Origin of the sequence: Sphingomonas flavalba, assembly GCF_004796535.1 — a bacterium.
Taxonomy (GTDB): Bacteria; Pseudomonadota; Alphaproteobacteria; order Sphingomonadales; family Sphingomonadaceae; genus Sphingomonas_L; species Sphingomonas_L flavalba.
Map to the genome: position 1 here is coordinate 1 of NZ_SPHY01000005.1, position 111569 is coordinate 111569.

97 protein-coding genes, 4 tRNA genes, 1 pseudogene and 1 riboswitch (1 of these 103 running past the window's edge) are annotated in these 111569 nt (G+C 69.5%); of the genes and pseudogenes, 43 read left to right on the forward strand and 59 right to left on the reverse strand.

The window, feature by feature from the left end; all coding sequences use genetic code 11:
• Positions 1–106, forward strand: a pseudogene (locus tag E4A53_RS06490) (IS5/IS1182 family transposase); the annotation flags it as partial.
• A 72-nt stretch (positions 107–178) separates the two neighbouring features.
• On the opposite strand, the gene E4A53_RS15110 reads toward E4A53_RS06490, so the two are convergent.
• The 9 genes from E4A53_RS15110 to E4A53_RS06530 all read right to left on the reverse strand — a co-directional run bounded on the left by E4A53_RS15110 (position 179) and on the right by E4A53_RS06530 (position 7417).
• The gene (locus tag E4A53_RS15110) at positions 179–481 is read right to left on the reverse strand and encodes an NTF2 fold immunity protein (protein ID WP_476712823.1); all 303 of its coding nucleotides are present in this window, start codon (positions 479–481) and stop codon (positions 179–181) included.
• Positions 482–641: 160 nt separating this feature from the next.
• Positions 642–995, reverse strand: a complete 354-nt coding sequence (locus tag E4A53_RS06495; RefSeq protein ID WP_136162292.1) for a HesB/IscA family protein — start codon at positions 993–995, stop codon at positions 642–644.
• A gap of 26 nt (positions 996–1021) precedes the next feature.
• Complete coding sequence (locus E4A53_RS06500; protein ID WP_136162293.1) at positions 1022–1489, reverse strand: SUF system Fe-S cluster assembly protein; 468 nt, start codon at positions 1487–1489, stop codon at positions 1022–1024.
• Positions 1486–2706: a cysteine desulfurase gene (locus E4A53_RS06505; protein ID WP_136162294.1), complete on the reverse strand. Its 1221-nt coding sequence runs from the start codon at positions 2704–2706 to the stop codon at positions 1486–1488. The genes E4A53_RS06500 and E4A53_RS06505 overlap by 4 nt, the downstream gene beginning before the upstream one ends.
• A complete protein-coding gene (locus E4A53_RS06510; protein WP_136162295.1) occupies positions 2706–3776 on the reverse strand; it encodes a SufD family Fe-S cluster assembly protein in 1071 nt (356 codons plus the stop codon). Before E4A53_RS06510 ends, E4A53_RS06505 begins: the two co-directional genes overlap by 1 nt.
• The gene (sufC, locus tag E4A53_RS06515) at positions 3773–4516 is read right to left on the reverse strand and encodes a Fe-S cluster assembly ATPase SufC (protein WP_136162296.1); all 744 of its coding nucleotides are present in this window, start codon (positions 4514–4516) and stop codon (positions 3773–3775) included. The genes E4A53_RS06510 and sufC overlap by 4 nt, the downstream gene beginning before the upstream one ends.
• Before the next feature lie 72 nt (positions 4517–4588).
• Positions 4589–6058, reverse strand: a complete 1470-nt coding sequence (gene sufB, locus E4A53_RS06520; RefSeq protein WP_136162297.1) for a Fe-S cluster assembly protein SufB — start codon at positions 6056–6058, stop codon at positions 4589–4591.
• A complete protein-coding gene (locus E4A53_RS06525; RefSeq protein ID WP_136162298.1) occupies positions 6058–6465 on the reverse strand; it encodes an RrF2 family transcriptional regulator in 408 nt (135 codons plus the stop codon). Before E4A53_RS06525 ends, sufB begins: the two co-directional genes overlap by 1 nt.
• A 103-nt stretch (positions 6466–6568) precedes the next feature.
• A complete protein-coding gene (locus E4A53_RS06530; RefSeq protein ID WP_136162299.1) occupies positions 6569–7417 on the reverse strand; it encodes an AraC family transcriptional regulator in 849 nt (282 codons plus the stop codon).
• Positions 7418–7657: 240 nt separating this feature from the next.
• Here E4A53_RS06530 and E4A53_RS06535 point away from each other — a divergent pair, with 240 nt between their 5' ends.
• The 3 genes from E4A53_RS06535 (at position 7658) to purH (ending at position 12056) form a co-directional block, all read left to right on the forward strand.
• Positions 7658–8677, forward strand: coding sequence for a quinone-dependent dihydroorotate dehydrogenase (locus E4A53_RS06535; RefSeq protein WP_136162300.1), 1020 nt, complete (start codon positions 7658–7660; stop codon positions 8675–8677).
• A gap of 50 nt (positions 8678–8727) precedes the next feature.
• Complete coding sequence (gene ggt, locus E4A53_RS06540; protein WP_136162301.1) at positions 8728–10401, forward strand: gamma-glutamyltransferase; 1674 nt, start codon at positions 8728–8730, stop codon at positions 10399–10401.
• 65 nt (positions 10402–10466) lie between these two features.
• Complete coding sequence (purH, locus tag E4A53_RS06545; RefSeq protein WP_136162302.1) at positions 10467–12056, forward strand: bifunctional phosphoribosylaminoimidazolecarboxamide formyltransferase/IMP cyclohydrolase; 1590 nt, start codon at positions 10467–10469, stop codon at positions 12054–12056.
• Here purH and E4A53_RS06550 read toward each other — a convergent pair.
• A complete protein-coding gene (locus E4A53_RS06550; protein WP_136162303.1) occupies positions 12028–13563 on the reverse strand; it encodes a lipopolysaccharide biosynthesis protein in 1536 nt (511 codons plus the stop codon). The genes purH and E4A53_RS06550 overlap by 29 nt on opposite strands.
• A 59-nt stretch (positions 13564–13622) precedes the next feature.
• Positions 13623–16400 carry a DNA polymerase I gene (gene polA, locus E4A53_RS06555; RefSeq protein ID WP_136162304.1) on the reverse strand — a complete coding sequence of 926 codons (2778 nt, stop codon included), beginning with the start codon at positions 16398–16400 and terminating at the stop codon, positions 13623–13625.
• Between the two features lie 80 nt (positions 16401–16480).
• Between polA and E4A53_RS06560 the strand changes: the two genes are divergently transcribed.
• Complete coding sequence (locus E4A53_RS06560; protein ID WP_136162305.1) at positions 16481–17302, forward strand: alpha/beta fold hydrolase; 822 nt, start codon at positions 16481–16483, stop codon at positions 17300–17302.
• Between the two features lie 6 nt (positions 17303–17308).
• Here E4A53_RS06560 and nadB read toward each other — a convergent pair whose 3' ends face one another.
• Positions 17309–18886, reverse strand: a complete 1578-nt coding sequence (gene nadB / locus E4A53_RS06565) for an L-aspartate oxidase (RefSeq protein ID WP_136162442.1) — start codon at positions 18884–18886, stop codon at positions 17309–17311.
• 32 nt (positions 18887–18918) lie between these two features.
• Positions 18919–19845, reverse strand: a complete 927-nt coding sequence (locus E4A53_RS06570) for an ABC transporter ATP-binding protein (RefSeq protein ID WP_136162306.1) — start codon at positions 19843–19845, stop codon at positions 18919–18921.
• 89 nt (positions 19846–19934) lie between these two features.
• On the opposite strand from E4A53_RS06570, the gene E4A53_RS06575 reads away from it, so the two are divergent.
• Positions 19935–20135 (forward strand): zinc-finger domain-containing protein, encoded by a 201-nt coding sequence (locus tag E4A53_RS06575; protein ID WP_136162307.1) that lies wholly within the window; start codon positions 19935–19937, stop codon positions 20133–20135.
• An 18-nt stretch (positions 20136–20153) separates the two neighbouring features.
• Positions 20154–21578: a metalloprotease TldD gene (tldD, locus tag E4A53_RS06580; RefSeq protein WP_136162308.1), complete on the forward strand. Its 1425-nt coding sequence runs from the start codon at positions 20154–20156 to the stop codon at positions 21576–21578.
• Positions 21579–21659: 81 nt separating this feature from the next.
• Here tldD and E4A53_RS06585 read toward each other — a convergent pair whose 3' ends face one another.
• From E4A53_RS06585 to htpX, 4 genes are read right to left on the reverse strand one after another with little or no spacing between them, the layout of a single operon-like run.
• Entirely contained in the window at positions 21660–23396 is a 1737-nt protein-coding gene (locus E4A53_RS06585; protein ID WP_136162309.1) for a heparinase II/III family protein, read from the reverse strand.
• On the reverse strand, positions 23393–24055 hold the full coding sequence (gene rpe / locus E4A53_RS06590) for a ribulose-phosphate 3-epimerase (protein ID WP_136162310.1): 663 nt from the start codon (positions 24053–24055) through the stop codon (positions 23393–23395). The genes E4A53_RS06585 and rpe overlap by 4 nt, the downstream gene beginning before the upstream one ends.
• 56 nt (positions 24056–24111) lie before the next feature.
• Positions 24112–25368 carry an RsmB/NOP family class I SAM-dependent RNA methyltransferase gene (locus E4A53_RS06595; protein WP_136162311.1) on the reverse strand — a complete coding sequence of 419 codons (1257 nt, stop codon included), beginning with the start codon at positions 25366–25368 and terminating at the stop codon, positions 24112–24114.
• On the reverse strand, positions 25365–26309 hold the full coding sequence (htpX, locus tag E4A53_RS06600; RefSeq protein WP_136162312.1) for a zinc metalloprotease HtpX: 945 nt from the start codon (positions 26307–26309) through the stop codon (positions 25365–25367). The genes E4A53_RS06595 and htpX overlap by 4 nt, the downstream gene beginning before the upstream one ends.
• A 91-nt stretch (positions 26310–26400) precedes the next feature.
• On the opposite strand from htpX, the gene E4A53_RS06605 reads away from it, so the two are divergent.
• Complete coding sequence (locus tag E4A53_RS06605; protein ID WP_136162313.1) at positions 26401–26559, forward strand: DUF1674 domain-containing protein; 159 nt, start codon at positions 26401–26403, stop codon at positions 26557–26559.
• An 18-nt stretch (positions 26560–26577) separates the two neighbouring features.
• The gene (locus E4A53_RS06610; protein WP_136162314.1) at positions 26578–28425 is read left to right on the forward strand and encodes an AsmA family protein; all 1848 of its coding nucleotides are present in this window, start codon (positions 26578–26580) and stop codon (positions 28423–28425) included.
• A 14-nt stretch (positions 28426–28439) separates the two neighbouring features.
• Here E4A53_RS06610 and E4A53_RS06615 read toward each other — a convergent pair whose 3' ends face one another.
• A complete protein-coding gene (locus tag E4A53_RS06615) occupies positions 28440–29417 on the reverse strand; it encodes an NAD(P)H-dependent glycerol-3-phosphate dehydrogenase (RefSeq protein WP_136162315.1) in 978 nt (325 codons plus the stop codon).
• Positions 29414–30448: a tRNA (adenosine(37)-N6)-threonylcarbamoyltransferase complex transferase subunit TsaD gene (tsaD, locus tag E4A53_RS06620; RefSeq protein WP_136162316.1), complete on the reverse strand. Its 1035-nt coding sequence runs from the start codon at positions 30446–30448 to the stop codon at positions 29414–29416. The genes E4A53_RS06615 and tsaD overlap by 4 nt, the downstream gene beginning before the upstream one ends.
• A gap of 67 nt (positions 30449–30515) precedes the next feature.
• On the opposite strand from tsaD, the gene hemC reads away from it, so the two are divergent.
• The 3 genes from hemC to E4A53_RS06635 all read left to right on the forward strand — a co-directional run bounded on the left by hemC (position 30516) and on the right by E4A53_RS06635 (position 33103).
• Positions 30516–31427 carry a hydroxymethylbilane synthase gene (gene hemC / locus E4A53_RS06625; RefSeq protein WP_136162317.1) on the forward strand — a complete coding sequence of 304 codons (912 nt, stop codon included), beginning with the start codon at positions 30516–30518 and terminating at the stop codon, positions 31425–31427.
• Positions 31424–32086: a uroporphyrinogen-III synthase gene (locus E4A53_RS06630; protein WP_136162318.1), complete on the forward strand. Its 663-nt coding sequence runs from the start codon at positions 31424–31426 to the stop codon at positions 32084–32086. Before hemC ends, E4A53_RS06630 begins: the two co-directional genes overlap by 4 nt.
• A 171-nt stretch (positions 32087–32257) precedes the next feature.
• Positions 32258–33103, forward strand: coding sequence for a hypothetical protein (locus tag E4A53_RS06635; RefSeq protein WP_136162319.1), 846 nt, complete (start codon positions 32258–32260; stop codon positions 33101–33103).
• Positions 33104–33214: 111 nt separating this feature from the next.
• On the opposite strand, the gene E4A53_RS14875 is transcribed toward E4A53_RS06635, so the two are convergent.
• Positions 33215–34171: a PEPxxWA-CTERM sorting domain-containing protein gene (locus tag E4A53_RS14875; RefSeq protein WP_136162320.1), complete on the reverse strand. Its 957-nt coding sequence runs from the start codon at positions 34169–34171 to the stop codon at positions 33215–33217.
• A gap of 240 nt (positions 34172–34411) precedes the next feature.
• Positions 34412–34486, reverse strand: a tRNA-Gly gene (locus tag E4A53_RS06645).
• Positions 34487–34671: 185 nt separating this feature from the next.
• Between E4A53_RS06645 and E4A53_RS06650 the strand changes: the two genes are divergently transcribed.
• From E4A53_RS06650 to E4A53_RS06660, 3 genes are read left to right on the forward strand one after another with little or no spacing between them, the layout of a single operon-like run.
• Positions 34672–35571, forward strand: a complete 900-nt coding sequence (locus tag E4A53_RS06650; RefSeq protein WP_136162443.1) for a tetratricopeptide repeat protein — start codon at positions 34672–34674, stop codon at positions 35569–35571.
• The gene (locus tag E4A53_RS06655; protein WP_136162321.1) at positions 35571–36194 is read left to right on the forward strand and encodes an LON peptidase substrate-binding domain-containing protein; all 624 of its coding nucleotides are present in this window, start codon (positions 35571–35573) and stop codon (positions 36192–36194) included. Before E4A53_RS06650 ends, E4A53_RS06655 begins: the two co-directional genes overlap by 1 nt.
• Positions 36191–36391, forward strand: a complete 201-nt coding sequence (locus tag E4A53_RS06660) for a Trm112 family protein (protein ID WP_136162322.1) — start codon at positions 36191–36193, stop codon at positions 36389–36391. The genes E4A53_RS06655 and E4A53_RS06660 overlap by 4 nt, the downstream gene beginning before the upstream one ends.
• Before the next feature lie 105 nt (positions 36392–36496).
• Here the strand turns inward: E4A53_RS06660 and E4A53_RS06665 are convergent, their stop codons facing one another.
• Complete coding sequence (locus E4A53_RS06665; RefSeq protein ID WP_136162323.1) at positions 36497–37702, reverse strand: FAD-dependent monooxygenase; 1206 nt, start codon at positions 37700–37702, stop codon at positions 36497–36499.
• Between the two features lie 110 nt (positions 37703–37812).
• Here E4A53_RS06665 and E4A53_RS06670 point away from each other — a divergent pair, with 110 nt between their 5' ends.
• The 5 genes from E4A53_RS06670 to E4A53_RS06690 all read left to right on the forward strand — a co-directional run bounded on the left by E4A53_RS06670 (position 37813) and on the right by E4A53_RS06690 (position 44227).
• Positions 37813–40140, forward strand: coding sequence for an FtsK/SpoIIIE family DNA translocase (locus E4A53_RS06670; RefSeq protein ID WP_136162324.1), 2328 nt, complete (start codon positions 37813–37815; stop codon positions 40138–40140).
• Positions 40141–40238: 98 nt separating this feature from the next.
• On the forward strand, positions 40239–40877 hold the full coding sequence (locus tag E4A53_RS06675; RefSeq protein ID WP_136162325.1) for a LolA family protein: 639 nt from the start codon (positions 40239–40241) through the stop codon (positions 40875–40877).
• Between the two features lie 238 nt (positions 40878–41115).
• Entirely contained in the window at positions 41116–41910 is a 795-nt protein-coding gene (locus E4A53_RS06680) for an exodeoxyribonuclease III (protein ID WP_136162326.1), read from the forward strand.
• Positions 41910–42968: a GTP cyclohydrolase II gene (ribA, locus tag E4A53_RS06685; protein WP_136162327.1), complete on the forward strand. Its 1059-nt coding sequence runs from the start codon at positions 41910–41912 to the stop codon at positions 42966–42968. The genes E4A53_RS06680 and ribA overlap by 1 nt, the downstream gene beginning before the upstream one ends.
• Positions 42969–43213: 245 nt before the next feature.
• On the forward strand, positions 43214–44227 hold the full coding sequence (locus E4A53_RS06690; RefSeq protein ID WP_136162328.1) for an Ldh family oxidoreductase: 1014 nt from the start codon (positions 43214–43216) through the stop codon (positions 44225–44227).
• 13 nt (positions 44228–44240) lie between these two features.
• Here E4A53_RS06690 and E4A53_RS06695 read toward each other — a convergent pair whose 3' ends face one another.
• Positions 44241–45134: an LOG family protein gene (locus E4A53_RS06695; RefSeq protein ID WP_136162329.1), complete on the reverse strand. Its 894-nt coding sequence runs from the start codon at positions 45132–45134 to the stop codon at positions 44241–44243.
• 54 nt (positions 45135–45188) lie between these two features.
• Positions 45189–45866, reverse strand: a complete 678-nt coding sequence (locus tag E4A53_RS06700; RefSeq protein WP_136162444.1) for an extensin family protein — start codon at positions 45864–45866, stop codon at positions 45189–45191.
• Positions 45867–46069: 203 nt separating this feature from the next.
• Here E4A53_RS06700 and E4A53_RS06705 point away from each other — a divergent pair, with 203 nt between their 5' ends.
• Positions 46070–46981 carry a DMT family transporter gene (locus E4A53_RS06705; RefSeq protein WP_136162330.1) on the forward strand — a complete coding sequence of 304 codons (912 nt, stop codon included), beginning with the start codon at positions 46070–46072 and terminating at the stop codon, positions 46979–46981.
• On the opposite strand, the gene E4A53_RS06710 is transcribed toward E4A53_RS06705, so the two are convergent.
• Entirely contained in the window at positions 46958–47227 is a 270-nt protein-coding gene (locus tag E4A53_RS06710) for a DUF1294 domain-containing protein (protein ID WP_136162331.1), read from the reverse strand. The genes E4A53_RS06705 and E4A53_RS06710 overlap by 24 nt on opposite strands.
• Positions 47228–47384: 157 nt before the next feature.
• Here E4A53_RS06710 and E4A53_RS06715 point away from each other — a divergent pair, with 157 nt between their 5' ends.
• The 3 genes from E4A53_RS06715 (at position 47385) to E4A53_RS06725 (ending at position 51329) form a co-directional block, all read left to right on the forward strand.
• Positions 47385–48569, forward strand: coding sequence for a phosphoserine transaminase (locus tag E4A53_RS06715; protein WP_136162332.1), 1185 nt, complete (start codon positions 47385–47387; stop codon positions 48567–48569).
• 70 nt (positions 48570–48639) lie between these two features.
• On the forward strand, positions 48640–50217 hold the full coding sequence (gene serA, locus E4A53_RS06720; protein ID WP_136162333.1) for a phosphoglycerate dehydrogenase: 1578 nt from the start codon (positions 48640–48642) through the stop codon (positions 50215–50217).
• The gene (locus E4A53_RS06725) at positions 50217–51329 is read left to right on the forward strand and encodes an ATP phosphoribosyltransferase regulatory subunit (protein WP_136162334.1); all 1113 of its coding nucleotides are present in this window, start codon (positions 50217–50219) and stop codon (positions 51327–51329) included. The genes serA and E4A53_RS06725 overlap by 1 nt, the downstream gene beginning before the upstream one ends.
• A gap of 79 nt (positions 51330–51408) precedes the next feature.
• On the opposite strand, the gene E4A53_RS06730 is transcribed toward E4A53_RS06725, so the two are convergent.
• The 7 genes from E4A53_RS06730 to E4A53_RS06760 all read right to left on the reverse strand — a co-directional run bounded on the left by E4A53_RS06730 (position 51409) and on the right by E4A53_RS06760 (position 59515).
• Positions 51409–52734 (reverse strand): amidohydrolase, encoded by a 1326-nt coding sequence (locus E4A53_RS06730; protein ID WP_239018165.1) that lies wholly within the window; start codon positions 52732–52734, stop codon positions 51409–51411.
• A complete protein-coding gene (locus E4A53_RS06735) occupies positions 52731–53492 on the reverse strand; it encodes an SDR family NAD(P)-dependent oxidoreductase (RefSeq protein WP_136162335.1) in 762 nt (253 codons plus the stop codon). Before E4A53_RS06735 ends, E4A53_RS06730 begins: the two co-directional genes overlap by 4 nt.
• A gap of 85 nt (positions 53493–53577) precedes the next feature.
• On the reverse strand, positions 53578–55254 hold the full coding sequence (locus E4A53_RS06740; protein WP_420822614.1) for an ATP-binding protein: 1677 nt from the start codon (positions 55252–55254) through the stop codon (positions 53578–53580).
• A 106-nt stretch (positions 55255–55360) separates the two neighbouring features.
• Positions 55361–56125, reverse strand: a complete 765-nt coding sequence (locus E4A53_RS06745) for a TIGR02186 family protein (protein ID WP_136162336.1) — start codon at positions 56123–56125, stop codon at positions 55361–55363.
• Positions 56125–57039 (reverse strand): sulfite exporter TauE/SafE family protein, encoded by a 915-nt coding sequence (locus tag E4A53_RS06750; protein ID WP_136162337.1) that lies wholly within the window; start codon positions 57037–57039, stop codon positions 56125–56127. Before E4A53_RS06750 ends, E4A53_RS06745 begins: the two co-directional genes overlap by 1 nt.
• Positions 57040–57116: 77 nt before the next feature.
• Positions 57117–58115, reverse strand: a complete 999-nt coding sequence (locus E4A53_RS06755) for a hypothetical protein (RefSeq protein WP_136162338.1) — start codon at positions 58113–58115, stop codon at positions 57117–57119.
• Positions 58112–59515, reverse strand: coding sequence for a glycosyl transferase family protein (locus E4A53_RS06760; RefSeq protein WP_136162339.1), 1404 nt, complete (start codon positions 59513–59515; stop codon positions 58112–58114). The genes E4A53_RS06755 and E4A53_RS06760 overlap by 4 nt, the downstream gene beginning before the upstream one ends.
• A 333-nt stretch (positions 59516–59848) precedes the next feature.
• On the opposite strand from E4A53_RS06760, the gene E4A53_RS06765 reads away from it, so the two are divergent.
• Genes E4A53_RS06765 through E4A53_RS06780 form a run of 4 tightly spaced genes read left to right on the forward strand, consistent with a single transcriptional unit; the run spans position 59849 to position 69998 of the window.
• On the forward strand, positions 59849–65608 hold the full coding sequence (locus E4A53_RS06765) for an alpha-2-macroglobulin family protein (RefSeq protein WP_136162340.1): 5760 nt from the start codon (positions 59849–59851) through the stop codon (positions 65606–65608).
• The gene (gene pbpC / locus E4A53_RS06770; protein ID WP_136162341.1) at positions 65605–67740 is read left to right on the forward strand and encodes a penicillin-binding protein 1C; all 2136 of its coding nucleotides are present in this window, start codon (positions 65605–65607) and stop codon (positions 67738–67740) included. The genes E4A53_RS06765 and pbpC overlap by 4 nt, the downstream gene beginning before the upstream one ends.
• A 54-nt stretch (positions 67741–67794) precedes the next feature.
• Positions 67795–68997, forward strand: a complete 1203-nt coding sequence (gene nhaA, locus E4A53_RS06775; protein ID WP_136162342.1) for a Na+/H+ antiporter NhaA — start codon at positions 67795–67797, stop codon at positions 68995–68997.
• On the forward strand, positions 68997–69998 hold the full coding sequence (locus E4A53_RS06780) for a histone deacetylase family protein (RefSeq protein ID WP_136162343.1): 1002 nt from the start codon (positions 68997–68999) through the stop codon (positions 69996–69998). The genes nhaA and E4A53_RS06780 overlap by 1 nt, the downstream gene beginning before the upstream one ends.
• A gap of 59 nt (positions 69999–70057) precedes the next feature.
• Here E4A53_RS06780 and E4A53_RS06785 read toward each other — a convergent pair whose 3' ends face one another.
• The 9 genes from E4A53_RS06785 to rlmB all read right to left on the reverse strand — a co-directional run bounded on the left by E4A53_RS06785 (position 70058) and on the right by rlmB (position 76764).
• Complete coding sequence (locus tag E4A53_RS06785; protein ID WP_136162344.1) at positions 70058–70987, reverse strand: electron transfer flavoprotein subunit alpha/FixB family protein; 930 nt, start codon at positions 70985–70987, stop codon at positions 70058–70060.
• Complete coding sequence (locus tag E4A53_RS06790) at positions 70984–71733, reverse strand: electron transfer flavoprotein subunit beta/FixA family protein (protein WP_136162345.1); 750 nt, start codon at positions 71731–71733, stop codon at positions 70984–70986. Before E4A53_RS06790 ends, E4A53_RS06785 begins: the two co-directional genes overlap by 4 nt.
• A gap of 1 nt (position 71734) precedes the next feature.
• Positions 71735–72049, reverse strand: coding sequence for a hypothetical protein (locus E4A53_RS06795; RefSeq protein WP_136162346.1), 315 nt, complete (start codon positions 72047–72049; stop codon positions 71735–71737).
• Positions 72049–73245, reverse strand: a complete 1197-nt coding sequence (gene sucC, locus E4A53_RS06800) for an ADP-forming succinate--CoA ligase subunit beta (protein WP_136162347.1) — start codon at positions 73243–73245, stop codon at positions 72049–72051. The genes E4A53_RS06795 and sucC overlap by 1 nt, the downstream gene beginning before the upstream one ends.
• Positions 73246–73354: 109 nt before the next feature.
• Positions 73355–73648: a hypothetical protein gene (locus E4A53_RS06805; protein WP_136162348.1), complete on the reverse strand. Its 294-nt coding sequence runs from the start codon at positions 73646–73648 to the stop codon at positions 73355–73357.
• Positions 73649–73650: 2 nt separating this feature from the next.
• Positions 73651–74229 carry an LOG family protein gene (locus E4A53_RS06810; RefSeq protein ID WP_136162349.1) on the reverse strand — a complete coding sequence of 193 codons (579 nt, stop codon included), beginning with the start codon at positions 74227–74229 and terminating at the stop codon, positions 73651–73653.
• Positions 74229–75416 carry a lycopene beta-cyclase CrtY gene (gene crtY / locus E4A53_RS06815; protein ID WP_136162350.1) on the reverse strand — a complete coding sequence of 396 codons (1188 nt, stop codon included), beginning with the start codon at positions 75414–75416 and terminating at the stop codon, positions 74229–74231. The genes E4A53_RS06810 and crtY overlap by 1 nt, the downstream gene beginning before the upstream one ends.
• Positions 75350–76009, reverse strand: coding sequence for a hypothetical protein (locus E4A53_RS06820; protein ID WP_136162351.1), 660 nt, complete (start codon positions 76007–76009; stop codon positions 75350–75352). Before E4A53_RS06820 ends, crtY begins: the two co-directional genes overlap by 67 nt.
• Positions 76010–76023: 14 nt before the next feature.
• Positions 76024–76764: a 23S rRNA (guanosine(2251)-2'-O)-methyltransferase RlmB gene (gene rlmB, locus E4A53_RS06825; RefSeq protein WP_168694327.1), complete on the reverse strand. Its 741-nt coding sequence runs from the start codon at positions 76762–76764 to the stop codon at positions 76024–76026.
• A 97-nt stretch (positions 76765–76861) separates the two neighbouring features.
• Between rlmB and E4A53_RS06830 the strand changes: the two genes are divergently transcribed.
• From E4A53_RS06830 to E4A53_RS06840, 3 genes are all read left to right on the forward strand, one after another.
• Positions 76862–76947 (forward strand) — tRNA-Tyr (locus E4A53_RS06830).
• 218 nt (positions 76948–77165) lie between these two features.
• Positions 77166–78050: a PEPxxWA-CTERM sorting domain-containing protein gene (locus E4A53_RS06835; RefSeq protein WP_239018168.1), complete on the forward strand. Its 885-nt coding sequence runs from the start codon at positions 77166–77168 to the stop codon at positions 78048–78050.
• A 183-nt stretch (positions 78051–78233) separates the two neighbouring features.
• Positions 78234–78644 (forward strand): glycine zipper 2TM domain-containing protein, encoded by a 411-nt coding sequence (locus E4A53_RS06840; RefSeq protein WP_136162353.1) that lies wholly within the window; start codon positions 78234–78236, stop codon positions 78642–78644.
• A gap of 60 nt (positions 78645–78704) precedes the next feature.
• Here E4A53_RS06840 and E4A53_RS06845 read toward each other — a convergent pair whose 3' ends face one another.
• From E4A53_RS06845 to E4A53_RS06870, 6 genes are all read right to left on the reverse strand, one after another.
• On the reverse strand, positions 78705–79613 hold the full coding sequence (locus E4A53_RS06845) for an RcnB family protein (protein WP_136162354.1): 909 nt from the start codon (positions 79611–79613) through the stop codon (positions 78705–78707).
• A 105-nt stretch (positions 79614–79718) separates the two neighbouring features.
• Positions 79719–80270, reverse strand: a complete 552-nt coding sequence (locus E4A53_RS06850) for a (2Fe-2S)-binding protein (RefSeq protein ID WP_136162355.1) — start codon at positions 80268–80270, stop codon at positions 79719–79721.
• On the reverse strand, positions 80267–81298 hold the full coding sequence (gene holA / locus E4A53_RS06855; RefSeq protein ID WP_136162356.1) for a DNA polymerase III subunit delta: 1032 nt from the start codon (positions 81296–81298) through the stop codon (positions 80267–80269). The genes E4A53_RS06850 and holA overlap by 4 nt, the downstream gene beginning before the upstream one ends.
• A complete protein-coding gene (gene lptE, locus E4A53_RS06860; protein WP_136162357.1) occupies positions 81295–81792 on the reverse strand; it encodes an LPS assembly lipoprotein LptE in 498 nt (165 codons plus the stop codon). Before lptE ends, holA begins: the two co-directional genes overlap by 4 nt.
• Complete coding sequence (gene leuS / locus E4A53_RS06865; protein WP_136162358.1) at positions 81789–84299, reverse strand: leucine--tRNA ligase; 2511 nt, start codon at positions 84297–84299, stop codon at positions 81789–81791. Before leuS ends, lptE begins: the two co-directional genes overlap by 4 nt.
• Before the next feature lie 15 nt (positions 84300–84314).
• Complete coding sequence (locus E4A53_RS06870) at positions 84315–84746, reverse strand: DUF3576 domain-containing protein (RefSeq protein ID WP_136162359.1); 432 nt, start codon at positions 84744–84746, stop codon at positions 84315–84317.
• A 228-nt stretch (positions 84747–84974) separates the two neighbouring features.
• Between E4A53_RS06870 and E4A53_RS06875 the strand changes: the two genes are divergently transcribed.
• Positions 84975–85673 carry a hypothetical protein gene (locus E4A53_RS06875; RefSeq protein WP_136162448.1) on the forward strand — a complete coding sequence of 233 codons (699 nt, stop codon included), beginning with the start codon at positions 84975–84977 and terminating at the stop codon, positions 85671–85673.
• A 96-nt stretch (positions 85674–85769) separates the two neighbouring features.
• Here the strand turns inward: E4A53_RS06875 and metE are convergent, their stop codons facing one another.
• A complete protein-coding gene (gene metE / locus E4A53_RS06880; protein WP_136162360.1) occupies positions 85770–88094 on the reverse strand; it encodes a 5-methyltetrahydropteroyltriglutamate--homocysteine S-methyltransferase in 2325 nt (774 codons plus the stop codon).
• A gap of 241 nt (positions 88095–88335) precedes the next feature.
• A riboswitch (cobalamin riboswitch) is annotated at positions 88336–88553 on the reverse strand.
• Between the two features lie 266 nt (positions 88554–88819).
• Between metE and E4A53_RS06885 the strand changes: the two genes are divergently transcribed.
• From E4A53_RS06885 to E4A53_RS06905, 5 genes are all read left to right on the forward strand, one after another.
• Positions 88820–89443 (forward strand): RNA polymerase sigma factor, encoded by a 624-nt coding sequence (locus tag E4A53_RS06885; RefSeq protein WP_136162361.1) that lies wholly within the window; start codon positions 88820–88822, stop codon positions 89441–89443.
• On the forward strand, positions 89385–90359 hold the full coding sequence (locus E4A53_RS06890) for a FecR family protein (RefSeq protein WP_136162362.1): 975 nt from the start codon (positions 89385–89387) through the stop codon (positions 90357–90359). The genes E4A53_RS06885 and E4A53_RS06890 overlap by 59 nt, the downstream gene beginning before the upstream one ends.
• Before the next feature lie 75 nt (positions 90360–90434).
• Complete coding sequence (locus tag E4A53_RS06895) at positions 90435–92888, forward strand: TonB-dependent receptor (protein ID WP_239018169.1); 2454 nt, start codon at positions 90435–90437, stop codon at positions 92886–92888.
• Positions 92889–92949: 61 nt separating this feature from the next.
• On the forward strand, positions 92950–94677 hold the full coding sequence (locus E4A53_RS06900; protein WP_136162363.1) for an amidohydrolase family protein: 1728 nt from the start codon (positions 92950–92952) through the stop codon (positions 94675–94677).
• A 4-nt stretch (positions 94678–94681) separates the two neighbouring features.
• Entirely contained in the window at positions 94682–96013 is a 1332-nt protein-coding gene (locus E4A53_RS06905) for an MFS transporter (RefSeq protein ID WP_136162364.1), read from the forward strand.
• A gap of 102 nt (positions 96014–96115) precedes the next feature.
• Here the strand turns inward: E4A53_RS06905 and E4A53_RS06910 are convergent.
• The 7 genes from E4A53_RS06910 to aroA form a co-directional block, all read right to left on the reverse strand.
• Positions 96116–96201 (reverse strand) — tRNA-Leu (locus E4A53_RS06910).
• Positions 96202–96235: 34 nt separating this feature from the next.
• Positions 96236–97315 carry an endonuclease/exonuclease/phosphatase family protein gene (locus E4A53_RS06915; protein WP_136162365.1) on the reverse strand — a complete coding sequence of 360 codons (1080 nt, stop codon included), beginning with the start codon at positions 97313–97315 and terminating at the stop codon, positions 96236–96238.
• Between the two features lie 160 nt (positions 97316–97475).
• Entirely contained in the window at positions 97476–97757 is a 282-nt protein-coding gene (locus E4A53_RS06920; RefSeq protein ID WP_136162366.1) for an integration host factor subunit beta, read from the reverse strand.
• Positions 97758–97941: 184 nt separating this feature from the next.
• Positions 97942–99654 (reverse strand): 30S ribosomal protein S1, encoded by a 1713-nt coding sequence (gene rpsA, locus E4A53_RS06925; RefSeq protein ID WP_136162367.1) that lies wholly within the window; start codon positions 99652–99654, stop codon positions 97942–97944.
• Between the two features lie 264 nt (positions 99655–99918).
• A complete protein-coding gene (cmk, locus tag E4A53_RS06930; protein ID WP_136162368.1) occupies positions 99919–100554 on the reverse strand; it encodes a (d)CMP kinase in 636 nt (211 codons plus the stop codon).
• Positions 100551–101537, reverse strand: a complete 987-nt coding sequence (locus E4A53_RS06935) for a proline iminopeptidase-family hydrolase (RefSeq protein WP_136162369.1) — start codon at positions 101535–101537, stop codon at positions 100551–100553. Before E4A53_RS06935 ends, cmk begins: the two co-directional genes overlap by 4 nt.
• Positions 101538–101579: 42 nt before the next feature.
• Positions 101580–102908, reverse strand: a complete 1329-nt coding sequence (gene aroA / locus E4A53_RS06940) for a 3-phosphoshikimate 1-carboxyvinyltransferase (RefSeq protein ID WP_239018170.1) — start codon at positions 102906–102908, stop codon at positions 101580–101582.
• A 146-nt stretch (positions 102909–103054) separates the two neighbouring features.
• Here aroA and E4A53_RS06945 point away from each other — a divergent pair, with 146 nt between their 5' ends.
• Positions 103055–103375 (forward strand): TIGR02300 family protein, encoded by a 321-nt coding sequence (locus tag E4A53_RS06945; RefSeq protein ID WP_136162371.1) that lies wholly within the window; start codon positions 103055–103057, stop codon positions 103373–103375.
• A 69-nt stretch (positions 103376–103444) separates the two neighbouring features.
• Positions 103445–103520 (forward strand) — tRNA-Ala (locus E4A53_RS06950).
• A gap of 312 nt (positions 103521–103832) precedes the next feature.
• Here the strand turns inward: E4A53_RS06950 and ppa are convergent.
• From ppa to E4A53_RS06965, 3 genes are all read right to left on the reverse strand, one after another.
• Positions 103833–104372 carry an inorganic diphosphatase gene (gene ppa, locus E4A53_RS06955; RefSeq protein WP_136162372.1) on the reverse strand — a complete coding sequence of 180 codons (540 nt, stop codon included), beginning with the start codon at positions 104370–104372 and terminating at the stop codon, positions 103833–103835.
• Between the two features lie 28 nt (positions 104373–104400).
• Positions 104401–106311, reverse strand: a complete 1911-nt coding sequence (locus tag E4A53_RS06960) for a M61 family metallopeptidase (protein WP_136162373.1) — start codon at positions 106309–106311, stop codon at positions 104401–104403.
• A gap of 72 nt (positions 106312–106383) precedes the next feature.
• Positions 106384–107040, reverse strand: coding sequence for a DUF1345 domain-containing protein (locus tag E4A53_RS06965; protein WP_136162374.1), 657 nt, complete (start codon positions 107038–107040; stop codon positions 106384–106386).
• 51 nt (positions 107041–107091) lie between these two features.
• Between E4A53_RS06965 and hisS the strand changes: the two genes are divergently transcribed.
• The 4 genes from hisS to E4A53_RS06985 all read left to right on the forward strand — a co-directional run bounded on the left by hisS (position 107092) and on the right by E4A53_RS06985 (position 111215).
• Positions 107092–108342 (forward strand): histidine--tRNA ligase, encoded by a 1251-nt coding sequence (hisS, locus tag E4A53_RS06970; protein ID WP_136162375.1) that lies wholly within the window; start codon positions 107092–107094, stop codon positions 108340–108342.
• On the forward strand, positions 108339–109412 hold the full coding sequence (gene prfA, locus E4A53_RS06975; protein WP_136162376.1) for a peptide chain release factor 1: 1074 nt from the start codon (positions 108339–108341) through the stop codon (positions 109410–109412). Before hisS ends, prfA begins: the two co-directional genes overlap by 4 nt.
• On the forward strand, positions 109405–110223 hold the full coding sequence (prmC, locus tag E4A53_RS06980) for a peptide chain release factor N(5)-glutamine methyltransferase (RefSeq protein ID WP_136162377.1): 819 nt from the start codon (positions 109405–109407) through the stop codon (positions 110221–110223). Before prfA ends, prmC begins: the two co-directional genes overlap by 8 nt.
• A 260-nt stretch (positions 110224–110483) precedes the next feature.
• The gene (locus E4A53_RS06985; RefSeq protein WP_136162378.1) at positions 110484–111215 is read left to right on the forward strand and encodes a DUF4167 domain-containing protein; all 732 of its coding nucleotides are present in this window, start codon (positions 110484–110486) and stop codon (positions 111213–111215) included.
• A 75-nt stretch (positions 111216–111290) separates the two neighbouring features.
• On the opposite strand, the gene E4A53_RS06990 is transcribed toward E4A53_RS06985, so the two are convergent.
• Positions 111291–111569, reverse strand: partial view of an acyl-CoA thioesterase gene (locus tag E4A53_RS06990; RefSeq protein ID WP_136162379.1) — the 3' portion only. The gene runs 93 nt beyond the window's last position; only the last 279 of its 372 coding nucleotides appear in the window; the start codon falls outside the window, past its right edge; it ends in the stop codon at positions 111291–111293.

Below are 111569 nucleotides of genomic sequence, written 5' to 3' on the forward strand. Positions count from 1 at the left end.
CGGCCGTCTCAAGGACTGGCGCCGCGTCGCCACGCGCTACGACCGGTGCCCGCAGGCCTTCTTCTCCGCCATCGCACTCGCAGCAACCGTCATCTTCTGGCTCTGATCAATGGGTCCTGACCCTAAGAAGGGAAAGCCCACTCGGGTGTGCCTGCCAATCAATGGGCACGGTTTGGAATTACTGCGTTCCGGTCACGTTAGTGATCTTGCCATCACGCTTTCTAACATGGACCACCGGAGCACCCCCTGTGTAGCCTATCTTTGGTGAGAAAGTGATAACATACTCTTCGTTGCTTTCACCTGCCAGAATGTTGACGGTGTCTATAGCGGATCGAGAAAATGGAGGCTCTTCTTTAACATACGCACGCGCGATAGATACGGCATCATTTCTCGATATATCGTGGCGGTTACTGCACGACGATGTACTAATCAAAATTAGTACAAAATAATATTTACCTACCGCCATAGAGACATAATCCATTATGGAGAGCCTAAAGGCGGTTTTCCTGCCAACTCATCCAAAATTGCCGGTCTTCAAACCACCATTCACGGACATCCATCTTCGCTACCGTGCCGGCGCGGTTACAAATGCAATTTCTAGCCGTATCACCTCCACCGTGCGCCGGGATGAGGGTTCGGGCCTAAACCGTGAAGCTCTCGCCGCAGCCGCAGCTGCCCTTGGCGTTGGGGTTCTGGAAGACGAAGCCGGCGGTGAAGTCGTCCTCGACCCAGTCCATCTGGCTGCCGATCAGGTAGAGGATCGAGCCGCCGTCGACGAAGAAGGTGCCGCCGGGCGTTTCGATCCGTTCGTCGAACGGCACAGCTTCAGTGACGTAATCGACCGAATAGGCCAGGCCCGAACAGCCGCGGCGCGGGGTCGACAGCTTGACGCCGATCGCGTCGGCCGGGGCGCCCGCCATCAGCGACGCGATGCGCGCCTCCGCTTTCGGGGTCAGGGTCAATGCGGCCGGCCGCGCGCGGGTGGTGGTCGCCATGATCGTTTCGTCCTTCCTTGGCCCCCTTATAGCATGCCCAGTTCGAGTTTGGCTTCATCCGACATTTTCTGCGGGTCCCACGGCGGATCCCAGACCAGATTGACCTCGGCGTTGCCGATCCCCGGCACCGCGCCGATGCGCATCTCGACCTCGCCCGGCATCGATTCCGCCACCGGGCAATGCGGGGTGGTCAGCGTCATCGTCACCGTGACATGGCCTTCGGCCGACACCTCGACGCCGTAGATCAGGCCGAGGTCGTAGATGTTGACCGGGATTTCGGGGTCGTAGATCTCGCGCAGCGCATCGACGACCGCTTCGTAAAGCGCGCCGCCCGGCTCGCCTTCCGCTACCGCTGCCGGTTTCTGGCTCAGAAAGCCTTCGAGATAGTCGCGCTTGCGCTCGAACGTCTCGCGCGGCGCATCGTCCACCCGCGCGCGCGGCGGCTTGTCGACCGCGCCCACTTCCTCGACCCTTATGCTTTGTTCGTCGCTCATCCGAAAATTCTCGTTACCCGTTCGACGCCGCGCGCCAGTGCCTCGACATCGGAGACGTCGTTGTAGATGCCGAAGCTTGCCCGCGCCGTCGCCGCGACGCCCAGGTCGGCCATCAGCGGCTGGGCGCAGTGATGGCCGGCGCGGATCGCCACGCCCTCCTCGTCGAGGATGGTGGCGACGTCGTGCGGGTGGACGCCGTCGACCGCGAAGCTGAGGATGCCGGCGCTATCCGCCGGCCCGAACAGGCGGACGCTGTTGATCCGCGCCAGCCGCTCGCGCGCCTCGGCGATCAGCGCCGCTTCGTGCGCGTGGATCGCGGCGAGGCCGATGCCTTCGACGTAATCGACCGCCGCCGCCAGCCCGACGCCGCCGACGATGTGGGGCGTCCCCGCCTCGAACCGGGCGGGGGCGGGGGCGTAGGTGGTGCGTTCGAAGCTGACCTTGTCGATCATCGACCCGCCGCCCTGCCACGGCGGCATCGCGTCGAGGATCTCGGCCCGTGCCCACAGCGCGCCGATGCCGGTCGGGCCGTAGAGCTTGTGCCCGGAGAACGCGTAAAAGTCGCAATCGAGCGCGGCGACGTCGACCGGCAGGCGCGGCACCGCCTGGCAGCCATCGAGCAGCAGCCTGGCACCGACCCCGTGCGCCAGTTCCGCCGCGCGCCGGACGTCGAGCACTGAACCGAGGACGTTGGAGACATGGGCGAGGGCGACCAGCTTGTGCCGGGGGGTCAGCAGCGCCTCCGCCGCGTCGAGGTCGATGCGGCCATCGGCGGTCAGCGGGCAGACGTCGATTTCAACGCCGGTGCGGTCACGCAGCAACTGCCACGGCACGATATTGCTGTGATGCTCCAGCATCGACAGCAGGATGCGGTCGCCGGCCTTCAACCGGGTCTGGCCCCATGTCTGGGCAACCAGATTGATCGCCTCGGTCGCGCCGCGCACGAAGACGACCTCGTCGGCCGATGCTGCACCGATGAAGCGGGCGACCCGCTGCCGCGCCGCCTCGTAAGCCAGGGTCATGTCGGCGGAGCGTTTGTAGACGCCGCGATGCACGGTCGCATAGTCGCGGTCATAGGCGCGGGCGATCGCGTCAGTGACGACCAGCGGCTTCTGCGCGGTGGCGGCGCTGTCCAGATAATGCCAGCCGGCCGGCATCGCCGGGAAATCGGCGCGGCGGTCGAGCGTCGTCGCGGCGGGGGAGAGCAACGTCGCCATCAGTGCGCCTCCAGCCAGGCATCGGCGTCGGCGATGAACGCGTCGCGGACCGCTTCCTCACCGATCCGGTCGAGCGCGTCGGCGACGAAGGCGTGGGTGAGGAGCGCGCGCGCGGCCGCCGGCGGCACACCCCGGCTGGCGAGGTAGAACAGCGCCTGCGCGTCCAGCTCGCCGACGGTGGCGCCGTGGGCGCATTTCACGTCGTCGGCGAAAATCTCCAGCTCCGGCTTCAGGTTGACGGTCGCCGCGCGCTTTAGCAGCAGGCCGCGCAGCGACTGTTCGCCGTCGGTTTTCTGCGCGCCCTCGGCCACCTCGACGCGGGCGGCGAGGCTGGCGCTGGCGGTGTCGTCGGCGACGGCACGCCAGATCTGGCGGCTGACGCCCTTTTCGGCCTCGTGGCGGACGACGACCGCTGCCTCATGGCGTTGCTCGCCGCGCGCGAGCAGGGCGCCGCCCATTTCGGCATAGGCGGCGGTGCCGGTCAGGGTCAGCGCCGCGTCGATCCGGCTGCCTGCGCCGCCGGCGCCGAGCGCGACGGTGACCAGGCTGGCGCCTTCGCCGATCTCCGCCTCGTCGCGCAGCGAGGTGAAACCGCTCGCCTGGGTCAGGCGCAGCGCCCGCATCAGCCGGGCGCCCTTGCCGAGCGCGATCGCGGTCAGCCGGTTGGCCCAGCCGTCGCCGACGAAGGTCTCGACGATGCGCGCCTGCGCCCCGGCGGCCAGGGCGATGCGGGCGGGGACATGATTGGCGCCGCCGGTCGAGACGTGGATGATCTCGACGAGGCCGGCGGCGTGATCGTCGCCCAGCGCCAGCGTCCAGCCCGGCGCGGTGGCGAGGCGGGCGAGCGGATGGGCACTCGCTGCGTCGACCGCGCCGACGGCGACCGGGCCGGGGTTGCTGCGTTCCGGCCGGTAGACGCCGTCGATGAAGGTCAGGTGCGGGCCGCCGAAGGCCGGGGCGACCGGTAGCGCGTCGGCGCGGGGCGTCGCTTCCGCCAGCGCCGGCAGGGCGGCCAGCGCCGACCAGCGCCACGCCTCTTCGCGGGGGGACGGCAGGGCGAGCGCGCTCATGCGGCCAGCGCTCCATAGCCTTCGCGCTCCAGTTCCAGCGCCAGTTCGGCGCCGCCGGAACGGACGATCCGCCCGTCCGCCAGGACGTGGACGAAATCCGGCTTCACGTAATCGAGCAGCCGCTGGTAGTGGGTGATCAGCAGCACCGCCTTGTCCGGCTTGCGCATGATCCGGTTGATGCCGTCGCCGACGACGCGCAGCGCGTCGATGTCGAGGCCGCTGTCGGTCTCGTCGAGGATCGCCAGCTTCGGGTCGATGATTCCCATCTGGACCATCTCGTTGCGCTTCTTCTCGCCGCCGGAGAAACCGACGTTCACCGGGCGTTTCAGCATGTCCATATCGACGCCCATCGCCCCGGCCTGCGTCCGCGCGACGCGCAGGAAATCGCCCGCCGACAGCGCCGCCTCGCCACGCGCCTTGCGCTGCGCGTTCAGCGCCTCGCGCAGGAACTGGACGTTGGAGACGCCGGGAATCTCGACCGGATACTGGAAACCGAGGAACAGGCCCAGCGCCGCGCGTTCGTGCGGGGCGAGGGCGAGCAGGTCCTGCCCGTCGAGCGTCGCGGTGCCGTCGGTCACTTCATAACCGGGGCGCCCGCCCAGCACATAGGACAGTGTCGACTTGCCGGCGCCGTTCGGCCCCATGACCGCGTGGATTTCGCCGGGGTTGAGAGTCAGCGTCAGGCCCTTGAGGATCGGCTTGTCGGCGACAGTGGCGTGTAGATTATTGATTTTCAGCATTAAACATAACTTTCCTGAAGCACGCTGCCGGCAAGCCCGCCCATTCCGGGGAGGCTTGTGAAAGAGTGGCGATCAACCCACGCTCCCCTCGAGGCTGACCCCCAGCAGCTTTTGCGCTTCGACGGCGAATTCCATCGGCAGTTGCTGGAGCACGTCCTTGGCGAAGCCGTTGACGATGAGCGCGACAGCCTGTTCCGAATCCAGCCCGCGCTGCATGGCGTAGAACATCTGGTCGTCGGAAATCTTGCTGGTCGTCGCCTCATGCTCGATCTGGGCGGACGGGTTCTTGACCTCGATATAAGGGACGGTGTGGGCGCCGCAGTCGCTGCTCAGCAGCAGGCTGTCGCACTGGGTGAAGTTGCGGACATTTTCCGCCGTCGGGCCGACGCGGACGAGACCGCGATAGGTGTTGTTCGATTTGCCGGCGGAAATCCCCTTCGACACGATGGTCGAACGGCTGTTCTTGCCGAGGTGGATCATCTTGGTGCCGGTGTCGGCCTGCTGGTAATTGTTGGTGACCGCGACCGAATAAAATTCGCCGACGCTGTTGTCGCCAGCCAGCACGCAGGACGGGTATTTCCAGGTGACAGCGCTGCCGGTTTCGACCTGGGTCCACGAAACCTTGCTGTTCCTGCCCTGACACAGCGCGCGCTTGGTGACGAAATTGTAGATGCCGCCCTTGCCCTCGGCGTCGCCGGGGTACCAGTTCTGGACGGTCGAATATTTGATCTCGGCATCGTCCAGGGCAACCAGTTCGACGACGGCGGCGTGCAACTGGTTCTCGTCGCGCATCGGCGCGGTGCAGCCTTCCAGATAGGAGACATAGGCACCGTCGTCGGCGATGATCAGTGTGCGTTCGAACTGGCCGGTATTTTCGGCGTTGATGCGGAAATAGGTCGACAGTTCCATCGGGCAGCGAACGCCCTTGGGCACATAGACGAAGGTGCCGTCGGAAAAGACCGCGCAATTGAGGGTGGCGAAATAATTGTCGCGCATCGGCACGACCTTGCCCAGCCACGGCCGGACGAGGTCGGGGAATTCGCGGATCGCCTCGCTGATCGAGCGGAAGATGACGCCAGCCGCCTCCAGTTCCTTGCGGAAGGTGGTGGCGACGCTGACCGAATCGAACACCGCATCGACGGCGACCTTCGGCGCGCCCTCGACCCCGGCCAGCACTTTTTGCTCGGCGATCGGGATGCCGAGCTTCTCGTAGACCTTGAGGATCTCGGGATCGACCTCGTCCAGGCTGCCGATCGTCGGCTTCACCTTCGGCTCGGCGTAATAATAAGCGTCCTGATAGTCGATCGGCGGGATGTTGAGCTTGGCCCAGTCCGGCCGTTCCAGCGTCAGCCAGTGGCGAAACGCCTTCAGCCGCCAGTCGAGCATCCATTCCGGCTCGTTCTTCTTGGCCGAAATGTAGCGGACGGTATCCTCGCTCAGCCCCTTGGGCGCGAAATCCTGCTCGACGTCGCTGGTGAAGCCCCATTCGTAGGTCGAGGCCTTCTCCGCAGCGGCCAGCGCTTCCTGGTTGCGCGTCGCCATCAGGCCGCTCCCGCCAGCGTCGCCAGCGTCACGCCGGACAGCGCACCCTTCACCGCGCCGTTGACCGAGCCGATCACCGGCCGCACCCGGCAGCCGGGTTCAAGCGCGCAATCATGGCCCTCGCTGTCGAGGCAGGTGGTCAGCGCGATCGGCCCCTCGACCGCCTCGATGATGTCAGCAAGGCTGATCGCCTGCGCCGGCCGCGCCAGCGCGAAGCCGCCGCCGGCGCCGCGCGCCGAGGTAAACAGCCCGGCGGCGGCCAGGCGGCCCATCAGCTTCTGCGTCGTCGGCAGCGGAATGCCGGTATCGGCGGCCAGCATGGTGGCAGACAGACGCGTGCCGAGCGGCGCGCGGGCCGCGGCAGCCATGATGACGACGGAATAGTCGGTAAAGCTCGACAGGCGCATGACATATCCGAATTAGGATTGATTCGATCCGATTGCCATGTGGGCATGCGATCGCCCCGCGTCAAGCGCCATTGCCTGCCCTGGCGGATTCTCCGCCCGGCGATCAGGTATCGGTGATCAGCGGGCGCAGCGCCCTCACCGCACCGCGCTTCAGGGTCAGCCGGGCGAGAGTCGGCAGATCGTCGGTGAAGCGGCTGGGGGTGATGCCAGTGAAGTACTTGATCTCACGAATGAAATGCGACTGGTCGTAGAAGCCGCGGGCGATGACGGAGGTCATGTCGGTGTCGCCGCGCGCCAGCGCCACTGCCGCGCGCAGCGCCCGGTACTTGCGTGCCAGCATCTTGGGCGGCGCGCCGTAGAAGCGCTTACACAGGCGCTCGACCTGGCGGCGCGACAGCCCGGCTTCGGCGACCAATGTCTCGACATCGGGCGAATCGGCACGTTCGAGCCAATGATCGACGATCCGGGTGAAGTTGACCGGCATGTCCTTCGCCTCGGCGACCAGTGCGCGAATCAGCGTGTTGCCGATCGCGACGCGCGCGTCGAGGGTCGACGCCGCCCGCAACTGCGCCGCCGTCTCGCTCATCCGCCGGCCGAACAGCGCCTGCGCGTCGACCACCCGGTTGACCATCGTCGATGCGTCGATGCCCATCAGCGCCGCCCAGCCGGCCGGCAGCAGGCCCACGCCGAACAGATCGACCGGGCCCACCGCGCGCACCGCCGTCATGCCGGTCGTCGGCCCGACGATCTGGGTTTCCGGCGCGGCCTGCACCGTCCCGTCGGCGAAACGGTAAGAGCCTTCGCCCGGACTGAGCTTGAAACGGAACTGCGCCAGGTCGGCGCGTTCCGAGTCCTCGAGCAGCGGAAGGTCGGCGCGGAAATCATAGAAGACGGATACGAAGTCGCGAAGATCGCAGTCAGGGGCTGCATACTCAAGCGACAACGCTGACATAAACGCTTATCCGACCCGTTTTCTCAAACGAGTCTACAATGCCGGCGATATGAAGAAAAGCGGCCTGGCCGGAAAACCGGCCAGGCCAAGTAAAAGAACCCCCAATACGTCAGGAGCCCTTCGGGTCGCGGAGCCGTCGTAGAATGATTCGCGTTAGATGTATTGGATAGATTCGACATTTTCGCTGGAGACCCCCCATCAAAAGGATGGTGTGGCGGTCGGTTTTTGGTAAGCAGCGCCATGCTTTTTCCTTTTGTTCGTCCTCTCATCCATTCGATTGATGCTGAGCGCTCGCACCGACTTACCATCGCCACGCTGAAGCGTCTGCCGGCGCTGCCGCCGCCCCAACCCGACCCGGTATTGGTGATTCGCGTCGCCGGGCTCACCTTTCCCAACCCGGTCGGGCTGGCCGCGGGGTTCGACAAGGATGCCGAGGTGCCGGCAGCAATGCTCGGCTTCGGCTTCGGCTTTGTCGAGGTCGGCACGCTGACCCCGCGCCCGCAGCCGGGCAACGCGCGGCCGCGCCTGTTCCGGCTGGTCGAGGACCAGGCGGTCATCAACCGGATGGGGTTCAACAACGGCGGCCAGCCGGCGGCGCTCGCCCGGTTGCGCGGGCGGCGCGGCGGCATCGTCGGCGTGAATATCGGTGCCAACAAAGATTCCGCCGACCGCGTTGCTGATTATGCGCTGGGCGTGACGACGATGCTGGCGGTCGCCGATTACCTGACCGTCAACATCAGTTCGCCCAACACGCCGGGGCTGCGCGCGTTGCAGGACCCGGCGGCGCTGGCCGCGTTGCTCGACGTGGTGATGGAGGCGCGCGGCGCCGGGCCGCCGCTGTTCCTGAAAGTGGCGCCGGACCTGGAGCCGGCCGATATCGACGCGATCGCCCGACTGGCGATCGATCGGCATGTCGATGCGCTGATCGTGTCGAACACCACGATCGGCCGGCCGGCCCTCGCCTCGCGCCATGCCGGCGAGGCGGGCGGCCTGTCCGGCGCGCCGCTGCGCCCGCTGGCACTGCAGCGCCTGGCGGATTTCCGCGCGGCGACCGGCGGCGCCTTGCCGCTGATCGCCGCCGGCGGCATCGCGTCGGCCGAGCACGCCTATGCCAGCATCCGCACCGGCGCCAGTCTTGTCCAGCTCTATACCGCGCTGGTCTACGAGGGGCCGGGGCTGGCAAAGCGGATTGTCGCCGGGCTGAAGGAACTGATCGCCCGCGACGGCTTCACCAGCATTGAGCAGGCGGTCGGCGCGTGAGCGGCGCCAGGCGGCTTCCCCCCGGCGGTTTCGGCTTCTATTGTCGGGGCATGCGCCGCTGCCTGTCCCTGCTCCTCGCCCTGTTCCTTGTCCTGCCCGCCCCCGCCCTTGCGGCGGATGCGGTCGTTTCCGCCGCCGATCCGCGCGCGGCGGCGGCCGGGCAGCAGATATTGCGCGAAGGCGGTAACGCCGCCGATGCCGCGATGGCGATGATGCTGGCGCTGACCGTGGTCGAGCCGCAGTCGAGCGGCATCGGCGGCGGCGGCTTCTTCGTCTATCATGATGCAGCGACCGACCAGGTCGCGACGGTCGACGGGCGGGAAAAGGCGCCCGCCGCGGCGACGCCGGAACGCTTCCTCAACCCCGACGGGACGCCGATGAGCTTCCGTGACGCGGTGGCGGGCGGCCTGTCGGTCGGCGTGCCCGGCAATATCCGCCTGATGGAGGCGGTGCATGCCAAATGGGGCAAGCTGCCCTGGGCGAAGCTGTTCGAACCGGCGATCCGGCTGGCGGAGGGCGGCTTCGCGGTCAACCGGACGCTCAACGGGCGTATCGCCGCCATGGCCGGGCTGTGGAAGAATTTCCCGGAGATCGCCGCGCTCTACATGCCCGGCGGCACCGCGCCGCCGGTCGGCACCACCCTGCGCAACCCGGCGCTCGGCACGTTGCTGCGCGCCGTCGCCGCCGGCGGTGCCGACGCCTTCTATACCGGTGCCAACGCCCGGGCGCTGACCGATGCGGTCGCCAACGCCCCGCGCCACCCGTCGGCGCTGACCGCCGACGATCTTGCGGCCTATCGCGCAGTCGAGCGGCCGCCGGTGTGCACCACCTATCGCCTCTATCGGATATGCGGCATGGGGCCGCCCTCGTCCGGGGCGACGACGGTGTTCCAGATCCTCGGCATGATCGAGCGTTTCGATATGAAGGCGCTGGGCAAGGACAGCCCGGCCGCCTGGCACCTGATCGGCGAGGCGATGCTGCTCGCCTATGCCGACCGCGATGCCTATCTGGGGGACAGCGACTTCGTCGCGGTGCCGGTCGCCGGGCTGCTCGACCCGGCTTATGTGAAGACGCGCTCGGCCCTGGTCGCTCCCGACCGCAGTCTTGGCCGCTATGAGGCGGGGACGCCGCCCGGCGCCCAGCCGCGCACCCCGGCGACGCCCGGCGAGGACGGCGGCACCACCCATTTCGTCGCCGTCGACGCCGCCGGCAATGTCGCGACGATGACGTCGACGGTCGAAGGCGCGTTCGGCAGCCAACTGGTCGCGAACGGCATGGTGCTGAACAACGAACTGACCGACTTCAGCTTCGCGCCGGAAAAAGACGGCGCGCCGGTCGCCAACCGGGTGGAGGCAGGCAAGCGGCCGCTGTCGTCGATGGCGCCGACGATCGTCTATGATCCCGCCGGCAAGCCGGTGTTCGCGATCGGCGCGGCCGGCGGCAAGACGATCATCATGCAGGTGCTGAAGGGGCTGGTCGCGCGGATTGACTGGGGCCTTGACGCGCAGCAGGCGGTGGCGTTGCCCAACCTCTATTTCAGCGGCACCGCGCTGGTGGTGGAGGCGGGTTCGCCGGTCGAGGCGATGACCCCGGCCCTGAAGGCGCTCGGCCATGCCGTCATCGTCCGCCCCGCCTGGGGCAAGGCGAACGCCGCCGGCTTGACGGCGGCGGGCTGGGCCGGCGGCGCCGATCCGCGCAGCGAGGGCGTCGCGCTGAATCCATAGGCGGAATCCCGCTGCAACGGCGGCCGACGGGTTGCGGTGCCCCGGCCGCGATCCTATGGCGCGGCATGGACACGATCAAGATAACCCGCGCGCTGCTCTCCGTCTCTGACAAGGGCGGCCTCATTCCCCTTGGCCAGGCGCTGGCGCGCCACGGCGTGGAGCTGGTTTCGACCGGCGGCACCGCGACCGCGCTGCGCGATGCCGGCCTTGCGGTGCGCGACATTTCCGATCTGACCGGCTTTCCCGAGATGATGGACGGCCGGGTCAAGACGCTGCACCCGAAGGTGCATGGCGGCCTGCTCGCGGTGCGCGACGATGCCGAGCACATCGCGGCGATGGCCGCGCACGGCATCGGCGCGATCGACCTGGTCGTCGTCAACCTCTATCCGTTCGCGCAGACGGTGGCGCGCGGCGCCGGGCGCGACGAGATCATCGAGAATATCGACATCGGCGGCCCGTCGATGGTGCGATCCGCCGCGAAGAACCACGCCTTCGTCGGCATCGTCACTGACCCGGCCGACTATGCCGAGCTGATCGGCGAGCTGGACGCCCATGGTGGTGCGACGACGCTTGCCTTCCGCAAGCGGCTGGCGGCCAAGGCGTTCGCCGCCACCGCCGCCTATGACGCGATGATCTCGCAGTGGTTCGCCTTCGCCGACCAGCAGCAGACCTTCCCCGACATGTTGGCGCTGACCGCGACGCGGGCGGACGAACTGCGCTATGGTGAGAACCCGCACCAGCAGGCGGCGCTGTATGTGCCGGTCGGCCCGCACGCCAACGGCATCGCCCAGGCCGAACAATTGCAGGGCAAGGCGCTCAGTTACAATAATTACAACGATGCCGATGCGGCGCTGGAACTGGTCAGCGAATTTCGCGACGGCCCGCCGACGGTGGTCATCGTCAAGCATGCCAATCCGTGCGGGGTGGCCAGCGCCGACAGTTTGCTCGACGCCTATCGCGCCGCGCTGGCCTGCGACAGCGTGTCGGCGTTCGGCGGCATCGTCGCGGTCAACCGGCCGCTCGACGGGGCGACGGCGCGGGCGATGGTCGAAATCTTCACCGAAGTCGTCGCCGCGCCCGACGCGGATGCGGAGGCGCGCGCCGTGTTCGCCGCCAAGAAGAATCTGCGCCTGCTGCTGACCGGGCCGCTGGCTGACCCGGCGCGGCCGGGGCTGAAAATCAAAACAATCGCCGGTGGCTATCTGGTCCAGTCGCGCGACAATGGCCGCGTCACCGAGGCGGAGCTGACCGTCGCGACGAAGCGCGCGCCGACCGCGACGGAGCTAGCCGACTGCCTGTTCGCCTGGACGGTGGCGAAGCACGTCAAGTCGAACGCCATCGTCTACGCGAAGGCCGGCTCCACCGCCGGCATCGGCGCCGGCCAGATGAACCGGCTCGAATCGGCGCGGATCGCGGCGTGGAAGGCGAAGGACGCAGCCGATAAGGCGGGCTGGGACCAGCCGCGCACGATCGGTTCCGCGGTGGCATCGGATGCGTTCTTCCCGTTCGCCGACGGCCTGCTCGTCGCGGTCGAGGCGGGCGCGACGGCGGTGATCCAGCCCGGCGGATCGATCCGCGATGCGGAGGTGATCGCCGCCGCCGACGAGGCCGGTCTGGCGATGGTGTTTACCGGGATGCGCCACTTCCGGCACTGACCGGCGCGCCGCCGCCGGCGGCCGGTGCGCGGCGGAACAGCACCCGGTCCTCGTGGCTGAAGCCCTTGTACCAGATGACGGCGCCATAGGTGATGAGGATCAGCGGCAGGCCGACGATCAGCTCAAGCCATTCGAGCGATTTCGGCAGCGCGGTCACGCCATAGCCGACGGCGACCGCCGCCGCCGTTGCCCAGACCAGCGCCCAGCGCCATGGCGATACCGGCGCGTCGAGCAGTCGCGACAGTAGCCGCGCCTTGGCGACGGAGGCGAAACCGAGGGCGACCGGCAGCGCCGCCGCCGGGCCTATAGCCTGCACCGCCATCGGCAGCCCCAGCGCGCGCGCGCCGAGGATGAAGGCGAAGCTGAGCAGGATCTGGATGGTGATCGTCGCCAGCGACAGCATCAGGTTGCGGTGGCGGGCGATGTAGATCAGCGCCGATTCGGACACGACCGCCGTCGCCGCCACCACTTCCGCGGCGAGCAGGAAGGCGAGCGCGCCGGTGCCGCTGACGAATTCCTTGCCGGCCAGGCCCATCACCGCTTCGCCGGGGATCGCCAGCGCCAGCGCGATGCCGGCCTGTGCGGCGATGATCCAGAATCCGACCTGCCGCACCTGCCGGGCGACCGCCGCCTTGTTCCCCGCCTCCAGATTCTGGGTGATGACCGGGCCGAGGATCGGGTCGAAGCTGGTCTTCAGCTTCTGCGGCAGGGTGACGATCTGCTGCGCGACCCAATAGATGCCGACCACCGCCGGGCTGAAGAACAGGCCGAGGATGAACCGGTCGACATTGCGCGTGCCCCATTCGATCGCGTCGGCGGCAGCGAGCGGGATGTTGCGGCGGGTCAGCCGGAACAGCTCCGCCGGGGCGGGCCGCCAGCCGCGCGGCAGGCCGTATTCGCGGATGAACGGGATCATCGACGCCAGCAGCGCCGCGATCATCGACAGCACATAGGCGATGATCAGCCCGTCGCGCTGCGAATAGAAATACAGCGCGGCGGCGGCGATGCTGATCGTCCATGGCTCCACCACCGCCCGCGCCCGGACCGTTGCCGCGACGTTCAGTCGGTAGGCAAGCGCCGCCAGCGACACGTCGGACCAGGCAAAGGCGAAGATGGTCAGCGGCAGCAATTGCTCCAGCCCGTTGATGCCGCTGTTCGGGAACATGATCTCCGGCACGGCGGCCAGGATCGCGGCGCCGACGGCGGAGGCGATGCCGGCGACAAGCAGGGCGTTCCAGACGATATGGACATGCGGCTGGCGGTTTTCGGACAGCTGCTGCGCCAGCCCGCGCTTCAGCCCGAGTGTCGCGATCTGGGCGGCGAACTCGATGACCAGGATGGCAAGGGCGAAGCGGCCGAGCGCGTCCGGCCCGTACAGGCGCCCGGCAATGAACAGGAATGGAATCCGCGCGATCAGGCGCAACACGAACCCGAAGAAGTTGGTCCGCCCACCCTTGGCCAAGGCGGCAATGTCGCCCCCGTCGGCGGATGTGGCCTCTGCCCCCATTCGCTCCTCTTAGCGGCGGCGGTCCCAAAGCTCCATATCCGGTTCGGCGAGTCGCTGGGTCAGTGTGCCGCGCCCCAGCTGGGGCCGGTGCCGATCTCTACGCCCAGCGGCACGCTGAGCTTCACCGCCGGTTCGGCGGCGCCGGCCATTACCGCGCGGATCACCTCGCTTGCCGCCGCGACGTCGCTCTCGGGCAGCTCGAACACCAGTTCGTCGTGAACCTGGAGCAGCATGCTGACCTGCCTTAGCCCGGCGTCGGCCAGCGCCGGCTCCATCCGCGCCATCGCCCGCTTGATGATGTCGGCGCTGGTCCCCTGGATCGGTGCGTTGATCGCGGCGCGCTCGGCGCCTTGCCGCTCGTGCTGGACGCGGGCGTTGATCCGCGGAAAATGGGTTTTGCGGCCGAACAGGGTGGTGGTGTAGCCGACCTCGCGCGCGTGGGTCAGGGTTTCGGCGATATAGCGGTTGATGCCGGGGAAACGCTCGAAATAGCGGTCGATCATCGCCTGCGCTTCGTCCGGCGTTACCTCCAGCCGTCCGGCGAGGCCCCAGCGGGAAATGCCGTAGAGGATGGCGAAGTTGATCGTCTTGGCGCGGGCGCGGGTGTCGCGGTTGACCTCTCCGAACAGTTCGAGCGCGGTCAGGTTGTGAATGTCCTCGCCGCGCGCGAACGCTTCCTTCAACGCCGGTACGTCGGCCATATGGGCGGCCAGGCGCAGTTCGATCTGGCTGTAGTCGGCGGAGAGGATGACATTGCCCGGCTCGGCGATGAACGCGTCGCGGATCTGGCGGCCGACTTCGGTGCGCACCGGTATGTTCTGCAGATTGGGGTCGTTGGACGACAGCCGGCCGGTCTGTGCCCCGGTCAGACCGTAGCTGGTGTGGACGCGCCCGGTGTCCGGGTTGATCTGCTGCTGCAGCGCGTCGGTATAGGTCGATTTCAGCTTGGCGAGCTGGCGCCAGTCGAGCACCTTGCGGGCAATCTCCACGCCGTCGGCCGCCAGCCGTTCCAGTTCGTTGACGTCTGTCGAATAGACGCCGCTCTTGCCCTTGCGGCCGCCTTTCAGCCCCATCTGCTCGAACAATATGTCGCCCAGCTGCTTGGGGCTGCCGATGGTGAAGGGGGTACCGGCGAGCGCGTGGATTTCCGCCTCCAGCCCGGCGATCTGCTGGGCGAAATCGGCGGACAGGCGAGCAAGCTGCGCGCGGTCGACCTTGATGCCGCGCCGCTCCATGCGCGCCAGCACCGGCACCAGCGGCCGGTCGACCCGTTCATAGACCCGCGTCGCCTGCTCGGCCGACAGGCGCGGGCGGAACCGGCGGTGGAACCGCCAAGTGACGTCGGCATCCTCGGCGGCATAATGGGTCGCGCGCTTCAGATCGACCTGATGGAAGCCGAGCTGGTTGCGGCCGCTGCCGACGACATCCTTGTAGGCGATGCAGCTGTGCGACAGATGCAGCGCCGCCAGCTCGTCCATGCCGTGCCCGTGCAGCCCGGCGTCGAGCGCGAAGCTCATCAATATGGTGTCGTCGAACGACGCCAGCTCCGCCCCGGCGCGCGCAAGGACGATGACGTCGTATTTGATGTTGTGGCCGATCTTCAGCACTGCCGGGTCGGCAAGCAGCGGCCTCAGCCGGGCGATCGCGACGGCGCGCTCGATCTGCACCGGCGCGTCGGACAGCAGGTCGCCGCCGACATGGCCGATCGGGATATAGCAGGCCCTGTTCGGGGCCAGCGCCAGGCTGACGCCGACCAGATTGGCGCGCATCGGGTCGAGCGAATCGGTTTCGGTGTCGACCGCGACGATGCCCTGCGCCGTCGCCTCCGCCACCCAGCGGTCGAGCGCGTCGAGGGTGGTGACGGTTTCATAGCCATCGTGGTTGCACGGTTCTTCCGGGCCAATGGCTGGCGTCGGGGCCGCGCTGGCGTCGGCGCCGCTCCCCGTCGCCGTGCCCGCCGGCATCTCGGCGACCGCGCCGAGCTTGGCGATCAGCGAGCGGAAGCCGTGATGTTCCAGAAACGCGCGCAGCGGCGGTTCCGGTATGTCGCCCAGCGCCAGCGCGTCGAGCGGGTCGGGCAGTGGAACGTCGTCCTTCAGCGTGACGAGCAGGCGCGACAGCCGCGCCATGTCGGCATGTTCGATCAGGTTGTCGCGCAGCTTGCCGGGCTTCATCGCCGGGGCGGCGGCCAGCACCGCCTCGACATCGCCATGCTCCAGGATCAGCTTCGCCGCCGTCTTCGGGCCGACGCCGGGGACGCCGGGGATATTGTCGACCGAATCGCCCATCAGGCCGAGCACGTCGCCCAGCCGTTCCGGCCCGACACCGAATTTCTCGACAACATAATCGGGGCCGATCCGGCGGTTGTTCATCGTGTCGAGCATGTCGAGGCCCGGCTCGATCAGTTGCATCAGGTCCTTGTCGGACGAAACGATGGTGACACTCCATCCCGCGCCCAGCGCCACCTTCGCATAGCTGGCGATGATGTCGTCGGCCTCAAATCCTTCTTCCTCGATGCAGGGCAACGAAAAGGCGCGGGTCGCGTCGCGGATCATCGGGAATTGCGGGACCAGGTCCTCCGGCGGCGGCGGCCGGTGCGCCTTGTACTGGTCGAACAGGTCGTTGCGGAAACTCTTCGCCGAATGGTCGAGGATAACGGCCATATGGGTCGGCCCATCCGCCTTGCGCAGCCCGTCGGCCAGCTTCCATAGCATCGTCGTATAGCCGTAGACCGCGCCGACAGGCTGGCCGTGGATGTTGGTCAGCGGCGGCAGCCGGTGATAGGCGCGGAAGATGTAGCTCGACCCGTCGACGAGATAGAGGTGGTTGGATGCCATGGCAGCGGGGATAGCGGATGCCGCCGCCCGGTGCCACCGGGCAAGCGCGGGTTAAGGCGGGTGCTGGCAGGGCTGGCGCGATGAGCGGATTCTGCATCCACCGCCGCCGGCTGCTCGCCGGCCTTGCCGTGGGACCGCTGCTGGCAACCGCGCCGGCGCGGGCCGGCTTTGCGTCCGCGCGGCTGACCGTCACCGTGCAGGGCGCCGGGCCGGACGTGGTGCTGGTCCATGGGCTCAATTCGTCGCGCGCGGTGTGGAACGCCCTGGTCGCGGCGGTGCCCGGCATCCGCTGGCATCTGGTTCAGATCGCCGGCTTTGGCGGGTTGGCGGCCGGGGCCAATGCCGGTGGCGCGGTGCTCGGCCCGGTAACGGCGGAAATCGCCCGTTATTGCACGGAAAATGGGCTGCGCCGCCCGGCGGTGATCGGCCATTCGATGGGCGGGATCATCGCGCTAATGCTAGGCCTGCGCTTTCCCACGGTGCCGGGGCGGCTGATGGTCGTCGACATTCTGCCGGCGCCGGCGCGCGGTTTCGGGCTGGACCCGTCGATGCGCGACCTGTTCGACGGGCTGCAGGCGGCATTGGGCGGCCAGCGGGCGATGGCCGCGTTGATGGGGCTGTTCGGTGGCGATGGCGCCAGCGACAGCCGCGTGTCGGCGACGGCGCTGCGCGAACTGGCGGAGACGGACCTTGGCCCGGCGCTGGCCCGGCTCGCCGCGCCGCTTACCGTCGTCTATGCGGAACCGCCCCCCGACATGGCCGACCCGCGCCGGATCGCCGCCCGCTACCGTGCCGCTTATCCCCGGGCGCGGCTGGAGGGGGTGGCCGACAGCGGCCATATGGTTATGCTCGACAAACCAGATAGGTTTTCGAGTCTCGTCAAAACGTTCCTATCTGGCTGATGGTCGTTACGGCACCAATATCGTGTCGACCGCGTCCCACAGCGTGTCGGGATAGTCGAGGATATAGTGCAGCCCCCGGCTTTCCTTGCGGCTCAGCGCCGAGCGGACGATCAGGTCGGCGGTCTGCAGCAGGTTGCGCAGCTCGATCAAATCCGGCGTCACCCGGAAATGCCCGTAATAATCGTCGATCTCTTCCGACAGCAGCTTGATCCGGTGCGCCGCGCGCTCCAGCCGCTTGGTGGTGCGGACGATGCCGACATAATTCCACATGAACCGGCGGATTTCCGTCCAGTTCTGCTTGATGACGACTTCTTCGTCGGAATCCGTGACGCGGCTTTCGTCCCACGGCCGGATCGGCGGCGGTTCGGGCAGCGCATCCCAGTTCCTGCCGATGTCGCGCGCCGCCGCCTCGCCGAACACCAGGCATTCGAGCAGTGAATTGGACGCCAGCCGGTTGGCGCCGTGCAGGCCGGACTGGCTGACCTCGCCGGCGGCATAAAGGCCGGGCAGGTCGGTGCGCCCGTCAAGATCGATGACGACGCCGCCGCAGGTGTAATGCTGGGCGGGCACGACCGGGATCGGCTGCCTGGTCATGTCGATGCCCAGGCCGAGCAGCTTGTCGTAGATGTTTGGGAAATGCTCGCGCACGAATTCGGGCGGGCGGTGGCTGATGTCCAGGTCAACATGGTCAAGGCCGAGGCGCTTGATCTCATGGTCGATCGCGCGGGCGACGATGTCGCGCGGCGCCAGTTCGGCGCGCGGGTCGAAATCCGGCATGAAGCGGTGGCGGGTACCGGGCAGCAGCAGATGGCCGCCTTCGCCGCGCACCGCCTCGGTGATCAGGAAGTTCTTGACCTCGACATTATACAGGCAGGTCGGGTGGAACTGCATGAATTCCATGTTCGACACCCGCGCCCCGGCGCGCCATGCCATGGCGATGCCGTCGCCGGTCGCGCCGCGCGGCGCGGTGGAAAACAGATAGGCGCGGCCGGCCCCGCCGGTGGCGAGCACGGTGGCGCGGCCGGTGAACAATTCGACATGGCCGGTGGCGCGGTTGACCGCATAGACGCCCCATACCCGCCCGGCGCCGGAATAGCGCATCTCGTGGCGCCCGGTCGCCAGGTCGATGGCGACGCGGTCGGGGATCAGCGTGATGTTCGGGTGCTTCGCCGCGGCGCTTTCCAGCGCGCGCTGGACGGCGGCGCCGGTCGCGTCGTCGACATGGACGATGCGGCGGTGGCTGTGCCCGCCCTCCCGCGTCAGGTGGAATTCGCCCGATTCGACGTTGAACGGCACGCCCAGTTCAGCAAGCCGCGCGATGGCGTGCGGCGCGTTCTCGACGACGAACTCGACGGCCTTGCGGTCGTTCAGCCCGGCGCCGGCGATCATCGTGTCCTCGATATGGCTGTCGAAGGTGTCGCCGGCCTCCAGTACTGCGGCGATGCCCCCTTGCGCCCAGGCGGTCGACCCTTCGGACAGCCCGCCCTTGGCGAGGACGGCGACGCGAAACCGCTCGGCCAGGCTGATCGCGGTGGTCAGCCCGGCCGCGCCGGAACCGATGACGACGACATCGAAATTGTGCATATCGGCCAACGCCCCACTCCTTGCATCGGGTCTCAGGCGGCGTCGGCCGTCCGGGTCAGGTTCAGGAACACATCCTCCAGGTCGCCGTCGCGGGTCGATATGTCGACGATGCCGTAGCCGGCCTCGGTCACGGCAGCGAGCACGTCTGCGGCGCTGACCCGGTTCTTGGTGTAGGTGACCCTGAGCAGCCGCTCGCCGACGACGCTGACCCGGTCGAACAGCGGCGACGCCGGGGGTGCGGCAATCGGGCGGTCGAGCGTCAGCTCGACCATCTTTTCACGCGCCATGCCGACCAGCGCGCGCGTCGCCTCATTGGCGATCACCCGTCCGTGATTGATGATCGCGATGCGATCGCACAGCTCCTCCGCCTCCTCCAGGTAATGGGTGGTGAGGACGATGGTCACGCCCTGGGCGTTCAGCTGGCGGACATAGGCCCAGAGTTGCTGGCGCAGCTCGATGTCGACGCCCGCCGTCGGCTCGTCGAGGACCAGGATCGGCGGCGCGTGGACCATCGCCTTGGCGACGAGCAACCGCCGCTTCATCCCGCCGGACAGGGTGCGCGCATAGGCGTTGGCCTTGTCGTCGAGGTGGACGGCGCGCAGCAGTTCCATCGACCGGCGCTCCGCCTTCGGCACGCCATAGAGGCCGGCGAACAGCTCCAGCGTCTCGAACGGGGTGAAGAACGGGTCGAACACGATCTCCTGCGGGACGATGCCGATCGACGCCTTGGCGTTGCGCGGATGCGCATCGATGTCGAATCCCCAGATCGAAACGTTGCCCGCCGTCTTGGTGACCAGCCCGGCGAGGATGTTGATCAGCGTCGACTTGCCGGCGCCGTTCGGGCCGAGCAGGCCGAAGATCTGCCCGCGCGGGACATCCAGGTCGACCGCCTTCAGCGCCTGCTTGCCGTCGGCGTAGGTCTTTGAAAGCGATTGGATGCGGATCGCGGCATCGGTCATCCAGCGCAGATAGCGCGCCGGGCGGGGAGCGCCAACAGCGAAGGCGGCGGATGATTGCGCGGCCGGTCCGGCCTTGCTAATCGCGCCCCATGATTCCGCCGCCCGAAACCTTTCGCGTCGAACACCCGCGCGTCGCCTGCGACGGCGCGGGCGACATCGCCCCCGCGCTCGGCCACCCGCGCGTCTGGCTGCAGATCGACGAGCGCGGCTATGCCGATTGCGGCTATTGCGACCGCCGCTACGTGCTGATCGGCGGCCCGGCCGACGAACAGGGTGTCCAGACCGCCTGAACATCCTATATCGGCAGGATGACGACCGCCGCCGATCCACGCGCCTGGCTTTACCGCGACGCGCTAGACCCCGATACCGCCCTGCGCCTGACCGCCGACGCCCTCGGCGGCTGCGACGATGGTGAGCTGTATCTGCAGTACCGCGCCAGCGAGAGTTTCGGCTTCGACGACGGCCGGTTGAAAACCGCCGACTATTCGACCGATGCCGGCTTCGGCCTGCGCGGGGTTTCCGGTGAAACGACCGCCTTCGCTCACGCCAACGAGCTGAGCGCCGCCGCCATCCGCCGCGCGGCGGAAACGATGCGGCTGCTCGACCCGGCAAAGGGCGCCCCGGCGCAGCCGCCGGCGCGGACCAACCGCCATCTCTACACCGCCGACGATCCGCTGGCGCTGGTGCCCTTCGCCAGAAAGGTGGCGCTGTGCGAGGCGATCGACGCCGCCGCCCGCGCCCGCGACCCGCGCGTCTCGCAGGTGTCGGTCGGTCTGTCGGCCAGCTGGAGCGTGATCGAGATCGTCCGCGCCGACGGTCATGTCGCGCAGGACATCCGCCCGCTCGTCCGCCTCAACGTCTCGATCGTCGCCGAACAGAACGGCCGGCGCGAAACCGGTTTCTTCGGCATCGGCGGGCGCTATCTCTACGACCGGCTGTTCGCCGATGCGACGTGGAATCGGGCGATCGACGAAGCGCTGGCCCAGGCGCTGGTCAACCTCGAGTCGGTCGCCGCCCCGGCCGGCGAGCAGACCGTGCTGCTCGGCCCCGGCTGGCCCGGCGTGCTGCTGCACGAGGCGATCGGCCACGGGCTGGAGGGCGATTTCAACCGCAAGGGAACCAGCGCCTTTTCCGGCCGGATCGGCGAGCGGATCGCCGCCCCCGGCGTCACCGTCGTCGACGACGGATCAATCCCGGACCGGCGCGGGTCGCTGACCATCGACGACGAAGGCACGCCGACGCGCGAGAATGTGCTGATCGAGGACGGCATCCTGAAAGGCTATATCCACGACCGGCTGAACGCGCGGCTGATGGGGGTCGAGCCGACCGGCAACGGTCGTCGCGAATCCTACGCCCACGCGCCGATGCCGCGGATGACCAACACCTTCATGCGCGGCGGCACCGCCGACCCGGCGGAACTGCTTGCCGGGATGAAAGACGGCATCTACGCCAAAAGCTTCGGCGGCGGCCAGGTCGACATCGTGTCCGGCAAGTTCGTCTTCTCTTGCACCGAGGCCTATAAGGTGGAGAACGGCCGGCTCGGTGCGCCGATCAAGGGCGCGACGCTGATCGGCGACGGACCGTCGGTGCTGACCCGCGTGATCGGCATCGGTAACGACATGGCGCTGGACGAAGGCGTCGGCGTCTGCGGCAAGGCGGGGCAGTCGGTCCCCGCCGGCGTCGGCCAGCCGACCCTGCTGATCAACGGACTGACCGTCGGCGGCACCGGCTGAACGGGGCCGACGTCCCCCTTTCGTCGTCATTGCGAGCGTAGCGAAGCAATCCATCGCCGCCGCCGCGCGGCCGGCCGGATCTCAGCCGGCCCGGCGCAGGATCCAGCTTACGCTGGTGCCGCCGGCCGGCGATTCGCCGGACATCACCAGCTGGACGGTCTCGACCGGCCGGCCGCGCGGGTCGACCCACAGGCTTTCCTCGCTCGCCAACTGCGCGCCCCTGGCGCGAAACTGCCACAGCGCGCCGTCGGCAATGCGCAGCAGCGCGCCGAGGCCGTCGGCGGTCGGCGTCACCTCGATCCCCGGCGCCAGGTGGAAACGGACGGCGAACCGCGCCGCGCGGGACGAACGCCGCCGTCCGCCGGGCAGCAATATGTCTTCGCCGCGCACCTCGCGGCCGTCGGCCGACAGCATGATCAGGCGGCGGTGGAGCAGGCCGAACTTGCGCAGATAGCCGTCATGGCTTGCCTCCAGTCGGCTGCCCGCCTCGGTCTCCTGCCGGTCGATCTCGACCTCGGCGACGCCGCGGCCGAGGCTGCCGTCGCTGTGGACGGCGGTGGAATTGGTGTCGCCCAGGACCAGCGTCGAATGCGCCGCGCTGGTCCGAAGGCCGTCGGCCAGCGCGGGCGGGATGGTCAGGCCGGGGTGGCGGGCGCCGCCGCAGGTGACGATCACCCGGTGCGGCCCGTCCGACAGCTCGAATGCCAGGGTGGAAGCGCAGCCGCCCTCGGCCAGCCGGCTGACCGGTGGCGGCGCCGCGTCGACGCTGATCACCGTCGCCCCGCCGGCCAGCCGCTGATAGCCCCAGTCGCGGGCCTGGCGCAGCGGCCTTGCGCGCACCCCGCTCGCCTCGATGATCGCCGCGACGCGCTGCGCGTCGACCGGCAGCCCGCCCTGCCAGCTGGCGAGGCCGCCGTCGCCATGGGTGACGCCGAGCAGCGCCGGCACCGCGCGCGATAGCACGGTGTGGATCGCCAGCGGCGCCTGCTCGCGCCGCGCCTCGTACACGGCGCGCAGCAGGGCGAGCAGCGCGATGCCGTCGAGCAGCGCCGATGGCGACCGGTCGATGGTGCCGCCGTCGTCGTAGAAGGCGGCGCCGAGCGCGCGGGTCAACCCTTCCTCGCCGAACTGGCGGCGCAGCGATCCGCCGGGGATCAGCAGGCCGGCGGCGACGACGCCGGACCAGGCGGCGACGCGGGCCAGGCCGGGCGGCGCCCGGTCGGCGCCGCGCTCGACATGGCGGGCGAAGCGGGCGAGCGCATTCAGCACCGTCGACCGGTAGACGATGTCGTTCGACGACAGGATCAGCGGCGCGTGGGCCGCCCAGAACAGGATGCGCCGGCCGACGATGTCGTATCGCCAGGCGATGCCGCCGACATTGTCGGCATGGGCGGCCAGCCATTTGCGCATGATCGCCTCGGCGATCGGCGCGCCCTGTTGGCGCGTCGCGACGGTCGACAGGTCGCGCAGCCAGGCGAAGCTGTGCAGATGGGTGACGAGGCCGGGTGCGGCGGCCAGCGTCGCGAAATTCAGCGCCGGCACCGGAATCGCCTCGCCGCCGAACAGGATGCGGCGGTCGAGCAGCGCCTGCCCGGCGCGCTGGTCGCCGATGATCGGGTCGCCCGGCACCGCCAGCAGCTTCAGCGGGAAGCGGCCGCGCAGGCGAAAGCTGTGCAGCGGCGTGCGCCAGGTCAGGCGGTTGAAACTGTTGGCGATGCGCTCGGCCAGCGACAGGCCCTTCTCGCCGTCGAGCCGGATGAGCCGCTTGCCCTCCTCGATCCCGTCGGCGGCCGGGTCGATCGGGACCGCCTTGCTCACACCGCTCTCAACGCCTGGATGTTGGCGGCATAGGCATCCGGCCCGCCCCGGAAGGTCGCGGTGCCGGCAACCAGCACGTCGGCGCCGGCGGCGATCACCCGGGGGGCGGTCACCCGGTCGATGCCGCCGTCCACCTCCAGCCTGATGTCCTTGCCCAGCCGGTCGATCTGCTTGCGCAGCGCCTCGATCTTGCGCAGCTGGCTTTCGATGAAGCTCTGCCCGCCGAAACCGGGGTTGACGCTCATCACCAGCACCAGGTCGATCTCCTCCAGCAGATAGTCGAGCATCTTAGCCGGTGTTGCCGGGTTGAGCGAGATGCCTGCCTGCTTGCCCAGCGCCTTGATTCGCTGGACGGTGCGGTGGGTGTGCGGCCCGGCTTCGGCGTGGACGGTGATGATGTCGGCGCCGGCCTCCGCGAAGGCGTCGATGAACGGGTCGACCGGGGCGATCATCAGGTGGACGTCGAACGGCTTGGCGCTGTGCGGGCGCAGCGCCTTCACCACCGCCGGGCCGATCGTCAGGTTGGGCACGAAATGCCCGTCCATCACGTCGACATGGATCCAGTCGGCGCCGGCGGCGTCGACGGCGCGCACCTCCTCGCCCAGTCGCGCGAAATCGGCGGAGAGGATGGATGGCGCGATGCGAACTGCTGACGTCATGAGTGCTATGCCTTACGCGGGCCGGCGCGGCCCTGCAAGCAAGGCGGACACGGAATTCAGCCCTGACGAATCATCCGCGCGACGAAGAAGCCGTCGAGCCCGCCGGCATCCGCCAGCATCCCCGGCCGGGTGCGGACGAAACCGTCCGCCGGGGCGATGCCGGCGGGCAGTTCCGCCGCCGTGACCGGCGCCGGCTGATAATCGCCGCGCGCGGCAAGAAAGGCGGCGACCTGCGCCTCCCCCTCCGCCGGTTCCAGCGAACAGGTCGCGTAGACCAGCAGGCCGCCGGGGCGCACCCAGTCGGCGGCGCGGGCCAGCATCGCCCGCTGGGTTTCCGCCAGCGCGGCGATGTCCTTCGCCCGCACGCGGTGAAGCACGTCGGGGTGGCGGCGAAAGATGCCGGTCGCGCTGCACGGCGCGTCGAGCAGCACGGCGTCGGCCGGTGCGGCGGGCGCCCACTGCATCACATCGGCGGCGACCAGATCGGCGTCGAGGCCGGTGCGCGCGAGATTGTCGCGCAGGCGGGTCAGGCGCGGCGCGGCCTGTTCCACCGCCGTCACCCGCCAGCCGGCGGCGGCGAGCTGCATCGTCTTGCCGCCGGGCGCGGCGCACAGGTCCAGCACATGGCGGCCGTCGCCGGGGCCAAGCAGCCGCGCCGGGATCGACGCCGCCAGATCCTGTACCCACCAGCCGCCTTCGCCAAAGCCTGGCAGGGCGGTGACCTCGCCCGATTCGATACGGACATGGCCCGGCGCCAGCGTCACGCCTTCCGGGCTCAGCGCGCCGGGTTTCACCGTCAGGTCCAGCGGCGGCGGCGCGGCGATCGCGGCGCCGGCCGCGTCGACCATCGCCCGGTCCCACGCTTCGGCCCAGCGCAAGGCGACATTGCGCGGCAGCGACGGCGGCGCCGGCAGCAGCGCGCCCCGGCGCATCAGTGTGCCGAACACGCCGTGGACCAGCTTGCGCGGGCCGCCGTCGACCAGCGGCAATACCGTGGCGATCGCGGCATGGCCCGGCGTGTGTAGCGCCAGTGCCTGGACCAGCGCGATGCGCAGTGCGAATCGCGCCTTGGCGTCGTCGGGCAGGCGCTTGCGGGTGGCGCTGTCGATCAGCGCGTCAAGGTCGGGCAGGCGGCGCAGCGCCTCCGCCGCGATCGCATGGGCCAGCGCCCGGTCGTCGGCGCGCGCGATCCCCTTGGTCGCGGCCGGCAGCGCATGGTCGAGGGCGCGGCCCTGGCGCAGGACTGCGTCGAGCAGGCGCAGCGCAGCGCGCCGGGCGGCAACGCCTGCACCGTCTGGAACAGCCTCGGTCAATCGCGGCGCAGCGGATCGAGGGCGCTGCCGCGCTTGCGAGCCGGGCGCGGTCCCAGCGCCGAAACACGGGCCGGCCGGGCAGCCGATAGCGGTGCCGGCTCGCCGAACTCCCCCGCCATTTCCTCAAGTGCGGCAATGCGGTTGCCGGTGTCGGGGTGGGTGGAGAACCAGCTGTCGCCACCCCCGCCGCGCAGCGCCGGGACGATGTAGAGCGAGGCCGCCGCCGGGTTGCGCTCCGCCACCGCGTTGGGGATGCGCGCGGCGCCGCCGGCGATCTTGGCGAGCGCGGAGGCGAGCGCGCGCGGGTTGCCGGAAATCTCCGCTCCGCCGCGATCGGCGCCGTATTCGCGCTGGCGGCTGATCGCCATCTGGACGATCATCGCCGCGAACGGCGCGACGAACACGGCGAGCAGCGTCGCCAGCATGTTGGCGCGGTTGCCGTCGCCGCCGCGCATGAACAGTCCGAAATTGGCGAGCATCGAGATCGCACCGGCAATCGTCGCGACCATGGTCATGATCAGCGTATCGCGGTTGCGGACATGGGCCAGTTCATGCGCCATCACCCCGGCAACCTCGTCGCGGGACAGCATGCCCAGCAGGCCGGTGGTCGCCGCCACCGCCGCGTTCTCCGGGTTGCGGCCGGTGGCGAAGGCGTTGGGGTGCGGGTCGTCGATCACATAGACCTTGGGCATCGGCAGGCCGCCGCGCGCCGCCAGGTCGCGGACGATCGCGTAATAATCCGGCGCGCTCGCCGCATCGACCTCGCGCGCATTGTGCATTCTGAGAACGATCTTGTCGGCGTTCCAGAAGGTGAACAGGTTCATGCCCGCGGCGACCAGCAGCGCGATCAGCGCGCCGCCCCCGCCGCCCAGCGTATAGCCGAGCGCCATGAACAGCGCGGTCAGCGCGGCCAGCAGCATCGTCGTCTTGAACCCGTTCATCGTGCGTCCCGGTCTCCTGCCTTGCGTCCCAGTCCCCTGCCGCCCAATGTAGGGGCGCCACACCCACCCGCAACCGGGAAAGACCAGTCCAATGAGCCGCCGCCCTGCGCATGTGAAGCCGCCCGCCTATCTGTCGAAAAGCCCGCCGGTCCCGCAACCGGCGCCGGCCAAGACGACCACCGACCCGCTGGAGCGGGACCCGACCCGCTATGGCGACTGGGAACTGAAGGGCATCGCCGTCGATTTCTAGCTTCCTGACAGGGGGCTTATGACGAAACAGCGGACGATCGTCCTGATAGCAGCCGGTGTCGCTTTGCTCGCCGCCGGCATGGTGGTGGCGGCAGCGCTGACGCCGATCGGCTGGTTGCGCCCGACCGTCGAGCAGCGTCTGGCCGCCACGATCGGCGCGCCGGTCCGGATCGGCAGCCTGGGCCGCCTTGACCATTTTTCGCTGTCGCCGCGGATCAGCGTGCGCGGGCTGGTGGTCGCCCAGCCGGCCTGGGCGGGCCGGGGCGATCTGGCCCGGATCGATTCGCTGGTCGTCCGCCTGCCGCTGTGGCCGCTGCTGTCCGGCCGCGTCGCCCCGCGTGAGATCGCGGTCGACGGCGCCGCGCTGGCGCTGGTCCGCGATGCGACGGGGCGGGAGAACTGGCGGCGGGAGAAAAAGCCGGATCGCGCCTCGCAGCCGATCGCGCTGAGCGCGATCACCATCCGCAACGCCCGGATTTCCTATACTGATGCCAAGCGCGATCGCCGGTTCGACGCGCGCGCGACCTTCGACCGCGCCGGCTTCCGTCTGACGGGCACAGGGGCGGTCCTTGGCCAGCCGGTCACCCTGTCGGCAACCGGCGTGGCGATCGCGGCGGGGGCGAAGCCCGGCCGCTGGCCGTTCGTCGCGGTAATCAACGGCAAGGCGCTGGCGATGCGGGCGGAAGGGGCAATGGATCGCCCGTTCGACCTGGACCATTTCACCGCCCGCGTTACCGCGCGCGGCGACGACCTGAAGCTGCTCGACGCGATCATCGAGGCGGGGCTGCCCGGCACCCAGCCGGTCACGCTCGTCGCTGATGTCCGGCACGACGCGCCGGACTGGAAGGTCAACAAGTTGCGCGGCACGATGGGGCGATCGGACTTCACCGGCGCCGTCACCGTCGCCAAGCGCGACGGGCGCAGCATCGTCACGGGCGCGCTCGATGCCGGACGCTTCGATTTCGACGATCTGGCCAATGCGCGCGGCCGCGCTATCGCCCGCGCCAAGCTGCGCCAGAGCGGCCCACGGCTGATCCCCGACACCGCGATCGACCTGAAGCGGATGCAGAAGACCGACGGCGAAATCCGCTTCACCGCCCGCCGACTGCTGTGGCGGACGCCGACGCCGTTCACCGCGATGCGCGGCACCCTCCGCCTCGACCACGGCCTGCTGACCGTCGATCCGCTCGAACTGGCGCTGCCGCGCGGCAGGTTGCGGGGCAAGGCGACGGTCGATCAGCGGGGCGGCGCCGCCGTGCCGCTGCTCACCCTCGACCTGACGCTCAATGGCGCGGCGCTCGCCAGCTTTTCGGGCGATAGCGACCTGTCCGGCCGGTTCGACGCGCGGGCGAAGCTGGCCGGGCGCGGGGTGACGGTGCGCGAGGCGCTCGGCCGCGCGACCGGGACGGTCGGCCTGGCCGCGCGCGACGGGGTGCTGCCGGCGCGGCTGGCGGCGTTCATCGGCTTCGACGTCGGTCACGGCCTGCTGGCGAAGAAGGACGACACCGCCGGGCTGCGCTGCCTGGCGATGCGGCTGGCGGTGCGCGACGGCGTCGGCCGCATCGATCCGCTGATCATCGACACCACCCGGTCGCAGGCGCGGGCGACCGGCACGATCAACCTGGCCAGCGAACGGCTGAACGCCCAGTTGACCGGCGCGCCCAAGGGCAAGGCGCTGCTGCGCTACGACGCGCCGCTGCCGGTCGGCGGCACGATCAAGGCGCCTGAGCTGACCCTGCCGTCCAAGTCGGAACGCCCGCGCCAGTTGCTCAAGATGCTGGGCCGGGCGCTGTCCGGCAAAAAACAGACGCCACGCGCAGAAGATGCGGATTGCAACGCCCTGATCGCACGAGCGCTGGCCGGGTAAGGGGCTGCGCCCGCCTATTCCTCGCTGCGCAGCGGCCGGGTCATAAGCGATTCGACCACCGCCTCGATCGTTGCCGATCCGTCGAGCAGCGCGCAGACCGCGTCGACCACCGGCATGTCGACGCCAACGGCGCGGGCCGCGGCGCGCAGCACCGGCGCGGTGAACGCGCCTTCCGCAACGGTGTGGCGGTCGGCCATCAGCGCGGCGGCGCTTTTCCCCTCGCCCAGCCCCTTGCCGAGCGAGAAGTTGCGCGAACTGGTCGACGAACAGGTCAGCACCAGGTCGCCGAGGCCGGACAGCCCGGCCAGCGTCTCCGCCCGCGCCCCGCGCGCCAGGCCGAACCGCGTCATTTCGGCAAAGCCCCGGCTGATCAGCGCGGCGCGCGCGTTCTGGCCGAGGCCGCGCCCTTCGACTACGCCGCAGGCGATCGCCAGCACATTCTTGACCGCGCCGCCGATCTCGGCGCCGACGACGTCGGTCGACAGATAGGGGCGAAAGGCCGGGCGGGCGAAGCGGGCGGTCAGTTCCGCGCCCAGCGCCTGGTCGGCGCAGGCCAGCGTCACCGCTGCCGGCAGCCCGGCCGCCACCTCATGCGCGAAGGTCGGGCCGGACAGCACCGCGATCGGCGCCGCCGGGTGCTCCTCCGCCGCGACTTCGGACAGCAGCTTCATCGTGCCCGCCTCGATCCCCTTGGAGCACAGCACCAGCGGTGTCGTGCCGACCGGGATGCGCGACAGCATCGCGCGCAGGTGCTGGGCGGGCGAGACGATCAGCAGCGCCTCGTGCCCTGCCATCGCGTCGAGTACGCCGGTCGCGGCGATCGTCGGCGCCAGCGGCAGGCCGGGCAGGAACAGCGTGTTGACATGGTCGCGGTTGACCGCCTCGACCACCTCCGGCTCGCGCGCCCACAGGGTGACGGCGCTGCCGTCGCTCGCGATCACCTGCGCCAGGGCAGTGCCCCACGCGCCGGCCCCCACCACGCCGATCGTCATGCCTTCACTCCCGCGCCTCTTACCGCTTCCGCATCCGGGTCGAGCGGCCAGCGCGCGCGCGCCGGCACGTCGAGCGGATCGGTCAGCCCCGCCATGAATCGTTCCGCCCCGGCCCAGCCGATCATCGCCGCATTGTCGGTGCACAGCCACAGCGGCGGCGCGACGAACGGCAGGTCATGGGCATGAGCGAGCGTTTGCAGCGCGCCGCGGATCGCGCCGTTCGCCGCGACACCGCCGGCGACGACCAGCGCGGTCGAGCCTGGCGCGCCGGCAATCGCCCGCTTCGTCCGGTCGATCAGGCAGTCGATCACCGCCGCCTGGAACGACGCGGCGATATCCTCCGCCGAATGGGTGCCGGCATCGCGGGCGCGCAGTACCGCGCTTTTCAGCCCGGCGAACGAGAAATGCGGCTCCGTCCGGCCGACCAGCGGGCGCGGCAGCGGCACCGCCTTCGGATTGCCCAACGCCGCCGCCTTCTCCACTGCCGGCCCGCCGGGAAAGCCGAGGCCGAGCAGCTTGGCGGTCTTGTCGAATGCCTCGCCGGCCGCGTCGTCGATCGTCGTCGCCAGCCGGCGATAGCGGCCGACGCCGGCGACCAGCAGCAACTGGCAATGCCCGCCGGAGACCAGCAGCAGCAAATAGGGATAGGCGAGCGTCGGATCGGCCAGTCGGGGCGACAGCGCATGGCCTTCCAGGTGATTGACCGCTACCAGCGGCTTGCCCGCCGCCAGCGCCAGCGCCTTGGCGGTAACCAGCCCGACCATCACCCCGCCGATCAGCCCCGGCCCGGCGGTGGCGGCGACCGCGTCGATATCGCCGAGGCCAAGGCCGGCGTCGGCCAGCGCCGCCTCGACCAGCGGCGTTACCGCCTCGACATGCGCGCGCGCGGCGATTTCCGGCACCACCCCGCCATAGGGGCGGTGTTCCGCCTCCTGCCCGGCCAGCCGGTGGGCGAGTACGCGCCGGTCGGTCGCGACCAGCGCCGCCGCCGTCTCGTCGCAGCTCGATTCGATTCCCAAGATCACCGCCATCGTTTCGCAGATAGGCGCGTTATCGCCATTTCACAAAGCGCGCGCGCGCCGGTATGGGCTGGCCGCGATGCAGACGCCCTTTCGCCTAGGAACTCGCGGCTCCCCTCTCGCTCTCGCCCAGGCGGGGATGGTGGCGCGCGCGCTCGAACAGACCCACGGCCTTGCGCCCGGCGCGATCACCATCGTCCCGATCAGGACCGGTGGCGACAAGGTGCAGGACCGGCCGCTCGCCGAACTGGGCGGCAAGGGGGTGTGGACCAAGGAGCTGGATCGCGCGCTTCTCGCCGGCGACATCGATTTCGCGGTCCATTCGATGAAGGACGTCGAAAGCGTCCGGCCGGCCAGCATCGTCATCGCCGCGATCCTGCCGCGCGCCGACGTGCGCGATCGGCTGATCGGCGCCGCGGCGATCGACGATCTGCCGCGCGGCGCCCGGGTGGGGACGAGCTCGCCGCGCCGCGCCGCACAGCTGCGCCGGTTGCGCTCGGACCTGGAGATCGTGCCGTTCCGCGGCAATGTCGATACGCGCCTGGCCCGGCTGGAGCGGGGGGAGGCGGAAGCGACGCTGCTCGCCGCCGCCGGGCTTGACCGGCTCGGCCGCGACAGCGTCGGCACCGCCATTCCGATCGGGACGATGCTGCCGGCGGCCGCGCAGGCGGCGATCGGCATAGAGGCGCGGGCGCGCGACGCTGATCTGCTCGCCTGGCTCGCCGCGATCGGCGACGCGGAGACGGAACGCTGCGTCCATGCCGAAAGGACGCTGCTCGCCACGCTCGGCGGCGATTGCCGCTCGCCGGTCGCGGCGCTGGCGACGCAAGGCAAGGCCGGCATCCACCTGCGCGCCGAAATTCTCAGCCCGGACGGCGTGCTGCACGCGTATGGCGAAGCACTGCTCATCCATCCGGAAGAGGCCGCGCGCCTTGCCCAGCGGCTGTTCGAAGCGGCGCCGGCGGCGCTGCGCGCCCAGTTTTCGGGATGACCCGGCCGCTGCTGATCCTGCGGCCGGAACCGGGTGCCTCGGCCTCCGCCCGCGCTGCTGCCGCGCTCGGGCTGGCCGCCACTGTCCGGCCGTTGTTCGAAGTGGTGCCGCTGGCCTGGCAGCCGCCGCCCGCCGCCGGTTTCGACGCGCTGATGCTGACCAGCGCCAATGCGGTGCGCGCCGCCGGGGCGGCGCTGGCGGGGTATGCGGCGCTGCCGGTCTACGCCGTCGGCCCTGCGACGGCGGCGGCGGCCCGCGCCGCCGGCTTCGCCGCCGTCACCGCCGGCGACGACGATCTCGTTGCGCTGTTCGCGCTGGTTCGGGCCGGCAGCGCCCGCCGCCTGCTCCATCTGTGCGGGGTCGACCGGCGACAGGCCGATCCCGGCGCGCTGTCGGTCACCGCCGTGCCGGTCTATGATGCGCGGGCGATCGATCCGCCGCCCCGCCTTGCCGATGCGGCGGCGCATGTCGTGCTGCTGCATTCGCCGCGCGCCGCCCGGCATTTCGCCGCGCTGGCGCCGGACCGTGCCGCGACGCGGATCGCGGCGATCAGCACGGCGGCGCTGGCAGCGGCCGGGCCGGGCTGGGCAGCGACGGCGGTCGCCGCGCGGCCGGACGATGCGTCACTGCTGGCGGTTGCCGCCGGGCTGACGGCGTGACACTAGAGCCTGTCCCGTTCAAGCGGCACCAGCCCGCACCCCCACCCGGCCTCCCATATGATACTGCCGTTGGGAGGCCGGGTGGGGGTGCGGGCCGGTGCCGATTCCGCTTGAAGCAGACAAGCTCTAGTTGCGCGGGCGCGCCGGGGCGTGCGATGACGGGGCGAAACGATGACCGGCCTTGACGAACCGATGGCGACGCCAGCAGCGTCGCACCGCACCCGCGTTCTGGTGATATCGGCGCTGCTGGCGTTCATCGTCGGCGTGACGTTGACCGCCTATGTGCTGACCCGGCCGGGCCGGCTCGTCACCGCGCCCGCCCCAGTCGGGACGCCGGCGGTGAAGCTGGCGGCGCCAGCCCCCGCGCCGACGCCGCCGCCGCCGGCGATGCCGCCGCGTCCGGTTGCCGATCCCGCCGCGCTGGCCGCGCTCGATGTGCGTATCACCGATCTGGAAGGGCGGATCGACCGGGTCAGCGAGCGCGCCCGCGCTGCGTCCGGCAACGCCGCCCGCGCCGAAGGGCTGCTTGTCGCCTTCGCTGCCCGCCGGGCGCTCGATCGCGGCATGGGCCTCGGCTATATCGAGGCGCAGCTGCGTGATCGGTTCGGCACCAGCCAGCCGGCCGCGGTAGCGACGGTGATCGCCGCGTCGCGCGACCCGGTGACGCTGGAGGAACTGCGCCTCGGCCTAGATGATCTGGCGCCGGCGCTGGTGTCGGGCAGCGACGGCGGCTGGTGGCAGGCGGTGCGGCGCGAATTGGGCAGCCTCGCCGTTGTGCGCAAGGCCGGCACCCCCTCGCCGGAGCCGACCGAACGCGCCCGCCGGGCGCGACGGATGCTGGAAGGCGGCCGCGTCGACGCCGCCCTCGCCGAAGTGGCGCGCATGCCTGGCCGCGACAAGGCCGGCAACTGGATCGCCCTCGCCCGCCGCTACATCGCTGCGCGCCAGGCGCTCGACATGATCGAAACCAGCGCGATCCTCCAGCCGGAACCCACCGCCGCCCAGCCGGCGCAATAAAGCATCCTCTCTCCCCTCTCCCCGTCCCCGCGCCACTCCAACCCCGTCCATCCCCAGCGTAGTCGAGGGACGCACGACAGGGGTGCGTCCTTCGTCATCGCCGCGTTGTCATCAAGCCGGAACAGACCGCGTGCGGCGCCGTATCGCCGCGCCAGCCATGCCGAAGCCGGCGACCAGCAGCGCCCAGCTGGCGGGTTCGGGCACGCCCGGCCCCGGACCGGGTATCGAGGACTGGGTGAGGAACACGCCCGAATCCGATGCGAAGCTGAGGCCATCGGGCAGGTCGAAGCTGATCGTGGCGGTGTGCTCGAACGCCGCCCAGGAGCCGGCTTGGCCGGCCGCGGCGAGAGACATGACCAGCTGGAAGTCCGGATGGGCAGGGTCGAAAATCAGCGTCCCGACAAAATCCTCGGGGCCGAACTGGATCCAGTCGCCCACCGGGTTGAAGGACAGAAAATAGGCCGCCGGACAGCCGGCCACGGCATCGGTGCACGATGGCGAATCGTCGGACTCGTCATCGGCCCAGCCGGCCGTGCCGCCCAGCGCCGAATAGCCGTCCCCCATGCTGAAACCGAAGCGGGGCTGCTGGAAGCCCTCGAACGCGCCGTCCACATGCAGCCTGACGGTGAAGCTCGTCGGGCCGGCGACGGTCGAGGAAAAGTGCAGTATATCCGAAAAACCGGCATACGCATGGGCGCTGCCGCCACTATCGGTCCAATCCGAAATCTTCAGCTGGCCGGTCGCCAGGTCGGCGAAAGCCCAGGCGTTGCCATGCGCGGCCGTTTCCCAGGAATAAACCGGCTCCGCCACGGCCGAAACGCTTTGCATCGCGCTGGTTTTGGTGGCCGACTGGACCAGCGTCGCCGGGATCACGCCGGGCCCGTAAGTGGGCGTGCAATAGCTGAAGTCGGTGCCGTTGCACTCGATCGCTTTTTGCTCGGTCACTTGGCTGCCCGAATAGGCGAATGCCGCGACATCGACCCAGACGTTCCAGTCCGCCGCCTGTGCCGCGTCCGCCACCAGCGCGCCGGCCAGTATAAGCGCCGGGCCTCCATACCGAATGACCATGATGAATCCCCTCAGTGAGCCTGCGCCGCGTCGGCGCGGGCCGGCGGACCAGCGATTCGGTATCGGGTTCGGGCGGGCTTCGCGTCATCGGTTTTGATGATAGATGACGGATCCATTCCGCCTGCCCCAAAATGGGGCAAGAGCGCGCCGCGCCGGAGATGGAGGATCGCGGAGGCGCTGCCGCAGAGGCGGACCCCAAAGGAGATCGGCGCCGAACCGCAGCGCGCGTCTGTATGGAACTGGAGCGGGCGAAGGGATTCGAACCCTCGACCCCGACCTTGGCAAGGTCGTGCTCTACCCCTGAGCTACGCCCGCTCGGCGTTCAGCCCCCGGCGCGTAGGCCATCGGGGCGGGTGAGGCGCGGCAGATAGCGCGGGGCCGGGAACCGCGCAAGCCCCTTGTCGCCGTTCGTGCTCAACACTCTGGGGGCTTGGCAGCGCGGCGCTTCGCCCCACATAAGGGCGGCAATCAACCGGGAGGATGGTGTGGCCACGCTGGGGATGACCGCCGCGGAGCGCGCGGAAATAGAAGACTTCAAGCGCGACGTGATCGAGCCGTCGATGAACGCGCTCGTCATCCTCGATTTCTGGGCGGAATGGTGTGGACCGTGCAAGGCGCTGGCGCCGGTGCTGGACAAGGTTGCCGCCGCCTATGCCGACAAGGGCGTGCTGCTGCGCAAGGTCGACGTCGACGCCAGCCGGACGATCGCGGCGCAGTTCCGTGTCCAGTCGATCCCGACCGTCTATGCCGTGTTCCAGGGCCAGCTGGTCGCCGACCTGACCCAGGCGCGAACCGAATCGCAGCTGACCCAGATGCTCGACCAGATCCTGCGGCAGCTACCGCCGATCACTCCGGCGGGCGAGGAGCAGGCGCCCGACATCGCGCCGCTGATCGCGATGGGGGAGGAAGTGCTTGCCGGCGGTGATGCCGAACGGGCCGCTGGCATCTTCGCCCAGGTCGCCGAAATGGCGCCGGAGGACCCGGCCGTGGTCTCCGGCCTCGCCCGCGCGCTGGTCGGCGCCGGCCGACTGGACGAGGCGCAGGCGGCGCTCGACGCGCTGCCGGAGGACAAGGCGAAGGACCCGGCGATCGCCCGCGCGCTCAGCGCCGTCGCCCTGGCGCGCGAAGCCCAGCCGGCCGACGATCTCGACGGGCTGCGCCGCCGCGCCGCCGCCGCGCCCGACGATCTGGCGCTGCAGTACGAACTCGCCGGGGCGCTGATGGCGGCGAACGACCATGACGGCGCGGCCGATGCGCTGCTGGCGATCATCGCCGCCGACCGCGACTGGAACGAGGGCGCCGCCCGCCAACGGCTGCTGCAGCTGATGGAAGTCGTCGGGCTGGAGGACCCGTGGGTGTCCGCCACCCGCCGTCGCCTGTCGGCGATCCTGTTCACCTGATGGGCGCTCGCCCGTCCCGTCTGTCGATCTTTCCGCTGGGCGGGGCGCTGCTGTTCCCGCGCATGCAATTGCCGCTGCACATCTTCGAGCCGCGTTACCGCGCGCTGGTCAGCGATTCGATGGCGCGGGACCGGCGGATCGGGATGATCCAGCCAAAGGGGCCGGGCGAGCCGCCGGACCTGTTCGCCATCGGGTGCGTCGGCCGCATCGCCCATGTCGAGGCGCTCGACGACGGGCGCTACAATATCGTGCTGGAGGGGCTGGCGCGTTTCCGCCTGCTGGCGGAAATCGCCGCGACCACCCCGTTCCGCCAGGTCGAGGCGGAGATCGAGGACGCGCTGGAGGAGCCGCCGCTCGCCCCCGCCCGCCGCGCCGCGCTGGAAAGCGAATCGCGCCGCTTCGCCGACGCGCAGGGCTATGCGGTGGACTGGGGCGCCGTCGCCCGGCTTGATGACGAGGCGCTGGTCAACGGCATCGCCCAGATTGCGCCGTTCGACGTCGCCGCCAAGCAGGCGCTGCTCGAGGCGGACGGGCTGGACGAACGCTGCGACCTGATCATCCAGTTGATGCAGTTCTTTGGCCGCCATCAGGGCGAGGCCGGCGACCCGGTGACCCTGCAATGAGCCTTGATCCCGATCTGCTCGCCATGCTGGTTTGCCCGCTGACCCGCAAGCCGCTCCGCTACGACCCGGCGGCGCAGGAATTGATCTCGGACGCCGCCGGCCTCGCCTATCCGGTGCGGGACGGCGTGCCGGTCATGCTGGTCGAGGAAGCGCGGGTGCTGGATGCCGGAGAGGTCCCGCCTTCCCCCGCCACCTGACCTCCGCCCAGCTCCAACCTCAAACCCGTGCGTCCCTCGACTGCGCCCGGGATGGACGGGGCGGTTGGGGCGGGAAGGGGGCCAGCTGATCGGCAGGCCCAAACCCTACCCCAATTCCCCCCGCAGCAGCGGCGGCAGGACACCGGTTTCGCCGCGCGCCTCGGCCATGAACAGCCGCTTGAGCGGCGGTGTGCGCTGGACAATGCCGAGGCCGAAGCGCCGCGCCGCCGAGGCCGTCCGTCCCGGCAGGCCGAACAGGCGGGTCAGCCCGTCGGTCGCTGCCGCGACCATCAGCGTGTCCAGGCTGCGCCAGCGTTCGTAGCGGGCGAGCAGTTGCGCGTCGCCCAGGTCGAGCCCCAGCCGGCTGCCGTCGACCAGCACCTCGGTCAGCGCCGCCACGTCGCGGAAACCCAGGTTCAGGCCCTGGCCGGCGATCGGGTGGATGCCGTGGGCGGCGTCGCCGGCCAGCGCCAGCCGCTCGCCGGTGATCCGCGCGCTGTGGTGGAAGCCGAGCGGGAAGGCGCTGCGCGGCGCCGCCACCTTCAGGGTGCCGAGCATGCCGCCCATCCGCTTGCTCGCCTCGGCGAGGAAGGCGCGGTCGCCCAGCTTCAGCATTCCCGGCCCGTCGGCGCCGCGCACCGACCAGACGATGGCGGAACGGTGGCCGCCCGGCATCGGCAGCAGCGCGAACGGGCCTGACGGGTAGAAGATTTCATAGGCGATGTTGCCGTGGTCGCGCTCATGCTCCAGCGCGCCGACGATCGCGGTATGGTCGTAGGACCAGCGGGCGACGCGGATGCCGGCGGCGGCGCGGGTCGGCGAATTGCGCCCCTCCGCCGCAATCAGCAGCGGCGCCCGCGCCACCCGGCCGTCGTCCAGCGTCACCGTCACGTCGTGGGTGCCGCGCTCCGTCGTCACCGCGCGCGCGGGCATGCACAGGGTGACCCCGGCCGCCTCCGCCGCCGCGGCGTGTAGCGCCTGGCGTAGCTGCCGGTTCTCGAACATCAGGCCCAGCGGCCCGTCGTCCGGCGCGGATTCGAAAGCGAGCAGGCCCGGCGCCAGCCCGTCGCTGACGTGGATGGTGCGGATTTCGCAGCCCTTGCCGGCCAGCCGCGCGCCGACGCCGATCGCCTCCAGCATCTTCCAGCTTGCGCTGGCGACGGCGGAGGCACGACCGTCGAAACCGGGGGCGAGCACCGCATCCGGCCGGGCCGGGTCGACGACGGTGCTGGTCAGGCCGTGCGCGTCCAGCGCCAGCGCCAGCGTCAGCCCGACCAGGCCGCCGCCAAGGATGATCACGTCGCTGTCCATGCTCGCCGCTCTAGCTCGGCGGCGTCGGGCGCGGAAGCCCGCTTGACGCGGAGTCGGCGCCACAGGCATTGTGGGCGGCGGAACATTCCACGCACGAACGAGGGTTTTGCATGGGGAGCCGTGCGATGGCATCGCAGGATCCGGGCTGGCGGGCGGCGATCCGGCGCGGCGTGGCGCGCAGCGGGGCGCTGTTCGGCGGGGTCGCGGTGCTGCTCGCCGTGCTGCTCGCCGCGCTGGCGCTGGTCAGCTACCACCCGAGCGACCCGTCGATGAACACCGCTGCCGGCGGCCCGGCGCAGAACTGGATCGGCACGCCCGGGGCGTGGCTGGCCGACCTGATGCTGTGGACGCTGGGGCCAGCGACGGCGCTGCTGCTGCCGTTGCTCGCCTTCATCGGCCTGCGGCTGTGGCATGATCGCGATCCTGGTCGGTGGAAGCGCACGATCCCGCAGGCGGTGATCGGCATCGCGCTGATCGGCATCGCGCTGGCCATGGTCAACGCCGGGTCGATCGCCGGGTTGCCCGGCGGGCTGGGCGGCGCGGTCGGCATCGTCGGCCAGGCGGCGATCGACCGGCTGATCGCGCTGCTGCCACCGCCGGCGGTGGTATGGACCCATTACGGCGTTGCCGCGCTGCTCGCGATCGGCGGCATCGTCCTGTGGGCGAAAAGCCTTGAACTGGACGAGGTCGAGCGTGGTTGGCTGTTCCGCCGCCGCGTCGCGGAGACGGACGCTAACGGCGCGGATACCGGTGACGAGGCTGTTGCTGCCGCCCGCCCGCACCGCAGCGCCCCTGCGGAACCGCGCCCGGTGGCGGAGCCGGACCGGCGGCCGCCGCCGGTCATTTCCGTGCCGGGGGAGAAGCCGGTGGCGGGCGCCGGGCGCAAGCAACCGGCGCCGGTCCAGACCTCGTTCGACCTGAAGGACCGCTACACCCTGCCGAAGCTGGCGCTGCTGTCGCCGGCGCCGCCGGCGTCCGGCAACCCGATCGACAAGGCCGGGCTGGAACGCAACGCCCGCCTGCTCGAATCGGTGCTGGAGGATTTCCATGTGAAGGGCCAGATCGTCGAGGTTCGCCCCGGCCCGGTCGTCACCATGTACGAACTGGAACCGGCAGCCGGGATCAAGGCGAGCCGGGTGATCCAGCTTGCCGACGACATCGCCCGCAACATGTCGGCGCTGTCGGCGCGCGTCGCCACCATCCCCGGCCGCAGTGTGATCGGCATCGAATTGCCGAACCAGAAGCGCGAGTCGGTCGTCCTCCACGAACTGATCTCCAGCCCGGTGTTCGAGGATCAGTCGGGCGCGCTGCCGCTGGTGCTGGGCAAGAACATCGCCGGTGATCCGGTTATCGCCGATCTGGCGCCAATGCCGCATCTGCTGGTCGCCGGCACCACCGGCTCGGGCAAGTCGGTCGGCCTGAACGCGATGATCCTGTCGTTGCTCTACCGGCTCAGCCCCGACCAGTGCCGGATGATCATGATCGACCCGAAGATGCTGGAACTGAGCATCTACGACGACATCCCGCATCTGCTCGCGCCCGTGGTCACAGATCCGCCGAAGGCGGTGCGCGCGCTGAAATGGGCGGTCGAGCAGATGGAGGAACGCTACCGGATGATGGCGTCGGTCAGCGTGCGCAGCCTCGCCTCGTTCAACGACAAGGTCCGCGCCGCCAAGGCGAAGGGCCAGCCGCTCGGCCGCCGCGTCCAGACCGGCTACGATGCCGAGACCGGCCAGCCGATCTACGAGGAGGAGCAGCTTTCCTTCGATCCGCTGCCCCAGATCGTCATCATCGTCGACGAGCTGGCCGACCTGATGATGACCGCCGGCAAGGAGGTCGAGTTCCTGATCCAGCGGTTGGCGCAGAAGGCGCGGGCGGCCGGCATCCACCTGATCATGGCGACGCAGCGGCCGTCGGTCGACGTCATCACCGGCGTCATCAAGGCCAACCTGCCGACCCGGATCAGCTTCCAGGTCACCTCGAAGATCGATTCGCGCACCATCCTGGGCGAACAGGGGGCGGAGCAACTGCTCGGCAAGGGCGACATGCTCTACATGCCCGGTGGCAAGCAGATCGTCCGCGTCCACGGCCCGTTCGTGTCCGACGAGGAGGTCCGCGCCGTCGCCGACCATTGGCGCACCCAGGGCCGGCCCGACTATATCCAGGCGGTGACCGAGGAGCCGGAGGACGGCGGTTTCGAGCTGGAAGGCGCGCCGCACGGCGACGACAGCCCGGAGGAACAGCTCTACCGCCGCGCGGTCCAGATCGTCGCGACCAGCCAGAAGGCGTCGACCAGCTATGTCCAGCGCCAGCTTCGCGTCGGCTACAACAGCGCGGCTCGGCTGATCGAACGGATGGAGCAGGAGGGCAAGGTCGGCCCGCCGGACCATGTCGGGCGGCGCGACGTGCTGATCGACCGCGACGGTCAGCCGGTCTGACCGCCCGCAGATCAGGCCCGGTAGCGGAACGATCCGGGTTCAGTCGGCATTCAAGCCGAATCACCGAAAAGCCGCCCCATCCGCATGGAGTGTTCCGAATGTCGTTTCGTCCGTTGATCCCTGCCGCTCTGGCCCTCGCGCCACTTGCGCTGGCGTCCGCCCCCGCCGTTCAGGCGCAGGCGCCCGCCGCCGAATCGGACCTGGCGGCGGTCCAGCGCCATATGGCGGCGATCCAGACGATGACCGCCGATTTCACCCAGACCGACCGCGCCGGCAAGGTGCTGACCGGCACGCTGACGCTGAAGCGGCCCGGCCATGTCCGCTTCCAGTACGAAAAGGGCGTGCCGCTATTGATCGTCGGCGACGGCAAGGCGCTGACCTTCATCGACTATCAGGTGAAGCAGGTATCGCGCTGGCCGATCGGCAAGTCGCCGCTCGCCTTCATCCTCGATCCCGCGAAGGACCTGTCGAAGGTGGCGCGGGTGGTCGAATCGGCTGACCCGCGCCTGCTGCTCGTCCAGGCGCGCGATCCCGCCCGGCCGGAATTCGGCACGATCACCCTGGCCTTCGTGCGTGGCACCAGTGGCCCCGCCGGGCTGACGCTGAACGGCTGGACCGCGCTCGACGCGCAGAACAACCGCACCCAGATCCGCCTGTCCAACCAGCAGTTTAACGGCCCGATCGACGACCAGGCGTTCAAATGGCGCGATCCGCGTCCGGCCGGGCGCGGGCGCTGAACCCACCCGTTCATATTGGCGACAGGATGGATCGCGTATTCATGCTCGGCGGACGTTGGAGCACCGGAGCCGGGTTTCCCCCTGTTACCCGCCTCGTCATTCCGATGTCCCGCCAGCGTGACGAACGCAGGTTGGCCCCCGTTCCAAGCCCCCGGAGCGGGGGCCTTTGCGTGTCTGGATGATGGCGCGCGGGCCGGCGCCGCTTCCCCATAACGCGATCAGACTCTAAAGCGCGCGGATGGCCGACACCCTCAGCATCGCATCGTGGAACATCAATTCGGTGCGCGCGCGCCTCGACATCGTCGCACGCTTCCTGGCCGAACAGGCGCCGGACGTGCTGTGCCTGCAGGAGACCAAGGCGGCGAACGACGTGTTTCCCGCCGCCGCCTTCGCCAGCCTCGGCTACACGCATCAGGTGCTGCACGGTCAGCGCATGTACCACGGCGTCGCCATCGTCAGCCGGGTGCCGCTGGTCGAGGACGACCGGCTGGACTGGCAGGCGAACGGAGAGGCGCGCCATGTCGGCGTCCGGCTGGCCAACGGCATGCGGCTGGAAAATGTCTACGTGCCGGCCGGCGGCGACATCCCCGACCGCGCGCTCAACCCGAAATTCGGGCAGAAGCTCGATTTCCTGGCACGGATGACCGACTGGGCGGCCGGGCTGGCGGTACCGACGCTGCTGGTCGGCGATTTCAACATCGCGCCGCTCGAATCGGACGTATGGAGCCACAGGCAGTTGCTCGACGTGGTCAGCCATACGCCGGTGGAGGTTGAGGCGCTGGCCCATTTCCAGGCCGCGCACGGCTGGGTCGACCTCGGCCGCCGTTTCGTGCCGCCGCCGGAGCGGCTCTACACCTGGTGGAGCTACCGGGCGAAGGACTGGGCCGTCTCCGATCGCGGCCGTCGGCTCGATCATATGTGGGCCAGCCCGGCGCTTGCCGGCCAGGCGATCGGCCACCGCGTGCACGAGGAATGCCGCGCTTGGGGCCGCCCATCGGACCATATCCCGCTGATCACGGAATTCCGCCTGTGATGGCCGATCCGCGCGCCGCCGCCCGCGCCGTCGATGCGTTGCGCCGGGGGTGGGAGGTGACGATCGCCGATGCCGACGCGGCGCTGGCGCTGCTGGCGATCGAGACCGCCGACACCGGCCGCCTCGCCGCCTTCGACCCGGACGGGCAGGCCGATATCCTGCTGTCCGCCGCGCGCGCGGAAACGCTGAAGCTGGCCAACCAGCGGGAAGCGGCCGGCGGCGGGGCAACCCGCATCGCACGGGCGCCGTGGATCGATCTGCCGGCGGCGGTGGCGCTTGCCGACCCGGCGCTCGATCTGGCCGTGCCGTTGAAAGGGCCGTTCCGCGCGGTCGCGCCGGGGGCGGCGGAGGCGGCCGGCGCCGCCCTCGCCCTTGCCAGGCTCGCCGGCCTGCTGCCCGCCTTCTTCGTCCGCACCGTGGCGCGGACGGCGGACGCACTGACCCCGGCGGCGATCGCCGCCTATCAGGCGTCCGACCGGCTGGTCGTGGCGGCGCGCGCGCGCCTGCCGGTCGCTGCCGCAGAAACGGCGGAGATCGTCGCCTTCCGCACCGCCGAGACGGCCGAGGAACATGTCGCGCTGGTCGTCGGCACGCCGGACGGCAGCCCGCCGCTCGTGCGCCTGCACAGCGAATGCCTGACCGGCGATGTGCTCGGCTCGCTCAAATGCGATTGCGGGCCGCAGCTCCACGCCGCGCTCGCCGCCATCGCCGACGCGCGCTGGGGGGTGCTGCTCTATCTGCGCCAGGAAGGGCGCGGCATCGGCCTGATCAACAAGCTGCGCGCCTACAGCCTGCAGGATCAGGGCTTCGACACCGTCGACGCCAATATCCGCCTCGGCTTCGCGGTCGACGCGCGCGATTTCTCGCTGGCCGCGCGGATGCTCGCCTTGCTCGGCATCGCCGCCGTCCGGCTGCTGACCAACAACCCGGCGAAGGTGGCGGGGCTTGAGGCGCACGGCATCACCGTCGTCGAGCGGGTGCCCCATGCGCTGCCGGCCAACCCGCATAACGAACGCTACCTCGCCACCAAGCGCGACCGCACCGGCCACCAGCTCTAAGGCTTGTCCTGTTCAAGCGGCACCAGCCCGCTCCCCCACCCGGCCTCCCACATGATACTGCCGTTGAAAGGCCGGGTGAGAGAGCGGGCTGGTGCCGATTCCGCCTAAAGCGAACAGCCTCTAAGGCCCGCCGTCCCCGTCATCGCTTCGCTACACTCGCAATGACGGCGTTCAGGCCACAGCGCCGTTGACCGCGCGCGCCGGGCGGCTAGGACGGTCGGATCGTATACTATCAGGGGTTGGTCGTGGACGGTCCGGTCATTCTGTCGGTCGATGCGGTGTTCGCTCTGGCACGCCGGGTGCTGGTGACGGCTGGGCTCGCCGCGCCGCAGGCGGAGGCGGTGGCGCGGGTGATCGCCGCCGCCGAGCGCGATGGCTGCTCCAATCACGGCCTGCACCGCCTGCCCGGCTGCGTCGAGACGGTCGGGTCTGGCCGGCTGGCGGTGGCGGCGGTGCCGGAACCGCGCGACGAAACGCCTGCGCTGGTCCGCATCGACGCCGGCTACGGCTACGCGCCGCTCGCCTTCGAACGGGGCCTGCCGTTGCTAGCGGAGAAGGCGCGTCGTGGCGGCGTCGCGGCGCTGGTCATCGCCAACTGCTTCCATTTCTCGGCGCTGTGGCCGGAGGTGGAGGCGCTGGCGGCGGAGGGTCTTGCCGGGCTGGCGCTGACGCCCAGCCATGCCTGGGTCGCGCCGGCCGGCGGCAGTCGCGGCCTGCTCGGCACCAACCCGATCGCTTTCGGCTGGCCGCGCCCGGACGGGCACCCCTATGTCTTCGACTTCGCGACCAGCGCCGTCGCGCGCAGCGACCTCGCCCAGTACCGCAACGACGGCCGCGCGATCCCGGAAGGCTGGGGCGTGGACCGCGACGGCGCGCCGACCACAGACGCGCAGGCCGCGCTCGACGGCGCGATGCTGACCTTCGGCGGCCATAAGGGATCGGCGCTGGCGACGATGGTCGAATTGCTCGCCGGCGCGTTGATCGGCGATCGGACCAGCGTCGAATCGATGGCGTGGGACGGGGGACTGAAACTCGCCCCCTGTCACGGCGAGCTGATCCTTGCTTTCGACCCGGCGGTCATGGCCGGCGGCGACGCCGCGCCGGGGATCGCGCGGGCGGAGGCGCTGTTCGCCGGCTTCGCCGCACAGGGTGCCCGCCTGCCGTCCGCGCGCCGCTACGCCGCGCGGGCGCGGAGCCTGGCCGACGGCGTCGCCGTGCCGCGCGCTCTCCATGACCGCATCGCGACGCTGGCCGGCTGACCCGGCCGCCGCGTCAGTCGCAGGGGCAGTCTTCCGCCGCCCGACCCCAGAATTCGCGGATGATCGCCCAGGCCTCGCTGGCGGTCTCGACCCAGTTCATCAGCGCCAGGTCCTTGTGGGAGATGACCCCTTCGTCGGCCAGCGCCTCGAAATCGACGACCTTGTTCCAGAAATCGCGCCCGAACATCAGGATCGGCAGGCGGGAAATCTTGCCGGTCTGGATCAGGGTCAGCGCCTCGAACATCTCGTCGAACGTGCCGAACCCACCGGGGAACACCGCGATCGCCCGCGCGCGCAGCAGGAAATGCATCTTGCGCAGCGCGAAATAGTGGAACTGGAAGCTGAGCGACGGGGTGACATACTGGTTCGGCGCCTGCTCGTGCGGCAGCACGATGTTGAGGCCGATCGTCTCGGCGCCGGCGTCGACCGCGCCGCGGTTCGCCGCCTCCATGATCGACGGGCCGCCGCCGGAACAGACGACGAAGTGGCGCCGCCCCTCGGCATCGCGCGGGCAGCGGCTGGCCAGCCGCGCCAGCTCGCGCGCGACGTCGTAATATTTGGCCTTGGCGACCAGCCGCTCGGCGATCGCCCGGCCGCGCGCGTTGGTCGCGGCGGCGAGCAGGGCGTCGGCCTTGGCCGGTTCCGGGATGCGGGCGGAACCGTAGAACACCAGGGTGGAGGCGATCCGCGCTTCGTCGAGCAGCAGGTCGGGCTTCAGCAGCTCAAGCTGGAAGCGCACCGGCCGCAGGTCCTCGCGCAGCAGGAACTCGGTGTCCTGGAACGCCAGCCGGTAGGCGGGGTGTTCGGTCTGCGGGGTGTGGACGACGGTCTTGGCGGTACTGTCCGCCGACTGGCGGGCGCGCGGGAACAGCCGCGACGGGACGATGGTTTCGCTATTCTCTGTCATTCCTAGGCTGATAGCGCGTTTGGGTGTCGGTTCAAGCGCGGGCCGCGCCGGCGGTCAGCGGCAGAACGGCCCGCGCCCCATGTCGAGGTGGAAATGGTCGTTGTGGGCGGCGTTGTAGTCGGGGCTGAGCACGGTTGCGAAGCGCTTGCAGGCCGATTGATGCACCGCCTTGATGAAGCCGCGCACCGCCTGATCGGCTGAGCGGTAGTCGGTCTTGACGCTGATCCGCCGCCCGTCGGCCAGGATGAAGGCGGCGACATCGACGGCGTTCGACCGCGCATGCTCGGACAGCCGGTCGGTGGCGCCGATGCCGTTGATCGTCCGGCAGCTATAGGTGCCGAACGTCTCGACCTTCACCACCTCGCTGCCCAGCCAGGCGCGGGAAGCGGGCACGACGCCGAACCGCACCCAGCCGGAAAAGGCGCTGGCCAGCGGGCAGGTCATCGCGCCCAGATTGGTGGTCGGCGTGCCGACGTCGAGCAGCTTGACCGATCCGTAGGCGAGGCAGCCGCCGCCGAAATCGCGGTCGGGCAGCGGCTGGAAATCGACGCCCTGCCCCGCCAGCCGGCCAAGGCACTGCCGGATCGGGGCGGAGGTGATGCCCGGCATCAGCTGCGCGGCCGGTGTCGGCTTGCGCGCCGACGACCGGCGTCCACGGTCGCCGGAACAGGCGGCAAGCGCCAGCGCCGCGATGATCGTCGCGCCGATCCCGATCCGTCCGGTCCGCCCCATGCTCACCCGCCGATGATCGCCGGTTCGATCCGCGGAACGAAGGCTGGCGGCGGCGGCTTGCGACGAACCGTGCCGAAACGGAGTCGGGCGTCTGCCCCACCACCTCATGCCCCGTCCGCACAGGCGCACCGATTCCCTTTCGTCGGGAGAGAGGTTAAGGGCCTGGCGCGGCACCGGCCCGCTCCCCTTCAACAGGACATGGCATGACGATCACCCGAACCGATCTGCGGGCCTATGCCATGCTGGCGCTGGTCATGCTGTTCTGGGCGGGCAACTCGATCGTCGGCCGCGCGGTCAGGGACGATATTCCGCCGTTCACGCTGGCGCTGGTCCGCTGGGCCGGGGCGCTGCTGCTCGTCGCGCCGTTTGCCCTGCGCCATGTCGTCGCCGATCGCGCGGAGCTGCGCCGGGCGTGGCGGCGGGTGCTGCTGCTCGGTCTGCTCGGCATCGCCACCTTCAACGCGCTGCTCTACTACGGCCTGCGCTTCACCACCGCGACCAACTCGATGCTGCTGCAGGCGGCGATCCCCGGGCTGGTGCTGCTGTTCGACTATCTGCTGTTCCGCACGCGCTCCGGCTGGCAGGCGATCGGCGGCGTGCTGCTGTCGACCGCCGGGGTGGTGCTGATCGTCTGTCGCGCCGATCCGCAGGCGCTGCTGCATCTGGATTTCGGCACCGGCGATCTGCTGATCCTGGCGGCGGTGGTCGTCTGGGGCATCTATACCAGCCTGCTGCGCACCCGCCCGGCGGTGCATCCGTCCAGTTTCATCGCCGTCACCTTCGCGATCGGCGCGCTGGCGATGTTGCCGCTGGCGATCGGGGAATGGCGCGCCACCGGGTTTCCGGCGCTCGGCCCGGGCAGCATCGGCGCCTTCGCCTATGTCGCGATCCTGCCGTCGCTGGTCGCCTATTTCCTTTACAATGCGGCGGTCACGGCGATCGGTGCCGGCAAGGCCGGGCAGGCGATCAGCCTGATGCCGCTGTTCGGCGCCTTCCTCGCCGCCTTCCTGCTCGGTGAGGCGCTGCGTCCGTTCCACGCCGCCGGCATGGTGCTGATCCTCGCCGGCATCGTCACCAGCGCGACGGTGCGCTCACAGCACCAACAGGCCGATTAACAGCCCGGCCTGCACCACCGCGATCAGGTGGAGCCGATCCGAAAACGGCTGCTTGCGTGTCTTGTGGCGGAACATCCGCCTGGCGAGATAGGCACCCGGCGTGCCGCCCAGCGCGGCAAGCGTCAGCAGGTCCGACTCCGGAATGCGGCGGTGGCCGGCCTCGGCCCGGCGCTTATCCTGCCCGAAACGCAGCATCGTCCAGGCGTTGATCGCGGCGACAAGGCCGATGAGTGTCAGCGGCGCCATGAAACACGCTTATCTTCAAATGCTTGCGCGGCCGTTACCCCGTTTCCGCGCCCCCGCCCGGCGCGATCGTCCCTTGACAGCGCCGCCGTCGCCGTTAGGGCCGGCGGCGGGCCACGCCGTCCCAACGCGGCGCGCGCTCTCTGCAAGGAGAGACTACATGACGAAGACCCCCGCCGCGGGCATCCCCGCGCGTATCGAACGCCCCACCACAAAACCCGTCCGCCCGCATTTCTCGTCCGGGCCCTGCGCGAAGCCGCCGGGCTGGGCGCCGGGACGGCTGGCGACCGGCTCGCTCGGCCGCTCCCACCGCTCGAAGCTGGGCAAGAGCCGCCTCGCCTATGCGATCGACCTGACCCGCGAGATCCTGCGCGTGCCCGCCGGCCACCGCATCGCGATCGTCCCGGCGTCGGATACCGGGGCGGTCGAAATGGCGATGTGGTCGCTGCTCGGTGCGCGGCCGGTGACGGTGGCGGCGTGGGAAAGCTTCGGCGAAGGCTGGGTCACCGACGCGGTCAAGCAGCTGAAGATCGACCCGACGGTGCTGCGCGCGCCCTATGGCGAACTGCCGGACCTCGCCGCGATCGATCAGGATCACGACGTGCTGTTCACCTGGAACGGCACCACCTCCGGCGTGCGCGTGCCCGACGGCGACTGGATCAAGGACGATCGCGGCGGCCTGACCTTCGCCGATTCGACCAGCGCGGTGTTCGCAATGGACCTGCCGTGGGACAAGCTGGATGTCGTCACCTACAGCTGGCAGAAGGTGCTGGGCGGGGAGGGCGGCCACGGCGTGCTGATCCTCGGCCCGCGCGCGGTCGAGCGGCTGGAGAGCTACGCCCCGGCCTGGCCGCTGCCGAAGATTTTCCGCATGACCAAGGGCGGCAAGCTGATCGAGGGGCTGTTCGCCGGCGAGACGATCAACACCCCGTCGATGCTGGCGGTGGAGGATTACATCTTCGCGCTCGAATGGGCGAAGCAGCTCGGCGGGCTGGACGCGCTGGTCGCGCGCAGCAGCGCCAACGCCGCCGCGCTCGACGCGATCGTCGCCGAGCGCGACTGGCTCGACCATCTCGCCGCCGATCCGGCGACCCGCTCGACGACCAGCGTCTGCCTGAAATTCGCCGACGCGGCGGTCGCCGGGCTGGACGATGCCGGCAAGTTGGCGCTGGTCAAGAAGATCGCCGCGCTGCTCGAGGCGGAGGACGCCGCCTACGACATCGCCGGCTATCGCGACGCGCCGCCGGGCCTGCGCATCTGGTGCGGCGCCACCGTCGATGCGGCCGACATCGCGGCGCTCGGCCCCTGGCTCGACTGGGCCTGGGGCGAGGCCCACGCCGCCTGACCGCCCTCCGGCGCCTATTCCCATTCTCCGGCTCCCCCCGACGCGCGCGGGAGCGAACAAGGACAGATACATGCCCAAGGTACTGATTTCCGACAAGATGGACCCGAAGGCCGCCGCGATCTTCCGCGAACGCGGCGTCGAGGTCGACGAGAAGCCCGGCCTGACCAAGGAAGAATTGATCGCGATCATCGGCGACTATGACGGCCTCGCCGTCCGCTCGGCGACCAAGGTGACGAAGGATGTGCTTGCGGCCGCCACCAACCTGAAGGTCGTCGGCCGCGCCGGCATCGGCGTCGACAATATCGACATCCCGGCGGCGTCGGCGAAGGGCGTCGTCGTCATGAACACGCCGTTCGGCAATTCGATCACCACCGCCGAACATGCGATCGCGCTGATCTTCGCGCTCGCCCGCCAGCTGCCGGAGGCGGACGCCTCGACCCAGGCCGGCAAGTGGGAAAAGAACCGCTTCATGGGCGTGGAGGTCACCAACAAGGTGCTCGGCCTGATCGGTGCCGGCAATATCGGCTCGATCGTTGCCGACCGCGCGCTCGGCCTGAAGATGAAGGTCGTCGCCTATGATCCGTTCCTGTCGGCCGAACGGGCGGTGGAGCTTGGCGTCGAGAAGGTGACGCTGGACGAGCTTCTTGCCCGCGCCGATTTCATCACCCTGCACACCCCGCTGACCGACCAGACCCGCAACATCCTGTCGGCGGAGAATATCGCCAAGACCAAGCCGGGCGTGCGCATCGTCAATTGCGCGCGCGGCGGCCTGATCGACGAGGCGGCGCTGAAGGCGGCGCTCGATTCCGGCCATGTCGCCGGCGCGGCGCTCGACGTGTTCGTCGAGGAACCGGCCAAGGCCAGCCCGCTGTTCGGCACCGCCAATTTCGTCTCCACCCCGCATCTCGGCGCCTCGACCGACGAGGCGCAGGTCAATGTCGCGATCCAGGTGGCGGAACAGATTTCCGATTATCTGCTGTCCGGCGGCATCACCAACGCGCTGAACGTGCCGTCGCTGTCGGCGGAGGAAGCGCCGAAGCTGAAGCCGTATATGGCGCTGGCCGAACAGCTCGGCTCGCTGGTCGGCCAGCTCGCCCATGACGCGCTGTCGGGCATCGCCATCGAGGTTGAAGGCGCCGCGGCCGATCTGAACCAGAAACCGATCACCGGCGCCGTTCTCGCCGGCTTGATGGGGGTCTATTCGGACACGGTGAACATGGTCAACGCGCCGTTCCTGGCGCGCGAGCGCGGGCTCGACGTGCGCGAGGTCCGCCATGACCGCGCCGGCGACTACCACACGCTGGTCCGCGTCTCGGTCAAGACCAGCGAGGGCGAGAAGTCGGTCGCCGGCACGCTGTTCGGCGATTCCAGTCCGCGCCTGGTCGAGATCTTCGGCGTCAAGGTCGAGGCCGATCTCGCCGGCGACATGCTCTACATCGTCAACCTGGACGCCCCCGGCTTCATCGGCCGGCTCGGCACCACGCTCGGCGCGGCGGGGGTGAATATCGGCACCTTCCACCTCGGCCGGCGCAGTGCCGGTGGCGAAGCGGTGCTGCTGCTGTCGATCGACTCGCCGGTCGACGAATCGCTGCTGGCGACGATCCGCGGCCTGCCGGGGGTCAAGGTCGCGATGGCGCTGCGGTTCTGATGATCGCGCCCGGCCTGCTGCCAGAGGGGCTGCGTGACCGGCTGCCGCCGGTGGCGGAGGCGGCCGTCGCGCTCACCCGCGCGGTCGCCGACGCGATCGCCGGCTATGGCTACGAACGCGTCGCCCCGCCGCTCGCCGAGTTCGAGGAAGCGCTGGTCGGGCGGCTGAAGGCGGCGAAGGCGCAGGATCTGCTGCGCTTCGTCGACCCGGTGTCGCAGCGTACCCTTGCGCTCAGGCCGGACATCACCACTCAGGTCGGCCGCATCGCCGCGACGCGGATGGCGCACCGCGCGCGGCCGCTGCGCCTGTCCTACGGCGGCAGCGTCATCAAGCTGCGCGCGACTCAACTCAACCCGGAACGGGAACTGACCCAGCTCGGCGCCGAGCTGATCGGCCGAGACACGGTGGCGGCGGCGGCGGAGATCGTCGCGGTGGCGATCGCCGCGCTCGACGCCGCCGGGGCCGGGCCGATCACCGTCGACCTGACCCTGCCCGATCTGGTCGATACCCTGGCCGCCGGGCCGTTTCCGCTGCCGGCCGATGCGATCGACCGGGTCAAGGCGCTGCTCGACGCCAAGGACGCCGGCGGCCTCGCGGCGGCGGGGGCGGACGCCTATCTGCCACTGATCCACGCCGCCGGGCCGCTCGACAGCGCGCTCGCCCGGCTGGAGGCGATCGACGCCGGCGGCGTGCTCGCCAGCCGGATCGCCGCGCTCCGCGCCGTCGCCGCGCCGCTCGCCGGCCGCGCTACGCTGACCCTCGACCCGACCGAGCGCCACGGCTTCGAATATCAGAGCTGGTTCGGCTTCTCGCTGTTCGTCGACGGGCTGGCCGGCGAGATCGGCCGGGGCGGCAGCTACACCATCCTCGACGGGCGGGGCGGGGAGGAACCGGCGATCGGCTTCTCGCTCTACCCTGATCCGCTGATTGAGCGTCTGGCCGCCGCCAACGCCCGCCCGCGCCTGTTCCTGCCGCTCGGCACCGATCCGGCGCTGGCCGCCCGCCTGCGCGGCGAGGGCTGGGTGACGGTGGCGGCGCTCGACGAACGCTGCGACGCGACGGCGCTCGCCTGCACCCACGCGCTGGTCGAGGGCGCGCCGACGCCGGTCTAGGACGCCCGCCACCATTCCATCGTCATTGCGAGCGCAGCGAAGCAATCCACTACCGCTGCAATGACGGTGTCGAGGGCGCCTACCGCTTGCCCAGCATGGTGACGGCCGCCGTCGTCATCGCCTCGGCCGCGGTCGCGATCACCTTCTCGGCATCGGGCGCCCAGCCCGAACTGTGCAGCGACGGCAGCCTGGCCGCATCGCCGCCGGCCGCGTCCCATTTCGCCTGCGGCACGCCGCCGACCCAGAAGATCAGGCTCTGGATATGGGCGGGGTCGGCCAGCCGGTACTGGGCGAAGTCCTCGCTGACCATCACCGGCTTGGCCTGCACCACCCGCTCCTTGCCGAAGCGCCTGGTGAACGCCTCGTGGATCGTCGCGGTCAGCGGCGCGTCGTTGATCGTTGGATCGGCATAGGTGCCGAACGGCGTGACCACCGGCATCCTGTCCTCCGGCATGCCGGAGGCGATCGCCTCGCCGCGCGCGATGCGGCGGATGCCGTCGAGCAGCTTGTCGCGCGTTTCCGCCGAATAGCTGCGTACGGTCAGTTGCAGCTTCACCTCGTCGGGGATGATGTTGTGCTTGGTGCCGCCATGGATCGAGCCGACGGTGACGACGACCGGGTCCTGCGGGTCGATCTCGCGCGACGCCAGCGTCTGCAGGCTGGTGACGATCCGCGCGGCAAGCACGATCGGGTCCTTTGTCGTCGCCGGCGCCGCACCGTGGCCGCCAACGCCCTTGACCAGGATGTCGACCGAATCGACTGCGGCCAGCGCCGGCCCCGCCGTCGTGCCGATCACCCCGGCGGGCAGCGAGGCGGAATCGTGGAAGGCGATCACATAGTCGGGCTTCGGAAAGCGGGTGAACAGCCCGTCCTTCAGCATCGCGGTCGCGCCGGCGTTGGTCTCTTCCGCCGGCTGGGCGATCATCACCAGCGTGCCGGACCACTGGTCCTTCAGCGCCGCCAGCCGCCGCGCCGCGCCGACCCAGCTCGCCATATGGGTGTCGTGGCCGCAGGCGTGCATCACCGCGGTCTGCTGCCCGTCCGGCCCGGTCGCGACGACCTTGCTGGAAAACGGCAGACCGGTCTGCTCCGCCACCGGCAGCGCGTCCATGTCGGTGCGCAGCAGCACCGTCGGCCCGGCGCCGTTCTTCAACACCGCGACGACGCCGTGGCCGCCGACGCCGGTGGTGACGGCGAAGCCGGCCTTCTTCGCTTCCTCCGCCATCACCGCCGCCGTCTTCACCTCCGCGCCGCTCAGCTCGGGCGCGGCGTGGAGGGCGCGGTACAGCGTCATCAACGACGGCATGTCGCCGGTGACCGCGGCGCGGAGCGTGTCGGGCTGGGCGGCGGCGGAGGCGGCGGCCAGCGCCAGCAGCGCGGCGCCCCACATCGGCAGCCGGCTCATCGCGGCGCCATCCGGATCGCGCCGTCGAGGCGGATCACCTCGCCGTTCAGCATCGGGTTGGCGATGATCGCCTCGACAAGCTGGGCATATTCCTCGGGCTTGCCGAGCCGGCTCGGGTGTGGCACCTGCGTGCCCAGGCTGTCCTGCGCCGCCTGCGGTAGACCCATCAGCATCGGGGTCAGGAAGATGCCGGGCGCGATCGTCATCACCCGGATCTTCAACTGCGCCAGGTCGCGCGCGACCGGCAGGGTCATGCCGACGACACCGCCCTTGGACGACGCATAGGCCGCCTGGCCGATCTGCCCGTCATAGGCGGCGACCGAGGCGGTGTTGACGATGACGCCGCGTTCCTCGCCGATCGGCTCGGCGGCGGCGAGCAGGGCCGCGAAGCGCGAGATGACGGTGAAGGTGCCGATCAGGTTGACCTCGATCGTCTTGCGATAGGCGTCGAGCGGGTGGGGCACATTGTCGCGGCCGACGGTCTTGATCGCCGGGGCGATGCCGGCGCAGTTGACCAGGATGCGGGCGGTGCCGTGCGCGGCGGCCGCCGCCGCCAGCCCGGCGTCGACACTGGCTTCGTCGGCGACGTTGACCGGGGCGAACAGCCCGCCGATCGCGGCGGCGTGGGCGGCGCCCGCCTCCTCGTTCAGGTCGAACAGCGTCACCCTCGCGCCGGCCTTCGCCAGCCGCACGGCGGTGGCGCCGCCCAGGCCGGACGCGCCGCCGGTGACGATCGCGGCAATACCATCCAGATTCATCGGCATATCTCCCTCACGCCCACCTATCGGCGGCGCGGGGCGAAATGCAATATCGGCGTTGGGTGGCCCGGTGAGGGCGGGGGGCTCAGCGCCCTTGTGAGCGCCAGCGGCGGATGACGCGGTTCAGGATTTCCTCCTCGCCGCCGGCCTGCGTCCACAATTCGGAGAACAGCGGGTCGTTCGACGCCGGCCGCTTGCGTTCCTCCAGCGCGTCGAACGACACGCGGATCGGGATGGCGACGCCCTCGCCGCAGATGATCGCCTCGCGGTTCCTGAGTGCCGGGATGGTGTCGAGGAAGCCGCGCGCGCCTTCCGGCATCGCCGCCTTGACGAAACTCTGGTCGCGCTCGTTGTTCAGGCGCATCGCGATGATCGTGCCGCACTGCGACAGCACGCCTTCGGCCAGGTCGGACGGCCGCTGCGTCACCAGCCCCAGCGACACGCCGTATTTGCGGCCTTCCTTGGCGATCCGCTCCAGGATCTTGCGGACCGCCTGGCCGTTGCCGACATGGTCGGACGGAATATAGCGGTGTGCTTCCTCGCAGACGAGCAGGATCGGGCGGTGCGGCTCGTCGCGCGACCAGATCGCATAGTCGAACACCATCCGGCTCAGCACCGCGACGACGACGGAGGTGATGTCGGACGGCACGCCCGACACGTCGATGATCGAAATCGGCTTGCCGGCGCCGGGCAGGCGGAAGATGCGGCCGAGGAAATCGGCCATCGTGTCGGCGACCAGCATGCCGGAAAACATGAAGCTGTAGCGCGGGTCGTTGCGCAGCTCGTCGATCTTGGTCTTCAGCCGCATGTAAGGCGCGCTGTCGGTCGCCTTGTCCAGCTTGCCCATCTCGGCGGTGATGATGCCGGTCAGGTCGGACAGCAGGTAGGGGATCGGCGAATCGACGGTCAGCTTCGATATGCCTTCGGCGGCACGGCTCTTGGCGCGCGCGGCGAGCAGGCATTTGGCGAGGATGTCGGCGTCGGTCTGCCGGTTGTCGCCGTAGGAGGTGAGCAGAACCTCGCAATGCTCCTCGAAATTCATCAGCCAGTAGGGCATCGCCAGGTTGCCGACGTCGAAGATCGCGCCGTTGGTCCTGAACGCGGCGGCATATTCGCCGTGCGGGTCGATCATCACGATGTGGCCTTCCGGCGCCATGTCGCAGATGCGGTGGAGGATCAGCGCCGCCGACGTCGACTTGCCGGTGCCGGTCGATCCGAGCAGCGCGAAATGCTTACCCAGCATCGCGTCGATGAACAGCGCGCCGCGTACGTCGCGGGTCGGGTAGACGGTGCCGACCTCGATGTTCGGCCGCGCCTCGGCCGCGTACATCTCCTTCATGTCGGCGCTCGACACCGGATAGACCTTGCAGCCCGGCATCGGGAAACGGGTCACGCCCCGGCGGAAGCCGTAGATGCGGCCGGTCAGCCGTTCCTCGTCGCCCTCGCCGAGGAAATCGACGGTGGCGCTGATCGCCCCGTCCTCCAGCCGCGCCAGCGCGCGGATGCTCGCCATCACCCAGATGGCGCCGATCTTCATCTTGATCTGGCTGCCGACCTGTCCGGAAATTGCCATGCTCGGGTCGGCATGGTCCGCCAGCACCGCCAGCACTTCCGGGTCCATCCGCACCCGTGCCCAGCCTGCGACTTCGATAATCTCACCGATGATGATGCGGTTGGCCTCGGCGCTACGCACGGTGACGGATTCGCCGTCCTCCTCGTGGGGAAGGCGCAGTCCGGTGGAGACCCCGGCCATGTCGGTCATCATGCTTGTCCTGTCGCGGCTGTTTCGGCCCGGCCTTAGCGCGGCGCAGGTAAAGATTTCGCTTTTGTCCGCAACATGCGGGATTTGCCGATCCGGTGGCCGGCGCTCAGACCCGCCTGAACAGCGATCCCGCCGCCCAGCCGAGCAGCAGCGCCAGCGCGATCGACACGACGCCGTAGAGGAAGGACCAGCGCTCCGCCGCCATCGCGACGAAGCGCTCGAAGCCGGATTTGCGGATCGCGATCTCGCGCACCGCCCCGGCCAGCACCCGGCCGTCCTGCACGAGGAACGTCTCGGCGGTGTAGTCGCCGACCGGCACCCGCGCCGGTATGGCGATATGGACGCGGTATAGCGCGCCGTCGGTGATCTCGACCGCGTCGGGTTGCTCGACGTACAGGCCGTTGCGCTGGCGCAGGTCGACCAGCCCGTTCTCGAACCGCTTGGTTTGCGCCAGGCTGCCGGCGTCGGCGGCGGAGAGCTGCAGGTTGCCGACGCCCAGCTCGTAGATGGCGGCGGTGCGCTCGTCGATGATCTCGCCGATCGGGCGGGACGAGGCGACGGCGTAGAAGCCGGGCGCGGAACGGAAGCGCGCGCTGGCCGCGTTCATCCAGATGCCGGCGATCTTGCGCTTCTCGCGCACGACGATCGATTCGGTCGGCCCTTTCAGCACGACGATGATGTCGGCCGGCTTGTCCGGTATCCGCCCGCCGGGATGGAGGATCGCGCCGAACAGCAGCAGCTCGGCGCCGGTGAAGCTGTAGATGATCCGGATGTCGCGCTGCGACACGTCCGGCACCAGCACCGGCTGGTTCGGCGGCCGGTTCTGGGCCAGCAGCAGCGGGGCGAGCAGCAGCAGGGCGAGCGCGCGCATCACGATCCCTGGATCGAATAGATTTCGTCGGGCCGCCAGCCGAGGCCGAGCGCCATGCGGACGGTGATCGCCAGCACCAGGATCGCCAGGAACAGGCGCAGATGGTCGGGCTTCAGCTTCTGGGCGATGCGGGTGCCGATCTGGGCGCCGACGACGCTGCCGATCAACAGCAGCCCGGCCAGCACGATATCGACGGCGTGGGTGGTCAGCGCGTGGGTCATCGTCGCGATCGCGGTGACGAACAGGCCCTGATAGAGCGAGGTGCCGACGACGACGCGGGTCGACACGCCCAATATGTAGAGCATCGCCGGCACCATGATGAAGCCGCCGCCGACGCCGAGCAGCACGGTCAGCACCCCGACCGCCGCGCCCAGGATCAGCGGCGCCAGCGGCGAGATGTAGAGGCCGGAGCCGTAGAAACGCCAGCGCAGCGGCAGCGCCGCGACCAGCGGGTGGTGGCGGCGGGCGCGCGGCGGTGGCGGGGCGCCGCGCTTCTCGGCGAGCAGCGCGCGGATGCCGTCGCGCGCCATCAGGCTGCCGATCGATCCCAGCATGACGACGTAGAGCAGCGCGATCAGGATATCGATCTGGCCCAGTTTCTGGAGCAGGCGGAACAGCACCGCGCCGGCCATCACGCCCACGACCCCGCCGCAGACCAGCACGCCGCCCATCCGCACGTCGACGCCGCCGCGCCGGAAATGGGCGATGACGCCGGACACGCTGGCACCGGTCACCTGCATCACGCCGGATGCGGCGGCGACGGTCGGCGACACGCCGTACAGCATCAGCAGGGGCGTGGTCAGGAAACCGCCGCCGACGCCGAAAATCCCTGCCAGTATGCCGGCCGCGCCGCCCAGCGCGACGATGACCAGCGCGTTGACGGACAGGTTGGCGATGGGCAGGTACAGGTCCACGCGGCGTTCCGGCTAATGGCCCTGGAATCGGGCCGACCGCCCCGCTCTAGCCGGGTTCGCGGCCAAGGTGAACCGCCTCAGAAGTCGGCACCCAACGATAGCGTCGCGCCTGAACCGGGCCGGGCGTTTCCGGCGACGCGCTGGCGCCAGTCGGCGGCCAGACGCAGTGTGGTGCCGGCCGCCGGCACCCGCGCGACCAGTTGCGGGCCGATGTCGATCCGCCCGGCGCCGGGCTGGATGCCGCCCCACGCCCCGGCGCCCGCCGCGATCCGCACCGGCCCCGCCGTCGCCACCGGCCGCTCGACGCGCAGCGCTCCGTCGGCATAGCCGGCGCGTCGCTTCCATCCGACGATCCCGGCCTGGCCATAGCCGTCGAGGACGACGCGGCCGCCCAGCGCCACCGGGGCGATGCCGCCGGCTATGCCCAGCGCATAGGCGTCGCGCCCGCCATCCAGCGCCAGCCTGCGCTCGGCGGCTAGGCGGACCGGCAGGCCGGCCAGCGGCTGCCATTCCAGCCCGATCGCCGCCTCGCGCCCGCCGGGGGCGGCAAGCGGTGCCGCCAGTCGGCCGAACAATGCCACCCGCGCCGCCGGGGCGATCAGGTAGCCGGCGCGCAGCCCGGCCTGCGATCCGCCGAGCTGCCCACCCCCGGCAAGGCTGGCGGCGCCCTTGCCGCGCAGCAGCGCCCAGACGCTGACCGTCAGCCGCCGCCCGGCGTGCGGCGCGACGCCGATCGGATCGCCTCGTGCCAGCACCGGCGGCGGGTCCGACGGCGACGGGCCGGGCGCGGACATCGCCGGGGGCGCCGACGCCCCGGCCGCGATTTCGGCCGCCGGCACCGTTGCCCGCTCCGGCGTCACCGGCGGCGCGGGGTCGAGGCGGATGGTCAACTGCCGGACGGCCCGCGCCGGCAGGGATGCTTCGCTCCACGCGATCAGCGGCGCGAACAGCAATGGCGGCGGCGCGGCCGGCGTCGGCAGTGCTGCCGGCGCTGGCCACAGCATCACCGCGCGCGCCGCCACCCAGCCGACGGTAATTGCGGCGAGAAAGCGCAGCGGGTGGCCGGCGCCGGTCACGCGGCCGGCATCCGGTCGGGAAAGACATGGTCGGTCTTGTCCCATTCGATGGCACCGCCGCGCAGCCGGCGCAGATAGCGCATCAGCGCCCGCCGGGCCGCCAGCATCGTCACCACGTTGGCGACGATGATGCGCGGCAGCGCGTACAACCCCTCGCGCACGCCATAGGCATGGGCGACGAAGGCGAAGCGGAACGCCATCCGCCAGCCGAGCAGCGCCGCCGTCGCCGCCAGCATCGTCGTGCCGGCGCGGCCGATCGGAACCGGCGCATAGCCCGGCGGCGCGACGAGCCGCAGCAGCAGCCAGCCGGCCATCCCGGCATAGGCGGCGAACAGGACCGCCGCCGCCAGCGGCGCGCGCCGGTCGCGCATCCGCATCCAGCGTTCGGCAAGCCCGCCCCGCCAGCCCATCCGGTCCCAGCCGTGCAGGGCGATCCCGGCCATCCAGCGCGATCGCTGGCGGATCGCGGCGTCCCAGCTATTCGGGAAATGCGCGCGCACCGCCACCGCCGCACCGCCGCGCCTGCCCGGCAGCCGCACGAAGATGCCGTGCCCGCCCTGCTCGGCGATCCGCAGCCCGAGCTCGTAATCCTCCGTCATGCTGCCGTCGTCGAACGGCCGGTCGCCGGTGCGCGCCGCGATCCGCTCTAGCATGTCGCGTGCGACAGCGCAGCCGACCCCGGCGGCCGGCACCGCGGCGCCCAGCGCCTCGCGCACAACCAGCGTCTTGGCATGCGCCTCGGAAAATTCGTCGGCATAGGCGCCGGACACGAATCGCCGCCAGAACGGCCGGTCGCTGTCGATCAGCGGCAGCACCGGCAGCTGGATCAGGTCGAACCGGCCGACCAGCGCATCGAACAGCGCGCCCTCGGCCGGGTGGACGACATCCTCGGCATCGTGGAGGACGACCGCCTTCGCCCGCCGCCCGTCCGCCGCTTCGTCGCGCAGCAGCGCCGCCCACAGGCGGTTCAGGTTGTCGGCCTTGGTCGTCGGCCCGGGCCGGCTGCCGACGATGACGCGGATGCGCGGATCGCCCGCTGCGGCCGCCGCCGCCGCGTCTATCGTCTCCGGGTCGTTGGGGTAGCAGCCGACATAGATACGCCAGTCGCCGGGGCCGAGCCGCGCGACGGTTGCCGCCAGCATCCGGCCGATCACCGTCGCTTCGCGCCACGCCGGCACGAAGAACGTGATCAGCCCCGGCGCCTCCGGCGACGGCAGCGTCGTCGCGTCCGCACAGCGGTGGATCGAGTAGACGGCGATCCGCCGCCACAGGCTGCGCGCCAGCCAGACCAGGTCGATCGCCAGATCGTCCAGCCCGCCGATCAGGATGAACGCCGCCGCGAACAGGATCAGTTCGTGCGTGCCGTGATCGAGCAGCCAGAGCAGCGGTTCCGCCCCCATGCCCAGTCGGAAGCCCCCTCCCATAGACTCGGACGATGAAGGCTGTGCTTAATTTTCTGTTTAGGCAAGGGTTTAGGGATTGTCCTGTTCAAGCTGCACCGCCCTCCAGCGCCATTCCAACGATGCTGCGCATCGCCGGAACCTTGGGCGCTTCCGCCCGCTCCCCCACCCGGCTTCCCATTTCAGGATACTGCCGTTGGGAGGCCGAGTGAGGGAGCGGGCCGGTGCCGATTCCGCCTGAAGCGGACAAGCGCTAGGCGCGCTCGCTGCATTTCGGTCTGGACTTCACCCGCCTGCTCCGGCCAGTTTGCGCGCCGTGTGAAGGGGATCGTGATGCGTCGTGTTCTGGTCCAGCTTGGCGCCGCCGTTGCAATGGCGCTGCCGCTGGTCGCCTCCGGTGATGCGGCACCGCAAGTGGTGCTGGCGACGCCTGGCATGGGTGCCGGCGCGATCGAACGCTTCACCGTGCGCTTTTCCGATCCGATCGTGCCTCTCGGCGATCCGCGCCGCCCGGCGCCGTTCAAGGCGGAATGCCCGGTCGGCGGCGCGGGGCGCTGGGTCGACCAGCGCACCTATGTCTGGGACTTCGCCCGGCCGCTGCCCGGTGGCGCCCGCTGCACCTTCCAGCTGAACGACGGGCTGACCAGCACCGCCGGGGTCGCGGTCGGCGGTCAGCGCCGGTTCGTCGTCGACGCCGGCGGCCCGCGCGCCCGCGCGGTGCTGCCCAGCCGCTACGGCGCCGACATCGACGAGGATCAGGTGTTCCTCGTTGCCGCCAACATGGCGCCGGATGCGGCCTCGGTCGCGGCCAACGCCTATTGCGCGGTCGACGGCATCGGCGAGAAGATTCCGGTCGACGTGCTGAAACCGGGCGTCGCTTCGGCGGTGATCGAGGGACTGGGCACCGAACGCTATCAGGCCGCCGACTTCCTCGACACCGCCGGCCTGCCCGCCAGTCTGCCGAAGGCGGCGGAGGACAAGGCGCGCGCGTTCGCCTCGGTCGTCGCGCTCAAATGCCGCCGGCCGCTGCCGCCCGGCCGCGACGTGGCGCTGGTGTGGGGCGCCGGGATCACCGCCGCCGGCCGCCGGGCCGGCGCCGACCAGCGTTTCGACTTCACCGTCAGGAAGGCGTTCACTGCCCGCTTCGAATGTTCGCGGGTCAACCCGCAGGCCGGCTGCAGCCCGGTCGAGAAGGCATGGGTGCGCTTCACCGCGCCGATCCCCCGCGCCAGCGCGGAAGCGATCCGCCTGACCCTGCCGGGCGGCAAGGCGCTGGCGCCGGTAATCGATGAGAAGGGCGCGCAGCAGGTCAGCGATATCGCCTTCGCCGCGCCGCTTCCCGCCGCGACCGCGGCGACGGTAACCCTGCCCGCCGGGCTGAAGGACATCAGCGGCCGCCCGCTCGCCAACGGCCAGCGTTTCCCGCTGACCGTGCGCTTCGATGAGGCGCCGCCGCTGGTCAAGTTCGCCGCGCCGTTCGGCATATTGGAGGCGAGGGAAGGCGGCGTGCTGCCGGTTACCGTCCGCAATGTCGAACCGGCGCTGCGCGGCCAGCGTGTCGGCATCGCCGGCGCCGCGCTGCGGGTCGGCGGGTCGGACGCCGCCGTCGCCCGCTGGCTGCGCGCGGTGGAGAAAGCGGGCGACATCGACATCCGCCAGGAAAAGCGCGGCGCCGAAACCGTGGCGGTCAACCATACCGGGGCGACGCCGCTGCTCACCGGCACCGATCGCGGCCAGCCCTTCTCCGTTGCCCTTCCCGGCAAGGGCAAGGCGTTCGAAGTCGTCGGCATCCCGCTCGCCAAGCCCGGCTTCTACGTCGTCGAACTGGCCAGCCCGGCGCTCGGCCGCGCCCTGCTCGGCCGCAATGCGCCGCGCTACGTCGCCGCCGGGGCGCTGGTCACCAACATGGCGGTGCATTTCAAATGGGGCCGCGCCGCGTCGCTGGCCTGGGTGACCGCGCTCGACAGCGGCAAGCCGGTTGCCGGCGCCGACGTGCGGATCACCGATAGCTGCACCGGCCGCACCCTCGCCACGGGGCGCAGCGACGCCGCCGGACGGGTGCTGGTGAAGAGCGGGCTGCCGGAACCGGACAACTGGGGCAGTTGCTCGGAAAACAGCACCGTCCATCCGCTGATGGTGTCGGCGCGCCTCGGCGACGACTTCAGCTTCACGCTCAGCGACTGGGGCAAGGGCATCCACCCCTATGATTTCGACCTGCCTTACGGCTGGCAGGCGTCCCGCAACATCCTCCACACCGTCTTCGACCGCATGCTGGTGCGCGCCGGCGAGACGATCGGCATGAAGCATGTGCTGCGGCGTCCGACCGCGACCGGCTTTGCCCATGCCGCGCCGCTTTCCGGCACGCTGCGGCTGATCCATCGCGGCTCCGGCACCGAATTCAGCCTGCCGCTGGCGATCGGCGCCGACGGCATCGGCGAAAGCAGTTGGGCCGTGCCGAAAGGGGCGCCGCAGGGCGATTACGACCTGTCGATCGTCACCGGCGCCGGTGACAAGCGCGAGGTGATCTACACTGGCCAGTCGTTCCGCGTCGACGAATTCCGCCTGCCGACGATGCGGGCCAGCGTCAGCGGGCCGAAGACGGCGGCGGTGCGGCCGAAATCGCTGCCGGTAGACCTGTATGTCGGCTATCTGTCGGGCGGCGGCGCTGCCGGGTTGCCGGTCAGGCTCCGCACCGCCTTCACCGAATCCGCCGCGCCTCCCGCCGGGTGGGAGGACTGGAGCTTCGGCGGCAAGGCAGTGCGCGAAGGCACCCGTCCGCTCGATGGCGACGGCAACGAAACCGGGCCGTCGCTGCCGCCGGCCGCGACGCTGCCGCTGACCCTGAACGCGCAGGGCGCAGCGCGCAGTTCGGTCGACATACCAGTGGCGATCGACACCGCGACGATGATGACCGTCGAGATGGATTATCAGGACGCCAACGGCGAAACGCTGACCGCCTCGTCGCGCATCCCGCTTTATCCCTCGGCGGTGCGGGTCGGCATCCGCACTGACGGCTGGCTGATGAAGGCGGACGATCTGCGCCTGCGCTTCGTCGTCCTCGATACCGAAGGCCGGCCGGTCAAGGGCCGGCGGGTCACGGTCGCGCTTTACAGTCGTGAGATATTGACGGCGCGGCGCCGGCTGATCGGCGGCTTCTACGCCTATGACAATCAGGCGCGGACGACGAAGCTGCCCTCCGGCTGCACCGCCACCACCGACGCCCAGGGCCTTGCCCGCTGCACCGTCGAGCCCGGCACGTCGGGGGAGGTCTACGCCGTCGCCACCACCACCGATACCGACGGCAATGTCGTGCGCGCCGTCCGCTCGGTGTGGCTCGCCGGCGACGATGACTGGTGGTTCGGCGGCGACAATGGCGACCGCATGGACCTGATCCCGGAGGCGAAGGAATACAAGGCCGGCGCCACCGCCCGCTTCCAGGTGCGGATGCCGTTCCGTTCGGCGACCGCGCTGGTCACGGTCGAGCGCGAAGGCGTGCTGTCCAGCTTCGTCACCGAATTGTCCGGCCGCAACCCGGTGGTGTCGGTGCCGATGCCCGCCGCCTACGCGCCCGACGTCTATGTCTCGGTCATGGCGGTGCGCGGCCGCATTTCCGGCTGGCGGCTGTGGCTGGCCGATCTCGCCCGGCGCTGGAACCTGCCGTGGTTCAGCCGCGAAGGCGCCCGCCCGACCGCGCTGGTCGATCTTGCCAAGCCCGGCTACCGCCTCGGCATCGCCAAGGTGAAGGTCGGCTGGGAAGGCCACCGCCTCGCCGTCTCGGTCAGGACCGACAAGCCCGCCTACGGCGTCCGCCAGACCGCCATGGCCGAAGTCAGCGTCCGCGATCCGGCCGGCCGCCCGGCGGCGGGCGCTGAAATCGCCTTCGCCGCCGTTGACGAGGCCCTGCTCCAGCTTGCGCCGAACGATAGCTGGAACCTGCTCGACGTGATGATGGAGGAACGGCCGCTGTCGGTGCTGACCGCGACCGCGCAGACCCAGGTCGTCGGCAAGCGCCATTACGGCCGCAAGACGGCGGAACCGGGCGGTGGCGGCGGCGGCGACCTGTCGGCGCTGACGCGAGAGGATTTCCGCCCGCTGCTGTTGTGGAAGGCGCGGGTGAAGCTCGATGCGGAGGGCCGCGCCCGCATCCCCGTGCCACTCTCCGACTCGCTGTCCTCCTTCCGCTTCGTCGCGATCGCGACCGACGGCGCGCAATTGTTCGGTACCGGCTCGGCCAGCGTGCGCACCACTCAGGACCTGTCGGTCTATCCCGGGGTGCCGCCGCTGGTGCGCAGCGGCGACCGCTTCGGCGCCACCTTCACCCTCAGGAACGGCACCGACAAGCCGATGACGGTGACCGCGAAGGTCGCGTTGGCGCCACGCATCGCCACTGGCCGGCCGCTGAGCGTGACCATTCCGGCCGGCGGCGCGCAGGCGGTGACCTGGATGCTGACCGCCCCGGCCGGCGTCGACACCCTCGCCTGGACGGTCGAGGCGAAGGCGCAGGACGGCAAGGCGGCCGATAGCGTCTCCGTCACCCAGGACGTCGTGCCGCTCCACCCGGTCGAGACATGGGCGGCGGCGATCGCGCGTGTCGGCGAAGGCGGGCCGATCCCGGTCGCCGCGCCGGCCGGCGCCATCGCCGGGCTGGGCAGCGTCGACATCCGCCTGTCGGCCTCGCTGGCGCCGCCGCTCGCCGGGGTCCGCGCCTATATGGCGGGCTATCCCTACACCTGTTTCGAACAGCAGATGGCCCGCGCCGTCGTGCTCGGCGACACTGCCGGTTGGGCCAGGCTGGCGGGTGATCTGCCCAGCTATCAGGACAGCGACGGGCTGCTGCGCTATTTCCCCGTCGACGGGCTGCGCGGTTCGGAAGCGCTGACCGCCCATGTCCTGTCGCTCGCGGCGGCGGCCGGATTCGCGATACCGGAGGCGCCGCGCGGGCGGATGGTGGAGGCGCTCCGCGCCGTCATCGACGGCCGCCTGCGGCACGAGGGCGACGGGGCGGGCGACCAGCGGCTGCTGCGCGTCTCCGCGCTCGCCGCGCTGGCGCGGCAGGGGGCGGCAACCCCGGCGATGTTCGGCCAGATCGGCATCGCGCCGCGCGAAATGCCGACCGCACTGCTCGCCGACTGGATCGCCGCGGTCGATGCGATCCCCGGCCTCGCCAACCGGCAGGCGCTGCGCGCTCAGGCGGAAGCGGTGCTGCGCACCCGTCTGGTCTACGAAGGCTCGCGGCTCGACCTCGTCGATCAGGCGCAGGCGCCGTGGTGGATGATGGTCGGCGGCGACGAAAGCGCGATCAAGGCGCTGATCGCGGTGCTCGGCCGCCCCGGCTGGCAGGACGACGGGCCGAAGATGATGATCGGCGTCGCCCAGCGCCAGCAGCGCGGCCATTGGGACACGACGCCGGCCAACGCCTGGGGCGCCATCGCGGTACGCACCTTCGCCCGCCTCTACCCGGCGACGGCGGTCGCCGGCACGACGACCCTGCAACTCGGCGATCGGCAGCAGACCCGCGCCTGGCCGCAGCGCGCCGACGCCGGCGCGCTCAGCTTCCCGCTTCCGGCCCGGCCGACCGCGCTGACCCTGGCGCAGGCCGGCGGCGCCGGTCCGTGGGCGCTGGTCCAGGTCCGCGCCGCCGTGCCGCTGAAGGCGCCGCTGTTCGCCGGCTACCGGATCGAACGCAGCGTCACCGCGATCGAACGCCGCAACCCCGGCCGGCTGACCCGTGGCGACGTGCTGCGCGTGCGGCTGACGGTGGAGGCGACGGCCGAACGCAACTGGGTGGTGGTCAACGATCCGGTGCCGCCGGGGGCGACGATCATCGGCGGGCTGGGCGGCCAGTCGGCGCTGCTCGCCGATGCCGCCGACGCCGCCGGGGAAGGGGTGCAGCCGACCTATGTCGAGCGCGGCCGCGACGCCTGGCGCGGCTATTTCGCCTGGGTGCCGCGCGGGCGCTTTACCGTCGAATATGCGGTGCGGCTGAACGGGGTCGGCGATTTTGCGCTGCCGCCGACGCGGGTGGAGGCGCTCTACGCGCCCGACATTCGCGGCCAGCTGCCGAATAACGGGATGACGGTGACCGGAAAATGACGGCGCCGGCCGGCCCGCGCCGGCTTTCGACCCGCATCGCCCTCATCCTGATCGCGCTGGCGGCGGCCGGGCTGTTCGCGCTCCACGCGCTCACCTTTCCGCCGCCGCTCCCCGGCTATGCCGCCGTCCGCGCCGGCTGGCACCCGTCGGAAGCGTGGCTCTATGACCGCGACGGCCGGCTGCTCGACAGCATCCGTGTCGACTATCGCGCCCGCCGCCTCGCCTGGGCGCCGCTCGACGCGGTGGCGCCGGTCGTCCGCGACACTATCGTCGTGGCGGAGGACCGGCGCTTCGCCAGCCATGGCGGCGTCGACTGGCTGGCCGCACTGTCGGCGGTGCGGGCGCGGCTGGCCGGGCGGCGTTCACGCGGCGCCTCGACCCTGTCGATGCAGGTCGCCGCCTTCCTGTCGCCCGGCCTCGCCGCGCCCGGTGCGCGCGGCTGGCGGGACAAGCTGCGCCAGATGCGCGCCGCCCGGGCGCTGGAAGGGGCGTGGAGCAAGGACCAGATCCTCGAAGCCTATCTGAACCTCGCCGGCTTCCGGGGGGAAAGCCAGGGCATCGCCGCTGCCGCCCTCGCCCTGTTCGGCAAGGCGCCGGACGCGCTCGGCCGCGCCGACGCGCTGGTGCTGGCGGCGCTGCTGCCCGAACCCGGCGGCACGGCGGATGCGGTGGCGCGCCGCGCCTGCGCGCTGGCGCCGGACGCCGATTGCGCCGCGCTGCGCGTCGCCGCCGCCGATGCGCTCGGCCCGGCGCGGGCGCTGGCGCTCGATCCCGGCCTTGCCCCGCATCTTGCCGTCCGGCTGCTGACCGGCGCGGGGATGAAGGTGACGACGACGCTCGACAGCCATGCCCAGCGCATCGCCATCGCCGCGCTCCGCCGCCAGCTTCAGGGCCTCGGCGCCACCCGCGTCCGCGACGGCGCGGTGATCGTCGTCGACAACGCGACCGGCGACGTGCTCGCCTATGTCGGCGGCGTCGGCGGGGCTTCTACCGCCGCGCAGGTCGACGGCGCCGCCGCCTACCGCCAGGCTGGGTCGACGCTGAAACCCTTCCTCTACGCCCAGGTGTTCGAGAAAGGCTATCTGACCCCGGCCTCGATCCTCGACGACAGCCCGGTCCAGCTCGACACCGCCTCCGGCCTCTACGTCCCCCAGAATTACGACCGCGCGTTCAAGGGGCCGGTGTCGGCCCGCACCGCCCTCGCCGGTTCGCTGAACGTCCCCGCCGTCCGCACCCTGCTGCTCGCCGGGGTGGAGGATTTCCGCGACCGGCTGTGGGACAGCGGCTATCGCGGGCTGACGGAGGACGGCGCCTATTACGGCTATTCGCTGGCGCTCGGCTCGGCGGAGGTGACGCTGCTCGAACAGGCGGCGGCCTATCGCGCGCTGGCCCGGGGCGGGCGCTGGGCGCCGCTGCGCCTGCGCGCTGGCGATCCCCACGGCACGCCCCGCGCCGTCTACACCCCCGCCGCCGCCTGGATGGTCGGCGACATCCTCGCCGATTCGAACGCCCGCGCGCAAAGCTTCGGCCTCGATTCGGCGCTGCGCCTGCCGTTCTGGGCGGCGGCCAAGACCGGCACGTCGAAGGCCATGCGCGACAACTGGTGCATCGGCTATTCGGATCGCTTCACCGTTGCCGTCTGGGTCGGCAATCTCGAAGGGGATTCGATGCGCGCGGTGTCCGGCACCAGCGGCGCGGCGCCGGTCTGGCGGCAGGTGATGATGGCGCTCCACGCCGGCCGGCCCGGCCGGGCGCCGCCTGTGCCGCCGGGGGTGGAGGCACGCCGCGTTGCCTTCGCCGCCAACCTCGAACCGGCGCGCACCGATTATTTCCTGAAAGGAACGGGGCAAGCGGCCATCGCCGCCGCCCCCGCCGCCGCCCGCCGCCCGCGCATCGTCAGCCCGGTCGGCGGCAGCGTCTATGCGCTCGATCCGGATATCCCGCCGGATCGCCAGCGCCTTGCCGTCGCGGTGGCGGGGGAGGTCGCCGGCCACCGCCTGCTGCTCGACCGGCGCGATCTTGGCCCCGCCGATGCCGGTATCCAGCTTCTCCCCGCCCCCGGCGCCCACCGCTTGCAGCTGGTCGACCCCGGCGGCCGCGCCGTCGACACCATCCTGTTCACCGTCCGCTGACGGCGGCGGATCGGGCGTATTCACGCGGCGCCGATCCCGTTCTAAAGCCGTCCCATGGCTTCCGCTCTTCCCCGTCCGCTCTCCGCCTTACGCAATTTTCTGGAGATGGAGGCGGCCGGCGGCATCCTGCTGATAGGCGCGGCGGCGGCGGCGCTGGTCGTTGCCAACGGTCCCGCCGCGCCCGGCTATTTCGCCTGGCTGCATCACGAAACCGGGCCGGTCCTCGCCGCCGCGCTCGGGCCGATGACCATCCATTTGTGGATCAACGACGCGCTGATGGCGCTGTTCTTCCTGCTCGTCGGGCTGGAGATCAAGCGGGAGTTCGTCGACGGCCAGCTCGCCCGCTGGGGTGACCGGATATTGCCGATGCTCGCCGCCGCGGCCGGCATGGCGGTGCCGGCGCTGGTCTACCTGCTGGTCACCGGCGGCGATCCGGCGCTGCATTCCGGCTGGGCGGTGCCCGCCGCCACCGACATCGCCTTTGCCATCGGCGTGCTTGCCCTGCTCGGCACGCGCGCGCCGGCGTCGCTCAAGCTGTTCCTGACCACTGTCGCCATCGTCGACGATCTCGGCGCGGTGGCGATCATCGCCATCGCCTATACCGCCGGGCTGAACCTGCCGGCGCTCGGCGCGGCGCTGCTTATCCTCGCCGGCATGGCGGCGATGAACCGGCTCGGCGTGCGCGCGCTCGCGCCCTATATGCTCGGCTTCGCGCTGCTCTGGTTCGCCGTCCTCTCCTCCGGCGTCCACGCCACCGTCGCCGGAGTGCTCGCCGCCTTCGCCATCCCGGTCGATCGCACCCCCGCCGCGCCGGACGCGGTCGATTCGCCGCTCCACCGGCTCGAGCATGCGCTGCATCCCTGGGTCGCCTGGCTGATCGTGCCGCTGTTCGGCTTCGCCAATGCCGGTGTGTCGCTCGCTGGGGTCGGGCTGGCGACGCTGGCCCAGCCGCTGCCGCTCGGCATCGCGCTCGGCCTGTTCATTGGCAAGCAGGTCGGCATCTTCGCCGCCGTCCGCCTCGCCGTCGCCGCCGGCATCGCCGCCATGCCGGCCGGGGCAAGCTGGCGCCAGGTCCACGGCGTCGCGGTGCTCTGCGGCATCGGCTTCACGATGAGCCTGTTCATCGGCGGCCTCGCCTTCGCCGACCCGGCCCATGCCGACGCGGTCAAGATCGGCGTGCTCGGCGGCTCGCTGCTGTCGGCGACGCTCGGCTTCCTGCTGCTGCGCTTCGCCCCCGCCGAACGGACCGCCGCCTGATGCGCCGCTTCATGGACAGCCGCCAGCTCGCCCACGCCCCGGCGCAGGAACTGCACAACGGCGCCTTCACCGCCTATGCCGAAACCCCGGCGCGCGCCCACGACATCCTCGCCGCGATCGGCGCGGCGGAACCGGCGGCGGACCACGGCCTCGCCCCGATCGCCGCCGTCCACGCCGACGCCTATCTCGCCTTCCTCCAGACCGCCCATGCCCGCTGGCGCGCCGCCGACCGGCCCGGCGACGTCGGCGGCTATGTCTGGCCGGTGGCCCGCCGCCGCCCGCTCGCCCTCGACCGGATCGACGCGCTGGCCGGCCAGTTCAGCTTCGACGCCGCGACGCCGATCGCGGCGGGGACGTGGGACGGCGCCTATTGGAGCGCCCAGACGGCCTTGACCGCGCTCGACGCCGTGCTCGCCGGCGACCGCGCCGCCTTCGCGCTCTGCCGCCCGCCCGGCCACCATGCCGGGGCCGACTATCTCGGCGGCTACTGCTACCTGAACAACGCCGCCATCGCAGCAGAGGCGGCCACCGCCGCCGGCCGCCGCACCGCGATCCTCGATGTCGACTATCACCACGGCAATGGCACGCAGGATATCTTCTACGAACGCGGCGAGGTGTTCTTCGCCTCGCTCCACGCCGATCCGCGCACCGATTACCCGTTCTACTGGGGCCATGCCGACGAACGCGGCGCCGGCGCGGGCGCAGGCGCGACGCTGAACATCCCGCTCCCCCACGGCACCGGCATCGCCGCCTATCTGGCGGCGCTCGACACCGCGCTCGCCGCGCTCGCCGCCTTCGCGCCCGATCTGCTCGTCGTCAGCTTCGGTGCCGACACCTATGTCGGCGATCCGATCGCCCACCTCGCGCTGGAAACCGCGGATTTCACCCCGCTCGCCGCCCGCATCGCCGCTCTTGCCGTCCCGACGCTGGTCGTCATGGAAGGCGGCTACGCGGTCGACGCCCTCGGCCTGAACGTCGCCGCCTTCCTCGCCGGCTTCTGAGCAGGAAAAAGGGCGGCCCGCACCCGGACCGCCCCCATTCCTTCGCAAGCCGCGCCGGTTCAGATCTTGCCGGTCAGCTCCGGCACCGCCTTGAACAGGTCGGCGACTAGGCCGATGTCGGCGATCTGGAAGATCGGCGCGTCCTCGTCCTTGTTGATCGCGATGATCGTCTTGGAATCCTTCATCCCCGCCAGATGCTGGATCGCGCCGGAAATGCCGATCGCGATATAGACTTCCGGGGCGACGATCTTGCCGGTCTGGCCGACCTGATAGTCGTTGGGGACATAGCCCGCGTCCACCGCCGCGCGCGATGCGCCGACGGCGGCGCCCAGCTTGTCGGCCAGCGGCTCGATGATCGTCTTGAAATTCTCGCCGTTCTGGAGGGCGCGCCCGCCGGACACGATCACCTTGGCGCTGGTCAGCTCCGGCCGCTCCGACTTGGAGATTTCGGCGCCGACGAAGCGCGACAGCCCCTTGTCGCCGGTCGACGCCACCGCCTCTACGGTGCCGGACCCGCCGTCCCTCGCCGCCTTGTCGAAGGCGGTGGTGCGCACGGTGATCACCTTCTTCGCATCGCTCGACTGGACGGTGGCGATCGCGTTGCCGGCGTAGGTCGGCCGGGTGAAGGTGTCGGCGCTCTCGATCGACAGGATGTCGGAAATCTGCATCACGTCGAGCAGCGCGGCGACGCGTGGCGCGATGTTCTTGGCGTTGGACGTGGCCGGCGCGACGAACGCGTCGTGGCTGCCCATCAGCTCCACCACCAGCGGCGCGACATTCTCGGCCAGCGCATGGTCGAACGCCGCGTCGTCGGCGACATGGACCTTACCGACGCCGGCGATCTTCGCCGCCGCCTCGGCAACCCCGCCGACGCCCTTGCCGGCGACCAGCAGGTGGACCTCGCCCAGCTTCGCCGCCGCCGTCACCGCGCTCAGCGTCGCGTCCTTGATCGCTCCGCCGTCATGCTCAACCCAAACCAGCGTCTTCATGCGACCACTCCCAGCGCCTTCAGCTTCGCAACCAGCTCGTCGACATCGGCAACCTTGGCGCCGGCCACCCGCTTCGGCGGCTCGGCGACGCTCAGCGTCTTCAGGCGCGGGGCCACGTCGACGCCGTAATCGGCCGGCGCCTTGGTCGCCAGCGGCTTGGACTTCGCCTTCATGATGTTGGGTAGCGACGCGTAACGCGGCTCGTTCAGGCGCAGGTCGGTGGTGACGATCGCGGGCGTGTTCAGCGCCACCGTCTCCAGCCCGCCGTCGACCTCGCGGGTGACGTTGACCGTGTCGCCGTCGACCTCGACCTTCGACGCGAACGTGCCCTGGCCCCAGCCGAGCAGCGCCGCCAGCATCTGGCCGGTCTGGTTCGAATCGTCGTCGATCGCCTGCTTGCCGAGGATCACCAGCCCTGGCGCTTCCTCGTCCGCCACCTTGGCGAGCAGCTTGGCGACGCCCAGCGGCTCGACCTCGTCGTCGGTCTGGATCAGGATCGCGCGGTCGGCGCCCATGGCAAGGGCGGTGCGCAGCGTCTCCTGCGCCTTGGCCGGGCCGATCGACACCGCGACGATCTCGCTCGCCACGCCCTTTTCCTTCAGGCGGATCGCTTCCTCGACCGCGATCTCGTCGAACGGGTTCATGCTCATCTTGACGTTCGACAGGTCGACGCCCGTCCCGTCCGCCTTGACCCGCGGCTTGACGTTGTAATCGATCACCCGCTTCACGGGCACGAGAATCTTCATGTCATTCTCCCACTCGTCCGGCCCCGGACTGCGCGCCACCCCATTTCAATGCAAGCGTGGAGGCTGCCACCGCAACCAGACCCAATAAGAAAAGCACCGTTGCCGCGATCAGCGCGAAAGCGGTCGCCTGCCCCTCCAATACGCCGTCGGCCGGCGTCGGGCCGGCTGTCCAACCCAGATAGAGGTTGATCGGCAGCAGGGCGGAAATCCCCGCCAAGCTGCACCGCGTGCCCGCCCGGCCGAACCGCCCCGCCGCCAGCGGCACGGCGACAATCGCCGCGCCCGCCGCCAGCAGGGCAAGGTCGGCCGGCGTCATCAGGCCGCCTTCACCTCGGCGACGATCTTCTTCGCCGCGTCGCCCAGGTCGTTGGCGGCGACGATCGGCAGGCCGGACCCGGCAAGGATCTCCTTGCCCTTTTCGACATTGGTGCCTTCCAGCCGGACGACCAGCGGCACCGACAGATTCACTTCCTTGGCCGCGGCGATGATGCCTTCGGCGATGATATCGCAGCGCATGATTCCGCCGAAGATGTTGACGAGAATGCCCTTCACCGCCGGGTCGGACAGGATGATCTTGAACGCCGCCGTCACCTTCTCGGTGCTGGCGCCGCCGCCGACGTCGAGGAAATTGGCCGGGAACATCCCGTTCAGTTTGATGATGTCCATCGTCGCCATCGCCAGCCCGGCGCCGTTGACCATGCAGCCGATGTCGCCGTCCAGCTTGATATAGGCCAGGTCGTATTTGCTGGCCTCCAGCTCCATCGGGTCTTCCTCGGTCTCGTCGCGCAGCGCCAGCAGGTCCTTGTGGCGGAAGGCGGCGTTGGAATCGAAACCGACCTTGGCGTCCAGCACCATCAGCTTGCCGTCGTCGGTCACCGCCAGCGGGTTGATCTCGATCTGCGCGGCGTCGGTGCCGAGGAACGTGTCATACACCTTGCCGGCCAGGCTCTGCGCCTGCTTGGCAAGGTCGCCGGTCAGGCCCAGCGCCTTGGCGACGGCGCGGCCGTGATGCGGCATGAAACCGGTCGCCGGGTCGACGCTGAAGGTGTGGATCTTTTCCGGCGTGTCATGGGCGACGGTCTCGATGTCCATGCCGCCCTCGGTCGACACGACGAAGGCGACGCGCCCGGTCGCACGGTCGACGAGCAGCGCCAGGTAGAATTCCTTGGCGATATCGACGCCGTCGGTCACGTACAGGCGGTTGACCTGCTTGCCCTGCTCGCCGGTCTGCACGGTGACCAGCGTGTTGCCCAGCATCTCGCTCGCCGCCGCGCGCACCTCGTCGGCGGTCCTGGCCAGCCGCACGCCGCCCTTGGCCTCGGCCGGCAGCTCCTTGAACTTGCCCTTGCCGCGCCCGCCGGCGTGGATCTGCGCCTTCACGACATACAGCGGCCCCGGCAGCTTGCCGGCGGCGGCCACCGCCTCATCCACGCTCAGCGCCGCATAGCCGGCCGGAACCGGTACGCCGAACTTCGCCAGCAATTCTTTCGCCTGATATTCGTGGATGTTCATCTCGGCCGCACTTCCGCTCTGGTTGTTGGGGAGTCGCGAGCGGCTAAAGCATAGCTTGGCCGTCAAGGAAACCCCGTCGGCCCGGCCCGCGCCCTTCCGGGCGCCGCCGTCAGCCCCCGATCGCGCAGCGCAGCGCGGCCCGCCCGGTGACGGACAGGATTTCCGGGTCGTCCAGCGCGCGCAACGCGTGCAGGAAGGCGCTCACCGACCGCGCCTGCCCGGCCTGCTTCAGCCCGCCGAGTCGGCGAAGCTGCGCCGTCGACAGCCGATCGACCATCCGCCCGGCCATGCAGGTCGCGACGCGCGGCGACAGGCCGGCGTCGATCAGCGCGGACCGCACCCGCGATTCGGGCGACGCGCACGCGGAGAGGAGGAGTAGCGGCGCCAGCGAAAGCGCGCGCATCGTCACAGGTCCTTGCGGCCGATCCACTTGCCGACCTGCGGCGGAACATAGTCGCCGATCCGGTCGATCAGGTCGGCGACCGCCTCGACCTCGATCAGCATCGCGCGGTGCTCGGCGGTCAGGAAGCCGTGCGCGACGGCACCGTCGAGGAAGGCGATCAGCTCGTCATAGTAACCGGCGACGTTGATCAGCGCGCACGGCTTGGCGTGCCAGCCCAGCTGGCCCCAGGTCCACGCCTCGAACAATTCCTCCAGCGTGCCGAGGCCGCCGGGCAGGGCGACGAAGGCGTCGGCCTTCTCCGCCATCAACGCCTTGCGCGCGTGCATGTTGGCGGTGACGTGCAGTTCGGTGCAGCCGGGGTGGGCCAGCTCGCGGTCGACCAGCGCCTGCGGGATTACGCCGATCACCTCGCCGCCGGCGGCGATCGCCGCGTCGGCCAGCACCGCCATCAAGCCGATATTGCCGCCGCCGTAGACCAGGCCGATGCCGGCCTCGGCCAGCTGGCGGCCCACCGCTTCGGCCGCCGCCGCGAAAGCCGGTTCGAACCCGCTGCTCGACCCGCAATAAACCGCGATCCGCATTATCTCGTCTTTCCACCAAAGGGCGTCCGCCCGGCCAGGATGCGCAGCCGGTCGATCCGTGTCGACCGGGCGGCGTGGAAACGCTCGATAAGCCCGGCCGGCTGCCGATAGAAGTGCTCGATGATGCGATAGCGCTCCGCATCGGCGGCGCCGCGGAACAGTAGCGCCGCGATCTGGCGATAGGGGCGGCGCGCTTCCCATGTCCGCAGCGCATGAGCGTGGAGCGCGGTGTGCAGCGCCGGGCCGGGCAGGGCGCCCGCATCCGCCACCCACGCCGCCAGCCGCACCGCGTCGGGCAGCAGCCGCCCGGTCGCCGGGTGGAACAGGGCGGCGCCGACCCCGGCCTTGGCGGTGCCGGCGCCGCCGGATTGCCAATAGGCGTCGAAATCGCCGTCGAGCGGCACCGGCGTCGCGCCGTGGCTTTCCCATTCGGTCGCCGCCCCGGCCCAGCCGTTCGCCGCCAGATAGGCGTCCAGTCCCTCGGCATGGGCGCCGCGGTCGGCGATGCGGTCGATCTGGTAGCGGCTGTCGGCGATGTGCAGCCGGTCGGCGCTGATCGGCAGCACCGTGACCAGATGGCAGCCGTCGCGCTGGTCGACCGCCGCGTCGACGATCACTGGCGCCGCCACCCCGTGCGGGCCGGGGGTGCGGACGGCGCGGGTCAGGCCGGTGCGCCAGCCGATGCCGAGCAGGCTTAGGTCGCCGGTGCCGCGCGCGTCGATCACCCCGCCCGCCTCGATCAGGCCGCCGTCGGCCAGCGCGACCTGAGTCGCCGACACCCGCGCCGCCCAGCTTTCGATCCGCGCTTCGGCGGGCAGCATCCGGCCGAGCGCGACGGCGAAATCGCCGCCGGCAACGGCCAGCAGCCGCACGCCCAGCGCGCGGCGGTGGGCGGGAAAGACGACGCTGTAGCCGTTCCAGCTCCGGGTGACGAACGGCTCGACGATCCAGCGGTCGGCGGCGGCGATGTCGTTGGCGAAGCAGCTATGGACGCCGTCGCTATCGTCGGCGCCGCCGGGGACCAGCGCCACCGCCAGCTCCGGCCGCCGCACGTGCAGCGCATAGGCGATCAGCCCGGCCGCAGGGCCGCAGCCGACGATCGCCAGGTCGAACCGGCGGCTCAGGGCAGCGGCGCCACCCGCAGGGTCGCGGCGGGGGCGTCCTTGACCAGCGGTGTCGCCTGCCAGCGGATCGTCCGGCGCCCGCCCGCTTCGCTTGCGCCGTCCTCGTTGTTCTGGCTGACGATCTGCGCGTCGGTGTCGAGGGTGAAGCTGCCGTTCAGCTTGCTCGCCGCCTTGTCCATGCCGGGCATGCCGCCGGCCTTGTCGCCGTCGGCGGCAAAGCCGGGCGCCTTCACCCGCACCATGTCCTTGCCGCGCAGTTCGACGACCAGGAACGGAAACACGACCTCCGCGTCGCTGTTGAACGGGTAGACGAAGGCGTGGTTCAGCGTGCCGGAAATCGCGTAGTCGATCAGGAACTTGCCGTCGCCCGCGTAGGAAACGGACCGGTAACCTGCCTCCTTCGCCAGCGCCGCCGCCATCGCCCGGCGCTTAGCCTCGGTCTCCGCCTTCGCCGCCGGATCGGGCTTCGCCTCCTTGCCCAGCTTGCCGGTGTCCGGCCCGTCGCTGGCATAGACTTCACCCTGATAAGCAAAGGCGAAACTTCGGTCGGCGTTGATCGTCAGCCGCGCCGTGAACGTCCCCGGTGACAGCAGGCACCCCATCAGCAGCAGCGGCGCGGCCAGTGCCAGCGCGATGCGGGACAACGGTGCGGTCATCGGCTTCGCCTCCCTCAACGTGTCGTCACCGCGTAGAGCGCGACCGCCGCCGCGTTCGACACGTTCAGGCTTTCGATCTTCGGGCTGATCGGAAGTCTCGCCCGCTCGTCGCAATGGACGGCGCTGTTGTGGCGCAGCCCCTCGCCCTCGGCGCCCAGCACCAGCGCGATCCGGGCGGTGCCCATCACCTCCGCCAGCGTCGCCTCCACCTCGCCGGTCAGCGCGATCCGCCAGAACCCGGCCTCGGCGATTTCGTCCAGCGCCCGCGCCAGGTTGACCACCCGCGCCCAGGGCACGGTTTCCAGCGCGCCGGACGCGGCACGCGCAATGGTGCCCGACTCGGGCGGCGCATGACGGTCCTGGGTGACGATGCCGAGCGCGTCGAACGCCGCGGCGGAGCGCAGGATGGCGCCGACATTATGCGGATCGGTCACCTGGTCGAGGACAAGCAGCGGCCGCCGGTCGTCCCGCCCCTGGTCGAGCAGTTCCGACAGCCAGATGTCCTCCAGCGGCTCGACCTCCAGCACCAGGCCCTGGTGCGGCGCGTCGCGCGGCACCAGCCGGCCCAGATCGGCGCCGTCGGCATAGGTGACGGGCAGCGCCGGCGGCAACTGGACCCGCGCCAGCGCCTCGCGCGTGCCCCACAGGTGGATCGCCCGCCGCGCCGGATTGGCCAGTGCGGCAAGGACGGCGTGGCGCCCCCAGAAACGGGGACGGCCGCCCTGCGGCTTCGATGGTCTGTGGCCCTTGCGCATCGCGCGCTTCTGGCGCGGAGCGCCCCGCCGATGCAAGCGCGATCGCGCCCTGCCCGCATTGACAGGCGCGCCGCTCTTCGCCATTGAGCCGCCTCCCGGACAGGTGGCCGAGTGGTTAAAGGCAGCAGACTGTAAATCTGCCCGCGTGAGCGTACGCTGGTTCGAATCCAGCCCTGTCCACCACGCGCCGTTTCAGAAGCGGCCGGTGGGCCCCGAAAGATCCCGAATCATAGCCGCTGCGCCGGCGTCATCCGCTTGCGACAGGGCGCGGCCGCCTCTGTCTCACATCGGGACGGGGGGCGGCAAATTCGCCCTGACCCGTCCGCATGGTTTCTCACGCCTTAACGATTGGCGGGGGCGCTCGGGCCTTCATGCCAGGTCATGGAGTGTAGGGGATTCTCATGCGTAATCTCGGCAAAACCATCGTCATGTCGGGTGTCGTCGCCGCTTTCGGCGCCGGCCTGCTGCCCGTCGACAGCGCGCGGGCGGAATATTTCGTCCGGCCGGTGCTGCAATATTACGGCGGGATGGAAGACGGCCTGTCCATCAATGATCTCACCAGCAACTCGGCGACGTTCAATGACGGATTCACCCATCTGGAGGCGCATGTCGACCTGGGGCAGGGGACGATAAAGACCTATCTGGAAATGAACGGCCCGACCGACGTGTTCGCTGTCGCCACCGGTGTGATGCGCGACCAAATCGTCTATACCGGCGACAGCAACACGCCGGTCAGCTTCCTCTACGAATATGACAGCGAGATTTTCGCCGACCAGTTGTTCACCGGAACGCCACCGGAATTCGAAACCCGCTATATCGGCATCGAGGCGCATTTCGCGATCTACGAAGCCGGATCGAACGCGACGTGGAAGGACTGGACGGTGTTCGGCACCCACGCCGCCGAAGCGCTTTTCGTCGATCACGAGATCGCGACCTTCAAGGACGAGCCGGAAAATTTCTACACCTTCTTCACCGGCGCGCTCGGTAGCGATCTCTATCTCACCTCCGGCAAGGCCTATGATGTGTTCGCCGCGTTCAACCTGATCGTCACGCCGGGGACGCTTGTCGGCTCGATCACGATGAACTCGCTCAATACGAGCACGATCAGCATCGCCGCGCCGGGCGGCAGCTTCACCTCGGAATCGGGCCAGTTCCTCGGCTTCGCCCAGACGCCGCAACTCGGCGGTGTGCCGGAACCGGCGGCCTGGGCGCTGCTGATCGCGGGCTTCGGGCTGGTTGGCGGCGCGCTGCGCAGCCGGCGGCGGATGAGCGTCAGCGACGCCTGATCGTTTCCGGGACGGCATTCGGGGCGCCGCCGGCCTTTGGGCTGGCGGCGTTTCCGTGCCGGCGCCCGGCCGTCGGCGCGTTTCGTTCGGCCGCTCTCTCGCGCGGCGTGGCAATTGGCACGGAAGTGCAACTATTCCTGTCGCCGATCATTACCGAAGATCGACTGCGTGGGAGAAAACGACATGAATGCCAAATTCGCATGGGCGGCCCTGCTGGGGTCGGCGACGCTGCTGGGCGGTTGCGTCAGCGACGGCGGTTACGACCGGCCGAGCAACGCCTATCGCAGCTATGACTGGAACCGGCCGGACCCGAGCTACAACGGCTATAATGCCGACCGCTATTACCGTGAAGGACCGCGCTATCGCGAGCGGCGGCTCAACCGCAACGAGCGCGTCTATCGCGGGCAGGACGGCCGCTATTACTGCCGCCGCAACGACGGCACCACCGGCCTGATCGTCGGCGGTATCGCCGGCGGCGTGCTCGGCAACATCATCGCACCGGGCGGCTCGGAAACGCTGGGGACCATCCTCGGCGCCGCCGGTGGCGCGCTCGCCGGGCGCGAGATCGACAAGAGCGGGGTGCGTTGCAAGTAGCCGGCCCTCACCGGAAACGGAAAGGGCGCTTCCCCGCTACCGGGGAAGCGCCCTTTTTGCTCAGTAGAAGAAGTCGGTGATCACGTCGACGACATAGCCGGTGCGCTCATCGATCAGCAGCGCGTCGTTGTAGTAGCGGATCCAGCGATAGCCGTAGCCGGCCGGCGGCAGCCGGTAATACCACGGGTCGTTGATCCAGTAGTTGGACGCGAAGAACATCGCGTCCAGATAGATGCCGATCGACGGCCGCCGGTAGCCGTAGCTCCAGCCGCGCGGCGCGTAATAGTGCGGCATCCGGTAGATCGCACGGTTGCGGGCGCGGTAGCGCTGCCAATCGTAGCGCCGGTCGTTGCGCCAGCCGCGGTCCCAATTGTGCTGGCGCCGGTCCTGCCAGTTGCGGCCGCTCTGCACGTTGCCGCGATCCTGCCAGTTGGGCCGGTCGCGGTCACGATAATCGCGCCGATTGGTGTCGCGGACGTCCGGCCGGCCCTGCCGCCAGTTGTCGGGGCGGTCGTTGCGGATGTCGGGCCGGCGCGGCCGGTCCACGCGCTGGCCGTCGCGCAGGTCGGGCCGGTCCTGACGCCAGTTGCGCTGGCTGTCGCCCGCACTAGGCCGGTTGGTCTGAATGGCGCGGCGTTCGGCGCGCGCGTCCGGCCGGGCATTATCACGCAGGTCGCCGCGGAAGCCGCGACGTTCGGCCGGGGCTTGCGCCCGCATCTGTGCCGGCGCCTGATGCTGGACGTCGGCGCGCGGCTGCGCGCGCACCGCTCGGTCGCGGAATTCGGCGCGGTTCGGCGTCTGGGTCTGGCGGGGCGTTGCCGGCGTCGCACGTTGCGGCGCCGGGCGGGCGGCCTGGCTCGCCTGGCCGCCGCCGCGCCACCCGCGATTGCCGTCGTGCTGGCCGCGCTGGGCCAGCGCGGGCGTTACCGCGGTGGCGGCAAGCAGCAGCCCGATGATAAGTCTCTTCATGACCTTTCTCCTCCACCGCGCCGTCAGCCGTCGCGGACGATGCCCGGTGAATAGGCCCGAGTCGATGAGCCGGTGCTGAATTCAGATGACAGCCAATTGAAAGCTTCAGCGCTTCGCCGGCGGCACCGGGGTCAGCGCCGGCACCGCGCGCGCGGCGTCCGCCGGGTCGATGCCGGGCGGCGGCGCGGCGGCCAGCGGCTCCTGCCCGCGTAGCACCCGCCCGGCGTGGCGGATGGCCTCGCGCAGGCGCGGATAGCTGCCGCAGCGGCACAGGTTGGTCATCGCCGCGTCGATCTGGGCGTCGCTAGGCTCCGGCAGTTTCTTCAGCAGCACCGCCGCCGCCATGATCATGCCCGGCGTGCAGAACCCGCATTGCGGCACGTTCTCGGCGGCGAAGGCCTGCTGTACCGGGTCGCTGCGGTCGCGCGACAGCCCTTCGATGGTGGTGACGAACCGGCCTTCCAGCGCGCCGATCGGCACCCGGCAGCTTTTCACCGCCTCGCCGTCAACATCGACGGTGCACGCGCCGCAATCGCCGGTGCCACAACCATATTTGGTGCCGATCAGGTTCGACGCATCGCGCAGCGCCCAGAGCAGCGGCGTGTCCGGGTCCATCTTGTAGAAGACCGGCTGGTTGTTGACGGTGAAGCGGGTCATGCCTGCCGCCTCCGTGCGCCGGCGCGGGCGATCGCCAGCAATTCAGCCGCGGCGACGACCGGTCCGGCGGTCTGGGAGGATTTCAGCTGCCGCTCGACGGCGAGCAGCCGGCCATGCACCTCAACCAGGTCGGTGGCGCTCCATAGCCGGAGCTGGCGGGCGACAGCCGGCTTTTCCTTCCAGAAAATCGTCTTGCCGGCTGCCTCGACCACGTCCTCCGGCGCTCGCCCGCGCTCGACATCGGCGCGTAGCTGGGCAAGCAGCGCGACGCGGCGCAACAGCCCGCGCGCCGCCTGCGGGCTCAGGGCATTGGCCGTGCCCAGCCGGTCGATCTCGGCCCCGGCGGCGGCCGGGGCGCCGGACAGCACCGTGTCGACCAGCCGTGACAGATCGGTGTCGCCGTTGTCGACGCCGACCGCGTCGAGCGCGTCATGCCCGGCCTCGCCCGGCCGGTCCGGCGCGGCGTCGACATACAGCGCCAGCTTCTCGATCTCGCGGGTCAGCAGCGCGCGGTCGCCGCCGGTCGATTCGACCAGCCGGCGCGCAATGTCCGGCGCGATGCGCAGGCCCAGGTCGCGGCCGATGCTGATCGCCAGCCGCGCGGCATCGGCGCCCTCCGGCGCGTAGCTGGCGAAGGCCATCGCCAGCGGCGCCGCCAGTGCCAGCTTCAGTAGCCGGGACGACGGCTTCAGCGCGCCGGTCAGGGCGATGACCGGGTTGCCCGCCGCCGGCGCGTCGAGCAGCGCGGCGACGGCGTCGGCGCATTCGTCGCCGGCGGCACGCAGGCGGACATAGCGCGCGCCGCCGAACAGTGAGAAGGCGGCCGCCTCGTCGGCGAGCAGCGCCGGATCGCGGCCGACCGCCGTCCCCTCCAGGTCGATGCGTTCCGCTTCCGGCCCCATCGCCCGCGCGAGCCGCTCGGCGAGCGCCGCCGATCCGGATTCGTCGGGGCCGTAAAGCAGGAACAGGCGGATGTCGGTGCCCGGCTGGTCGAGCGCGCGCTCGATCTGGCCGCGATTGACCTTCATCGCTCGCCGGGGCTTCGGCTGGCGTAGAGGGCGAGGCGGGCGACGATCTGGTCGGCGATCGCCTGCGACAGGTTTTCCAGCGCGGTGTTCTCCGCCGCGATCGTCGCATAGTCGGAATTGACCACGTCGATGCCGGCATCCGAACTGGCGGTGGTGTCGAGCAGGACGGTGCCCGCCCCGGCGTCACGCAGGCGGTAGCGCGCGCGCAACGTCCGCCGTTCGCGCGTCACCGCATCGTCGCGGCGTACGCCGAACCCGCTGATCTGGTCGTCCAGCTCGACTTCAAGCCGGTAGCGCGGCGTGCCGGTCGGCGGGCCGATCCGGTCGGTGATCGCGTTGCGGACCAGCCAGCCGGCCTTGCCGTCGATCATCGCGACCTCGACGCCGCCCAACGCATGCGCCACCGCCCCGCTGCCGCCGCCCTGATACAGCGGGCGCAGGCCGCATCCGGCAAGGATCAGGCATGCCGCCAGCAGGGGCGCCAGCCGCCTCATGCGACCAGGTTGACCAGCCGGTCGGGCACAACGATCACCTTGCGCGGCGGCTTGCCGTCCAGGATCCGCGCGACATTCTCCGACGCCAGCGCCAGCGCCTCCACCGTCTCGCGCGGGGCGCCCTTCGCCACCGTCAGCTTGTCGCGCAGCTTGCCGTTGACCTGGATCGCGATCGTCACCTCGTCGTCGACCAGCATCGCCGGGTCGACGGCCGGCCAGTCGGCGGCGGCGATCAGCCCCTGCTCGCCCAGCTGCACCCACGCTTCTTCCGCCAGATGCGGCGCCATCGGCGCGACGAGGCGGATCAGGATGCGGGTCGCGGCGTCACGCCCGGGGCCGGGGGCCGCCTTCTCGATCGCGGTGGTCAGTTCATACAGCTTGGCGACCGCCTTGTTGAACGACAGCGCCTCGATATCCTCGGCGACGGCGGCGATGATCCGGTGGGTCTTGCGCTCCAGCGCCTCGTCGGCGTCCGCTCCGGGCGCGCCGACGCCGTCGACCAGCCGCCAGACCCGCTGGATGAACCGCCAGGCCCCTTCGATCCCGGCTTCGGACCAGGGCAGGTCGCGCTCCGGCGGACTGTCGGACAGCATGAACCAGCGCACCGCATCTGCGCCGTAACGGTCGAGGATCGGCGCCGGGTCGATGACGTTCTTCTTCGATTTCGACATCTTCTCGACGCGGCCGATCGTCACCGCCTCGCCGGTGGCGCGTAGCGTCGCGCCCTTGTCGGTGCGCTCGACATCGTCGGGGCCGACCCACTGGCCGGCGGCGGTGCGATAGGTCTCGTGCGTCACCATGCCCTGGGTGAACAGGCTGGCGAACGGTTCCTCGATCGCCAGCCGGCCGATCCGGTTCAGCGCCCGCGTCCAGAAACGGGCGTAGAGCAGGTGCAGGATCGCATGCTCGACCCCGCCGATATACTGGCCGACCGGCAACCATTGCTCGGCGACGGCGCGATCGAACGGCTGGTCGTCCGGCTGGCTGGCGAAGCGGATGAAATACCAGGACGAATCGACGAAGGTATCGAGCGTGTCGGTTTCCCGCCGCGCCGCGCCGCCGCATGTGGGGCAGGCGGCGTGCTTCCACGTCGGGTGGCGGTCCAGCGGGTTGCCCGGCACGTCGAAGGTCACGTCCTCCGGCAGTTTCACCGGCAGGTCGGCTTTCGGCACCGGCACGACGCCGCACGCCGCGCAATGGATGAACGGGATCGGCGTGCCCCAGTAACGCTGGCGCGACACGCCCCAGTCGCGCAGCCGCCATACCGTCGCGCCCTTGCCCCAGCCTTCGCCCTCGGCCCGGCCGATCACCGCCTTTTTCGCCGCCTCGACCGCCATGCCGTCCAGGAAGCGGGAATTCACCAGGGTGCCGGGGCCGGTATAGGCGGTATAGGCGGCGAAATCGGATGCCGTCTCGGCGCCCTCGCTGACCACGCGCCGCACCGGCAGCCCGTATTTGCGCGCGAAATCCAGGTCGCGCTGGTCATGCGCCGGCACGCCGAACACCGCGCCGGTGCCGTAATCCATCAGCACGAAATTCGCGACATGGACCGGCAACGTCCAGTCCGGGTCGAACGGGTGGGTCGCGGTCAGGCCGGTATCATAGCCCTTCTTCTCTGCTGTCTCGATCTCGGCGGCAGTGGTGCCGCCGGCGCGGCATTCCGCGATGAACGCGGCCAGCGCTGGGTCGTCTTTCGCCAGGCGCGTCGCCAGCGGATGGTCGGTGGCGACGGCGACGAAGCTGGCGCCGAAGATCGTGTCCGGCCGGGTGGTGAACACCTCGACCGCCTCGCCGTCGGACAGGGCGAAACGGAACTGCAGGCCCTGGCTCTTGCCGATCCAGTTCTCCTGCATCAGCCGCACCTTGTCCGGCCACTGATCCAGCGTCTTCAGCCCGGCGAGCAGTTCGTCGGCGAAGGCGGTGATCTTCAGGAACCACTGGCTGAGTTTGCGCCGCTCGACCAGCGCGCCGGATCGCCAGCCGCGCCCGTCGATCACTTGCTCGTTGGCGAGCACGGTCATGTCGACCGGGTCCCAGTTGACCGCCGATTCCTTGCGATAGACCAGCCCGGCCTCGTACAGGTCAAGGAACAGCGCCTGTTCCTGCCCGTAATAGTCCGGCTCGCAGGTCGCCAGCTCGCGGCTCCAGTCGAGCGCGAAGCCCAGCGCCTTCAACTGGGTCCGCATCGCGTCGATATTCGCGCGGGTCCAGGCGCCGGGGTGGACCTTCTTCTCCATCGCCGCATTCTCGGCCGGCATGCCGAACGCGTCCCAGCCCATCGGATGCAGCACCTCGTGCCCGGTCATCCGGCGGTAGCGCGCCAGCACGTCGCCCATAGTGTAGTTGCGGACATGGCCCATGTGGATGCGCCCCGACGGGTAGGGGAACATCTCCAGCACATAGCTTTTGGGCTTGGGCGACCGGTCGTCGGCGCGAAATGCCTGGGCGTCGTCCCACGCCTTTTGCCAGCGCGCGTCGGCGATGCGCGGATTGAAGCGCGAAGCCATCGGCTGCCCTATCCCCTAACCCTTGGTGATCGAATTGCGGCGCAGGTCGCGGGCGCGGGTCAGGATGATGTTCTCCAGCTTCTGCACCGTTGCCGCCTGCACCGGTGCGTCGAGCCACTGGCCGTTCTGGTTGACCTGGCGCAGCGCCGCCACCTTCAGCGCGTCGGCGCGCAGATCCTGGTCGAGGATCGTCACCGTCACCTTCATCCGCTCGTTCGGCGTCTGCGGGTTGGCATACCAGTCGGTGACGATGACGCCGCCATTGGAATCGGTCTGGACCAGCGGCATGAACGACAACGTGTCGAGCGACGCGCGCCATAGATAGGAATTGACGCCGATCTGGGTGATCTTCGCGGCGGCCAGGTCGGTCTTAGGGCGGTCCTTCTGGCCGCAGGCGGCAAGGCCGAGCGCAAGCATCAGGACCAGGGGACGAATGGGAACGGCCATCTCACTTCCTCGAAATACGCCGGAATGCGGTCGAAGGCCGCTTATAGGCCCTCGCGCCGTCCCCGCAAGGCGCCGGAAACGCCGTCGCGAACCATGATTGTGGATGTTGTGCAACATTGTGCTGAAAAGCGATTCAGGACATGGCGGGCCGTTCTCGAATCATGCTAGACGGCAGGCCGAGCTTTAGGTTGGGGATTCGCGATGCGCGGATTGCGGGGGATTGCAGGGATGACGGGGGTGGCGATTGCCGTCCTCGGCTTTGCCCTGTCTCCCGTATTCGGCGCTCGCGCGGACGATCTGGTCGGCAAGCTGGGAGTCGGCACCGCGCTGACCAATGGCGGCTTGGGCACCTTCACCCCGGCCGGCGCCGATCCGCGCATGGCGGCCAGCCTGGCCCGCGCCGGCCTGCCCGGCGGTTCCGGCTTCCGCTTCACCCCGTCGGCGGCGGCGCTCAACGGCAAGCGGTCGGTCACGGTCGCGGTCCGCGCCCTGTCCACCGGCAGCCGCGCCCAGGCGGAACGGATGGCCGGTCAGGCGCCCGTTACGTCCGGCCTGTCCCCGATCGCCTATAACCTCGGCGTCTCGGTCGGCTGGAAGCGCTTCGCGCTGTCCGGCGACGTCACCAAGGTCGACCTCGGCATGCTGCCGGGCAGCCGGCAGAAGGTCGACGTCGGCGTCAGCTACAACGCGCCGCGGTTCAGCACCCGGCTCCAGGTCGGCAAGGACAGCCCGATCGGCAACCAGCCCCGGCTGGTCGCGGATGACGAGCGCGTCTCCGTCGATCTCGCCAGTTCCTATTCGCTGACCCGCAACATCGACGTCACCGCCGGCCTGCGCTACCAGAGCCAGCGGGACCGGCTGCAGCCGAGCAGCGACGCCCGCCGCGACAGCCAGGCCGTCTATATCGGCACCGCCTTCAAGTTCTAAAGCGTCGTTGCGGCGGACCAGTGCAGCGATGGCTCCGTTTAGCGCGGGGCCTCCCGACCGGTTGCCTGACCGGTCGAAAGGCCCCGCGCCGACAGCTCAGGCCAGCGCCGCGCGCGCTCGCCGTGCGGCGTCGACCATGTTGACCAGCGCCGGCTTCACATCCTCCCATTTGCGAGTTTTCAGGCCGCAATCGGGGTTGACCCACAGCTGCCCGGCCGACAGCCGTTCACCGGCCTTCAGCAGCAGTTCCTCCATCTCCCGCGTCGTCGGGATGCGGGGGCTGTGGATGTCGTAGACCCCCGGCCCGATCTCGTTCGGGTATTTATAGGTCACGAACGCATCGAGCAGTTCCATCTTGGACCGCGACGTCTCGATCGAAATCACATCGGCATCCATGGCGCCGATGGATTCGATGATGTCGTTGAACTCGGAATAGCACATATGGGTGTGGATCTGGGTATCCGGCCGCACCCCGGACGCGGCGATGCGGAAGCTTTCGACGGCCCAGTCCAGATAATATTGCCAGTCGGCGCGGCGCAGCGGCAACCCTTCGCGCAGGGCCGCCTCGTCGATCTGGATGATCTTGGCGCCGGCTGCCTCCAGGTTTGTCACCTCGTCGCGGATCGCCAGCGCAATCTGGCGGCAGGTATCGGCGCGCGGCTGATCGTCGCGGACGAACGACCATTGCAGGATCGTCACCGGCCCGGTCAGCATGCCCTTGACCGGCTTGTCGGTCAGGCCCTGGGCGTAACGCCACCAGGCGACGGTCATCGGCGCGGGCCGCGACACATCGCCGTAGATGATCGGCGGCCGCACGCAGCGCGAGCCATAGCTCTGCACCCACGCCGCGCGGGTGAAGGCGAAACCGGCAAGCTGCTCGCCGAAATACTGGACCATGTCGTTACGCTCGAATTCGCCATGGACCAGCACGTCGATGCCGATCTCCTCCTGCCAGCGGATCGCGCGCTCGGTTTCCTCGCGCAGGAACTGGTCGTAGCCGGCCTGGTCCAGCGCGCCCTTGCCATGGGCGGCGCGGGCCTTGCGGACTTCGGCGGTCTGCGGGAAGGAGCCGATCGTCGTCGTCGGCAGCGGCGGCAGGTTCAGCACCGCCTGCTGCGCGCTGATCCGCTCGGCGAACGGTGTCTCCCGCCGCGCCCAGCCGGCATCGACCTGCGCCAGGCGGCTGCGTACCGCCGGGTTGTTGACCAGCGGCGACGCGCGCCGGTCGGCAATGGCATAGGCATTGGCGACCAGTGCGTCGGCGACCGCCGCCCGCCCGGCGTTCAGCGCCTTGCCGAGCAGCGCCAGCTCCTCCAGCTTCTGCGCGCCGAACGCCAGCCAGTTCGCGACCTGCGTATCCAGCTTCGTCTCCAGCGCCAGGTCGATCGGCGTGTGGAGCAGCGAGCAGGACGGGGCGATCTGCAGCTTCTGGAACTGCCCGGCCACCGGTTCCAGCCGGTCGAGCAGCGCACCGAGATCGGCCTTCCACACATTGCGCCCGTCGACGACGCCCAGCGACAACAGCAGGTCCGGTCGCGCGCCGTCGACGACGGCGTCCAGCTGTTCCGGCGCGCGGACCAGGTCGACATGCAGCCCGGCGACCGGCAGGGCCAGCGCAGTGTCGAGATTGTCGCCCAGCGCGCCGAAATACGTGGCGAGCATCAGCTTCAGCCCGCCGACGGTATCGGCGAAGTGGCGATAGGCGGTGGCGAAGGCGTCCCGCGCCCGCGCGCCGAGGTCGAGGACCAGCGCCGGCTCGTCGATCTGCACCCAATCGGCGCCGGCGTCGCGCAGCCGGCCGAGCAACTCGCTATAGACCGGCAGCAGCGCCGGCAGCAGGGTCAGCGGATCGAACGCGGCGTCCTTGGCCTTGGCGAGCAGCAGCCAGGTTACCGGGCCAAGGATCACCGGCCGGGTGTGATAACCAAGCGCCTTGGCTTCCTTGAACTGGTCGATCGCCTTGGTGGAGGTCAGCGCAAAGCTCTGGTTCGCGGTCACTTCCGGGACCATGTAGTGATAATTGGTGTCGAACCACTTGGTCATTTCCTGCGCCGGCACATCGGCATGGGCGCCGTGGCCATGGCTGCAGCCTTCCTCGCCGACACCGGTCTGGGTGCCGCGCGCCATCGCGAAATAGACGGCGAGCGAATCGGCGGTGCCCAGCGACCGGTAGATCGCCGGAATGGCGCCGACCGCGACACTGGTGTCGAGCACCTGATCGTACAGCGAGAAATCATTGCTGGGGATCACGTCGACGCCCAGCGCCTTCTGCCGCGCCCAGGTGGCGGCGCGCAGCGCGGCGGCGGTTTCCAGCAGTTCGGCCTCGCTGGTCTTTCCGGACCAGAAGGCCTCGAGCGCGGTCTTCAGTTCGCGGCGCGGGCCGATGCGCGGGAAACCCAGATTGGCGACGATGACGGGCATGGGAAATCTCCTCCGGGCAGGCAGGGGCGCCCGCCGGTTGTGGGGGGAATGAACGGGGTGTCGATTGCGCGGGTCGGCGCGGCCGGTCAGCCGGGCGCGATCGCGCGGTACGGGCCGGGCGGGGGCCGGATCGATCGGGTGAAGGGCGACGAAAACCGCATGGCACACCCCTGCATGGCGGGCGGGCTGCGGGATGGACGCGCGGATGCTCTCGCGCGATCCACCGGGGCACCCCGCCCGAGGACGTTATCGCGACGAGGCAGGTCTCCTGGCTCGCGGGTCATAACCCAGGTCCCGGCCTTCCCGGTGCCGGTCGGCACCAGTGACCCCGATCGGACCTGCGCTCGCCGCTTACAGTTGCGGGGGCAGCGCCGGACTCCACCCTTGCGGGTGCCACCGGCTTCCCGTCTTAGCTCCACGCCGCGAGCAGCGCGGAGAACCTCGACCACCTCCTTAAAGCCGAACGCGGCGGTCATGTCAATTCACATATAAAGAATTCTTTATATATCTATTTCAGAAGATGCATATGCCGACAAACGGGCGCTTGCGGTCGCGCTGGCCCGAGGCGTCGGCGATGCCCGTCCCGGTCTGGGGCGGACTTTTTCGACGTGGACCGGAGATTCTGCTTTAGACGGCGTTTGACGCTGGGAAGCGTTACGGCTTTTCGCGTGTCGATTGTCAAAGCTACAATAGGACCATGAGAGACAAGGTGGCGATGGCCGACCATGCCTGACGATCGTGAACTCAAACGGTGGTTCTGCCAGGATGTTCTCCCCCTTGAGGCCTCTTTGACACGTTACATTCGCCGAAATTGTTCCGACTCCGATCTCGTCGCCGACCTGCGCCAGGATGTTTATGCGGCGGCGATCGAGAGCGCACGGCGGGAGCTGCCGGGGAACAGCGCCGGCTATCTTTACGCCATCGCCCGAAACCTGCTGATAAACCGGGCCAAACGCTCGAAGCTGGTTTCCTTCGAACTCGTCGCGAACCTGGAAGATGACGTATCGGGCGAGGAGATGTTCCATACCGAGCGCCAGTTTGAGGCACGGGACGATCTGCGCCGGACGCAGGAAGGGCTCAACCGGCTCCCGCCCCGCTGCCGTGCGGTGGTGACGCTTCGGAAGATCGAAGGCTATTCCACGCGGGAGACGGCGGATCGGCTCGGTGTCGGGGTCGATACGGTCGAGCGGCAACTGACGCTCGGGATGCGGGCGCTGGTGGATTTTTTGCTTGGAGGCACGGGCAAGATTGTCAGGAATGGTGGACCGAGCGGACGCGGAGTGAAGGTCGATGAGCGCGCAAAACATGATCGAAGCGCAGGCGGCAAGCTGGCTCGCGAAGCGCGATGAGCCCGGCTGGTCGGCCGAGGAGCAACAGGCGCTCGATAGTTGGCTGGAGGCCTCGGCAGCGCATCAGGCCGCTTATTGGCGGCTCGAGCATGGCTGGAACCGCATTGGCGCGGCAGCCGCACCCGCTCAGGATCTCGACTGGTATGAGGATGAGGCTCCGACGCCCCGGCGCCGCTGGCTGGCGATGGCGCTGGCGGCCTCGCTCGTCGCCATGGTCGGCGCCTATACCCAGATCGATTGGAGCGGCGCGGACAGCCGGCCGTTAGTCGCGGAACAGCGCTTCGACACGGCACGGGGCGAGCGGAAGCTCGCGGCGCTTGCGGACGGAAGCCGGATCGAGCTCAATACCGGGTCCACGCTGCGCGCCGCGATCGGCGCCGGGGCGCGGGAGGTGTGGCTAGACAGGGGCGAGGCTTATTTCAGCATCGCGAAACGTGACGGCCAGCGCTTTATCGTCCACGCGGGCGACCGGACGATCACTGTCCTGGGGACCAAATTCAACGTCCGCCGCGAAGGCGGCAAGCTGGTGCTGTCGGTGATCGAGGGCCGGGTATCTCTTGCGGATGCCAACACCGGGTCGACCGGCCGCGCGGTGGTGGTCACCGGTGGCGACAGGGCAGTTGCGGACGGCGCATCGACGGTTGTGACGGCGGACCTGGGGGACAGGATCGCCCAGGCCGCCTCGTGGCGCGACGGTGTCCTCACTTTCGACCAGTCGACGCTCGCCGAGGCGGCGGCCGAGTTCAATCGCTACAATGAAAAGTCGATCATGGTAGCCGATGCCGACGCCGCCGAAATCCGTATCGGCGGCACGTTCAAATGGAACAATATCGATGCTTTCGCGCGGCTTATGCGCGAGGCTTATGGCCTTCGCGTGCAGGAGGATGGCGCCACCATAAAAATCTCGAGCCGCTAGCGTTACGGGTTTCGGGCGGTCGCTTGTCCAGCTTTTTGAACGCGGCAAAATCGCTGCGACGGGAGGAAGGACATTTTGGCTAGACAATTTATCGGCGCCGCCGTTTTCGCCGTTGCCGTTACCACGGTAGCCCCCGCTCACGCACAGGTTCGCCAGTTCGACATCGCCCCGGGACCGCTCGACGGGGCGCTCGATCAATATGCCCGTCAGTCTGGCCGGCAGGTCATCTATAAGTCCGACGAGGTGGGCTCGGCCAAATCGCGGGGCGCTCGGGGCGCTCTCTCGGTCGACGCCGCGCTCCAATCGATCCTCCTCGACACCGGCTTCGTAACGCGGGCCGACGTGTCCGGCGCCGTGGCGATCGTCCGCGCACCGAAGACCAGGCCGGTCAGGGCGAAACAGGCGCACACGCCATCCACCGGTCCGGCACCCACGGCAGCCGACGCGGACGCCCGAGAAATGGCGCCCGCCGAACCTTCCGAAATCGTCGTCACCGGTACGAAGCGCGCGCGGGGGGAAAGCGTTCAGGAAGCCGCGGTTACCATCTCGGCTTTCGGAAGCGAGCAACTCGAACAGGCCAAAATTCGCGATCTGTACGCTCTCGGCAATCTGGTGCCGAACGTCATTCTCACTGGCTCAGGCACGTATCCGGGAACCGCGACATTCTCGATCCGCGGCATGGCGGTCAACAACAGCATTCCCTCAAGCACCCCAACCGTGGGCGTGTTCGTTGACGGCATCTTCGCCGGCGTCGGCTCGGGTCTCGCCCTCGACAATTTCGACATCGAGGGGGTCGAAGTGCTGCGCGGGCCGCAGGGTCTGCTGTTCGGTCGCAACGTAACCGCGGGCGCTGTTCTGCAACGGACCACCGAGCCGAGCTCGACCCTGAAAATCCGGGCGCAGGCCGGCGTGGAGAGCGGACCCAAATTCACCGAGTCCCTCGTCGTGTCGGGTCCGCTGACGTCGACCCTGGCGGGGAAGGTCGCCGTCTACCGCAGCGATGATTCGGGTTGGTTTCGCAACCGCTTCGACAACAGCAAGTTCGGGGAATCGTCGAGCACGCGCATAAATGCCGCGCTTGCCTTCACGCCGGCGGACGACTTGCGCGTCACCGGCCGATATTCGTTCAGCAAGACCGAGGGCGACGGACCGGCGGTCCAGAACCATGGCGAATGGAGCCGCGACAGCTTTGATTTCGCGATCAACACGCCGGGCTTTTTTGAGATCGAGTGGCACCAGGCGTCGCTCGATATCGAAAAGGATGTGGCCTTCGGTAACGGCAAGATCGTCAATATTGCCGGCTACCGCACGGTTACCCAGCGCAGCCTGACCGACTTCGACGGAACCACCCAGCCGATCTTCAACGTCGGCGCGCTCGTCGATCAGCACCAGTTCTCGAACGAGCTTCGCTACTCCGGCGATCTCGGTCCGGTGGCGGTGACGGTCGGAGGGTATTATTACACTGACCGGCTTCTCTACATCGAGAACCGGATCCTGCAATCGGGAGCCAACAATCTTGTCGGCGGCGGCCGCCAGGCATCGTCGACGATCGCGTTCTTCGGGGCGTTCGACGTCAGCCTGACCGACACCTTTCAACTGAACCTCGGCGCGCGCTACTCGCGCGAGAAGAAACATGCCCGTGTCAATCGCATCTCTCCCGCCGCGATCTCGGGATGCTCGATCATTCTGTCGGATTGCACCACCTACGGCTTTGACGACAGCGACCGCTGGAGCGCTTTCAATCCGAAGATCGGCCTGACCTGGAAGCCCGACAACGACACCAACCTTTACGGCTTCTGGACTCGCGGCAACCGTAGCGGCGGCTATAATCTGCGCCAGGCGAGCGCCCAAGTTCCCGGGCCCTATGACCAGGAAACCGAGGACTCGTTCGAGGTTGGTTTGAAAAAGCGCTTCTTCGATCGCCGCCTGACGGTCAATCTCGCTGGATTCGTCAACAAATACAAGAAGCTGCAGCGCGACATTTCGCGCACCGACCCGGTGCTTGGGTCGGTTCAGCTTACCGCGAACACCGCTGACGCAACGATCCGCGGTCTCGAGGCTGAAATCACGGCCCAGCCGGTTGACGGCCTGACTCTCAGCGCCAACCTCGGCTATCTCGATCCAGAGTTCAGCGACATCCTTTTCGACCTCAGCGGCAACGGCAGCGTCGGGCCGGAGGATTACCGGCTCCGGCTCCCCCTGCTCTCGAAATGGTCCTACGGCGCGGCCGCGACCTACAAGCATGCGTTCGGCAATGGGCACGAGGCCTCGGCGCGGATCAGCTTCACCCACCGCGACATGGCGTTCTCGACCGACGACAATCGCGGCTTCCTGAATGCGGTCGACTACCTGGACGCGGGGCTCACCTACGCGTTTCGCGGCGGTTGGGCAGTGTCGCTCTACGGAAAAAATCTCACGAACCAGGTTTTTTACGGCCTCGACGTGCCGCTGCCGTTCGTGCCGGGCGAAACCCATTCGCCGCTGAGCAAGGGGCGCGTTCTCGGCGTGGAGCTCAGCTACCGCCTCTAGCGCGTGCTCCCGCTCCCGCCGTGCCGCCCCCCGCAATCGAGCCGAATCGAGAGGATACAGCATGACCAATGACGGTATGATGCAGCTTAGCCGGCGAGGATTGCTCGCCGGCGGGATGGCGGGCGTTGGCGGCGCCATGCTGGCGCGGCCCGCCACGGCTGGGATGTTCGGGCATGGCTTGCACGACTTCTCCCACGGTTGCAGCATTTGCGGCGAACTCGCCGGTGCGCCGTCCCGCGCGGCGCTTGGCGGGGGCGTGCGGCGTACACAGATGCTCTTCGGGAGCAACGGGAAGGCGCCGCAGGCTCCGGCGGCGACAGCGCTTCGGGCGACGGCGCGGCAGATTCTTCAGCCTGACTGGGTGCTTGCGTGCGAGAATGACGCGCTCAAGCTGCTGGCGGATCACGAAGTAGTCATCGATGGAGACCGCATCGTCGAGGTCCGCCCCCATTCGTCGGGAAGCGACGACCGGCTCCGCCTTCCGGGCCAGATCCTCACGGCCAGCTTTATCTCGGGCCATACGCATAGCTGCGCCGGGACGCTGACGCGCGGCTTCATCGAGGAAACGCCGATCGCGTCGATCCAGGGTGAGGGCACCGCGCCGCGCGCGCGTTCGCTCCTTGTGCCGATGACGATGATCGACGATCTGACAGAGGACGAGCTGGACGATCTCACCGCGATCAATCTCGCGGAAATGCTGCGCACCGGCTGCACGACCCAGGTCGACATGTCGCTCAGCCTGAAGCAGATGCAATCCTATGTTCGCGTAGCCACCCGCTTCGGGATGCGCGGCTTTCCTGGCGGCATGGTGCCCGGCATGAAGCGGCTGCTGCCGATCTGGACGCGCACCGACAACAAGGTGCTCGATGACAGCGAAGCGGCGACACTCGATGAGATCGCTGCTGCGCTTGCCTATTCGCGCACCGTCAACGGCTCGGCGGACGGCCGCATTCGCCCGATGATGGCGCCTTCGGTCGTCGCGACCCACACGCGCGCCAGCTTCGCTGCGATCATCGCGGCAGCGAAAGAGCTTGGGAATGGCGTCCATATTCACGTCCAGAACAGCTGGCGGCCGCGCGACATGGCGGTGTTGCGGGCCTATTGGGGGATGGGTGAAGTCGAAATCCTGCGCGAGGTCGGTCTGCTGGACGGCAGGCTGTTCGGTGGGCATTTGCTCGGCGTCGATGTGGCGAAAGATCTGCCGATCCTCGCGGCGGCAAAGGCCTTTACCTTCGCGCACTGCCCGTCCGGAGCCGGCTGGGGCGTGCTGCCGTCGAGCCAGCCCTGGCCCGAGGCGCTGGCCGCCGGGGTCAACACCAGCATCGGCCTGGATACCCATTCGAACGACTATCTCGACAATATCCGCCAGGCCGTGGCGCAGGGGCGCAGCCGCGCTCAGCTCTATGCCAAGACGAGCCCGGTCGGCTTGATCGAGCCGACCATATGGCACGCGATGGAAGCCGCGACCCTGGGCGGCGCGCGCGGTCTCGGTCGCGATGATCTCGGCCGCATCCAGGCTGGCGCCAAAGCCGATCTCTGCACCATCGCGATCGATCAACTGCTGGTCGGCAGCGGCACGCGCGCACTCGAACCGCTGAACAGTCTTCTCTATGCCAACGGGCTTGCCGTGCGGAACGTCATGACCGATGGCCGCTGGCAACTGCGCGACGGCCATCTCCTCGTCGGCAACGAAGCCCATCTGATGCAGCGCGGAGGGGTGGTCGTCGAAAAGATCTGGGGACGCCTCAAGGACCAGGGCTATTTCGAGGTGGGCGGGCATCGCGGATGATGGGATGAGTACGATCAACGGCGCAATCGGAGATCATGTTTCTCCCGCGACGACGCGCAGGGTCTTGCTCCTGTGCGGCCTCGCGATCCTTGCCGAAGGCTACGACGTCGGGGTCATGGGGGCAGCGATCCTGTCGTTGTCCCATGACCCGGCCTTCGCGATCGGCGATGTCGGCCTCGGCCTGCTCGCGAGTTGCGCGCTCGCGGGAATGATGATCGGGGCGCCCCTCATGGGGATGATCGGCGAACGGGTCGAACGGCGCGGGCTGCTGGCAATCTGCGTTGCGGTCTTCAGCGCGTCGATGATCGGCTGCGCGCTCAGCGAGAGCCCGTGGCAGTTCGGCCTGTTCCGCTTTCTTGGCGGGATCGGCATGGGGGGTGTGATCCCGCTGTCGGCTACGCTGACTATCGAATATTCGCCGCTTGCCAATCGGGCACGCAATTATGGTCTGATGTACAGTGGCTATGGCTTCGGTATCATGCTGGTCGCCGTCGTCGCCATTTCGGTGATCCCCGCTTGGGGCTGGCGGGGTCTCTTCTGGCTCGGAGCCGTTCCGCTTGCCATGGCGCCCTTTCTCTGGCGCGCGCTTCCGCAAAGCTTCGAACAGTTGGCGCGCGCCGGCCACACGGGAGAAGCGATTGCCGCGGGGGTTCGTCTCGGCGCCGCTCCGGCCGCGGCTGAATGGCTGGCCGGCCACGCCCGGCCCATGGCGGCGGCCGATACAGCGCCGGAGGTCGGCGAGCGAAATGCGCTTTTCAGCGCGGGACGGGCGCGCGCTACCATCGCCTTCTGGAGCGCGATCGCGATCGGCCTGCTGCTGGTTTACGGTCTCGGTAGCTGGCTGCCTCGCATCATGCGGGAACAGGGCATGGCGGTGGGTTCGAGCCTCGGTATGCTCGCCGCCTTCAGCCTGTCCGGGGCGCTTGGCGGGATTGTCGGCGGCTGGCTTGCCGATCGATTGGGCAACCGGCGCACGATTGCGGCCTCCTATGCGCTCGCCGCGTTCGGGATCGTGGCGTTCGGCCAGTCGACCAGCATCGGCATGACTTACGCTCTGGCGGCGCTTGTGGGTTATGGAACTGTCGCCACTACGTTGGTCCTGACCGCGTGGATCACCGCCTGGTATCCGGCTTCGATACGCACCGGCGCGGTTGGCTGGGCGTTGGGTGTCGGCCGCATCGGCGCGATCGCCGGGCCGACCATCGGTGGTGTGCTCCTGGCGATCACCGGAGGCGATGTCGTGCAGATCACCGGCGCGTTCGCGGCTTTCGCCGGGCTCGCCGCAATTGCGGTGCTGTTTGTCCCCGATCGGGCGGGTGCCAACGATAAGCCCTGAGTCCGGGGAAATTTCCGCGGTGAGCCGGCAGGCGCATCGCTACCCGTTTGACCGCCGGAAACGGCCGTCGATCCGGCGGCGGCGTAGCATAACTATTCGTGTTGGTGCGGACGGCGGGACTCGAACCCGCACTCCCATGGGGAAGCGGATTTTAAGTCCGCTGCGTCTACCGGTTCCGCCACGTCCGCGCACAACCGCAAAAGCCGCGTTTGCGACGGCGGGTCAAGTCGGGATGCGCAGCCGGCTCGCTGCTGGCCTGGCAATAAGGCGCGGCGGTGGGTCATAGTCGATGACGTAGCCGACATGGTCGGACAGCGGCTTGCCGTCGTGCCCCGGCCCGAACGGCGCGTGTGCGCGGCCGACCGGCATGGGCGTACCGTCGGCTGCCCGGGCGAAGATCCAGTCCTTGCCGTGCCGGTCGGCGGAGACAAGGGCATCGCGGGCGTCGTCGTCGGTCCATGCCGCCTCGGCCAGCGCGCGGCGCAGGCCGCCATGGCGCGGCGCGACGAAGCCGAACCGGGCGAAGGCGCCGAAGAAGGTGCTCGCCCGGTCCGGGTCCTTGCCGATGTTCATGTCGCCGCCCAGCAGCAGCGGTGCGCCGGTGTCGACGTGGCGGCCGATGAATGCCGCCGTCAGCGCGACCTGCCGCTGATAGGCCTGCTGCGCGCGCGCCACCGGCACACCGGATGCTCGACGTGCATTCAGATGGGTATTGGCGACAGCGACCGGTCTGGCGAAACCGGGTACCCGGAGATGGGCAAGCAGAACGCCTTTGTTGGCCAGGCAGTCGAAGCCGGCACAGGCGAAATCGGGAAAGGCCATGCGCCGCACCGTGACGATCGGGTAGTCGGACAGGATCATCAGCCCGCTGTCCAGTCGCTTGCCCCATCCTTCGCCCCGGTCCCACCGCGCCCCGGCGAGGAAGCGGATGTCGGCGGCGGTTGGCGTCGCGACGCTGCGCAGCGCCGTATCGGCGCCGGTCGCGACATGGCGATAGCCGGCGCGCCTGGCGATCCGCGCCGCTTCCGGCGTGAACGCTTCCTGCAGCAGCACGATCCGGGGCTGCCGGCCCGCTTGCCGCATTGCCGCCAGCCGTGCGGCAATCCGGTCGATCGCCGCGCCGCGGCCGGAGGCGAGCGGCCAGGGCAGGGCGGCGATATTGTAGGTCAGCACCGAAAGCGGCCGCTCGTCGGCCCGCTGCACGGCCGGCGCCAGCGGGTCGTCGACGATGCCGCTGCTCAGCCCGGTCGCCCCAAAGACGATGGCGCAGGCGCAGAGCAACGCGCGGCGATATAGCGGCATGGCGGCCCCCTCGCCGCCGCGCTAGGCCGGTAATGGGTCGCGCCGATGTCAGCCGGGTTGCACCATTGTGAAACGCACGCGTGTGACACAGGCGCGGTTGATTGGCAGGCGGCTGGCGCGCCTGCGCGTCGGAAACCGGGTGATACGAATGTGCCGAGCGTTAGTCCGCGTTGAGGCGGGCGCGCATTTCCTTGCCGGGCTTGAAATAGGGGACGCGCTTGGCATCGACGGCAACCGTTTCGCCGGTGCGCGGATTACGGCCGACGCGGGATCCCCGCGCGCGGGTCGAAAAGGCGCCGAAGCCGCGCAGCTCGACCCGGCCGCCTTCGGCTAGCCTCTCACTGATCTGATCGAAGAACACCGCAACGATCTTCTCGATCTCGCGCAGCGACAGGTCAGGATGGTCGCTGGACAGGCGTTGAACGAGCTCGGAACGGATCATGCTACTTCCTGCCAAGGGCTTTACACAAACGCCCGCATCGGTGCGGCGGCATCATCATATCAGGAATGAAACGCAGGAAATATCATTCATTGTTTGGAGGCCGGGCGTGAAAAACGGGGCGCGGCCGGCGGCCGCACCCCGTTTCCCTGTGCCGTGCGCGCCGGGCCTTCGCCCGCACCTCGGCTTACTCCTGGTTCTCGCGGGCCTTCAGCGCCTCGCCGAGGATGTCGCCGAGCGACGCACCCGAATCCGAAGAACCGTACTGGGCAACCGCTTGCTTCTCCTCGGCGATCTGCATCGCCTTGATCGAGAAGGTCGGCTTCTTCGAACGGTCGAAGCCGGTGACCATCGCATCCAGCTTCTGGCCGATCTGGAAACGCTCCGGCCGCTGTTCGTCGCGGTCGCGGCCAAGGTCGGACCGCTTGATGAAGCCGGTGGCGCCGTCGTCGCCCGCCTGCACCTCGAGGCCGCCGTCGCGGACTTCCAGCACGGTAACGGTGACGATTGCGTTCTTGGACAGCCGTTCGCCCTCGGTCGCCCGACCGACGGCCGGCGCGCCGCGCTCAAGCTGCTTCATGCCGAGCGAGATGCGCTCCTTCTCGACGTCGATGTCGAGGACGACCGCCTTCACCACCTCGCCCTTGCGGTGCAGCGCCAGCGCGTCCTCGCCGGAAATGCCCCAAGCAATGTCGGACATGTGGACCATGCCGTCGACGTCGCCGTCGAGACCGATGAACAGGCCGAACTCGGTCGCGTTCTTGACTTCGCCCTCGACGGTCGAGCCGACCGGGTGGTTCTCGGCGAAGCTTTCCCACGGGTTGCTGATCGCCTGCTTCAGGCCCAGCGAGATGCGGCGCTTGTCCTCGTCGACCTCGAGGATGACGACCTCGACTTCCTGGCTGGTCGATACGATCTTGCCGGGGTGGACGTTCTTCTTGGTCCAGCTCATCTCCGACACGTGGACCAGGCCCTCGATGCCGGCTTCAAGCTCGACGAACGCACCGTATTCGGTGATGTTGGTGACGCGGCCGGACAGCTTGGCGCCGACCGGGTACTTGGCCGACGCGCCTTCCCACGGATCGCTCTCGAGCTGCTTCATGCCCAGGCTGATCCGCTGCGTCTCGCGGTTGATGCGGATGATCTGGACGCGAACGGTGTCGCCGATGTTGATCATCTCGCTCGGGTGGCCGACCCGCTTGTAGCTGAGGTCGGTGACGTGGAGCAGGCCGTCGATGCCGCCCAGGTCGACGAAGGCGCCGTAATCGGTGATGTTCTTGACGACGCCGTCGATCACCTGGCCCTCGGTCAGCGACTGGATCAGGCCGGTGCGCTGCTCGGCGCGGGTCTCTTCCAGCACCGCGCGGCGCGACACGACGATGTTGCCGCGACGACGATCCATCTTCAGGATTTGGAACGGCTGCGGAATGTCCATCAGCGGCGTGACGTCGCGCACCGGGCGGATATCGACCTGAGAACCTGGCAGGAAAGCTACCGCCCCGCCCAGGTCGACGGTGAAGCCGCCCTTGACCCGGCCGAAGATCACGCCCTCGACCCGCTTCTCCTCGCCGAACTCGGATTCCAGCTTGTCCCACGCGGCCTCGCGGCGCGCACGGTCGCGCGACAGCATCGCTTCACCATGGACGTTCTCGACCCGGTCGACATAAACCTCGACCTCGTCGCCGACCTTCAGATCGGCCTTCTGACCCGGCGCGGCGAATTCGCGCAACGGCACGCGGCCTTCCGACTTCAGGCCAACGTCGATGACCGCCAGGTCGTTCTCGATCGCGGTAACGGTGCCCTTGACGACACGGCCTTCGAAGCCTTCGTCTTCTCCGCCGAGCGACTCGTTGAGGAGCGCGGCGAAATCATCGCGCGTGGGAAATGCCGAACTGGCCATAAAATAGAAGTTCCTTTGACGTCGTTGCTGGCCGACCGGTTGTCTCCGGTGGTCTTGGCCATGCCGCCGCGCCGGCCTCATGCCGATCGCGGCACCCGGCGCGCGAAGAAGATCGTGAAGGTCTGAACGCGATACGCGAAAAGGGCGCGTGAGGGCTGCCGGCCGCTTGCCGAACCCCTCCGCGCCTTCCTCCACGAGCGAATCCGCCCGCCGAATGCGCGCGCTATAACGGCGGGCGACCGATCCGGCAAGCGGATGTGGGGCTTACCCGCCGGCGCGGGCGGCCAGCCGTTGCTCGACGATATCGATCGCGTGGTGGATGGCGGATTCGATCGACAGGTAGCTGGTATCGAGCAGCACCGCGTCGGCTGCCTGGCGCAACGGTGCCGCCGCGCGCGTCGTATCGCGCTTGTCGCGGGCCTTGATATCGGCAAGGACGTGATCGAAGGTGACGGCGCCGCCACGCGCCGCCAGTTCGTCATGCCGCCGCCGGGCGCGGATCTGCGATGTGGCGCGGACGAATAGCTTGGCATCGGCGCCGGGGGCGATCACCGTGCCGATGTCGCGCCCGTCGAGCACGGCGCCGCCCGGTTGATGGGCGAAGTTGCGCTGCCGATCGATCAGGGCCGCGCGCACCGCCGAGTGGGTCGATACGATCGATGCCGCGATCCCGGCGGCGTCCTCACGGAGCCTCGGGTCGGTGAGCAGCTTGTCCTTGAACCGGCAGGCGGCGATTGCCGCCTTCTCGTCAGCCGGGTCGCCGCCATGGTCGAGCAGCGTCTGCGCGACCGCGCGGTAGAGCAGCCCGGTATCGAGGTGCGGCAGCTTGTAGTGCGCGGCGAGCGCGCGGGCGATGGTGCCCTTGCCGCTGGCCGCGGGGCCGTCGACGGCGATAATCATCGGCGGTCAAATCTCCGCGCCCAGGCGCCGACGACGCGCCGCGTCTCGTCCGGCCGGTCGTTGAACAGACCGTGGGCGGCACCGGCGATCTCGCTGAATCCGGCATTCTTCACCCGCGCGGCGAAGCCGGCCACGGTCACCGGCCGCGCCTCGTCATACTGGCCGGCCATGAACAATGTCGGCGCGGTCAGCCGCGCGAGCAACGGCTCCCCGTCGTAATCCTTCAGCGTGCCGGTGCTGACGAATTCGGACCCGCCCCACATCGTCTCGTACAGGCGCCGGTTGAACATTGGCGGCAGCTGGGCAGTATAGGCCCGGATTTCATCGAACGCCGGTTCGCGGCGATTATAGGCCTTGTAGAATGCGTCGGTCGCGGTCGTGCAGACCTCCGCCGCCGGCGGTGCGGGTTGTTCGCACGCGGTGAGCGCGTCGCGCGTCTCCAGCGGCAATTCGCCGCGCAACACGGCGGCGTCGGACAGCCAGCTACGCGTCGAGATCAGCGGCGACGACAGGATCAGGCTGCTGAGCCCGGCCGGCTGGCGCGCGCCGTATTCCAGCGCGACTGTGCCGCCCCAACTGGCGCCCAGCACATGCAGCCGCTCGATGCCGAAATGGCGCCGGATCGCGTCGACCTCGTCGACGAAGCGGCCAACCGTCCAGTTTGCCGGGTCGCCCGGCCGGTCCGACCGGCCGCTGTCGAGCTGGTCGTAAAGGATGATAGCGCGCTCCTGTGCCAGCGGCAGCGCCGGCAGGAAGCCGGTGTGCGATCCGCCGGGGCCGCCGTGGATCATCAGCAGCGGTGCCGCCGGCCCGTCGAGTACCCCGTTGACGCGGACGTAGATGCGGCCGCCGGTCACCGGGACCATCGCCTCACGGTCCGGCGCCGGGATCGGTCCCATGCTGCGGGCGAAGGCCGCGGGCGCGCACAAGGTAGCGCCAAGCAGGCCGATCAATGCGCGCCGGTCGATCGTCAAGCCGTCCATACCATACCCCTCAGCGCAGATTTCGCTACCCGTCGAACCGGCTCAGTGATTCGTCAAGCTGGAGAGCAGCGCGGCGAAGCCCGGAAAGCTGGTCTCGACCGGCGAAAAGTCGTCGATGGTCACCGCCTCGCGCGCCGCGAGGCCGGCGACCGCCAGGCTCATCGCTATGCGGTGGTCGAGGTGGGAGGCGGCGGTGCCGCCGCCGGCAAGCGGCTCGCCGCCGGTGCCTTCGACGATCAGTCCATCCTCCAGTTCTTCGACCCGGGCGCCGATCGTCCGCAACCCTTCGGCCATCACCGCGATCCGGTCCGATTCCTTGACGCGCAATTCGGCCAGCCCGCGCATCACGGTGCGGCCCTGCGCCAGCGCGGCGGCGACGAACAGGATCGGATATTCGTCGATCATGCTCGGCGCGATCTCCGGCGGCACTTCCACCCCACTCAGCGGCGCGTGGCGGACGGCGATGTCGGCGACCGGCTCTCCGCCCACTTCGCGCGGGTTGGTGAAGGCGATATCGGCGCCCATCATCCTGAGCGCCTCGAACAGCCCGGCGCGGGTCGGATTGATCCCGACATTCTCGATAACGATCGCGGAGCCGGGGACGATCAGCGCGGCCACTGCCGGGAACGCCGCCGAGGACGGATCGGCGGGCACGACGATGTGCTGCGGCCGCAACTCCGCTTCGCCGTGGAGGGTAATGTGGCGGGCGCCGTCGACGGCCTCCACCGTCAGCTTCGCGCCGAAACCAGCCAGCATCCGCTCGCTATGATCGCGGGTCGGCACCGGCTCGACCACACGGGTGACGCCCGGGGTGTTGAGGCCGGCGAGCAGGATCGCCGATTTGACCTGCGCCGACGGCACCGGCAGTCGGTATGTCGTGGGGACCGCCGGCGCCAGGCCGCGCACCGTCATCGGCAGGCGACCCCCCGGGCTGGTGGTGAAATCGGCGCCCATCGCCGACAGCGGCTCGATGATCCGTCCCATCGGCCGGCGCGACAGCGATGCGTCACCGGTGAAGGTGACGGTGACCGGATGGCTGGCGACAAGGCCGGCAAGCAGCCGGGTGGAGGTGCCGGAATTGCCCATTTCCAGAGCCTGTTCCGGCTGGAGCAGCCCGCCGACGCCGACCCCGTCTACCGTCCAGGCGCCGTCGGCGCCGCGCGCCACATGTGCGCCCATCGCTCGCATCGCCGCGGCGGTGGCCAGCACGTCCTCCCCTTCCAGCAGCCCTTCGATCCGGCTGGTGCCTACCGCCAGCGCCGCCAGCATCAGCGCCCGGTGGCTGATCGATTTGTCGCCGGGAACCCGCGCAACGCCGCCAAGTGGCCCGGTGGGGCCGAAGACCTGGGGGCACGGGACGGTACTCGTCATCCTGTTCTCCGAAAAATAGGGGGTGCCGACCGGGATCGGCGGTCTTTGACAGCGGCGCGTCGCTATGGCAAGGCGCGCGCCGAATTGCGGCCCGGCGGATTCCCGACGTGCCGCTCCTTTCATTTTTCGGAGGCACGAGGCGGCACATGGTGAAGCCGGAATGGGGCACCAAGCGGACTTGCCCGAAATGCGCGACCCGCTTCTACGATCTTGGCAAGGACGATCCGGTCACCTGCATCGAATGCGGGAATGTCTGGGAGCCCGAGCCGATTCTGAAGTCGAAGCAGCCGCTGCCGTACGACGCGCCCAAGAAGCCGGCCGAGTCGGACAAAGAGGGCGATCATCTGGATACCGACGAGGATCTGGACATCGATGAGGATGCCGAGGAATCGCCGGATGACGAGGTCGATCTCGGCGGCGACGACGATCTCGGCGTCAAGACTACCGAGAATGACGACGAAAGCTGATTGATTTCCGTGTGGCGCCTGCCTAAACGCGGCGCCACTCGAACGCCCCGCCTGACGGCGGCGCGCGATGGGGCCGTAGCTCAGCTGGGAGAGCGCTACACTGGCAGTGTAGAGGTCAGGGGTTCGATCCCCCTCGGCTCCACCATCTTCCTCTTATCCGAACCGCCTTTCCCGTCGGCATTACGCGATGCTGCGGATAAGTCGGTTCGGCGTGGCGCCGCCATGGCGCACGGCCGCAACGCATGCGTCATCATTTTCACGCGATACTGGTCGGCGGGTCAGCCTCGATACGCGAACTGCCAGTAGGCAGTATGGCGCCTCCTGTTTCGCAGTGCTCAAGCCCCTTCCGCTGGCGTCAATCGCCTAGTTGTCGCCGATCTGCCGAGCCGCTGCCGCGCGGGGCTGCTGGCACGGCGCCGCCCGGCGACTGAGCCGCCGCGCGGCGCCGGTTGGCGCCTCAGCCCGCCTTTTGCTTTCCGGCCCGCTCGATCGCCTCGACGACGATCCGGCGCGCCTCCTCGGCGTCGCCCCAACTGCCGATGCGGACCCACTTCTTTTCTTCCAGGTCCTTGTAGTGCTTGAAGAAGTGCTCGATCTGCTGGAGCACGATCGAGGGCAGGTCGCCGCGCTCGCCGACATCGGAGTAATAAGGGAAGGTGGTGTCGACCGGCACCGCGATCAGCTTTTCGTCGCCGCCGGCCTCGTCCTCCAGCTTCAGCACGCCGATCGGCCGGGCGCGGACGACGCAGCCGGGAACGAAGGGCGAGCGGGCGATGACCAGCGCGTCGAGCGGGTCGCCGTCCGGTGACAGGGTGTGCGGCACGAAGCCGTAATTCGCCGGGTAGCGCATCGGCGTGTGGAGGATGCGGTCGACGAACAGCGCGCCCGATTTCTTGTCGAACTCATATTTGACCGGCTCGCCGCCCACCGGCACTTCGATGATGACGTTCAGGCTGTTGGGCGGGTCGTCGCCGACCGGAATCAGATCGATGTTCATGAATATCCCTGCGGTGGATCGGCGCCTGCTAGGGTTTCGGCGCCAGCAGCCTGTCGAGGCCACCCTCTCCCTTGTCGGTCTTTTCGAAGCGCGGGTAGCGCAGGCCGTCGCGATAGTCGATGGCCACGTCGCGATAGCGGTCGCCATTCTTGACCAGCAGCCGGATCGGCGTGCTGTCCGCCTTGGCGGCGGTCACGGCTTGCCGGATGCCGTCGTCCGAATAGGCGCGGCCGTTGACCGCGACGATCTCGGTGCCGACGTCGATGCCGGCGCTGAATGCCGGGCTGTCCCACATCACCGTCTTGGCGATCCGGTCCTTGCTGCCGATGGTCAGGCCCAGCGAGTAGCTGAGGTCGACCAGCTTGCGCGATCGTTCCCGCTGCGCGAACGCAGGCGTCGGCGCGTCGGTGTAGGTCAGCCGGTAGCCGGACGCGGTGAAGCCGGCGAGCGGTGCGCCCTTGGCATGCTCGGTCAGCCGCCGGTGCAGGAAATCCGCCCAGTCATAGGGCACGATCCCGTTCAGTGTCGCAGCGACGTCGTCCAGCGTGTAGGTGACGACGCCCCAGTCGCCGTCGTTGATGCCGAAGAAGGCGCGAGCGAAATCGTCCATCGATTTCTTGCCGCCCGACCGCGCGCGCAGGATCGAATCGACTTCCAGCCAGACCAGTAGCCCTTCGTTGTAATAATCCTCCGACCGCTGCCAACTCAGCCAGCCCTTAGGGCGCCGCTGGGCGATGACCGGATCGTTGGTCGTGTCGACCAGGTCGCGCCAACTGCGCGCCGGCAGGTTGTCGTAGGCGGCGGCGATGATCGCCAGTTGGTCCAGCGTATCCTGTTTGCCCACCAGGCCCGAACGCGCCTGCAGCACATAGCCCCAGAACTGGGTCTGTCCTTCGTAGACCCACAGCAGGCTGCCCTGCATCGGCGTCCGGTAATCGGGCGTCCACAGGTCGGCTGGACGGCGGAACTTGCCGTTCCAGCTATGGGTGTATTCGTGCGGCAGCAGATTGCGCTCGGCCGGGTTGTCGTCCCACTTGATGAAATAGCCGGGGTCGACGCCATTTTCCGAGCTGCGATGGTGCTCCAGGCCGATGCCGCCCAGTTCGTCGGATATGGTCAGCAGGAACTGGTACTTGTCGTAATGCTGGGTGCCGAATAGCTTCAGCGCCTGGGTGATGAGGCTCTTGTGCGCGGCGACCTGCTCTGGCGTCGCGTCAAGCTCCCTGGCGGTATCGGCGATCACGTTCAGGGTGACGCGCGGGCTCAGCTCGAACGCGCGGTAGTGGCGGCCGGCGATCGTCGGCGAATCGACCAGCGTCTCATAGTCGGTCGCCTCGTAACTGTAGGTTGCGCCGTTGGCGGTCGACGGCAGGCCGGAGGCGGCGGTCCACCCGTCGGGATAGGTCGCCGTCGCCTGGATCGGGATGCGACGGGTGAAATAGCCGGCCGGATAGAGCGACACCTTCTCCCACTGCAGGCTCAGCATCTCCGGCGTCATCTGGATGCGGCCCTGCGGTCCGTCGGTCGCCGACAGATACTGGAATTGTAGGTCGATCCGGCCGGCGCCGTCCGGCACGTCGATGTGGAAAGCGTAGACGTCGACTGGGTCGCGCCGCCAGGGGACGGGCTGGCCGCCAGCGGTGATGACCAGTCCGGCGAGCTTCGGGATCGGCCCGGTCGTGCTGTGGTTGCCCGGCAGCCATTTCGGATAGAGCAGCACCATCGGCCCCGCCTTGGACACCGGGATCGTCTGCTTCACCCGGAAGATGCCGCGCGTCACGTCCGTCGCGTCGACCGCCAGGGTGATCGTGCCGGGATAGGGTTCGTCCTTCGCCGCCGGGATCGAGTCGATGATCGGTGTCGGCTGCGGCGTACTGTTGATGGCGAGGGCGGGGACGGCGGCAAGCATGGCGACAAACGGAAACAGGCTGGCATTCATCGGGCGGCGCCCTTCTGCTGATGGCACGATCGCACAGGCTTAGGCGGCCCGCGCGTCCCCGGTCCAGCCCGATCAACTACCCAACACGTTGATCGTGAACGCCAGCACGCCGATGTTGAACACGAAAGCGGCCAGGCAATGGAAGATCGCAACCCGCCGCATGTGCCGCCCCGGCATGTCGACGTCGGAAGTCTGGAACGTCATCCCCAGCGTGAACGAGAAATAGATGAAGTCCCAGTAAACCGGCTCGTCGGTGCCCGGCACGGCCAAGCCGCCCTGATCGCCGCCGTCGTCGCTGTCGCCCAGGTAATAGAGATGGGCGTAATGCAGCGCATAGACCATGTTGGAAAACAGCCAGGCGAGCGCCAGCGTGCCGATGATGAGCGCGGTCGCCGCCGTGTCCGGCTGCTTGGCGGAGCGCAACTCGACGCCCACCGCGACCAGGATCGCTGCGATCACCACGCTGGTGACGATGAGCAGCAGCGCGCGGTTGGCATCGTTATGCCGTGCCGCCTCGCGCATCCGGTCGGCGCTGCGGTTGCCGAGCAACGGTGCAAGCGACAGCAGGAACAGCACCGCCGCGATATCGAAGCCGGCCATCAGCGCGTGGCCCGGCGGCATATGATCGATCGCCAGGCCGACGGCTGCCGCCAGCACGAGCAGGAAAGCGATGAACCGGGGCGGCGCGATCGTCGATCCGATGCCAGAGGACTTTCGCTGCTTTTCCATGCGCGAGACGCTAGCGATTCGCGGTCATCTCGCCTAGAGAGCGCGTCTTTCATGACCCAGATTCAGACCCCGCAGGCCGTTCGCGGCACCCAGGACATGCTCGGCGATGCCGAGCGCCGTTTCGCGCATGTCGTCGACGCGTTCGATCGGGTCCGCCGGCTCTATGCCTTCCAGCGGGTCGAAGTGCCGGTGTTCGAGGCGACGGCGGTGTTCGCCCGCTCGCTGGGCGAGGCGACCGACGTCGTGTCGAAGGAGATGTACAGCTTCGCGGACCGCGGCGGCGATTCGCTGACGCTGCGCCCGGAGTTCACCGCCGGCATCGCCCGCGCCTATCTGACCAACGGCTGGCAGCAATTCGCGCCGCTGAAGCTGGCGACCCACGGCCCGCTGTTCCGCTACGAGCGCCCGCAGAAAGGCCGCTTCCGCCAGTTCCATCAGCTCGATGCCGAAGTGATCGGCGCTGCCGAGCCGGCCGCCGATGTCGAGCTTCTGGTCATGGCCGATCAGTTGCTGCGCGAACTGGGCGTCGTCGACGGCGTGACGCTGCAGCTCAATACGCTGGGCGATGCGGAGACGCGGGCGGCGTGGCGTACCGCGCTCGTCGCCCATTTCGAGGCGCATCGCGACGCGCTGTCGAAGGACAGCGTCGACCGGCTGGCGCGGAATCCGCTGCGCATCCTCGATTCCAAGGATCCGCGCGATCGGCCGATCGCCGACGCGGCGCCGGTGATCGATGCCTATCTGACGGCGGAGGCTGGCGCCTTCTTCGACGCGGTGCAGGCGGGGCTGCAGGCGGCGGGCGTCGCCTATGTCCGCAACGGCGCGCTGGTCCGCGGCCTCGATTATTATCGCCACACCGCGTTCGAATTCGTCACCGACCGGCTCGGCGCGCAGGGTACGGTGCTCGGCGGCGGCCGTTATGACGGGTTGATCGAAGGGCTTGGCGGCCCGCATACCCCAGCGGTCGGCTGGGCCGCGGGGATCGAGCGTCTGGCGATGCTGATCGACGAGCCGGCGGTGCCGGTGCTCGACGTCGCCGTCGTCCCGCTCGGCGCGGCGGCGGAGGCGGCGGCGACCGGTATCATCGCCGATCTGCGCCGTGCCGGCATCGCCAGCGACATGGCGTGGCGCGGCAACATGAAGCGGCGGATGGCCCGCGCGGCCGCCGCCGGCGCCCGCTTCGCCGTGATCCTGGGCGAGGACGAACTGGCGCGCGGCGAGGTCGCGGTCAAGACGCTCGCCACCGGCGTGCAGCGCGCCGTGCCGATCGCCGGGCTGGTCGAGGCGGTGCGCGGCGCATGACCGGCATTTCCGACGAACGCATCGCCGCCATCGAGGCGCGGCGCAACGAGTTGCAGGCGCAGATGGCTGCCGGTGACCTGCCGCCCGACCGCTTCGTCGCGCTGTCCAAGGAATATGCCGAGCTTGGCCCGGTCGCCGAGGTGGCGGGCGAGGTTAGGCGCCTGCGCGCCGAGCTGGACGTGCTGGCCGGCATGGTGAGCGACGACGACCCCGCGATCCGCGAGATGGCGGCCGAGGAAGTCGATGTCATCAAGGCACGCCTGCCCCAGGCGGAGCGCGCGCTGGCGTTGAAGCTGCTGCCGCGCGACGCCGCCGACGAGCGCGCCGCGATGCTGGAAATCCGCGCCGGCACCGGCGGCGACGAGGCGGCGCTGTTCGCCGGCGACCTGTTCCGCATGTACACGCGCTATGCCGAGGAGCGCGGCTGGCGGGTCGAGATGATCTCCGCCAGCCCGGCCGACATCGGCGGCTATAAGGAAGTGGTCGCCAGCGTTTCGGGCAGCGGGGTGTTCGCGCGGTTGAAGTTCGAAAGCGGCGTCCACCGTGTCCAGCGCGTCCCGGCGACCGAGAGCGGCGGGCGGATCCATACGTCGGCGGCGACGGTGGCGGTGCTGCCGGAGGCCGAGGAGGTCGACGTACAGATCGACGACAAGGATCTGCGCATTGACGTCTACCGCTCGTCCGGGCCGGGCGGCCAGTCGGTCAACACCACCGACAGCGCGGTGCGGATCACCCACCTGCCGACCGGTCTCGTCGTCATCCAGCAGGACGAGAAGAGCCAGCACAAGAACAAGGCGAAGGCGCTGAAGGTGCTGCGCACCCGGCTTTACGAGGCGGAACGCGAGCGGCTGGCAGCGGAGCGCTCTGGCACCCGCAAGGCGATGGTCGGCTCCGGCGACCGGTCGGAACGGATCCGCACCTACAATTTCCCGCAGGGGCGGGTGACCGACCACCGAATCAACCTGACCCTCCACCGCCTGCCGGAGATATTGGAAGGGCAGCTGGACGAACTGATCGGCGCACTGATCGCCGAGGACGAGGCGGCGCGGCTCGCCAATCTGGATGGCTGACACAGCGTTGCGCGATGCCGCCCGGCGGCTCGCCGCCGTGTCCGACACGCCGCGCCTCGATGCCGAACTGCTGCTCGCCCATGCCCTTGGCATCAGCCGGGACCGGTTGCTGCTCGCTGGGGCCGATGCGGCGGTGCCGCCGGGCTTCGCCGATCTGGTCGCGCGCCGCCTTGCCCATGAGCCGGTCGCCTATATCACTGGTACCCGCGCCTTCTGGACGATCGAGCTGGCGGTCGGCCCCGGTGTGCTGGTGCCGCGCCCGGACAGCGAGACACTGCTGACCTCTGCGTTCGCCCATTTCGGCGAATCCGGCCCAGCCTTGGTGCTCGATCTCGGTACCGGCTCCGGCGCACTTCTGCTCGCCGCGCTCGACCAATGGCCGTCGGCGCGCGGGCTGGGCGTTGACCGTTCCGACGCCGCGCTCGCCGCCGCCCGTGCCAACGCCGCGCGGCTGGGCCTTGCCCCGCGCGCTGAATTCGTCGCCGGTGACTGGGCGGCCGCGCTCGACCGGCGCTTCGACCTGGTATTGTGCAACCCGCCTTATGTGGAAGCCGGCGCAGTGCTGCCGCCCGACGTGCGCCTTTACGAACCGGCATCGGCGTTGTTCGCGGGCAGCGACGGGCTGGACGCCTACCGCGTGCTGATGCCGCAGCTGGCGCGGCTGATCGCCGCTAATGGCATCGCCGCGGTCGAGATCGGTGCGACGCAGGCCGCTGCGGTTGCGGCACTCGCCGCGGCCGCCGGACTGGTTGCCGCCTGCCACCGCGATCTTGCCGGGCGCGACCGTTGCCTGGTCCTTCGCCCGGCATGACACAGACTTGTCGCATATTTCCGCTTGGAAATGGTGCACCGACTCACTAAGTGCGGTTGAGGGGAACGTAGCGGATTGCGGCGCAGGCGCGCCGGACCCACGCGATCCCACTCCGTTGAACATGATGCGGCCGGTGTCGGCCGCACTTGCGGATGGCGGCGGTCGCGCGCGTAGCGCGGCCGGTTCGCGCGAACGAGGCTTATCCGGGAATGATCGGATCGCACTGACACGACTGGGCACAGAACGAGGAAACGGACAAGTTGATCAACAATCGACAGGCCGGCCGCCGTCGCGGTCGTGGTGGACAGCGTACGCCGAACAACCCGGGCCGTCCCGAACAGGGCAATCGCATCGACAGCCGTGCGCGCGGCAACGCCGCCCAGCTCCTTGAGAAATACAAGATGCTGGCGCGCGACGCGCAGATGCAGGGTGATCGGGTCAATACCGAATATTACCATCAGTTCGCCGACCATTATTTCCGCGTGCTGAGCGAGAGCCGGGCGCGGTTCGAGGAGCAGAACCAGCAGCGCCGCAGCCGCGACGATGCCGATCTTGGCGAGGATGACGGCGACGAGCGCGAAACCGATCGCATTGCGCAGGAACCGCGCCGCCAGCCGGCAGAGGAGCGGGCGCCCCGCGATGAACGCCGCGTCGATGCGGCGGAGGAGCGGGATGAACCGCACGCCCGTGAAGAACCGCGCGCGCGTGAGGCGCGACGCGAGAAGGATCGTGAAGCGCCTGCTCAGGCGCTGAACGGCCATCAGGCCGAAGAGGAAGCTGCCGCGCCGCGCCGCGGCCGCCCGCGCCGGGCTCGCACGGCGGAACCGGAACCGGTCGAGGCGTTCGATGCCACCATCCTGCCGCCGTCGGTATTGAAGGCGGCGGAACCGGTGGAAGCGGCGGCTGACGCCGAGGCGGAAGCGGAGGTGGCGCTTCCTCCGCGCCGTCGTGGTCGCCCGCGCAAGGTCGAAACCGACGCCGCCAGCGCCTGATCGCAACTGCAAGATGAAAGAAGCGGGGCCGTCTGCCGCAGAGAGCGGCGGGCGGCACCGTCTGGTATCGCGGCGCTATGCCGGCGGCAGCGGGCGCGGGCGGTGCTGCGCGTCAAGCGCAACGAAGGTGAACACCCCTTCCGTCACCTTCACCTGTTCGCCGCCATTGCGGTCGGCGATCACCTCGATGCGAATGGCAACGGAAGTGCGCCCCCGCCGTTCGACCCAGGCGTAGACGGAAATCACATCGCGCAGCAGGATCGGCGCGATGAACTTCATCGCTTCGACCGCAACCGTCGCGGTTGCACCCTGCGCCACCCTGCCGGCGACGATGCCGGCAGCCATGTCCATCTG

What these genes read in the sequence shown, in the direction of transcription:
- E4A53_RS06935 (WP_136162369.1), bottom strand. Translation starts at nt 101,537, where the DNA reads ATGGACGGCTTGACGATCGACCGGCGCGCATTGATCGGCCTGCTTGGC.
- E4A53_RS06650 (WP_136162443.1), top strand. Translation starts at nt 34,672, where the DNA reads ATGACCGCCGCGGAGCGCGCGGAAATAGAAGACTTCAAGCGCGACGTG.
- E4A53_RS06740 (WP_420822614.1), bottom strand. Translation starts at nt 55,254, where the DNA reads ATGACCGACATGGCCGGGGTCTCCACCGGACTGCGCCTTCCCCACGAG.
- E4A53_RS06900 (WP_136162363.1), top strand. Translation starts at nt 92,950, where the DNA reads ATGACCAATGACGGTATGATGCAGCTTAGCCGGCGAGGATTGCTCGCC.
- E4A53_RS06765 (WP_136162340.1), top strand. Translation starts at nt 59,849, where the DNA reads ATGCGTCGTGTTCTGGTCCAGCTTGGCGCCGCCGTTGCAATGGCGCTG.
- E4A53_RS06570 (WP_136162306.1), bottom strand. Translation starts at nt 19,845, where the DNA reads ATGACCGATGCCGCGATCCGCATCCAATCGCTTTCAAAGACCTACGCC.
- E4A53_RS06905 (WP_136162364.1), top strand. Translation starts at nt 94,682, where the DNA reads ATGAGTACGATCAACGGCGCAATCGGAGATCATGTTTCTCCCGCGACG.
- tldD (WP_136162308.1), top strand. Translation starts at nt 20,154, where the DNA reads ATGACGACCGCCGCCGATCCACGCGCCTGGCTTTACCGCGACGCGCTA.
- E4A53_RS06945 (WP_136162371.1), top strand. Translation starts at nt 103,055, where the DNA reads ATGGTGAAGCCGGAATGGGGCACCAAGCGGACTTGCCCGAAATGCGCG.
- E4A53_RS06785 (WP_136162344.1), bottom strand. Translation starts at nt 70,987, where the DNA reads ATGAAGACGCTGGTTTGGGTTGAGCATGACGGCGGAGCGATCAAGGAC.
- E4A53_RS06875 (WP_136162448.1), top strand. Translation starts at nt 84,975, where the DNA reads ATGACGGGGGTGGCGATTGCCGTCCTCGGCTTTGCCCTGTCTCCCGTA.
- E4A53_RS06745 (WP_136162336.1), bottom strand. Translation starts at nt 56,125, where the DNA reads ATGCGCGCGCTCGCCCTGCTGCTGCTCGCCCCGCTGCTGCTGGCCCAG.
- E4A53_RS06840 (WP_136162353.1), top strand. Translation starts at nt 78,234, where the DNA reads ATGAATGCCAAATTCGCATGGGCGGCCCTGCTGGGGTCGGCGACGCTG.
- E4A53_RS06715 (WP_136162332.1), top strand. Translation starts at nt 47,385, where the DNA reads ATGACGAAGACCCCCGCCGCGGGCATCCCCGCGCGTATCGAACGCCCC.
- E4A53_RS06680 (WP_136162326.1), top strand. Translation starts at nt 41,116, where the DNA reads ATGGCCGACACCCTCAGCATCGCATCGTGGAACATCAATTCGGTGCGC.
- E4A53_RS06890 (WP_136162362.1), top strand. Translation starts at nt 89,385, where the DNA reads ATGAGCGCGCAAAACATGATCGAAGCGCAGGCGGCAAGCTGGCTCGCG.
- E4A53_RS06870 (WP_136162359.1), bottom strand. Translation starts at nt 84,746, where the DNA reads ATGGCCGTTCCCATTCGTCCCCTGGTCCTGATGCTTGCGCTCGGCCTT.
- E4A53_RS06610 (WP_136162314.1), top strand. Translation starts at nt 26,578, where the DNA reads ATGACGAAACAGCGGACGATCGTCCTGATAGCAGCCGGTGTCGCTTTG.
- E4A53_RS06805 (WP_136162348.1), bottom strand. Translation starts at nt 73,648, where the DNA reads ATGCGCGCGCTTTCGCTGGCGCCGCTACTCCTCCTCTCCGCGTGCGCG.
- cmk (WP_136162368.1), bottom strand. Translation starts at nt 100,554, where the DNA reads ATGATTATCGCCGTCGACGGCCCCGCGGCCAGCGGCAAGGGCACCATC.
- E4A53_RS06730 (WP_239018165.1), bottom strand. Translation starts at nt 52,734, where the DNA reads ATGAGCCGGCTGCCGATGTGGGGCGCCGCGCTGCTGGCGCTGGCCGCC.
- sufB (WP_136162297.1), bottom strand. Translation starts at nt 6,058, where the DNA reads ATGGCGACGCGCAACCAGGAAGCGCTGGCCGCTGCGGAGAAGGCCTCG.
- E4A53_RS06665 (WP_136162323.1), bottom strand. Translation starts at nt 37,702, where the DNA reads ATGGACAGCGACGTGATCATCCTTGGCGGCGGCCTGGTCGGGCTGACG.
- E4A53_RS06810 (WP_136162349.1), bottom strand. Translation starts at nt 74,229, where the DNA reads ATGCGGATCGCGGTTTATTGCGGGTCGAGCAGCGGGTTCGAACCGGCT.
- E4A53_RS06675 (WP_136162325.1), top strand. Translation starts at nt 40,239, where the DNA reads ATGTCGTTTCGTCCGTTGATCCCTGCCGCTCTGGCCCTCGCGCCACTT.
- lptE (WP_136162357.1), bottom strand. Translation starts at nt 81,792, where the DNA reads ATGAGGCGGCTGGCGCCCCTGCTGGCGGCATGCCTGATCCTTGCCGGA.
- serA (WP_136162333.1), top strand. Translation starts at nt 48,640, where the DNA reads ATGCCCAAGGTACTGATTTCCGACAAGATGGACCCGAAGGCCGCCGCG.
- sucC (WP_136162347.1), bottom strand. Translation starts at nt 73,245, where the DNA reads ATGAACATCCACGAATATCAGGCGAAAGAATTGCTGGCGAAGTTCGGC.
- E4A53_RS06710 (WP_136162331.1), bottom strand. Translation starts at nt 47,227, where the DNA reads ATGGCGCCGCTGACACTCATCGGCCTTGTCGCCGCGATCAACGCCTGG.
- sufC (WP_136162296.1), bottom strand. Translation starts at nt 4,516, where the DNA reads ATGCTGAAAATCAATAATCTACACGCCACTGTCGCCGACAAGCCGATC.
- htpX (WP_136162312.1), bottom strand. Translation starts at nt 26,309, where the DNA reads ATGAACGGGTTCAAGACGACGATGCTGCTGGCCGCGCTGACCGCGCTG.
- aroA (WP_239018170.1), bottom strand. Translation starts at nt 102,908, where the DNA reads ATGACGAGTACCGTCCCGTGCCCCCAGGTCTTCGGCCCCACCGGGCCA.
- E4A53_RS06500 (WP_136162293.1), bottom strand. Translation starts at nt 1,489, where the DNA reads ATGAGCGACGAACAAAGCATAAGGGTCGAGGAAGTGGGCGCGGTCGAC.
- E4A53_RS06735 (WP_136162335.1), bottom strand. Translation starts at nt 53,492, where the DNA reads ATGAATCTGGATGGTATTGCCGCGATCGTCACCGGCGGCGCGTCCGGC.
- E4A53_RS06885 (WP_136162361.1), top strand. Translation starts at nt 88,820, where the DNA reads ATGCCTGACGATCGTGAACTCAAACGGTGGTTCTGCCAGGATGTTCTC.
- E4A53_RS06575 (WP_136162307.1), top strand. Translation starts at nt 19,935, where the DNA reads ATGATTCCGCCGCCCGAAACCTTTCGCGTCGAACACCCGCGCGTCGCC.
- pbpC (WP_136162341.1), top strand. Translation starts at nt 65,605, where the DNA reads ATGACGGCGCCGGCCGGCCCGCGCCGGCTTTCGACCCGCATCGCCCTC.
- E4A53_RS06655 (WP_136162321.1), top strand. Translation starts at nt 35,571, where the DNA reads ATGGGCGCTCGCCCGTCCCGTCTGTCGATCTTTCCGCTGGGCGGGGCG.
- hisS (WP_136162375.1), top strand. Translation starts at nt 107,092, where the DNA reads ATGACCCAGATTCAGACCCCGCAGGCCGTTCGCGGCACCCAGGACATG.
- E4A53_RS06495 (WP_136162292.1), bottom strand. Translation starts at nt 995, where the DNA reads ATGGCGACCACCACCCGCGCGCGGCCGGCCGCATTGACCCTGACCCCG.
- rlmB (WP_168694327.1), bottom strand. Translation starts at nt 76,764, where the DNA reads ATGCGCAAGGGCCACAGACCATCGAAGCCGCAGGGCGGCCGTCCCCGT.
- E4A53_RS06795 (WP_136162346.1), bottom strand. Translation starts at nt 72,049, where the DNA reads ATGACGCCGGCCGACCTTGCCCTGCTGGCGGCGGGCGCGGCGATTGTC.
- E4A53_RS06635 (WP_136162319.1), top strand. Translation starts at nt 32,258, where the DNA reads ATGACCGGCCTTGACGAACCGATGGCGACGCCAGCAGCGTCGCACCGC.
- holA (WP_136162356.1), bottom strand. Translation starts at nt 81,298, where the DNA reads ATGAAGGTCAATCGCGGCCAGATCGAGCGCGCGCTCGACCAGCCGGGC.
- tsaD (WP_136162316.1), bottom strand. Translation starts at nt 30,448, where the DNA reads ATGGCGGTGATCTTGGGAATCGAATCGAGCTGCGACGAGACGGCGGCG.
- E4A53_RS06700 (WP_136162444.1), bottom strand. Translation starts at nt 45,866, where the DNA reads ATGGGGCGGACCGGACGGATCGGGATCGGCGCGACGATCATCGCGGCG.
- E4A53_RS06760 (WP_136162339.1), bottom strand. Translation starts at nt 59,515, where the DNA reads ATGGGGGCGGAACCGCTGCTCTGGCTGCTCGATCACGGCACGCACGAA.
- purH (WP_136162302.1), top strand. Translation starts at nt 10,467, where the DNA reads ATGGACACGATCAAGATAACCCGCGCGCTGCTCTCCGTCTCTGACAAG.
- nhaA (WP_136162342.1), top strand. Translation starts at nt 67,795, where the DNA reads ATGGCTTCCGCTCTTCCCCGTCCGCTCTCCGCCTTACGCAATTTTCTG.
- E4A53_RS06505 (WP_136162294.1), bottom strand. Translation starts at nt 2,706, where the DNA reads ATGGCGACGTTGCTCTCCCCCGCCGCGACGACGCTCGACCGCCGCGCC.
- E4A53_RS06920 (WP_136162366.1), bottom strand. Translation starts at nt 97,757, where the DNA reads ATGATCCGTTCCGAGCTCGTTCAACGCCTGTCCAGCGACCATCCTGAC.
- ppa (WP_136162372.1), bottom strand. Translation starts at nt 104,372, where the DNA reads ATGAACATCGATCTGATTCCGGTCGGCGACGACCCGCCCAACAGCCTG.
- E4A53_RS06965 (WP_136162374.1), bottom strand. Translation starts at nt 107,040, where the DNA reads ATGGAAAAGCAGCGAAAGTCCTCTGGCATCGGATCGACGATCGCGCCG.
- E4A53_RS06560 (WP_136162305.1), top strand. Translation starts at nt 16,481, where the DNA reads ATGAGCGGATTCTGCATCCACCGCCGCCGGCTGCTCGCCGGCCTTGCC.
- polA (WP_136162304.1), bottom strand. Translation starts at nt 16,400, where the DNA reads ATGGCATCCAACCACCTCTATCTCGTCGACGGGTCGAGCTACATCTTC.
- E4A53_RS06550 (WP_136162303.1), bottom strand. Translation starts at nt 13,563, where the DNA reads ATGGGGGCAGAGGCCACATCCGCCGACGGGGGCGACATTGCCGCCTTG.
- E4A53_RS06510 (WP_136162295.1), bottom strand. Translation starts at nt 3,776, where the DNA reads ATGAGCGCGCTCGCCCTGCCGTCCCCCCGCGAAGAGGCGTGGCGCTGG.
- hemC (WP_136162317.1), top strand. Translation starts at nt 30,516, where the DNA reads ATGCAGACGCCCTTTCGCCTAGGAACTCGCGGCTCCCCTCTCGCTCTC.
- E4A53_RS06820 (WP_136162351.1), bottom strand. Translation starts at nt 76,009, where the DNA reads ATGACCGCACCGTTGTCCCGCATCGCGCTGGCACTGGCCGCGCCGCTG.
- E4A53_RS06660 (WP_136162322.1), top strand. Translation starts at nt 36,191, where the DNA reads ATGAGCCTTGATCCCGATCTGCTCGCCATGCTGGTTTGCCCGCTGACC.
- E4A53_RS06530 (WP_136162299.1), bottom strand. Translation starts at nt 7,417, where the DNA reads ATGTCAGCGTTGTCGCTTGAGTATGCAGCCCCTGACTGCGATCTTCGC.
- ribA (WP_136162327.1), top strand. Translation starts at nt 41,910, where the DNA reads ATGGCCGATCCGCGCGCCGCCGCCCGCGCCGTCGATGCGTTGCGCCGG.
- E4A53_RS06845 (WP_136162354.1), bottom strand. Translation starts at nt 79,613, where the DNA reads ATGAAGAGACTTATCATCGGGCTGCTGCTTGCCGCCACCGCGGTAACG.
- E4A53_RS06535 (WP_136162300.1), top strand. Translation starts at nt 7,658, where the DNA reads ATGCTTTTTCCTTTTGTTCGTCCTCTCATCCATTCGATTGATGCTGAG.
- E4A53_RS06670 (WP_136162324.1), top strand. Translation starts at nt 37,813, where the DNA reads ATGGGGAGCCGTGCGATGGCATCGCAGGATCCGGGCTGGCGGGCGGCG.
- E4A53_RS06615 (WP_136162315.1), bottom strand. Translation starts at nt 29,417, where the DNA reads ATGACGATCGGCGTGGTGGGGGCCGGCGCGTGGGGCACTGCCCTGGCG.
- E4A53_RS06915 (WP_136162365.1), bottom strand. Translation starts at nt 97,315, where the DNA reads ATGCCGCTATATCGCCGCGCGTTGCTCTGCGCCTGCGCCATCGTCTTT.
- E4A53_RS06705 (WP_136162330.1), top strand. Translation starts at nt 46,070, where the DNA reads ATGACGATCACCCGAACCGATCTGCGGGCCTATGCCATGCTGGCGCTG.
- E4A53_RS06960 (WP_136162373.1), bottom strand. Translation starts at nt 106,311, where the DNA reads ATGAATGCCAGCCTGTTTCCGTTTGTCGCCATGCTTGCCGCCGTCCCC.
- E4A53_RS06525 (WP_136162298.1), bottom strand. Translation starts at nt 6,465, where the DNA reads ATGCGCCTGTCGAGCTTTACCGACTATTCCGTCGTCATCATGGCTGCC.
- E4A53_RS06695 (WP_136162329.1), bottom strand. Translation starts at nt 45,134, where the DNA reads ATGACAGAGAATAGCGAAACCATCGTCCCGTCGCGGCTGTTCCCGCGC.
- E4A53_RS06630 (WP_136162318.1), top strand. Translation starts at nt 31,424, where the DNA reads ATGACCCGGCCGCTGCTGATCCTGCGGCCGGAACCGGGTGCCTCGGCC.
- E4A53_RS06725 (WP_136162334.1), top strand. Translation starts at nt 50,217, where the DNA reads ATGATCGCGCCCGGCCTGCTGCCAGAGGGGCTGCGTGACCGGCTGCCG.
- leuS (WP_136162358.1), bottom strand. Translation starts at nt 84,299, where the DNA reads ATGGCTTCGCGCTTCAATCCGCGCATCGCCGACGCGCGCTGGCAAAAG.
- E4A53_RS06790 (WP_136162345.1), bottom strand. Translation starts at nt 71,733, where the DNA reads ATGAAGATTCTCGTGCCCGTGAAGCGGGTGATCGATTACAACGTCAAG.
- E4A53_RS06605 (WP_136162313.1), top strand. Translation starts at nt 26,401, where the DNA reads ATGAGCCGCCGCCCTGCGCATGTGAAGCCGCCCGCCTATCTGTCGAAA.
- prmC (WP_136162377.1), top strand. Translation starts at nt 109,405, where the DNA reads ATGGCTGACACAGCGTTGCGCGATGCCGCCCGGCGGCTCGCCGCCGTG.
- E4A53_RS06780 (WP_136162343.1), top strand. Translation starts at nt 68,997, where the DNA reads ATGCGCCGCTTCATGGACAGCCGCCAGCTCGCCCACGCCCCGGCGCAG.
- nadB (WP_136162442.1), bottom strand. Translation starts at nt 18,886, where the DNA reads ATGCACAATTTCGATGTCGTCGTCATCGGTTCCGGCGCGGCCGGGCTG.
- E4A53_RS15110 (WP_476712823.1), bottom strand. Translation starts at nt 481, where the DNA reads ATGGATTATGTCTCTATGGCGGTAGGTAAATATTATTTTGTACTAATT.
- E4A53_RS06850 (WP_136162355.1), bottom strand. Translation starts at nt 80,270, where the DNA reads ATGACCCGCTTCACCGTCAACAACCAGCCGGTCTTCTACAAGATGGAC.
- rpe (WP_136162310.1), bottom strand. Translation starts at nt 24,055, where the DNA reads ATGACGTCAGCAGTTCGCATCGCGCCATCCATCCTCTCCGCCGATTTC.
- rpsA (WP_136162367.1), bottom strand. Translation starts at nt 99,654, where the DNA reads ATGGCCAGTTCGGCATTTCCCACGCGCGATGATTTCGCCGCGCTCCTC.
- ggt (WP_136162301.1), top strand. Translation starts at nt 8,728, where the DNA reads ATGCGCCGCTGCCTGTCCCTGCTCCTCGCCCTGTTCCTTGTCCTGCCC.
- metE (WP_136162360.1), bottom strand. Translation starts at nt 88,094, where the DNA reads ATGCCCGTCATCGTCGCCAATCTGGGTTTCCCGCGCATCGGCCCGCGC.
- E4A53_RS14875 (WP_136162320.1), bottom strand. Translation starts at nt 34,171, where the DNA reads ATGGTCATTCGGTATGGAGGCCCGGCGCTTATACTGGCCGGCGCGCTG.
- E4A53_RS06835 (WP_239018168.1), top strand. Translation starts at nt 77,166, where the DNA reads ATGCGTAATCTCGGCAAAACCATCGTCATGTCGGGTGTCGTCGCCGCT.
- prfA (WP_136162376.1), top strand. Translation starts at nt 108,339, where the DNA reads ATGACCGGCATTTCCGACGAACGCATCGCCGCCATCGAGGCGCGGCGC.